General features: G+C 71.3%; 87 protein-coding genes (2 of these 87 running past the window's edge). 35 read left to right on the top strand and 52 right to left on the bottom strand.

Features of this window, described 5'->3' with window-relative positions:
• From AC07RM_RS01140 to AC07RM_RS01060, 17 genes are all read right to left on the bottom strand, one after another.
• Window positions 1-504: the 5' portion of a helix-turn-helix domain-containing protein gene (locus tag AC07RM_RS01140; RefSeq protein ID WP_495332331.1), read on the bottom strand. Its footprint begins 27 nt before the window's first position; only the first 504 of its 531 coding nucleotides appear in the window; it begins with the start codon at window positions 502-504; the stop codon falls past the left edge of the window.
• Between the two features lie 56 nt (window positions 505-560).
• The gene (locus tag AC07RM_RS01135; RefSeq protein WP_209539440.1) at window positions 561-1,340 is read right to left on the bottom strand and encodes an aldolase; all 780 of its coding nucleotides are present in this window, start codon (window positions 1,338-1,340) and stop codon (window positions 561-563) included.
• 46 nt (window positions 1,341-1,386) lie between these two features.
• Window positions 1,387-2,259: a LysR family transcriptional regulator gene (locus tag AC07RM_RS01130; RefSeq protein WP_398491572.1), complete on the bottom strand. Its 873-nt coding sequence runs from the start codon at window positions 2,257-2,259 to the stop codon at window positions 1,387-1,389.
• 9 nt (window positions 2,260-2,268) lie between these two features.
• A complete protein-coding gene (gene acuI, locus AC07RM_RS01125) occupies window positions 2,269-3,249 on the bottom strand; it encodes an acrylyl-CoA reductase (NADPH) (RefSeq protein ID WP_495332328.1) in 981 nt (326 codons plus the stop codon).
• Window positions 3,250-3,269: 20 nt separating this feature from the next.
• Window positions 3,270-4,916, bottom strand: coding sequence for a thiamine pyrophosphate-dependent enzyme (locus AC07RM_RS01120; RefSeq protein WP_495332326.1), 1,647 nt, complete (start codon window positions 4,914-4,916; stop codon window positions 3,270-3,272).
• Window positions 4,917-4,951: 35 nt separating this feature from the next.
• Entirely contained in the window at window positions 4,952-5,608 is a 657-nt protein-coding gene (locus tag AC07RM_RS01115; RefSeq protein WP_495332324.1) for a 3-oxoacid CoA-transferase subunit B, read from the bottom strand.
• Entirely contained in the window at window positions 5,605-6,273 is a 669-nt protein-coding gene (locus tag AC07RM_RS01110) for a 3-oxoacid CoA-transferase subunit A (protein ID WP_495332322.1), read from the bottom strand. Before AC07RM_RS01110 ends, AC07RM_RS01115 begins: the two co-directional genes overlap by 4 nt.
• Entirely contained in the window at window positions 6,270-7,478 is a 1,209-nt protein-coding gene (locus AC07RM_RS01105; protein WP_495332320.1) for an acyl-CoA dehydrogenase family protein, read from the bottom strand. The genes AC07RM_RS01110 and AC07RM_RS01105 overlap by 4 nt, the downstream gene beginning before the upstream one ends.
• 17 nt (window positions 7,479-7,495) lie before the next feature.
• On the bottom strand, window positions 7,496-8,476 hold the full coding sequence (locus AC07RM_RS01100) for a Bug family tripartite tricarboxylate transporter substrate binding protein (RefSeq protein ID WP_495332318.1): 981 nt from the start codon (window positions 8,474-8,476) through the stop codon (window positions 7,496-7,498).
• Window positions 8,477-8,861: 385 nt separating this feature from the next.
• Window positions 8,862-10,064: a trans-sulfuration enzyme family protein gene (locus AC07RM_RS01095; protein WP_495332316.1), complete on the bottom strand. Its 1,203-nt coding sequence runs from the start codon at window positions 10,062-10,064 to the stop codon at window positions 8,862-8,864.
• Window positions 10,065-10,101: 37 nt separating this feature from the next.
• Window positions 10,102-10,872 (bottom strand): amino acid ABC transporter ATP-binding protein, encoded by a 771-nt coding sequence (locus AC07RM_RS01090; RefSeq protein WP_444814006.1) that lies wholly within the window; start codon window positions 10,870-10,872, stop codon window positions 10,102-10,104.
• 20 nt (window positions 10,873-10,892) lie between these two features.
• Window positions 10,893-12,017: an amino acid ABC transporter permease gene (locus tag AC07RM_RS01085; RefSeq protein WP_495332314.1), complete on the bottom strand. Its 1,125-nt coding sequence runs from the start codon at window positions 12,015-12,017 to the stop codon at window positions 10,893-10,895.
• Window position 12,018: 1 nt separating this feature from the next.
• A complete protein-coding gene (locus AC07RM_RS01080; protein WP_495332312.1) occupies window positions 12,019-13,209 on the bottom strand; it encodes an amino acid ABC transporter permease in 1,191 nt (396 codons plus the stop codon).
• Between the two features lie 78 nt (window positions 13,210-13,287).
• The gene (locus AC07RM_RS01075; RefSeq protein WP_093349860.1) at window positions 13,288-14,304 is read right to left on the bottom strand and encodes an amino acid ABC transporter substrate-binding protein; all 1,017 of its coding nucleotides are present in this window, start codon (window positions 14,302-14,304) and stop codon (window positions 13,288-13,290) included.
• A gap of 201 nt (window positions 14,305-14,505) precedes the next feature.
• A complete protein-coding gene (locus AC07RM_RS01070) occupies window positions 14,506-16,920 on the bottom strand; it encodes a TonB-dependent siderophore receptor (RefSeq protein ID WP_495332310.1) in 2,415 nt (804 codons plus the stop codon).
• A 113-nt stretch (window positions 16,921-17,033) separates the two neighbouring features.
• Window positions 17,034-18,098: a FecR family protein gene (locus AC07RM_RS01065; protein WP_495332309.1), complete on the bottom strand. Its 1,065-nt coding sequence runs from the start codon at window positions 18,096-18,098 to the stop codon at window positions 17,034-17,036.
• A gap of 72 nt (window positions 18,099-18,170) precedes the next feature.
• On the bottom strand, window positions 18,171-18,722 hold the full coding sequence (locus tag AC07RM_RS01060; RefSeq protein WP_495332307.1) for an RNA polymerase sigma factor: 552 nt from the start codon (window positions 18,720-18,722) through the stop codon (window positions 18,171-18,173).
• Window positions 18,723-18,897: 175 nt separating this feature from the next.
• Here AC07RM_RS01060 and AC07RM_RS01055 point away from each other — a divergent pair, with 175 nt between their 5' ends.
• The 12 genes from AC07RM_RS01055 (at window position 18,898) to AC07RM_RS01000 (ending at window position 32,756) form a co-directional block, all read left to right on the top strand.
• A complete protein-coding gene (locus AC07RM_RS01055; protein ID WP_495332305.1) occupies window positions 18,898-19,347 on the top strand; it encodes a hypothetical protein in 450 nt (149 codons plus the stop codon).
• A 194-nt stretch (window positions 19,348-19,541) separates the two neighbouring features.
• Complete coding sequence (locus tag AC07RM_RS01050) at window positions 19,542-20,105, top strand: phosphatase PAP2 family protein (protein ID WP_296782213.1); 564 nt, start codon at window positions 19,542-19,544, stop codon at window positions 20,103-20,105.
• Entirely contained in the window at window positions 20,102-21,136 is a 1,035-nt protein-coding gene (locus AC07RM_RS01045; RefSeq protein ID WP_495332303.1) for a glycosyltransferase family 2 protein, read from the top strand. The genes AC07RM_RS01050 and AC07RM_RS01045 overlap by 4 nt, the downstream gene beginning before the upstream one ends.
• Window positions 21,133-22,698, top strand: a complete 1,566-nt coding sequence (locus AC07RM_RS01040; RefSeq protein WP_495332301.1) for an ArnT family glycosyltransferase — start codon at window positions 21,133-21,135, stop codon at window positions 22,696-22,698. Before AC07RM_RS01045 ends, AC07RM_RS01040 begins: the two co-directional genes overlap by 4 nt.
• Window positions 22,695-23,546 carry a ChbG/HpnK family deacetylase gene (locus tag AC07RM_RS01035; protein ID WP_495332299.1) on the top strand — a complete coding sequence of 284 codons (852 nt, stop codon included), beginning with the start codon at window positions 22,695-22,697 and terminating at the stop codon, window positions 23,544-23,546. Before AC07RM_RS01040 ends, AC07RM_RS01035 begins: the two co-directional genes overlap by 4 nt.
• A gap of 118 nt (window positions 23,547-23,664) precedes the next feature.
• Window positions 23,665-24,174, top strand: coding sequence for a sigma-70 family RNA polymerase sigma factor (locus AC07RM_RS01030; protein ID WP_296782206.1), 510 nt, complete (start codon window positions 23,665-23,667; stop codon window positions 24,172-24,174).
• Entirely contained in the window at window positions 24,164-25,174 is a 1,011-nt protein-coding gene (locus tag AC07RM_RS01025) for a FecR family protein (protein ID WP_495332298.1), read from the top strand. The genes AC07RM_RS01030 and AC07RM_RS01025 overlap by 11 nt, the downstream gene beginning before the upstream one ends.
• 138 nt (window positions 25,175-25,312) lie before the next feature.
• The gene (locus AC07RM_RS01020) at window positions 25,313-27,754 is read left to right on the top strand and encodes a TonB-dependent siderophore receptor (RefSeq protein WP_495332297.1); all 2,442 of its coding nucleotides are present in this window, start codon (window positions 25,313-25,315) and stop codon (window positions 27,752-27,754) included.
• Between the two features lie 11 nt (window positions 27,755-27,765).
• A complete protein-coding gene (locus tag AC07RM_RS01015; protein ID WP_495332296.1) occupies window positions 27,766-28,503 on the top strand; it encodes a DUF4198 domain-containing protein in 738 nt (245 codons plus the stop codon).
• Window positions 28,504-28,595: 92 nt separating this feature from the next.
• Window positions 28,596-29,123: a sigma-70 family RNA polymerase sigma factor gene (locus tag AC07RM_RS01010; protein ID WP_093349891.1), complete on the top strand. Its 528-nt coding sequence runs from the start codon at window positions 28,596-28,598 to the stop codon at window positions 29,121-29,123.
• A complete protein-coding gene (locus AC07RM_RS01005) occupies window positions 29,120-30,076 on the top strand; it encodes a FecR domain-containing protein (protein ID WP_495332294.1) in 957 nt (318 codons plus the stop codon). Before AC07RM_RS01010 ends, AC07RM_RS01005 begins: the two co-directional genes overlap by 4 nt.
• Window positions 30,077-30,212: 136 nt before the next feature.
• Window positions 30,213-32,756: a TonB-dependent receptor gene (locus AC07RM_RS01000; RefSeq protein ID WP_495332293.1), complete on the top strand. Its 2,544-nt coding sequence runs from the start codon at window positions 30,213-30,215 to the stop codon at window positions 32,754-32,756.
• Window positions 32,757-32,780: 24 nt separating this feature from the next.
• On the opposite strand, the gene AC07RM_RS00995 is transcribed toward AC07RM_RS01000, so the two are convergent.
• The 3 genes from AC07RM_RS00995 to AC07RM_RS00985 form a co-directional block, all read right to left on the bottom strand.
• Window positions 32,781-33,302, bottom strand: coding sequence for a hypothetical protein (locus AC07RM_RS00995; RefSeq protein WP_490877871.1), 522 nt, complete (start codon window positions 33,300-33,302; stop codon window positions 32,781-32,783).
• A gap of 73 nt (window positions 33,303-33,375) precedes the next feature.
• Complete coding sequence (locus tag AC07RM_RS00990; protein WP_495332292.1) at window positions 33,376-35,562, bottom strand: TonB-dependent receptor; 2,187 nt, start codon at window positions 35,560-35,562, stop codon at window positions 33,376-33,378.
• 344 nt (window positions 35,563-35,906) lie between these two features.
• Window positions 35,907-36,248, bottom strand: coding sequence for a hypothetical protein (locus AC07RM_RS00985; protein WP_057589884.1), 342 nt, complete (start codon window positions 36,246-36,248; stop codon window positions 35,907-35,909).
• Between the two features lie 147 nt (window positions 36,249-36,395).
• On the opposite strand from AC07RM_RS00985, the gene AC07RM_RS00980 reads away from it, so the two are divergent.
• Complete coding sequence (locus AC07RM_RS00980; RefSeq protein WP_495332290.1) at window positions 36,396-37,151, top strand: FTR1 family protein; 756 nt, start codon at window positions 36,396-36,398, stop codon at window positions 37,149-37,151.
• Between the two features lies 1 nt (window position 37,152).
• Here the strand turns inward: AC07RM_RS00980 and AC07RM_RS00975 are convergent, their stop codons facing one another.
• The 8 genes from AC07RM_RS00975 to AC07RM_RS00940 form a co-directional block, all read right to left on the bottom strand.
• Window positions 37,153-37,635: a transcriptional repressor gene (locus AC07RM_RS00975; RefSeq protein ID WP_495332288.1), complete on the bottom strand. Its 483-nt coding sequence runs from the start codon at window positions 37,633-37,635 to the stop codon at window positions 37,153-37,155.
• Between the two features lie 134 nt (window positions 37,636-37,769).
• Entirely contained in the window at window positions 37,770-38,561 is a 792-nt protein-coding gene (locus AC07RM_RS00970) for an ABC transporter permease (RefSeq protein ID WP_495332287.1), read from the bottom strand.
• On the bottom strand, window positions 38,558-39,202 hold the full coding sequence (locus AC07RM_RS00965; RefSeq protein WP_093349912.1) for an ABC transporter ATP-binding protein: 645 nt from the start codon (window positions 39,200-39,202) through the stop codon (window positions 38,558-38,560). Before AC07RM_RS00965 ends, AC07RM_RS00970 begins: the two co-directional genes overlap by 4 nt.
• Before the next feature lie 79 nt (window positions 39,203-39,281).
• Window positions 39,282-41,885, bottom strand: a complete 2,604-nt coding sequence (locus AC07RM_RS00960) for a PepSY domain-containing protein (protein WP_495333399.1) — start codon at window positions 41,883-41,885, stop codon at window positions 39,282-39,284.
• Window positions 41,886-41,891: 6 nt separating this feature from the next.
• Window positions 41,892-42,620 carry a hypothetical protein gene (locus AC07RM_RS00955; protein ID WP_495332286.1) on the bottom strand — a complete coding sequence of 243 codons (729 nt, stop codon included), beginning with the start codon at window positions 42,618-42,620 and terminating at the stop codon, window positions 41,892-41,894.
• Between the two features lie 2 nt (window positions 42,621-42,622).
• Window positions 42,623-45,103 carry a TonB-dependent siderophore receptor gene (locus tag AC07RM_RS00950; RefSeq protein WP_495332285.1) on the bottom strand — a complete coding sequence of 827 codons (2,481 nt, stop codon included), beginning with the start codon at window positions 45,101-45,103 and terminating at the stop codon, window positions 42,623-42,625.
• A 124-nt stretch (window positions 45,104-45,227) separates the two neighbouring features.
• The gene (locus AC07RM_RS00945; protein WP_495332284.1) at window positions 45,228-46,232 is read right to left on the bottom strand and encodes a FecR domain-containing protein; all 1,005 of its coding nucleotides are present in this window, start codon (window positions 46,230-46,232) and stop codon (window positions 45,228-45,230) included.
• A 61-nt stretch (window positions 46,233-46,293) separates the two neighbouring features.
• A complete protein-coding gene (locus tag AC07RM_RS00940; RefSeq protein WP_208510176.1) occupies window positions 46,294-46,800 on the bottom strand; it encodes a sigma-70 family RNA polymerase sigma factor in 507 nt (168 codons plus the stop codon).
• 157 nt (window positions 46,801-46,957) lie between these two features.
• On the opposite strand from AC07RM_RS00940, the gene AC07RM_RS00935 reads away from it, so the two are divergent.
• The 4 genes from AC07RM_RS00935 (at window position 46,958) to AC07RM_RS00920 (ending at window position 52,289) form a co-directional block, all read left to right on the top strand.
• On the top strand, window positions 46,958-47,485 hold the full coding sequence (locus AC07RM_RS00935) for an RNA polymerase sigma factor (protein WP_495315470.1): 528 nt from the start codon (window positions 46,958-46,960) through the stop codon (window positions 47,483-47,485).
• Between the two features lie 22 nt (window positions 47,486-47,507).
• Entirely contained in the window at window positions 47,508-48,389 is an 882-nt protein-coding gene (locus AC07RM_RS00930; protein ID WP_495332283.1) for a FecR family protein, read from the top strand.
• Between the two features lie 94 nt (window positions 48,390-48,483).
• Window positions 48,484-50,964: a TonB-dependent siderophore receptor gene (locus AC07RM_RS00925; RefSeq protein WP_495332282.1), complete on the top strand. Its 2,481-nt coding sequence runs from the start codon at window positions 48,484-48,486 to the stop codon at window positions 50,962-50,964.
• The gene (locus AC07RM_RS00920; RefSeq protein WP_495332281.1) at window positions 50,958-52,289 is read left to right on the top strand and encodes a PepSY-associated TM helix domain-containing protein; all 1,332 of its coding nucleotides are present in this window, start codon (window positions 50,958-50,960) and stop codon (window positions 52,287-52,289) included. Before AC07RM_RS00925 ends, AC07RM_RS00920 begins: the two co-directional genes overlap by 7 nt.
• An 18-nt stretch (window positions 52,290-52,307) precedes the next feature.
• Here the strand turns inward: AC07RM_RS00920 and AC07RM_RS00915 are convergent, their stop codons facing one another.
• From AC07RM_RS00915 to AC07RM_RS00905, 3 genes are all read right to left on the bottom strand, one after another.
• Entirely contained in the window at window positions 52,308-53,087 is a 780-nt protein-coding gene (locus AC07RM_RS00915) for a tetratricopeptide repeat protein (RefSeq protein WP_495332279.1), read from the bottom strand.
• A gap of 29 nt (window positions 53,088-53,116) precedes the next feature.
• The gene (locus tag AC07RM_RS00910; RefSeq protein WP_093349963.1) at window positions 53,117-55,483 is read right to left on the bottom strand and encodes a TonB-dependent receptor; all 2,367 of its coding nucleotides are present in this window, start codon (window positions 55,481-55,483) and stop codon (window positions 53,117-53,119) included.
• Between the two features lie 453 nt (window positions 55,484-55,936).
• Window positions 55,937-56,899 carry a GlxA family transcriptional regulator gene (locus AC07RM_RS00905; protein ID WP_208510195.1) on the bottom strand — a complete coding sequence of 321 codons (963 nt, stop codon included), beginning with the start codon at window positions 56,897-56,899 and terminating at the stop codon, window positions 55,937-55,939.
• A 74-nt stretch (window positions 56,900-56,973) separates the two neighbouring features.
• On the opposite strand from AC07RM_RS00905, the gene AC07RM_RS00900 reads away from it, so the two are divergent.
• From AC07RM_RS00900 to AC07RM_RS00865, 8 genes are all read left to right on the top strand, one after another.
• Window positions 56,974-57,672 (top strand): GNAT family N-acetyltransferase, encoded by a 699-nt coding sequence (locus tag AC07RM_RS00900; RefSeq protein WP_495332277.1) that lies wholly within the window; start codon window positions 56,974-56,976, stop codon window positions 57,670-57,672.
• A gap of 33 nt (window positions 57,673-57,705) precedes the next feature.
• Window positions 57,706-58,422 (top strand): SDR family oxidoreductase, encoded by a 717-nt coding sequence (locus AC07RM_RS00895; RefSeq protein WP_495332275.1) that lies wholly within the window; start codon window positions 57,706-57,708, stop codon window positions 58,420-58,422.
• 67 nt (window positions 58,423-58,489) lie between these two features.
• Window positions 58,490-59,281: an exodeoxyribonuclease III gene (locus AC07RM_RS00890; protein ID WP_495332273.1), complete on the top strand. Its 792-nt coding sequence runs from the start codon at window positions 58,490-58,492 to the stop codon at window positions 59,279-59,281.
• Between the two features lie 148 nt (window positions 59,282-59,429).
• The gene (locus AC07RM_RS00885) at window positions 59,430-60,077 is read left to right on the top strand and encodes a secretin and TonB N-terminal domain-containing protein (protein WP_495332271.1); all 648 of its coding nucleotides are present in this window, start codon (window positions 59,430-59,432) and stop codon (window positions 60,075-60,077) included.
• Between the two features lie 2 nt (window positions 60,078-60,079).
• Window positions 60,080-60,589: an RNA polymerase sigma factor gene (locus AC07RM_RS00880; protein ID WP_495332269.1), complete on the top strand. Its 510-nt coding sequence runs from the start codon at window positions 60,080-60,082 to the stop codon at window positions 60,587-60,589.
• 44 nt (window positions 60,590-60,633) lie between these two features.
• The gene (locus AC07RM_RS00875; protein WP_495332267.1) at window positions 60,634-61,641 is read left to right on the top strand and encodes a FecR family protein; all 1,008 of its coding nucleotides are present in this window, start codon (window positions 60,634-60,636) and stop codon (window positions 61,639-61,641) included.
• A 147-nt stretch (window positions 61,642-61,788) separates the two neighbouring features.
• Window positions 61,789-73,017, top strand: coding sequence for a filamentous hemagglutinin family protein (locus AC07RM_RS00870; protein WP_495332265.1), 11,229 nt, complete (start codon window positions 61,789-61,791; stop codon window positions 73,015-73,017).
• Window positions 73,018-73,111: 94 nt separating this feature from the next.
• A complete protein-coding gene (locus tag AC07RM_RS00865) occupies window positions 73,112-73,648 on the top strand; it encodes an RNA polymerase sigma factor (protein ID WP_495332263.1) in 537 nt (178 codons plus the stop codon).
• Between the two features lie 7 nt (window positions 73,649-73,655).
• On the opposite strand, the gene AC07RM_RS00860 is transcribed toward AC07RM_RS00865, so the two are convergent.
• The 6 genes from AC07RM_RS00860 to AC07RM_RS00835 form a co-directional block, all read right to left on the bottom strand.
• Window positions 73,656-74,228: an RNA polymerase sigma factor gene (locus AC07RM_RS00860; protein ID WP_495332261.1), complete on the bottom strand. Its 573-nt coding sequence runs from the start codon at window positions 74,226-74,228 to the stop codon at window positions 73,656-73,658.
• Window positions 74,229-74,342: 114 nt separating this feature from the next.
• Window positions 74,343-87,083, bottom strand: a complete 12,741-nt coding sequence (locus tag AC07RM_RS00855) for a filamentous hemagglutinin family protein (RefSeq protein ID WP_495333396.1) — start codon at window positions 87,081-87,083, stop codon at window positions 74,343-74,345.
• Window positions 87,084-87,374: 291 nt separating this feature from the next.
• Entirely contained in the window at window positions 87,375-88,379 is a 1,005-nt protein-coding gene (locus AC07RM_RS00850; RefSeq protein ID WP_296775828.1) for a FecR family protein, read from the bottom strand.
• A 78-nt stretch (window positions 88,380-88,457) separates the two neighbouring features.
• Window positions 88,458-88,970, bottom strand: a complete 513-nt coding sequence (locus AC07RM_RS00845; RefSeq protein WP_093349994.1) for an RNA polymerase sigma factor — start codon at window positions 88,968-88,970, stop codon at window positions 88,458-88,460.
• Window positions 88,971-88,972: 2 nt separating this feature from the next.
• Window positions 88,973-89,638 (bottom strand): secretin and TonB N-terminal domain-containing protein, encoded by a 666-nt coding sequence (locus AC07RM_RS00840; protein ID WP_495332259.1) that lies wholly within the window; start codon window positions 89,636-89,638, stop codon window positions 88,973-88,975.
• Window positions 89,639-89,826: 188 nt separating this feature from the next.
• Window positions 89,827-90,768 carry an aromatic alcohol reductase gene (locus AC07RM_RS00835; protein ID WP_495332257.1) on the bottom strand — a complete coding sequence of 314 codons (942 nt, stop codon included), beginning with the start codon at window positions 90,766-90,768 and terminating at the stop codon, window positions 89,827-89,829.
• 46 nt (window positions 90,769-90,814) lie between these two features.
• Between AC07RM_RS00835 and AC07RM_RS00830 the strand changes: the two genes are divergently transcribed.
• The gene (locus AC07RM_RS00830) at window positions 90,815-91,267 is read left to right on the top strand and encodes a winged helix-turn-helix transcriptional regulator (protein WP_296799944.1); all 453 of its coding nucleotides are present in this window, start codon (window positions 90,815-90,817) and stop codon (window positions 91,265-91,267) included.
• Complete coding sequence (locus tag AC07RM_RS00825; protein WP_495332255.1) at window positions 91,264-91,770, top strand: GNAT family N-acetyltransferase; 507 nt, start codon at window positions 91,264-91,266, stop codon at window positions 91,768-91,770. The genes AC07RM_RS00830 and AC07RM_RS00825 overlap by 4 nt, the downstream gene beginning before the upstream one ends.
• A gap of 1 nt (window position 91,771) precedes the next feature.
• On the opposite strand, the gene AC07RM_RS00820 is transcribed toward AC07RM_RS00825, so the two are convergent.
• Window positions 91,772-92,158, bottom strand: coding sequence for a hypothetical protein (locus tag AC07RM_RS00820; RefSeq protein ID WP_495332253.1), 387 nt, complete (start codon window positions 92,156-92,158; stop codon window positions 91,772-91,774).
• A 49-nt stretch (window positions 92,159-92,207) separates the two neighbouring features.
• Window positions 92,208-92,867, bottom strand: a complete 660-nt coding sequence (locus AC07RM_RS00815) for a pyridoxamine 5'-phosphate oxidase family protein (RefSeq protein ID WP_495332251.1) — start codon at window positions 92,865-92,867, stop codon at window positions 92,208-92,210.
• 71 nt (window positions 92,868-92,938) lie between these two features.
• Between AC07RM_RS00815 and AC07RM_RS00810 the strand changes: the two genes are divergently transcribed.
• Window positions 92,939-93,727: an AraC family transcriptional regulator gene (locus AC07RM_RS00810; RefSeq protein WP_495332249.1), complete on the top strand. Its 789-nt coding sequence runs from the start codon at window positions 92,939-92,941 to the stop codon at window positions 93,725-93,727.
• 9 nt (window positions 93,728-93,736) lie between these two features.
• Here AC07RM_RS00810 and mobA read toward each other — a convergent pair whose 3' ends face one another.
• From mobA to AC07RM_RS00775, 7 genes are read right to left on the bottom strand one after another with little or no spacing between them, the layout of a single operon-like run.
• The gene (gene mobA, locus AC07RM_RS00805; RefSeq protein ID WP_495332247.1) at window positions 93,737-94,336 is read right to left on the bottom strand and encodes a molybdenum cofactor guanylyltransferase MobA; all 600 of its coding nucleotides are present in this window, start codon (window positions 94,334-94,336) and stop codon (window positions 93,737-93,739) included.
• Window positions 94,337-94,357: 21 nt separating this feature from the next.
• On the bottom strand, window positions 94,358-94,927 hold the full coding sequence (locus tag AC07RM_RS00800) for an NADPH-dependent FMN reductase (RefSeq protein ID WP_296775804.1): 570 nt from the start codon (window positions 94,925-94,927) through the stop codon (window positions 94,358-94,360).
• 14 nt (window positions 94,928-94,941) lie between these two features.
• The gene (locus AC07RM_RS00795; RefSeq protein WP_495332245.1) at window positions 94,942-95,913 is read right to left on the bottom strand and encodes a tripartite tricarboxylate transporter substrate binding protein; all 972 of its coding nucleotides are present in this window, start codon (window positions 95,911-95,913) and stop codon (window positions 94,942-94,944) included.
• An 18-nt stretch (window positions 95,914-95,931) separates the two neighbouring features.
• Window positions 95,932-96,789 carry a fumarylacetoacetate hydrolase family protein gene (locus AC07RM_RS00790; protein WP_495332243.1) on the bottom strand — a complete coding sequence of 286 codons (858 nt, stop codon included), beginning with the start codon at window positions 96,787-96,789 and terminating at the stop codon, window positions 95,932-95,934.
• A gap of 31 nt (window positions 96,790-96,820) precedes the next feature.
• Window positions 96,821-97,558: an IclR family transcriptional regulator gene (locus AC07RM_RS00785; protein ID WP_057596260.1), complete on the bottom strand. Its 738-nt coding sequence runs from the start codon at window positions 97,556-97,558 to the stop codon at window positions 96,821-96,823.
• Between the two features lie 33 nt (window positions 97,559-97,591).
• Window positions 97,592-99,091, bottom strand: a complete 1,500-nt coding sequence (gene mhpA / locus AC07RM_RS00780) for a bifunctional 3-(3-hydroxy-phenyl)propionate/3-hydroxycinnamic acid hydroxylase MhpA (protein WP_495332240.1) — start codon at window positions 99,089-99,091, stop codon at window positions 97,592-97,594.
• Window positions 99,084-99,641 carry a VOC family protein gene (locus AC07RM_RS00775; protein WP_093350025.1) on the bottom strand — a complete coding sequence of 186 codons (558 nt, stop codon included), beginning with the start codon at window positions 99,639-99,641 and terminating at the stop codon, window positions 99,084-99,086. Before AC07RM_RS00775 ends, mhpA begins: the two co-directional genes overlap by 8 nt.
• A gap of 148 nt (window positions 99,642-99,789) precedes the next feature.
• Between AC07RM_RS00775 and AC07RM_RS00770 the strand changes: the two genes are divergently transcribed.
• Entirely contained in the window at window positions 99,790-100,779 is a 990-nt protein-coding gene (locus AC07RM_RS00770; protein WP_296799963.1) for a Bug family tripartite tricarboxylate transporter substrate binding protein, read from the top strand.
• Between the two features lie 31 nt (window positions 100,780-100,810).
• On the opposite strand, the gene AC07RM_RS00765 is transcribed toward AC07RM_RS00770, so the two are convergent.
• On the bottom strand, window positions 100,811-101,410 hold the full coding sequence (locus AC07RM_RS00765; RefSeq protein ID WP_495332237.1) for a nuclear transport factor 2 family protein: 600 nt from the start codon (window positions 101,408-101,410) through the stop codon (window positions 100,811-100,813).
• A gap of 48 nt (window positions 101,411-101,458) precedes the next feature.
• Entirely contained in the window at window positions 101,459-102,559 is a 1,101-nt protein-coding gene (locus AC07RM_RS00760) for a porin (RefSeq protein ID WP_490878679.1), read from the bottom strand.
• A 164-nt stretch (window positions 102,560-102,723) separates the two neighbouring features.
• Here AC07RM_RS00760 and AC07RM_RS00755 point away from each other — a divergent pair, with 164 nt between their 5' ends.
• The 3 genes from AC07RM_RS00755 to AC07RM_RS00745 all read left to right on the top strand — a co-directional run bounded on the left by AC07RM_RS00755 (window position 102,724) and on the right by AC07RM_RS00745 (window position 106,516).
• The gene (locus AC07RM_RS00755; RefSeq protein WP_495332235.1) at window positions 102,724-103,644 is read left to right on the top strand and encodes a LysR substrate-binding domain-containing protein; all 921 of its coding nucleotides are present in this window, start codon (window positions 102,724-102,726) and stop codon (window positions 103,642-103,644) included.
• Window positions 103,645-103,713: 69 nt separating this feature from the next.
• Window positions 103,714-104,682, top strand: coding sequence for a Bug family tripartite tricarboxylate transporter substrate binding protein (locus AC07RM_RS00750; protein WP_495332233.1), 969 nt, complete (start codon window positions 103,714-103,716; stop codon window positions 104,680-104,682).
• A 163-nt stretch (window positions 104,683-104,845) separates the two neighbouring features.
• On the top strand, window positions 104,846-106,516 hold the full coding sequence (locus AC07RM_RS00745) for a tannase/feruloyl esterase family alpha/beta hydrolase (RefSeq protein WP_495332231.1): 1,671 nt from the start codon (window positions 104,846-104,848) through the stop codon (window positions 106,514-106,516).
• Between the two features lie 12 nt (window positions 106,517-106,528).
• Here AC07RM_RS00745 and AC07RM_RS00740 read toward each other — a convergent pair whose 3' ends face one another.
• The gene (locus AC07RM_RS00740; RefSeq protein ID WP_495332229.1) at window positions 106,529-107,200 is read right to left on the bottom strand and encodes a TetR/AcrR family transcriptional regulator; all 672 of its coding nucleotides are present in this window, start codon (window positions 107,198-107,200) and stop codon (window positions 106,529-106,531) included.
• A 165-nt stretch (window positions 107,201-107,365) separates the two neighbouring features.
• Here AC07RM_RS00740 and AC07RM_RS00735 point away from each other — a divergent pair, with 165 nt between their 5' ends.
• Together AC07RM_RS00735 and AC07RM_RS00730 are read left to right on the top strand one after the other, a co-directional pair.
• Entirely contained in the window at window positions 107,366-108,169 is an 804-nt protein-coding gene (locus AC07RM_RS00735; protein ID WP_495332227.1) for a crotonase/enoyl-CoA hydratase family protein, read from the top strand.
• Between the two features lie 33 nt (window positions 108,170-108,202).
• Window positions 108,203-109,192, top strand: coding sequence for a Bug family tripartite tricarboxylate transporter substrate binding protein (locus AC07RM_RS00730; RefSeq protein WP_495332225.1), 990 nt, complete (start codon window positions 108,203-108,205; stop codon window positions 109,190-109,192).
• 45 nt (window positions 109,193-109,237) lie between these two features.
• Here the strand turns inward: AC07RM_RS00730 and AC07RM_RS00725 are convergent, their stop codons facing one another.
• The 3 genes from AC07RM_RS00725 to AC07RM_RS00715 form a co-directional block, all read right to left on the bottom strand.
• A complete protein-coding gene (locus tag AC07RM_RS00725) occupies window positions 109,238-109,474 on the bottom strand; it encodes a hypothetical protein (protein WP_479669160.1) in 237 nt (78 codons plus the stop codon).
• Between the two features lie 131 nt (window positions 109,475-109,605).
• Complete coding sequence (locus tag AC07RM_RS00720) at window positions 109,606-110,223, bottom strand: LexA family protein (protein WP_479669159.1); 618 nt, start codon at window positions 110,221-110,223, stop codon at window positions 109,606-109,608.
• A 153-nt stretch (window positions 110,224-110,376) separates the two neighbouring features.
• A complete protein-coding gene (locus tag AC07RM_RS00715; RefSeq protein ID WP_495332223.1) occupies window positions 110,377-111,150 on the bottom strand; it encodes a TIGR04325 family methyltransferase in 774 nt (257 codons plus the stop codon).
• A 567-nt stretch (window positions 111,151-111,717) separates the two neighbouring features.
• On the opposite strand from AC07RM_RS00715, the gene AC07RM_RS00710 reads away from it, so the two are divergent.
• Window positions 111,718-115,343, top strand: the 5' portion of a protein-coding gene (locus AC07RM_RS00710; protein ID WP_495332221.1) for an amino acid adenylation domain-containing protein. 3,604 nt of this gene lie beyond the right edge of the window; 3,626 of the gene's 7,230 nt are visible here — the first part of the coding sequence; its start codon is at window positions 111,718-111,720; its stop codon lies off the right edge, out of view.

Raw genomic sequence — 115,343 nt, 5'->3', positions numbered from 1 at the left:
CGACGCATCCTCCCCATCGGCCGAACGCAGCTTGTGCGCGATGGTGGAGTCGAACTGCACGCAGTCGCCCACGTTGAGCATCTCCTTGCGGTTGCCGATCTGCAGCTCGATGCGGCCGGTCAGCACGTAGAGGATCTCCTCGCCGTCGTGGTGGCTCATGATCTTGCTGTGGCCGCCCGCGCGTTCGCCGGGGCGCAGCACGAAGGCGCGCATCAGCCGGCCCTGGCTGACGCCGGCGACCAGCGACATGTAGGTGCGGGCCTCTTCTTCCGACGGCGCGGGCGCGCGCACGATGGACACGGCATCGGCCACGGTGGAGCGGCCGAACAGGTTCTCGACGGTGACGCCCAGCGCACTCGCGATCTTCAGCGCCGACTCGATGGACGGCTTGGAGATGCCGCGCTCCACCTTCGACAGGTAGCTGCGCGTGAGTCCGGAGTCGCTGGCCAATTGCTCGAGCGTCAACCCGCTCTGCACCCGCAGGAACTTGAGATTCAGCGCCATGTGTCTGTGGTGTCCATGCGGTCGATCTTAGCGTCGGCGCAGCGGGACCCGGCGGCTCAGCAGTCGAGCGGCGCCGGGGCGCCACGGGTCTGCCGGCACCAGTAGTCGAAGGTGGCGTTGACGATCGAGGGCTTGAGCAGGTAGTCGTGCGCCTCGCGCGCGAGCACGTCGTCCACCGGCGTCAGCGGGCCGAAGGCCTGGGCGCGGATCTGCATGCGCGCGGCGCGCTCGAGGTAGACCGACAGGTAGGTCGCCTCCTCGATGGTCTGGCCGGCCGTGAGGTAGCCATGGTGCGCGAGCACGATGGCGCGCTTGCTGCCGAGCGCGCCCGAGATGATCACGCCCTCCTGGTCGGCGATCGGAACGCCCGGCCATTCGCCGAGGAAGGCGCAGTCCTCGTGCAGCGGCGTCATGTCCATCTGCGAGATCACCAGCGGCTGGCGCGCGGCCGCGAGCGCCGAGGCCCAGGGCGAGTGGGTGTGGATGATCGACTGCACGTCGGGCCGCGCGCGGTACACCCACAGGTGGAAGCGCGTGGCGGGGTTGGGCATGCCGGTGCCGGTCAGGGTGTTCAGGTCCTGGTCGACCTCGATGAAGTCCTCGGGCGTGGCCTCGTCGAAGCCGAGGCCGAAGCGCAAGGTCCAGTAGGCGCCGGGGCGTTCCGAGCGCGCGCTGATCTGGCCCGCGAGCCCGGCCTCCTGGCCGGTCATCGCGAGGATGCGGCAGGCATAGGCCAGCGTCTCTTTCATGGTGCGCGGCGCGCCCGCCAAGTGCTGCGCCATCTCGCGGGTGGCGCGCTCGTCGAAGTATTCCTTGCTGCGGAGTTCTGGGGTCATGGTTCGATGGAGAGGAAGGTGGGGTGGAAAGGAAGAGGCGCGGCGCTCAATGCACGGCCGCCAGCACCATGTCGACCAGCCGCTGGACCAGCGGCGATTGCGGCTTGCCCGCGCGCGTGATCACGACCACGCGGCGGCGCATCAGCGGCCGCTCGATGCGGACCTTGCGCAGGTCGTTGTCCTGCAGCAGCTTGTCGGGCATGCGGGTGGGCAGGATGCAGGCGCCCATGCCCGCGGCGACCAGCTTGACCAGGGTGTCGACGGTCTCGGCCTCGGCGACGATCGGCAGCTTCAAGCTGCCCTGGCGCACCATCTTGCCGAGCGCATAGTGGGCCGGAAAAGCCACCAGCCGCGGCCGCTCCTCCGTGAGGTCGATGGTCTCGCCATGGGCACTGTCGCGCGTGGCGATCAGGCACATCTCGTCGTCGAACAGCGGCCGCGTGTCCAGCGTCTGCGAGGCGACGGCCGTGTCGTAGACCAGACCGATGTCGGCCTTGCCGTTCTCCACCAGCTCGGCCGCGTCCGACGAACTGCGGCACATCAGCGACAGCGCGACGTCGCTGCATTCGGCCGAGAAGCGCGCCACGATCTCGCCGAGCAGGTAGTAGCTCAGGGTATGGACCGCCGCCACCCGCACCGTGCCCTGCGACACGCCGTCGTGCTTGCGCACGCAGTCGACCGCGGCGTCGATGCTGCGGTAGGCGGCCTCGGTCTTCTCCTTCAGGCCGCGGCCCGCCTCCGTCAGCTCCACGCCGCGCCCGTTGCGCACGAACAGCGGCTGGCCGAGGCAGCTCTCGAGCGTCGCCAGCTGGCGGCTCAGGCCGGGCTGGGTCTGGTCCAGCGCCTCCGCGGCGCGCGAGAGCGACTTCAGGCTCGCGATCTTGAGGAAGTACCGCAGTTGGCGGTCGAGCGAGTCCACGGAATCCGTTCAGGCGTTCACGTCGACGATCAACCGCCCGGCGACCTTGCCGTCGATCAGGTCCTGCGCGGCGGGAATCGCCTGCGCGAGGCCGATGGTCGCGGTCATCGCGAGCGTTTCATCCGCGCCCAGCGTGCGCTGCAGCTGCGTCCAGGCTTCCAGGCGCCGGGGCAGCCCGGCCTTCACGCTGTCGATGCCCACGAGCGTCACGCCACGCAGGATGAAGGGCGCGACGGTGGACGGGAAGTCCATGCCCTGCGCCAGCCCGCAGGCCGCGACCACGCCGCCGTACTTCGTGGCGGCGCAGGCATTGGCCAGCGTGTGGCTGCCCACGCAGTCGACCACCGCGGCCCAGCGCTCCTTCTGCAGCGGCTTGCCCGGCGCAGACAGCAGCTCGCGGCCGATCACCTCGTGCGCGCCCAACGCTTTCAGCCTGGTGGCCTCCTGCGGTCGGCCCGTGGCGGCCACGACCCGGAAGCCGCGCCTAGCCAGCAGGCTGACGGCGAAGCTGCCCACGCCGCCGTTGGCGCCGGTCACCAGCACCTCGCCGGCCTGCGGCGCGATGTCGCGCTCGATCGCGAACACGCACAGCATGGCCGTCAGGCCCGCGGTGCCGATCGCCATCGCGTGGCGGCTGGTGAGACCCGCCGGCATCGCCACCAGGTAAGAGGCCGGCACCCTCGCCTTCTGTGCCAGCCCGCCCCAATGACCTTCGCCCACGCCCCAGCCGGTGAGGATCACCTTGTCGCCGGCCTTGAACTCGGGCGAGGCGCTCTCGCCGACCGTGCCCGCGAAGTCGATGCCGGGCACCATGGGCCACTGCCGCACGATCGGGCCGCGGCCGGTGATGGCGAGCGCGTCCTTGTAGTTGAGGCTGGAAAACTCGACGTCGACCGTGACGTCGCCCTCGGGCAGCGCCGAGGCCTCGAGGGCCTTCACGGCGGCCAGTGTCTTGCCGTCCTGCTGGGTCAGGTGGATCGCGTTGAACATGGGATTCCTCGGGTTCGTCTTCAAAGGGCCGACCGCAGCGAGTCGGCCAGCGCATAGTGGGTGGCGCAGCGCACCTCGATCACGGCCGGGCCGCGCACGGCCAATGCCTCGGCCATGACCTGCGCGGCCTCGTCCGCATGCCGCACCACATGGCCCGAGGCGCCGAAGGCCCGGGCGAGCGCGGCGAAGTCGGGGTTGCGCAGGTCGGTGCCGCTGACGCGGCCCGGATAGGAGCGCTCCTGGAACGAGCGGATCGTTCCGTACGAGGCGTTGTTGGCGACGACGATCTTCAGGTCGATGCCGCGGTCCACCGCGGTCGCGAGCTCGTTGCCGCTCATGAGGAAGCCGCCGTCGCCGCAGAAGGCGATCACCTGCCGCCGCGGATGCCGCAAGCCCGCGGCCAGGCCCGCGGGCACGCCCATGCCCATGGCGCCGCAGGCCGAGCCGAGCAGGCGGTTCGACGGCCCGAGCCGCAGCGCGCGATGCACCCAGGCGGCGAAGTTGCCCGAGTCGGTCGTGAGGATCGTGTCGTCGCGCATCGCGCCGCGCACGGCGTTGATCACGTGGCCCAGCACGTCCTGCGCGGGCACGCGGGCTTCGTTCCAGCCGTGCGCGGCCTCGCGCGCATGCAGGCCCGCACGCAGCCATTCGCTGCGGTCGATGGGCGGTGGCGTCACGCGCAGCAGCGCGTCCACGAAGGCGCGCGCGGTCGACACCACGCCGAGCGTGGTCGCGAAGTGGCGGCCGATCGCGCCGGCATCGGGGTACACATGCAGCAGCTTCTGCGCATCGGGCGACTGGCGCGGAACGGTGAAGCCCTGCGTCGACACGTCGCCGAGCCGCGTGCCGATGCCCACGACCAGGTCGGCCTGCGCGAACAGCGCCGTGTGGACGGCGGAGGGAAAGAAGCCCAGTTGCCCGAGCCAGTGCGGATGCGTGTTGGGAAAGAGGTCCTGGTTCTTGTTCGTGACCGCCACCGGCAGTTGCCAGGCCTCGCTGAGCGCGATCAGTGCCTGCCTGAAGGCGCCATCGGCGCAGGCTTCGCCGCCGACGATGAGCACGGGCCGTTCGGCCCGCGCGAGCAGCGCGGCGGCGTCTTCCATCGCCTGCGCCGACGGCTCGGGTCGCGCGACGCCGAAGCGCGTGGCGGCGCATCGGGGGATCTCCTGGGCCAGCAGGTCCTCGGGCAGCTCGACGATCACCGGGCCCGGCGTGCCGCTGGCCGCGGTCGAGAAGGCGCGCGCCAGGGTCTCGGCGACCTGCGACGCGAGGTGGATGCGGGCGGTCCACTTCGCCATCGGCCCGAACAGGCGCGCTGCGTCGATCTCCTGCACCGCGTCGCGCCCCAGGTTCGGCAGGTCGACCTGCCCGACCAGCACCACCAGCGGCAGCGCCTCCTGCGAGGCCACGTGGATGCCGATGGTGGCGTTCGCGAGGCCCGGCCCGCGGCTCACCATCACCACGCCCGGCATGCCCGTCAGCCGCGCATCGGCCGCTGCCGCGAGGCTGGCCGAGCCTTCGTGGCGGCAGGTCACGAGATCGAAGTCCTCGCGGCCGTACAGCGCATCGAGCAGCGGAAGAAAGCTCTCGCCCGGCACGCTGAAGGCGCGCTGCACGCCGTGAAGGGCGAGGCTGTCGGCAAGGAGGTCGGCGACGCGGAATGGCATGGAGGACTCGGTTTCGATGGGAGTTCGTCGTGCGGTCATGCGGCAAGGGTCGCGGCCGGGCGAAGCGGCGCGGCGGTCAGCGCCTGCAGCTGTTCGAAGGAAAGGCCGTCGACCATGCGGCTCACCACCAGCCCGTCGGGCTCGACCTCGATCACGGCCAGGTCGGTGAAGATGCGCCGCACCACGCCCACGGCGGTCAGCGGAAAGGTGCAGGCCTCGACGATGCGCGACTCGCCCTCCTTCGTCTGGTGCTCCATCAGCACCCAGATCGACTTCGCGCCCACGGCCAGGTCCATCGCGCCGCCCACGGCCGGCGGCGCCGAGCCGTCGAGGCCCATGCTCCAGTTGGCGATGTCGCCGCGCGCGCTGACCTGGTAGGCGCCGAGGATGGCGATGTCGAGATGGCCGCCGCGCATCATCGCGAACGACAGCCCAGTGTCGAAGTAGGAGCCGCCCGGCAGGATGGTGACGGGTGTCTTGCCCGCATTGATCAGGTCGCGGTCCTCCGCGCCCGGCGCCGGCCGCGGCCCGATGTGCAGGATGCCGTTCTCGCTGTGCGTGATCACGCCCGAGGCCGCGGTGATGTGGTCCGACACCAGCGTCGGGAAGCCGATGCCGAGGTTGACGAAGCTGCGCGGCGGCAGCTGCGAGGCCGCCAGCGCGGCCAGTTGTTCGCGCGTGAGTCTGTTCATTCCCGATCTCCCAGGAAGACGCGGTCGACGAAGATGCAGGGCGTCACGATGCATTCGGGATCGAGGCCGCCGACCGGCACGATCTCGTCGACCTCGAACACCACCGTGTCGGCCGCGGTGGCCATCACCGGCGAGTAGTTGCGCGCGGTCTTGTTGTAGACGATGTTGCCCATGGTGTCGGCCTGCCGGCCCTTGAGCAGCGCGAAGTCGGCGCGCAGCGGCTTCTCGAGCACGTAGTCGCGCCCGTCGATGCGCTCCACGCGCTTGCCCTCGGTCAGCACGGTGCCGATGCCCACCGGCGAATAGAAGCCGCCGATGCCCGCGCCGCCGCAGCGGATGCGCTCGATCAGCGTGCCCTGCGGCACCAGCTCGAGCTCGACCGTGCCGGCGCGGTAGGCCACGGCGAAGGCCTTGGCGCTGCGCGGGTACGAGCAGACGATCTTGCGCACGATGCCGGCCGTGAACCAGAGCGACAGGTCGTCGGCATCGGCACCCGCGTTGTTGGAGATCACGGTGAGCTCGCGCACGCCCAGCGCCAGCACGGCCTGGATGATGGCGCGCGGCAGGCCGGCACCGCCGAAACCGCCGACCAGCAGCGTGGCGCCATCGCGCAGGCCCTCGAGGGACTGCGCGGCGCTGTCGACGACCACATGTCGCAGGCTCATGGTTGCTTCGTTCCTTGTTCCTCGCCGCGGGCAGGTGCCGAGGGATAGGCCGCGGCCAGCCCGCGGCCGATGCGGTCGTTGAGCATCTCGGTGCTGCCGTCGGCGAAGGCTGCGAGCCGCACTTCGGAGGCGAGCGCGACCAGGCCGCTCGGCGCGGTCGCGCCCACGGCGCCCATCGCGCGGATGCACTGCTCGATGCCCTCGGTGGCGGTCTCGACCGCGATCTTCTTGGCGCCGGCCGCGAGTTCGGGGCTGCAGGTGCCGGCATCGATGCGCCGCGCCGCCTTCACCACGAGCGCATTGGCGGCCTCTAGCTGGGCCGCGACCTCCGCCAGTGCCCATTGCAGTCCCTGGTGCGCGAGCAGCGGTTGGCCGAACGCGGTGCGCTGGCCGCAGTACGCGACGGCGGTGCACAGCGCCGCATGCAGCGAGCCCGTGCACATGGCCGCCACATGCACGCGCGCCGCGTTGATGGCTTCCATCGAGGCGCGAAAGGCCTCGCCGGGGGCGTGGATCAGCGCCCAGTCGGGAACGAAGTGCTGCGCGAAGCGGATCTCGGCGAGCCTGAACTCCATCGCGCCCGGCAGCTCGTGCGGCGTCGCGGCGAAGGCCTTGCCGGCCTCGGGCTCGACCAGGAAGCCCGCGATCGCCTGCGATCCGCCGGCCGCGGTGGTGCGCGCGAGCACCATCAGCAGGTTGGCGATGGCGCCGTTGCTGACCCAGGCCTTGCTGCCGTCGAGCAGCCAGCCGCCCTCGGTGCGCACGGCCTGCGAGCGCAACTGCGTAAGGTCGCTGCCGGCCGTGGGTTCCGACATCGCGGGTGCACCGATCAGGCTGCCGGCCAGCAGCCTCGGCAGCAGGCGTTCCTTCTGCACCGCCGAGCCGTGGCGCCACAGCCGCGTCGCCATGCCCTGCATGTTGTTGAGGCAGAAGGCCGCGGCGAAGCCGTGACCCGCCATGGTCTGCGCGATGCGGATCTTGCAGAGGAAGGAGCCGCCGAAGCCGCCGCCCTCCTCCGGCACCTGCAGGCCGAGCATGCCCAGCGCGGCCCATTGCGCGATCACCGTGCATTCGCAGGGCTCGCCGCGCGAACGCGCCTGCACGAGCCGCGGCGCGAGCACCTCGGTGCAGAAGCGCTCGGTGTCGCGCACCAGCGCCAGCTCGCGCGCCGTGAGGCCGCTGTCCAGTTCGTCGAAGAAGCTCATGGTCAGCGCCTTCCGTCTCAATCGACGATCGGGAAGTTGGAGTCCTTCACGAACTTCTTCCAGTAGTCGATTTCCTTCCTGATGTCGGCCGCGAAGGACGCGGGCGTCGAGCCCTTGATGGCCACCGCGCCGATCGGCGCGAGGCGCTTCTCGAAGTCCTCGCTCGCGATCGCGCGGGTCAGCGCGGCCGAGGCCTTGGCGATGATCTCGGGCGGCGTCTTGGCGGGCGCCACGAGGCCGAACCAGGGCGAGATGTCCATGCGCGCGGCGCCGGCCTGCTGCAGCGTGGGCAACTGCGGGAACAGCGCCGAGCGCTCGTCGGCCGCGATGGCCAGGGCGCGCAGCTTGCCGGCCTGCACCTGCTGCGCGACGGTGGACTCGGTGAAGAAGCCGACCTGCACCACGCCCGCGATCAGGTCGGTGATGGGCTGGCCGCCGCCCGGGTAGTTCACCAGCGTGAGGTCGACGCCGTTGAGCACGCCGAACAGCGCGCCACCGAAATGCGAGGACGCGCTGTAGGTCGCGCTGTAGTTGAGTTCGCCGGGATGGGCCTTGGCATAGGCGACGAACTCCTTCACGTCCTTGGCGGCCAGCGTGGGGTTCACCACCATCAGCACGCGCTGCTTCGCGAACTTGCCGATGGGCTCGAAGTCGGCCACGGGGTCGTAGGGCAGCTTGCGGAACACGGCCGCCGCGCGGGTCTGCACCGACTCGGCCGTGAGCATCAGCGTGTCGCCGTCAGGCTTCTGCTTCGCCACGTAGGCGGCAGCGACGGTGCCGCCCGCGCCCCCTCGGTTCTCGATGATCACCGGCTGCCCCAGCTCCTTCGACAGCGACTGGCCGACGATGCGCGCCACGATGTCGGTCGGCCCGCCCGGCGGGAAGCCGACCACCAGGCGCACGGGCCGCGTGGGCCAGGCCTCCGTGGCCATCGAAGCAGCAGTGGTCGCGACGAGTGCCGCACAGACCAGGGACTTGAGCAAGGGAGAGATTCGCATGTGGATACCTCGGAACGTGTGATGAATATGTCCCATATGACACTTTGTGTCAAACCGGGAAACGAGCGTTTTTCGTTGAATAACAGCTATGCGTCAGAGGGAGAGGAAGGCTTATCTGCCTATGGAGGAACGGAGCACCGTTCATGCCAGAAGGAAACTTTGGGTCCTGCTTCGGCGGTGGGCAGGCCTTCGGGACGGTCGTTGGAATGGAGCGAGCTCGGCCCCGCGCTGGGGGCCTTCCGCCGAATGGACGCGGGCCGCCAGCGCGCCTCGCGGCCGGCGCGCGAGCCATGCATCGCGCGAGATAGCAGCTATGCGGCTGCGGCCTTTCATGCGCGGCCCGTGACGGGCTCGGATGCACGGCCGCATGCGCCGCGACGGTGCGCTACAGCGCCTCGAGCGCCTGCTTCAGGTCGGCGATCAGGTCGTCGACGTCTTCCAGCCCCACGGAGAGGCGCACCAGCTTCATGGTCACGCCTTCGCTGAGCCGCGCGCCCGGCTCCACCTGCTGGTTCGCACGGATCAGCGCGCCCGGATGCGTGATCAGCGTTTCGGTGTCGCCCAGGCTGATCGCGCGCGAGATCAGCCGCAGCCGGTCGATCATGCGGATCGCGCCCTGCTCGCCCGACTTGAGGTCGAAGGAGAGCATGCCGCTGCCGTGCTTCATCTGGCGCTGCGCGATCGCATGGCCCGCGTTGTCGGCCAGGAAGGGATAGCGCACCACCTCCACCGCCGGATGGGCGGCGAGCATCTGCGCGATCTTCAGCGCGCTCTCGCCGTGCTGGCGCATGCGCAGCGTCAGGGTCTTGAGGCCGCGCAGCACCAGGAAGCAGAGCATCGGCGACAGCGTGGCACCGGTCAGGTAGCGCAGGCCGGCCTTGCGGATCTTGTGGACGGTGGCGGCGTCGCCCAGCACCACGCCGCCGAGCAGGTCGCCATGGCCGTTGATGTACTTGGTCAGCGAATGCACCACGAGGTCGGCGCCATGGTCCATGGGCCGCTGCAGCGCCGGCGACGCGAAGGTCGAGTCGACCACCACCCTGGCGCCATGCCGGCGGGCGATATCGGCCAGCGCCCGGATGTCGAGCACCTCGCCGGTCGGGTTGACCGGCGATTCGAAGTACACGATCCTGGTCTTGTCCGACAGCGCCTGCTCGAGATGGCGCGGATCGGAGAAGTCGACGCGCCGCACGCGGATGCCGAAGCGCGGCAGCCCGTCGGCCAGCAGCAGGCCCACGGTCGAATAGGCCGTGTGATGCGCGATGAGCTCGTCGCCGGCCGACAGCAGGGTCAGCAGCGTGGCGCTGATGGCGCCCATGCCGGAGCCGGTGACCAGGCCCGCCTCGGCGCCCTCGAGGTCGGCCAACCGGCGCTCGAGCAGCGCCTGCGTGGGGTTGTGCTGGCGGCCGTACACGTACTTCTCGCTCTCGCCCGAGAACACGGCGGCCGCATCGGCGGTCGATTCGAATGCATAGGTCGAGGTCAGGTAGATCGGCGGCGAGACGGCGCCGAAGGCATCGGCCTCGTGGCCCGCGTGGATGGTCCGGGTCTGGAATCCCGCCGCGTGGGCGGCTTCGTTCGATGGCATCTGTGCTCCTGGTGGTTGGGAATAGGTGGCGCTCGGGTCAATGCACGATCTGGCTCAAAAAGAGCCGCGCGCGCTCGGTCTGCGGATCGGCGAAGAAGCGCTCGGGCGCCCCCTGCTCGACGATCTCGCCGCGGTCCATGAAGATCACGCGGTCGGCGACCTTGCGCGCGAAGCCCATCTCGTGCGTCACGCACAGCATCGTCATGCCGCTCTCCTGCGCCAGGCCGATCATCACGTCGAGCACCTCCTTGACCATCTCGGGATCGAGCGCCGAGGTGGGCTCGTCGAACAGCATGACCTTCGGCCCCATGCACAGCGAGCGCGCGATCGCCACGCGCTGCTGCTGGCCGCCCGAGAGCTGGCCCGGGAACTTGCCGGCCTGCTCGGGAATGCGCACGCGCTCGAGGTACTTCATGGCGGTCGCGCGGGCCTCGGCCATCGGCTTCTTCAGCACCCAGACCGGGCCGAGCGTGAGGTTCTCCATCACCGTCAGGTGCGGGAACAGGTTGAAGTGCTGGAACACCATGCCCACGTCGCGCCGGATGGTCTCGATGTGGCGCAGGTTGTTGCTCAGCTCGGTGCGGTCGATGACGATGCGGCCGCTCTGGTGCTGCTCGAGGCGGTTGATGCAGCGGATCAGCGTCGACTTGCCCGAGCCCGACGGGCCGCAGACGACGATGCGCTCGCCGCGCGCCACGTCGAGGTGGATGTCGCGCAGCACGTGGAACTGCCCGTACCACTTGTTGACGGCTTGCATCTGGATGATCGGTTCGGTCACGGCGGAGTCCTTCGTTCTTGTGGGGGTCATGGCGGCCTTGCTTGCCTGAGTTACTTGCCGGCGTTGTCGCTGGCATGGCCGGTGGCGAGCGAGCGCTCGAGCGACCGGCTGTACTTGGAGAGCGAGAAGCAGAAGACGAAATAGATCGCGCCGATGAACAGGTAGGCCTCCACGCCGAACCCGCCCCAGGCCGGGTCGGCCAGTGCGGCCTTCGCGGCCTGCGTGAGGTCGAAGATGCCGATGATCACGACCAGCGAGGTGTCCTTGAACAGCGCGATGAAGGTGCTGACCAGCGGCGGTATCACGACCTTCAGCGCCTGCGGCAGCACCACGCGCCGCATCTGCTGCGCATACGACAGGCCGATGGACTCTGCGCCCTCGTACTGCCCCTTCGGAATCGACTGCAGCCCGCCGCGCACTACCTCGGCGATGTAGGCCGCGGCGAACAGCACGATGGCCAGCTGCGCACGCAGCAGCTTGTCGATGCTCATGCCCTCGGGCAGGAACAGCGGCAGCATCACCGAGGACATGAACAGGATGCTGATCAGCGGCACGCCGCGGATCAGTTCGATGTAGCCCACGCACAGCGCCTTGATGGCCGGCATTTTCGAGCGGCGCCCGAGCGCCAGCACCACGCCGAGCGGAAAGGCAAAGGCGATGCCGAAGGTCGAGAGGATCAAGGTCAGCGGCAGGCCGCCCCAGCGCACGTTCTCCACGTAGCTCAGGCCGAACAGGCCGCCCCACATCAGCAGCGCGACGAGCGCGAGCACGCCGGTCCAGAGCATGGTGAGCCCGAGGTCCCACGAACGCCGCGCCGCGCTGTAGACCAGCGTGCCGATCAGCGCCAGGGTCGCGAGCAGCGGCCGCCATTGCTCGTCGTAGGGGTAGGTGCCGAACAGGATCAGCCGGTGCTTCTCGGCGATGAAGGCCCAGCAGGCGCCGCCGGGCGCGTTCCGGCAGCCCTGCGCGGTCGGCGACGAGAAGGTGGCTTTCACGAGGAGCCAGTCGACCAGCGGCGGCACGGTCATGAGCAGCAGCCAGAAGCACAGCAGCGTGCCGAGGATGCCCGCGGGCGACTGGAACAGGCGCTCCCGAGTCCATTGCCAGATGTGCAGGGCGCGCTCGGGCGCGCGCGGGGTGGCGGTCGTGCCGCCGGTCAGGGAAGTGGGGTTCATGTCAACGCTCGACGAGCGCGATGCGCCGGTTGTAGGCATTCATGGCGAGCGAGATGCACAGGCTCACCGTCATGAAGGCGGCCATGATGATCAGGATGCCCTCGATGGCCTGGCCGGTCTGGTTCAGGGTCGTGTTCACCACGGAAACGAGGTCGGGATAGCCGATGGCCACGGCCAGCGAGCTGTGCTTGACGAGGTTGAGGTACTGGCTCGTGGCCGGCGGCACCATCACCCGCAACGCCTGGGGCAGCACCACCAGCCGCAGCGAACGCCCGCGCCGCAGGCCCAGCGACTCGGCCGCCTCCCACTGCCCGCGGTTCACCGACTGCACGCCCGAGCGCACGATCTCGGCGATGAAGGCCGCCGTGTAGCTCACGAGCCCCACCAGCAGCGCGAACAGCTCGGGCGAGAGGTTCCATCCGCCGGCGAAGCCGAAGCCGCTTCGGTGCGGGATCTCCATCGACAGCTGGCCGCCGCTCAGCGCCCAGGCCAGCACGGGCAGGCCCGCGAACAGCGCCACCGCCCAGGGCGCGAGCGCCATCGGATGGCCGGTCAGCGCCTGGCGTCTCCTGCTCCAGCGCGCGAGGAAGAAGGTGCCCGCGCCCGCGATGGCCAGCGCGGCGACCATCCATGCGAGCGAGTCGCCGAACAGCGCCGGCATCAGCAGGCCGCGGTTCGACAGGTACACGCCCGGCAGCGGATGGTGCGCGGCGCGCGGCCCCGGCATGCTCTCGGAGATCAGCGCATACCAGAGCAGCAGCTGCAGCAGCAGCGGCACGTTGCGCACGCACTCCACGTAGGCCGCGGCCAGCCGCGACACCAGCCAGTTGCCCGACAGCCGGGCCACGCCGACCAGGGTGCCGAGCACGGTGGCCAGCACGAGCGCGATGAGCGACACGCGCAGCGTGTTGAGCAGGCCGACGACGATGGCGCGGCGATAGGTATCGGCCGGCGTGTAGTCGATCGGCGTCTCGCCGATCGCGAAGCCCGCCTCGCGGTCGAGGAAGGCGAAGCCGGTCGAGATGTTGCGCGCTGCCAGGTTGTGCAGCGTGTTCGACACCAGGTACCAGGCGGTCAGCGCCACCAGCGCGACCACGACGACCTGATAGACCAGCGCGCGCAGGCCGGGGTCGTTCCACGACAGGCGCGCGCGCGGCCGTGGGGGCATGGCGCCCGTGTTTTCTTCGGTCATGGGAAATCCTCGATTCGCTTCGGGTACGGCCGTGCCGGCGGTTGCCCGCCGGCACGGCCTCTCTCGTTCAGGAACGAATCAGCGGATCGGCCAGCCGTACATCAGGCCGCCCTTGGTGTAGAGCGCATTGAGCCCGCGATCGAGCTTCATCGGGCTGCCCGCGCCGACGCTGCGGTCGAAGACCTCGCCGTAGTTGCCCACCTGCTTGATGATCCGGTAGGCCCACTTGTCGTCGACGCCCAGCGCCTTGCCCATGCCGGGCACCGTGCCGAGGATGCGCTGGATGTGCGGCGCCGGATTCTTCAGCGCCTCGTCGACGTTCTTCGAGCTCAGGCCGTACTCCTCGGCCTCGAGCATCGCGTTGAGCGACCAGCGCACGACGTTGAACCAGGCCTCGTCGCCCTGGCGCACCATCGGCCCGAGCGGCTCCTTCGACAGCGGCTCGGGCAGGATCACGTACTTGTCGGTGCTGCCCAGGTTGATGCGCGCCAGCGCCAGCTGCGACTTGTCGAGCGTGATGCCGTCGCAGCGCCCCGACATGAAGGCGCGCTTGATCTCGTCCACGGTGTCGAGCAGCACCGGCTTGAACTCCATCTTCAGCCCGCGGAACCAGTCGGCCAGGTTGAGTTCGGTGGTGGTGCCCGGCAGCACGCAGATGGTGGCGCCCGCGAGCTTCTTCGCGCTGGTGACGTTCGAGTCCTTCGTCACCATGATCCCCTGGCTGTCGTAGAAGTTGACGCCCACGCCGATCAGCCCGAGCGTGGTGTCGCGCGTCAGCGTCTGGGTCGTGTTGCGCGTCAGCACGTCGATCTCGCCCGACTGCAGCGCGGTGAAGCGCGCCTGCGTCGTGAGCGGAACCACGCGGAACTTGGTGGCGTCGCCGAACATCGCCGCGGCGATCGCGCGGCAGGTGTCGACGTCGATGCCCTGCCATTCGCCCTTGCTGTCGGTGAAGGCGAAGCCCGGCAGATTGGTCGACACGCCGCACTGCACCAGGCCCCGCTTCTTGACTGCGTCGAAGGTGGTGCCCGCGTGGGCGCGGGTTCCGACGGTGAGGACGAGCAAGGCGCTCAGCGCAAGGCCCAACAGCTTCATGGAGTGTCTCTTTCTGGAATTCTCGGGATCAGGCGGAATGGCTTCGAAGGGCCACGCATCCTTCGCGGCCCGGGTGCCGCCGCGAAGTGCGCGAAGTATCGGGACGATGGCCCGCGAAGGCCATGTACGAAGCGCCATATCAGCTATACCGCCGGGCCGGTCGCCCTCCTCTCATTTGCTGTTCATGAAGACGCGAGGCAGCTACCAGCGATAGGTCGCCGTGGCACTCACCTGCCGCAGGTCGCCATAGGAGCAGAAGTTCGCGTCGCAGCCGCCGAAGTAGGCCTTGTTGGTCAGGTTGCGCAGGTTGAGCGCCAGGCTCCAGCGCTCGAAGTCGTAGCCGACCATGGCGTCGAACAGGGTGTAGGCCGGCACCTTGGCCGGCGCGGCACTGCCCTCGCCGCGGGTCGAGCCCGAGTAGCGCACGCCGAGGCCCGCCTTGACGCCGTTGGCGAAGCGGTAGTCGACCCACAGCGCGGCGCGCTGTCTGGCGACCGCGTTGGGCTGGGTGCCGATGTCCTTGGGATTGCTGCTGGCGAGGGTCTTGTACTGCGGGATCCAGGTGTAGCTCAGCGACACGTTCATCTTCGGCATCGGCTGAAGCAGCGCCTCGAGTTCCAGGCCGCGCGACAGCACCTCGCCCGTCTGCCGCGGCTGGAAGTCGGGGTCGTACGAGAGGTAGTTCCTGCGCCGCAGGTCGAAGACCGCCGCGCTGTAGCTGTCCTTGGTGCCCGGCGGCTGGTAGCGCAGGCCCGCTTCGTACTGCCGGCCGGTCTCGGGATCGAAGGGACGCCGGGTGTCGGGGTTGATCGTGAGCACCGGCGTGAACGATTCGGAGTAGCTGAGGTAGGGCGCCCAGCCGCTGGGCGCGAGGTAGACCAGCCCCGCGCGCTTGGTGAACTTGTGGCTGCGGATGCGCGTGAAGCTGTCGGCGAGGCGGTCGGTCGATTCGGTTTCGGCGCTGTCGTAGCGCCCGCCGATCGTCGCCACCCAGTTCTGCGCGAACCTGATCTGGTCCTGCAGGTAGAGGCCGGTCTGGGCCAGCGTGCTGTCGCTGGAGATGTACGGGTCGGGCACCTGCACCGGACCGCCGTAGACGGGCGCGAACACGTCGATGGGCGCGAAGCTGCCGCCGTAGCGGCTGATCTGGTCGTAGCGCGAGCGCTGGTACTCGAGGCCGACCAGCGCGGTGTGCTGCGTGGCGCCGAGCTGGAATCGGGCCTGGGCCTGGTTGTCGACCACGAACTGCTTCGCCTTCTCCTTGCTCGCGAACACGACGCGGTCGAACTGCCGGAAGTTGGCCGGGCTGTCGGCGTTGTCGGGGTCGACGGTGCGGTATCCGGTGCCGGGCCAGGTCTGCTGCAGGTCGGTGCGCAGGCGGCCGTAGCGCAGGTTCTGGCGCACGGTCCAGGTGTCGCCGAAGCGGTGCTCGAACTGGTAGCCGACCATCCACTGGTTCTGGTCGAAGCGATCGAAGCCGGGCTCGCCCAGGAAGGTCGAGGCGCGGATCCTGCCGTTCGGGTTGGGCAGCAGCGTTCCCTTGACCGGCGCCGCGTTGTAGACCACGCCCGAGCGGTCGCGCAGGAACTGGGACAGCAGCGTGAGGCTGGTGTCGGCGGAAGGCTTCCAGGCCAGCGAGGGCGCGAGGTAGAGCCGGTCGTCCTTCTCCTTGGCATCGATCGGGAGGTTGGCGTCGCGCGCGACGCCGGTGATGCGATAGAGCCACTTGCCCTCGTCGTCGAGCGGGCCCGAGAAATCGCCGGCCACCTGGCGCCGGCCGTGGTCGCCGATCTGCAGCTGCATCTCGCGCAGCGGCTGGGCGGTCGGCCGCTTGCTGGTCTGGTTGATGATGCCGCCCGGGCTGCCCTGGCCGAACAGCACCGATGCCGGGCCGCGCAGGACCTCGACCCGCTCCAGGCCGTAGTTGTCGGTCCGCCACAGGCCCCAGGTGTTCATGTTGCGCAGCGGCATGCCGTCCAGGTAGTTGCCGGGCGTGTAGTTGGTGAAGCCGCGCAGCGAGATCCAGTCGAAGCGGCTGTCGGCGCTGTAGGCCGAGGTCACGCCGGGCGTGTAGCCCAGCGCCGTGCCCAGCGTCCGCGCGCCGATGGCATCCATGCGCTCGGCCGTGACCACCGAGATCGACTGCGGCGTCTCGACGATCGGCGTGTCGGTCTTGGTGGCGCTCGCGCTGCGCAGCGCCACGTAGCCGCGCACCGGCCCGGTCACGGTTTCTTCCTGCGCGTTGACGGTCACCGGGGGCAGCGTCGCGCCGGGTGCCGGGGCCGTCGACTCCTGCACGATCACCGCCGTGCCGTCGACGCGGGCCGCGAGGCCGCTGCCGGCCAGCAGCCGGTCCAGTGCCTGCCTCGGGCTCAGGGCGCCCGAGACGGCCGGCGCCATCTTGTCGCGCACCAGCGCGGGCTGGACGATCAGCTGCATGCGCGTCTGCAGCGCCCAGTCGCCGAGGGCCTGGCCCAGCGGCTTGGCGGCGATGTCGAAGCGCACGGCGCTGGCCGAGAGATCGATGCCGGCGGTCTGGGCGTGCAGCGGTGCGACGGCGAAGACCAGCGCGCAGGCAATGGCCAGCGGCGCGGGGCGCAACGGAAAGCGGGACATGAGGGGTTCTCCAGAGATGAAACGGATGGCAGTCAGCCGTGGAGACGGGCGAGCTTCCGGATACCCCAGGTCGGGCCCGCGAAAAAATCGATGCGCGCGACCGCGCGACCCTTCTATCGGGCCAGCACCACTTCCGCGGCGCCGCCCTCGGTCTCTCTCAACCGCACGGGCAGCGAGGCCGGCAGCACGCGCCGGAAGGTCGCCATGTCGCGCGGATCGAACACGCCGGTGATCGGCAGGGCCGCGACGGCGGGGTCCGCGATCACGAGCCGCGGATCGCCATAGCGCGCCAGCTCGGCCAGCGCGCGGTCCAGGCGCTGGTTGTCGAAGCGGACACGGTGATCGCGCCAGGGCGCGAGGCCGGCGCTGGCGACCGGCGAGACGGCCGACAGCGCGCCTTGCGCATTGCTCGAGACCTGCTGCCCGGGCGACAGCAGCAGGTCCGCATCGGTGCCCGCGCCGCGCGCTGCCTGCCCGACGCGCACCCGGCCCTCCTCGACGGCCACGTGCACGCCTTCGCTGCCGGCGATGTCGGGCGTGTGACGCACGAAGAAGCGCGTGCCCACGACGGTGATGCGCAGCGGTCCGGCCAGCACGTGGAAGGGCCGCGCAGGATCGCCCTGCACGGAGAAGGCCGCCTGGCCCTCGAGCAGCCGGACCTCGCGGCGCTGGCGGTAGTAGCTGATCTCCAGCCGGGTCGCGGTGTCGAGCCGCAGGCGGCTGCCGTCGGGCAGCGGCACGTCGAGCTGCTGGCCGCGCCGGGTGGCCATGGCCTGCACGAACACCGGCTGGGCTTCCCAGTGGTTCCAGGCGAGCAGCCCCGCGCCGGCCACGGCCACGACGGCCGCCACCGCGACGGCGGGCACCAGCACGCGGCGCCGCGAGGGCATGGCCGGCATGGCGGGTGTGCCGGCGGGGCTGGCGGCCTCCATGGCGCGGTCGTAGGCCAGGTTGCGCTGCAGCAGGCTTCGCATGTCCTGCGGGATCGCATCGAAGGCCTGCCATTCGCCGCCCCAGCGTTCGAAGGCCTCGCGGTGCAGCGGATCGGCCGCGAGCCAGTCCTGGAAGGCCTGTTCCTCGCGCGCGCCGAAGGCTTCGTCGCGGCGGCGGACAAACCAGTCCAGCGCTTGCTCGCGCATGCGCGAGGCATCGGCTGGCTGGATCGATGGGTGGCTCATGGGGCGTTGGTTCTCGTCGAGGTAGACGTGCGGGCGGTCGAATACCCTAGGTCGGACAGCGATACGGTTTTCTCACTCGAGCCGCGAGCGGTGGAGCTTCCTGCGCGGCGCGGCGGCGGCGTTGCCGTCGCCGCCCGCGGACAGGTTGCGGCAGCGCTCGCAGGCATCGAGCGCATGCTTGAGGTGCTGTTCCACCATCTTGACCGAAATGCCCATCCGCGCGGCGACCTGGGCATAGCTCAGGCCGTCGAAGCGGTTGAGCATGAAGGCTTCGCGGCAACGCGGCGGCAGATTGTCGATGACCGAGACCAGCGCCAGCAGGCCCTGGCGTGAGGCCAGCGCGGTTTCGGGTTCCCAGCTTCGCGGGCCCGGTGCTTCGACGGGTTCGAGCTGCGCGGGCGGCAGCTCCACGCCGGCGCGCACCCTGCCGTGGCGCTGGTGATCGATCACGAGGTTGCGCGCGGTCTGGTAGAGCAGCGCGCGCGGATCGCCGATGGTCGAGCCCGAAGCCTGCGCCGCATAGACGCGCGCATAGCTTTCCTGCGTCATGTCGGCCGCAACGCTGCGGTCGGACACCTTGCGGGAAAGAAAGCCCAGCAATTCGCGGTAATAACGCTCGAACACAGCCCGCCGAAGTCCTGAAATAGGTTGGTCGAAGTCCCTGGGGCAGGTTGGCTTCGGCGCGGCGTGGCTGACCTGATGCGGTTCGGAAGCGTCCGAACGCGCCGGGATTATCCGCGATGGGATCGGGGCCCCGGCCGATCAGGTTCCGTTCACGCAAGGCTTCTAGCATCCGCGCATGCTGCTCGCACGCATCCGCCGATTCGCCGAAGCGCACCACCGCGCGTGGTGCCTCGCGGGCATCCTGCTGGTGTTCCTGCAGCCGTTCATCGCCGCCCACTTCTGCTGCGACGGCATCGAGGACGAGCCCATGCTGCGGGTGCGTGCGCTCGGAGAAATGAGCCAGTTCGAGGCCGACGACCGCGAGAACCACGCCACCGACCGCGAGACCACGATCTTTGCGCAGGTGCCCGCGGGCATCGATCACTCCGATACGCTGAGTGCCGGCCTGGGCACGCTGCTGGCGCTGGTGCTCGCGCTGCTGCCGCTGGCGCGGGTCGCCAGCCGGCCGGTCGCGCCCACCGGCCGCATCGGCCCCGAGCAGGTGCCGCCGCGCGGCGGCGCGCCGCCACCCGCCTTCCCCTGGAGGCGCCGCCCTCCCCCCACCGCTCCACCCTCGACGCACTGAGAGAAGCGACGCCTCGCGCGCCGCCCTTCCCGCCGCGCATGCCCTGCCGCGGCGACCCATCTCTTCCTCGAACGGAGGTTCCCCGTGTTCGTCCTTTTCGGGCGCGCCAGCCGCGCCCGGCGCAGCCCTGCGCCTTTCGCGCGCAGCAGCCCGCCGTCTTCCCTCCTCTTCGTCCCTGCGCGGGAGCGCATGCCATGAGCGACCTGAATCTCACCCTCTTTCAATGGCTGGCGGCCGGCACGCCGCCGGCGCGGCCCGCGCTGTGGCTCGCCACCGCCTTCGCGCTCGGTGGCGCCTGGCTCAGTGCCGGGATCATCGGCTTCGCGATCTGGAAAAAGGCGGCCGACCGGGCCTACCTGTGGATCGTGCTCGCGGCCGCCGGGCCCTGCGCCATGCTCTCCCATGCCATCGCGTTGCGCCTGGACCAGCCGCGCCCCTTCGTGCTGGGCCTGGCCCAGGCCTACATCGAGCATGCGGGCCGCGGCTCGCTGCCCAGCACGCATGCGAGCGTGATGTTCCTCGTGGCCGTGGCCTGCCTGCTGCGCCCGAGTCTGCGCCGTGTCGGGCTCGCGCTGCTGGCCTCGGCCATCGTCACGGGCTGGGCGCGCATCTACGTGGGCGTGCATTTCCCGATCGACATCGCCGCCGGCCTCGCCCTGGGCGCGGTGCTCGCGGGTGCGCTCGCCATCGCGCTGCGGCTCGCGCGCCGGCTCCTGCCCGCCGAAGGCGCGGCTCCGGCCACGTGGAGGATGCCGTGAACGCGCAGACATTCTTGCGCCGCGCGCCCGAAGCGGTAGCAGCGGCACCGGCGCCGCTGCCGGCGCCCACGCCCCCCGAAGGGCGAGCGCTCAGCCTCTCCTGCGTGATCCCCTGCTTCAACGAAGGGCCGAACCTGCGCCGGCTGCTGCCGCTGCTGGAAGACATCCTCTGGTCCACGCACATGCGCTGGGAGATCGTGATCGTCGACGACGGCAGCACCGACGACACGGCCGCGGTGGTCGATGCCTGGTGCGAATTGCCTGGCTTCCGCTGCATCTCGCTGTCGCGCAATTTCGGCAAGGAGGCCGCGCTCACCGCGGGACTGGCCGCGGCCGTGGGCGACGTGGTGGTGCTGCTCGACGGCGACCTCCAGCATCCGCCCGAGCTGGTCCACACGATGCTCGCGCAGTGGCGCGCCGGTGCCGAAGTGGTCTATGCCGTGCGCGAGCGGCGCGACGACGAGGGCCCTGTCAAGCGGCTCGGCAGCCGGCTCTTCTATCGGTTGCTCAATGCCTCGGACCGCTTCGCGGTGCCCGCGGACGCGGGCGACTTCCGGCTGATGGACCGCAAGGTGGTCGATGCGCTGATGCGCCTGCCCGAGCGCGGCCGCTTCATGAAGGGCCTGTACGCCTGGGTCGGCTTTCGCGCCGTGGCGCTGCCCTACACGCCGGCGCCGCGCGCCGAGGGCCGCTCCAGCTTCAACATGCGCCGCCTCGTGCTGCTGGCGCTCGACGGGCTCACCGCCTTCACCACCTGGCCGCTGCGCATGGTGAGCGTGGCGGGCCTCGCGATCGCGCTGCCGGCCTTCGCCTATGGCCTCTACCTGTGCGCCGAACGGCTGCTGTTCGGCAATGCGGTGTCGGGCTGGACCACGATCGTCGTGAGCCTGATGTTCTTCATCGGCATCCAGCTGATCTCCACCGGCATCCTCGGCGAGTACATCGCGCGGATCTACGAGGAATCGAAGGGGCGGCCGCTGTACGTGGTGCGTGGCGAGCGTGGCGGCGGTCTCGCCACGGAGGGTTCATGAGAGCGGACACGCCAGGGCAGGCACGTGTTTTCTGGGTGGGTGTGGTGCTGGTCGCGTGGCTGCTGGCGACCTCGGGGGCGCGGTCCCTGATGGCGCCCGACGAAGGCCGCTATGTGGGCGTCGCGCTCGCCATGCTGCATTCGGGCGACTGGCTGGTGCCGCGGCTCGACGGCCTGCCCTTCTTCCACAAGCCGCCGCTGTTCTACTGGATCGGCGCCGCGGCGATGGGCGTGGCCGGGCCGGTCGAATGGGCCGCGCGGCTCCCCTCGGTGCTGGGCGCCAGCGCCGCCGGCATCGCGCTGTTCGCCTTCCTGCGGCGCTGGACCGACGACCGGCTCGCGCTGTGGTCGACGGTGGTGCTCGCCACCATGCCGTATTTCTTCCTCGGCGCGCAGTTCGCGAACCTCGACATGCTGGTGGCCGGCTGCATCTCGGCGACGGTGCTGCTCGCGGCCTGGGCGGTGCTGGCTCACGACGAGGCGCAGCCATGGCGCGGTGCGCTGGCGGGTGCGCATGCCTGCGCCGCGACCGGGCTGCTCGCCAAGGGACTGATCGGCCTGCTGCTGCCGTTCCTGGTGCTGCTCGCCTGGTGCGCCTGGACGCGGCGGCTGGGCACGCTGTGGCGGCTGTGCCGCTGGCTGCCCGGCTGGGTGCTGCTGCTCGCGCTCGCGGCGCCCTGGTTCGTGGCGATGCAGCGCGCCTATCCGGACTTCTTCGACTACTTCGTGATCACGCAGCACTTCCGGCGCTTCGCCTCGAGCGGCTTCAACAACGAGCAGCCGTTCTGGTTCTATCTGCCGGTGCTGGCCGCGTTGACCCTGCCGTGGTCGATCGGCCTGCTGCTGCCGCGCCACAAGAACGCGGCGCCGGACATCGGCACCACCACGCGCGACATCGACCGGCTGATGGGGGTCTGGCTGGTCGTCATCGCGGTCTTCTTCTCGCTGCCGCGCTCCAAGCTCGTCGGCTATGTGCTGCCCGTGCTCGCGCCGCTGGCTTTTCTCGTGGCGCGGCGCATCCTGGCCAGCGGCCCGATGCGCGAAGGACGGGGCCTGAAGGCGGCCGCCGCCGCGGCCATGGCGCTGTGCCTCGCGGGCGTGGGCACGCTGGTCGCGATGCCGCCGCCGGGCGCGAGACTGCACCTGCCCGCGGGCCAGCGCATCGGGCCCGACGACCAGGTGCTGATGCTCGACAGCTACGTCTACGAGATCCCCTTCTACTGGCAGTTGCGCGCGCCGGTGATGGTGCTCGGCGACTGGAAGCAGCAGCTGGAGCGCGACGACTGGCGCAAGGAGCTCGCGGATGCGGCGCGCTTCGACAAGGCCCGGGCCTCGCGGCTGCTGGTCGATGCCTCGCAGCTGCCCGCGATCCTGTGCGCGCCCCGCACCACCTGGCTGGTGGGGCCGAACAATTCGCAGCTCGCGCATCCATGGCTCGCGGGCACGAAGCTGGTGGCGGTCAACGACCGGCTGGCGGTCTGGCGCCATGACGGCGCCACGCGGCGCGGGTCGCACTGCGCGGGCATTCCCGACGCGGCCCCGAACGCGGACGCGCAGCCATGAGCCCATCGCCACGCGAAGCCACTGCCGAGGGCCCGCGCTCGATCTGCATCTGCGTCGACGACTTCGGCATGGGGCATGCGATCAACGAAGCGGCGCTCGTGCTCGCCGAGCGCGAGCGCATCAGCGCCGTGGGTTGCATGGTGCGGCGCGCCGCCTGGCTGTCGGGTGCGCGCCTGCTGCGCCGGCTCGACCGGCAGCGCACCGACATCGGCCTGCACCTGGACCTGACCCGCCCGGCCGTGCCCGGCGGCCGCGAGCCGGGGCTGCTCGGCCTGCTGGTCGCACCCCGGCTGCGCCCGGCCGCACGGCAGGCGATCCAGGCGGAGATCCGCACCCAGCTCGCGCACTTCGAGGACGCGATGGGCCGCGCGCCCGCCTTCGTCGACGGCCACCGGCATGTGCACCAGTTCGCGGGCGTGCGCGAGCTGCTGGTCGCCGAACTCGCGCGCCGCTATCCGGGCGCGCCGCCGTGGCTGCGCAGCACCGAACCCGGCTGGCGCCACGGCAGCGACGGCTTCAAGGCGGCTGTCATCCACGGCCTGGGCGGCGCGGCGCTCGCGGCGCTGGCGCGCGAGCACGGCATTCCGACCAGCCGGCGCCTGCTCGGCGTCTATGGCTTCTCGGGCGATGGCCAGGCCTATCGCGCGCGCCTGCTGGCCTGGCTCGCAGTGGCCGCGCGCGGCGACGTGCTGATGTGCCATCCCTCGCTGGGTCGGGTGCCCGGCGATCCGCACGGTGCGGCGCGCATGCGCGAGTACGCGGTGCTGCGCGCGCTGGCACTGCCCGCGGCCGGCGAGCCGGGCGCGATCCGGATCGCGCCGCTGTCGGCGGTGCTCCACGGCGGCTGAGCGCGCCCGTCGGCGGAAGCGCCGGCGTTGTCCGGTTACGACGCCTGCGTCCGGCATGCAGACGAAGTTCGTACAATGAGAACTATTCTCAACGAGCCGCGCGACCTGCCGTCCTCCGATGTCCACCTCCGATGCCTCCGTGCGACTGGTCGCCACGCTGTACGGCGAACACCATTCGTGGCTGCTGCAGATGCTGCGGCGCAAGCTCGGCAACATCGAGAACGCGGCCGACCTGGCGCAGGACACCTTCGCGCGCATCCTGTCGGCCAACGAGACCGGCCCGCTGCGCGAGCCGCGCGCCTACCTCACGACCGTGGCCGGCCGCATCGCGGCGCAGTACTTCCGCCGCCTCGCGCTCGAGCGCGCCTACCTCGAGGCGATCGCCCACCTGCCCGAGGCCACGAGCCCCTCGCCCGAGGCGCGCCTGCTGGTGCTCGAGGCGCTGGCCGCGGTCAGCCGCGTGCTCGACGGGCTGAAGCCGCGCACGCGCGAGGTCTTCCTGCTGTCGCAGCTCGACGGCCTGCCCTATGCACAGATCGCGCAGCGGCTCGGCGTGTCGATCCACATCGTGCAGAAGGACATGGTGAAGGCCTATGCGCATTGCTACGACGCCGTCTATGGCGGCTGAGATCGGCACGGCGCCGCGGCGCGCGGTCTTCCAGCCCGCGGGCGATGCGGCGCTCGATCGCGCCATCGTCGCGCAGGCGGTCGAATGGCTGGTGCGGCTGCAATCGGGCGCCGCCTCCGCCGCCGAGCGCGCGGCCTGCGAGCATTGGCGCGGCGCGCACCCCGACCACGAGCAAGCCTGGCAGCGCGTGCGCGGCCTCGGTGCCGACCTGCGCGACGGCGTGCACGGCCTCGCGCCCGAGACGGCCCGCGGCGCCTTGCGCGGCGCCGATGCGGCGCGGCGGCGCTGGGCGCTCAAGGCCTTCGTGCTGGCCGCGAGCGGCGGCCTGGGCGCCTGGGCGCTGCGCGACGACCTGGCCTGGTGGCGCGCCGACTACCACACGGCCACCGGGGAACAGCGCAGCGTGGTGCTGCCGGACGGCACGCGCGTGGTGCTGAACACGCGCAGCGCGATCGACGTCGATTTCAGCGCGGCCGAGCGCGGCATCCGCCTGCTCGGCGGCGAGATCATGGTCAGCTCGGGCCACGACCCGGCCGCGCGGCCGCTGGTCGTGCATGCGGGGCCCGGCCGCGTGGTGCCGATCGGCACGCGCTTCCTGGTGCGCGCGCCCGATGCGCGCGCCGCGGGCGAGGTCGTCGTGCTCGAAGGCCTGGTCGAGCTCAGCGTGGCCGGCCGCGAGGGCACGCTGCGCCTGCCCGCGGGCCAAGGCGCGCGCTACGCGGCGGATGGCATCTCGGCACCCGAGTCCAGCAGCGAGAACGCCGCGGGCTGGACCCAGGGCGTGCTGGTGGTCGAGCGCATGCGGCTCGACGACTTCCTCGCGGAGCTGGGGCGCTACCGCCCGGGCGTGCTGCGCTGCGACCCGGCCGTGGGCGCCATCCTCGTGAGCGGCGCGTTTCCGGTCGCGCGGACCGATGCGGTGCTCGACATGCTCGAAGAAACACTGCCGGTGCGGCGCCGTTCGATCGGTCCCTACTGGACGACGATCGCGGCGCGATAGCGGGGGCGACGGGCCGCGAAAAAAAGATCGAAGAAAAACGGCAGGTTTCCAAACCTCGTGCATCAAGCAGGAAGAGACACCCCGCGGCGAGGGCCGCGTGGGCCCCACATCTTCCAACGATCACGGAGAGTTCTTCCCATGGCATTCGATGCTCGGTCCGCCGCCCGGACCGGCCCCTTCCCGCTCGCGCCCTTCGCCCGCTCCGGCTGCCTGAGCGCGGCGCTGGCGCTGCTCGGCGCCTCGACCGCCCCGGCCCTGGCCCAGCCCGCGCCGGCCGCCGAGGCGCCGCGCAGCTATGCGATCGGCGCCGGCTCGCTCGACAGCGTGCTGGGCCGCTTCGGCCGCGAGTCGGGCACCATGATCGCGATCGACCCGACGCTGACGCAGGGCCTCGCGAGTCCCGGCCTGCAGGGCAGCTACGCGGTGCACGAGGCCCTGGCCAGGCTGCTGGCCGGCAGCGGGCTCGAGGCGGTGCCGGGGGCCGGCGGCGGCTGGCGACTGCGCCGCATCGGCGCGCCGGCCACCGGTGCGAGCGCGCTGCCCGACGCGGCCGCCGAGGCCGCGGCGCGCACCGGCACGCTGGCGCCGGTGGTGGTCAGCGCCCAGCGCGAACGGCTCTACGACGTGCAGGACGTGAACGCCGGCGCGCTCGGCGTGCGCTCGCTGCAGGACCTGCCCTTCGCGGTCGGTTCCTACACCGTCGACACCATCGAGAACCAGCGCGCGCGCACCGCGCTCGACGTGCTGCGCAACGATCCCTCCGTCACGCCCACCTCGGGCTTCTCCTCGTTCGACGGCGTCGCGGTGCGCGGCTTCTCGGCCAACTCCTTCAACAACGTGCGCCGCGACGGCCTGCTGGCGAACATCTACAGCGACGTGCCGCTGGAGAACAAGGAGCGCGTCGACGTGCTCAAGGGGTTGTCGGGCTTCCTGTACGGCGTGGGCGAGCCCAGCGGCATCGTCAACTACGTGCTCAAGCGCCCGACGCGCGAGCGCTTCGCCAGCGTGAGCGCCGAGGTGCGCAGCTACGGCGGGCGCTATGCCAGCGTCGATGCCGGCGGCCCGCTCAACGAGGCCGGCACCGTGGGCTACCGCTTCAATGCCGCGAGCGAGCGGGTCGGCGACTTCACCCATTTCGGCGACCTGCGGCGCGACTTCCTCAGCGGCGCGGTGGACATCAAGCTCAACCGCGACGCGCTGCTGCAGCTCGACTTCGACTGGCAGCGCAAGTCGCTGGCCGCCAGCGGCATGATCGGCCCGCGCAGCGACGGCCTGCTGGTGCCCGCGCGCAGCTTCGATCCGCGCACGCTGGTCGGCCAGCCCTGGGGCCAGTACAAGACCGACGCCTGGAACCTCGGCGCGCGGCTGAACTACGCGCTCAGCGAGAACTGGGACCTGACGGCGCAGCTCGCGCTCAGCCGCACCAAGCGCAACGCGATCTTCTTCAATGCCTCGAAAGTGGCGCCGAACGGCGACGTGCTCGCCGGCAACACGCGCTACGAGGGCGAGGCCTATCCCACCACCGCGGGCCAGGTGTTCGCGACCGGGCGCTTCGATACCGGCTCGATCGGGCACGAGGCGGTCATCGGCTATTCGTACTCGAGCCTGCAGTCGCCCGACGGCGACTACCTGCGTTTCCCGCAGTACATCGGCAACATCTACCGGCCGCTGCCCTACTTCGCGCCCTTCATCCCCGAGGACACGCACCTGCCCGCGAGCAAGGCGCGCCAGAGCAGCCTGTTCGCGAGCGACACGATCTCCTTCGGGCCGAACTGGCAGTTGCTGATCGGCGCGCGCCACATCGACTACAGCAGCGACATCGGCAGCAAGTACGACGGCACGCCGAAGTACACGACCAACGTGACCGTGCCCACGGTGAGCGCGATGTACAAGCCCTCGGAGCGCACCACCTTCTACGCGACCTACGGCGAGGGCTTCGAGCAAGGGGCCTATGCACCAAGCTATGCCGACAACGCGCTGCAGAAGCTCGGGCCGATCAAGAGCCGGCAGTACGAGGTCGGCGTGAAGAGCCGCGTGCGCGACGGCTTGATGGTGACCGCCGCGGCCTTCGACATGGACAAGCCGCTGCAGGCGGTCTCGCCGGCCGACAACGTCTTCCGCCAGCAGGGCCGCCAGCGGCATCGCGGCGTGGAGTTCACGGCCAATGGCGAGATCACGCCGCAACTCAGTGGCATCGCCGGCGTGTCCTGGCTCGACGCGCAGCAACGCGAAACCGGCGACCCCGCGCTCGAGGGCCGCCGCCCGAGCAACGTGGCGCGCTTCCAGGCCAACCTGTTCCTCGACTACCGGCTGATGGCGGTGCCGGGGCTGTCGCTCAACACCGGCATCTACCACGTCGGCAACCGACCGCTGGACCGCGCCAACACGCTGATCGTGCCGAGCTTCACGCGCTGGGACCTGGGCGCGGCCTATGTCACGCGGCTGATGGGCGCGCAGTCGATTCTGCGGCTGTCGATCGAGAACGTGACGAACCGGCGCTACTGGGGCTCGGTCAACTACGGCGGCGTGACGCAGGGCAATCCGCGCATCGTCCGGCTGTCGATGACGGCCAACTTCTGACGGAGGCCCGCATGAAGATCGATGCAAGGGATGGCCTGCGGCACATGGCCCTGGCGCTCGCGGCCCTGGCTTGCGGCGCGTCGTCGGCCCATGGCGTGTGGGTCGCGCAGCGCGCGGGCGAGCTGGCCGTGGTGCTCGGCGAAGGCGCGCTCGACGAGGCCTACGAGCCGCGGCAGCTGCGCGAGACGAAGGCCTTCACCGCCACCGGTGCGGCATCGCAGGTGCAGGTGTCGGCGCGTGCGCGCAACGCGGTGGTCGAGCCGGCGAAGGACGCGGCCGTGCTGTGGGTGGCGCTCGAGGACGGCTTCTGGTCGCAGGGCCGCGACGGCAAGTGGGTCGCCGGCTCGCGCCGGCAGGTGCCCGATGCGCGCAAGGCCGGGCACTACATGAAGTACGGCACGACCCTGCTCGCACCGGTCCGCCTGCCGTTCGCGCCGCTCGGTGCCGAGCTGGAGATCGTGCCGCTGGCCGACCCCTTCGCGCTGCGGCGCGGCCAGCGCCTCGCGGTGCGCGTGCTGTCGAAGGGCCGGCCGGTGGCGGGTGTGGAGGTGATCGGCGATTTCACGGGCAACACCGCAGGGCCGCGCGTGAAGACGGACCGCGAGGGCCGCGCCACGGTCACGCTGGGCAGCAGCGGCCTCAACGTGATCGCGGCCTCGCTGGTGCGCCCGCGCGGCGACAGGAGCGAGGCTGACGAGGACGGGCTGGAAGCCACCCTCGCCTTCGTGCTGCCGCGCGCCGGCCACTGAATTGCGCGGGGCCAGGTAGCCACAAGGCACTACAATGCGAAGGATTCCTATTTAGAAACAGAGGGCGGCAGCAGGTCTGCACGAGAAAGCGCATGGTGGTCGGCGAATCAGCCCTGCAGCGGGAGGTCCACGCGCTCTACAGCGATCACCACGGGTGGCTCTGCGGGTGGCTGCGGAGCCGGCTCGGCAACAGCTGCGATGCGGCGGACATCGCGCACGACACCTTCATGCGCGTGTGGACCGGCTACCGCGCCGACGCCATTCCGCCGCTGCGCGAGCCGCGCGCCTATCTCACGACCGTGGCGCGGCGCCTGATGGTCAATCACTTCGAGCGCCAGTCGCTCGAGCGCGCCTACCTGGCCTCGCTGGCCCTGCTGCCCGAGTCGCTGGTGCCCTCGGTCGAGGAGCGCGCCATCCTGCTCGAAACGCTGCACGAGCTCGACGCCCTGCTCGACGAACTGCCGCCGCCGGTGCGCACCGCCTTCCTGATGTCGCAGCTCGAAGGCCTGTCCTACGACGAGATCGCCGCGCGGCTCAAGCTCAGCGTGCGCACCGTCACGCGCTACATGGCGCAGGGGTTCCGGCAATGCCTGCGGCTGATGCTGGCACAGGGCGCATGAGAACCGCGGGCGCCCCGGTCGATCCCCGGCTGCTCGACGAAGCCGCGCAGTGGCTCGCGCGCCTGCATGCCGGGCGCCCGAGCGCCGCCGACCTGCGGGGCTGCGAGGCATGGCGCAACCAGAGCCCCGAGCACCAGCGGGTCTGGCAGAGCGCCGAACAGTTGAGCCGCCGCTTCGGCGCGGTGCCCGCGGCCGTGGGCATGCCGGTGCTCGACCGGCGCCGGGACGCGGCCGGCCGGCGCGCGCTGTTGCGCACGGTGGCGCTGCTGCTCGGCGTGCCATCGGCTGCGTGGATCGGCTATCGCACCCTGCCCTGGCAGGCGATCGGCGCGGACGTCAGCACCGCCACCGGCGAGCGCAGGCACCTGCTGCTGCCCGACGGCAGCGGGCTCGACCTCGACACCGCATCGGCCGTGAGCCTGGACTTCGACGACACGCAGCGGCTGCTGCGCCACCGCGCCGGGGAGATCCTGATCGAGACCGCGCCCGACCCGCGCCCCTTCCTCGTCCAGACCGCGCATGCCAGCCTGCGCGCGCTGGGCACGCGCTTCGTGGTGCGCAGCGACGACGCGCGCGGACGGCTCGGCGTGCTGGAAGGCGCGGTCGAGATCCGGCCCGCGCGGGATCCCGGCGCACCCGTCATCGTGCCCGCGGGGCGCCAGGCCGTCTTCAGCGCGACGACCGTGTCGGCGCCGCGCGCGCTGGCGGCCGGCGCCGATGCCTGGGCCCGTGGCGTGCTCTACGCCGAGGAGATGCGGCTCGCGGACTTCGCGGCCGAGCTCGCGCGCTACCGCAGCGGCGCCCTGCATTGCGATCCGGCGGCGGCCGAGATCCGGGTCTCGGGCGCCTTCCAGCTCGACGACACCGACCGGATCCTGGAACTGCTGGCCCAGACCCTGCCGGTGCGCATCGAATCCAGAACGCGCTACTGGGTGACCATCGCCGCGCGTTGACCGCCCCAACCACCACCCCCCTTTGGCCCGCCATCCCGGCGGGTTCTTTTTTTGCGCCGCCCTGTCCGGTTTTCGCTGCTCGCCTGTCATGCAGGACGAGACCCGCTTTCAACGACCGACGACAGGACCCCTCTTCATGACCGAACGGCCCCGCCCTTCCGCCTCCCGAACCCTCCGCGCGGCGCCGCCGCGCCCGCTCGTGCGCAGCGTGCGCGGCGCGCTGTGCCTGCTCGGCCTGTGCGGCACGCTGGCCGCGCCGCTGGCCCGGGCCGCCGATCCCGCCGTGGCCCAGGCCCCCGCGCGCTACGACATTCCCGCCGGCCCGCTGGGCCCCGCGCTGCTGAATTTCGCGGGCCAGGCCGGCGTCAACCTCAGCATGGACCTGGCACGCACGCGCGGCCTCTCGACGCCGGGCCTGCGCGGCGCGTTCGCGGTGCAGGAAGGCTTCGACCGCCTGCTGGCCGGCAGCGGCCTGCGCACGCGCGCGCTGGGCGGCGGCAACTTCACGCTGGAGGCGGCCGATGCGGCGGCACCGGCCGGCCGTCCCACGCCTTCGGGTGCCGCAGCACCGGCCGTCGAACCCGCGATCCCGGGCGATGCGCTGGCACCGATCACGGTGACCGACCGCACGCAGAGCAACCTGATGGCGCCCACGCGCCAGGTCACGGTGATCGAACGCCAGGAGCTCGAGGGCCTGCGCCAGGGTTCCGACAGCGTGGCCACCCTGCTGAGCAAGGTGGTGCCGGGCATGGCCGACTCCAGCCACACCATCACCGACTACGGCCAGACCCTGCGCGGGCGCAACATGCTGGTGCTGGTCGACGGCATCCCGCTCAACACCAACCGCGACTCCTCGCGCAACCTGGCCAACGTCAACCCGGCCGACGTCGAACAGATCGAGGTGCTGCGCGGCAGCAGCGCGATCTACGGCAGCGGCGCGGCCGGCGGCATCGTCTCCATCCGCACGCGCCAGCCCGACGGGCAGACGCGCGCCGAGACCACGGTGACCGGCGTGACGCCGCTGTCGCGCATCGGTTCGGCGGGCTTCGGTGGCGAGGTGCAGCACTACCTGTCGGGCGCGGGCGAGAAGATCGACTACACGCTGAGCCTCGGCGCGCGCCGCGTCGGCGCCTCCTATGACGCGCGGGGCAACCGCATCGCGCCCGAGCCGAGCCAGGGTGACCTGTTCGACTCGAACATCTACAGCGCCTCGGCCAAGATCGGCTGGCGCATCGATGCGAACCAGCGGCTGCAGCTGTCCGCGAGCCACTACGACGCGAAGCAGGACACCGACTACGGCTCCGATCCCTCGGTGGCGAAGCTGCCCGCGGGCAGCGCCGCGGCCCGGCCGCTGCGCGGGCTGCAACTGGCCGAGCAGAACCGCGTGAAGAACACGCTGGTGGGCATCGACTACCAGCACCGCGACATCGCCGGCAGCTCGCTGGCCGCGCAGTTCTACTACCGCGACTTCTTCACCCGCTTCGCGCCCTTCGATGCGCGCGGCGTGTCGGTGCGCGGCGCCAACGTGGACCAGGTCACGCAGAACTCCGAGGTCTACGGCGGCCGGCTGACCATCAAGACGCCGCTGGGCGCGGACAAGAAGACGCAACTGACCTGGGGCGCCGACTTCAACCAGGAACGCAGCGACATGCCGCTGGACGTGTTCGACCCGCGCCTGTACGACCTGAGCGGCGGCCTGCGCTTCCTCAAGACCGGCTCGCGCATCTTCATGCCGCCGATCACCACGCGCAGCCTCGGCGGCTTCGCCCAGCTGCAGCACCGTTTCGACGACCGGTGGTCGGTCGAAGGCGGCGTGCGCTACGACCGCGCCCGCACGCGCTTCGACAGCTTCGTGCCGCTGTCGCAATCGCGCGTGGCCAATCCGCGCCCGGTCAATGGCGGCGCGGTCGACTACAAGGGCTGGACCTACAACGCGGGCCTGGTCTTCAACCCGACCAAGGCGCACGACCTCTACCTGTCGTACAGCCAGGGCTTCGAGCTGCCCGACATCGGCCTGCAGGTGCGCAATGCCACGCCGGCCTTCAACATCGCGGGCTCCGACCTGCAGCCGGTCAAGACCGACACCTTCGAGCTCGGATGGCGCGGCCGCTTCTCCAACGTGGTCGCGAACCTCGCGGCCTTCCAGTCGCAGTCGGACCTCGGCGCCGTGCAGAGCTTCAACAACGGGCTGAACCTGCTGCGCACCAAGGAGCGCATCCATGGCCTCGAAGGCGCGCTCGACTACTTCAGCGACGACGAGCGCTGGGCCCTGGGCGGCAGCTTCACCTGGATGAAGGGCCGCGAGCTGCCGCAGGGCGCCGCGCGCTACCAGGACATGACCGGCTACCGCATCCCGCCGCTCAAGCTGACGGCCTATGTCGAGTACAAGCCCGACGGCCGGTGGAGCCACCGGCTGCAGGCGACCTCGTATTCGGGCAAGGACTACCGCCTCGATGGCGTGAGCAGCTTCGGGCGCCGCGACACCAGCGGCTACACCACGGTCGACCTGATCAGCCGCTGGAAGATCGACGACAAGAACAGCCTGGCGATCGGCGTGGAGAACCTCTTCAACCGGAAGTACTTCCCGCTCTACAGCCAGCTGCTTCGCAGCAACAACAACACGAGCCGCCTGCCGGCCCCCGGTGCCGTGCTGAAGCTGAGCTACACGCACCGCTGGTGAGGCGGTTCGGCGGCAACGCGAAGCTCAGTCGTCCCGCGCTTCGCGGCAGGCTTCGCACAGCACCTGCACTTCGACGGCCTCCACCGAGGCCGCCGGTACGTGGGTCTTGCAGGCATCGGCGATGAGCCGCGACAGCAGGCCCGTGCCGCGGAGGTCGACCCAGCGCCGGCAGCCGGTGCAGACCAGCCGGCCCGCGGCGTCGCAGGCATCGCTGTCGGGCAGGCTGTAGGTCGAGACGGCGCGGCCGTTGCGCTCCACCAGCAGATGCTGGATCGCGCCCTCGGCCGCCAGCCGCTTGAGCGCCGAATAGATGGCCGACATGTTCATCGGCGTGCCCCGTTGCGTGAGCCTGCGGTGCAGGTCGCGCGGATGCAGGTTGCCGCCCTCGGACTCGGCCATGGCCGCGAGGATGCGGTCGTGCTGCAGCTGGTTGCGGTCGGTGACGCCGGAGTGCGGTCCGAACGCCGGATGGCGCAGGCCCGCCTTGCGGTTGACGAGGCGGGTCATCGCGTCGGGCTGCCACGGCGGGCTCGTGGGTGGATTCATCATCGGGCTCCTGAAACCTTCGGCTCGCAGGCGGACACGGCCGGCGGGCGATGAAGCCCGCCGGCCGCGCGCATCAGAACTTCGCGTTCAGCGACACGCGGAACGAGCGCGGCGCGCCCGGCGTGATGTTGGTGTTGCTGTTCGCGTTGAGGAAGTACTTGCGGTTGAACAGGTTCTCGACGTTCAGCTGCATCTGCACGTTGCGGTTGAGCGTGAAGAACACGGCCGCGTCGACGCGCGTGTAGCCCGGCAGCACCACGTTCGGGAACGGTGCCGCGTTGGTCACGATCTGCTCGCTCGACGCGAACATCTTGGCCTGGTGGATCACGCCGGCGCCCGCGCCCCACATCGGCGTGAAGTCGTAGCGGTTCCACAGCGCGAAGGTGTGCTTGGGCACCTGGCCCACGCGCGCGCCGGCGCGGATCGTGGCCGAGGTGTCGGCCTTGAACTTGGCGTCGGTGTAGGAGTAGCCGCCCGAGACGCTCCAGGCCGGCGTGATGTTGCCGCTGAGGCCGAGCTCGAAGCCCTGGGTGCGCTGGCCGTCGCTGAGGATGGTGCGCGCGCCGGTCGGGTCGGTGGGGTCGAGCACCACCACGTTGGAGCGGTCGAGGCGGTAGAGCGCGGCGGTGGCCGCGAGCGCGGGCAGCACGTCCCACTTGGCGCCGATCTCGTAGTTCTTGAACTTCTCGGGCTTGAGCGCCGACGAGCTCAGCGTGAGCGAGGACAGCTGGTCGCCCGCGCGCGGCTGGTAGGCGATGCTGTAGTTCGCGTACAGCGACAGCGGTTCGACCGGCTTGTAGATCACGCCCAGGCGCGGCGACACGAGGTCGTCGTTGGTCTTGAAGCGGTCGCCATTGCGGTTGTTCTGGAAGTCGACGCGGAAGCGGTCGTAGCGCAGGCCCGCGATCAGCTGGAACTGCGGCGTCAGCTCGATCTGGTCCTGCACGTAAAGGGCCGCGACCTTGGCGGTGCCGCTGTTGTTGGCATCGGTGGCGGACTGGCGGTAGAACACCGGCGCGTAGGTCGTCGGCAGCCACAGCGGCACGTTCACGCTGGTGGCCGTGTTGTTGAAGTAGCCGGTGTTGCGGAAGTTGTCGGTGTCCTGCTTGCCGATCTCCGCGCCCACGAGGAACTTGTGCTTCACCGCGCCGGTGTTCAGCGTGAAGCTGACGTCGGTCTGGTTGAAGAAGCTCTTGCGCGTGGTCGCGTTGTCGTAGGCGCTGATCGCCACCGTGGTGCCGAGCGCGTTGACCGCGCCGGGGAACACGTTGCGGTAGAACTTGTCCTGCTCGGACCAGCGCGTGCGGTTGCGCAGCACCACGCCGTTGTCGAACTCATGCTCGACGAGTGCGTTGAAGGCATCGAGCGAGGACCAGGTCGGGCTGCCGGCCGCGTTGCCGAAGAAGGTCGAGGGATCGGTGACCACCGGCACGCCGCGGAACGAGGTGATGCCGCGGTCGGCGATACGGTTGTCCTTGAAGTGCTCGTAGCCCAGCGTCACCAGCGTCTTCGCGCTCGGGCGCCAGCTCAGGGTCGGGTTGATGCCCGAGCGCTCGAGCCAGACGCCGTCGCGGTAGCTCTTCGAGTTCTCGTACAGGCCGTTGAGGCGGAACGACAGCTGGTCGTTGATCGGCTGGTTGATGTCCGCCGTCAGGCGGCGGTTGCTGTGCGAACCGAGCGTGACCGAGGCGCCGTAGGACGGCGTCCACTCGGGCTGCTTGCTCACGCGGTTGATCAGCCCGCCGGTGGCGCCGCGGCCGAAGATCATCGCGTTCGGGCCCTTGAACACCTCCACGCGCTCGATGTTGTAGAGGTCGCGGTAGTACTGGACGTCGTCGCGGATGCCGTCGATGAAGAAGTCGCCGGTGGTGCTGATGCCGCGGAAGATCGGCGTCTCGCGGTTGCCCTCGCCCTGCGCGAAGCCCACGCCCGGCACGTAGCGCGCGGCCTCGGCAATGCTCTGCACCGCGCGGTCGCGCAGCTCGTCGCTGGTCACCACGCTGATCGACTGCGGCGTGTCGCGCAGCGGCGTGTCGGTCTTGGTGGCGGTGGTGCTGCGCTTGGCGGCGTAGCCCTGCTCGGTGCCCGTGACGGTGATGGGCGGCAGCGAGTTGCTGCCGTCGGCGGTCTGCGACCAGGCGGTGGATGCGCCGAGGGCCAGGGTGGCGCCGGCGGTGAGCAGGTGAATCGCCCGGACGACGGCGCTGGGCGCGATCGCGGGTGCCATGCCCGGAAGGCGCGGGCTGCGTGACTTGTTCATTTGGAACTGATGAAGGGAAGAGAAGGCGCATTCGCGCCGGGTGCGAAAGAGCGCATCGCCGCTGCCACCTCCCCCTTCTGATCGCGGCCGCGAAAGAGACGGAAATACGAACGATTCGCAATTTCGAGCAAATGTAGAAGCAGGTAGTAGTACTGTCAAGTGCTACTGATTCAGCGCGATGCGAGCCATCCGATCCAGATTCAAAGGAGATAAACGGAAGGCGTCGGCTCTGAAAGCCAAGGGTCAGTAGTCTTCAGGAGAACTACTTTCGTGTTGGGGAAATGCCACGCAAGCGCGCGCGGCCACCCCTCCGGGGCGTCCCGGATCCAGACGAATCGAAGGGTTCAGGAGGGCTTGCTCGGGGTCTTCTCGACCCGCGCGGAGCGCACGCCGCTGATCTGGCCGCGCACGACCTTCCAGAAGTTCTTGGTGCCGTCGAGCAGGCGCCAGGCGTTCGAACGGTGCGCGAGCACGCCGACCTCGGGCAGCACGTCGCGCAGGTTCTTCAGGCCGAGGATCTTCAGGTACTTGCGAACGGTGGTCGGGCTGTGGATCAGCAGCACCACGCGCCAGCCGTAGTGGCGCCCGAGCAGCAGCATGCCGATCGCGCTTTCGAGGTCGTCGAGGTCGCCGTTGAACTCGTCGACGGCCCGGTCGACGATGCTGAGAATTTCTTGATCGTTCACGGCCACGGCGATACCCCTGAGTGCTGCTGAGCGCTGTTTGTGTTGTCGAAGGCGCGACGGCAGTGTCGCACGCGGCCGTTCGAGGAGGGCCATGCGATACTTTAACAATGAGAATCGTTGTCATCTCGACGCCGCGCGGACTCACCGATGTTTGACGCCTTCGCCATCACCCTGCGCGAGCTCGCCGAGCTGATCCTGATCGTGGGCTCGCTGCATGTCTGCCTGCGCGAGTCGCGGCGCTTCTCGCTGCTCAAGTACGTCGGCTGGGGCCTGGGCCTGGGGCTCGCGCCGGCCGCGGCGCTGTCGGTGCTGCTGATGGACGCCTCGGTCGACCGCAACGTCAGCGCCGGCCTCAGCACCCTGATGGCGATCGGCATCCTGTTCATGGCGACGAGCATGGCCGCTTCGGTGCGGCAGATCCGCGGCCGCGTCCACCTGTTCCACGAAGCCTGGCTCGACAGCCCGGCCGCGCCCTTCCTGGTCGTCGCCTTCGTGGCGTTGTCGGCCTTTCGCGAATCGCTCGAGATCGCGGTCTTCGTGCGCGCGATCGGCGCGCGCGCCGGCATGGTGGATGCCGCGCTGGGCGTGCTGCTGGGCGTCGCGGCCACCGGGCTGCTGCTGCCCGCGTGGAAGTGGCTGCACCTGCGCGCGCGGCTGCTGCTGGCGTTTCGGGTCTCGGCGCTGCTGCTGGCCCTGCTCGCGATCCAGTTGCTGCTCTACAGCGTGGCCGACCTGCTGCGCATCCCCGAGCTGCGCGACGACGGCGTGGCCTGGGCGTTGACCGTGGCGCCCTTCTTCGAGGAGGGCGCGCGCCATGCCTGGCTGTGCGCCGTGCTGATGCTGCCGCCGCTCTACTGGGTGCTGCGCGGCTGGTGGTCGGAGACGGCCGCGCGCGTCGAGTAGTTCAGTCCGGCGTGCCCGCGCTGCAGCGGTTGCACGCGATCCACACCACGATGTCCTCCTTCGAGGCCACGGGCAGTCCCTGGTCGGCCCCGACCTTCGCGACCTGCTCGCGCAACTGGATGTCGTCGGCGATCACGCTGGCACCGCAGCTTCGACACTGGAAGCGGATGCGCGACGAGGCGCTCTCCTCGCCATAGAGGTAGGTGAACACGGGCCGCCCGCGCACCTGCCGCACCCGCCGCTCGATCACCCGCTTCTTCTCGAGCAGGTGCAGCGTGCGGTACACGCGCGACACCGCGGCGGCATTCGATTCCTCGACCCCGTGCGGATAGAGCTCCTGGGCCGTGCAGGCCTGGCCCGCGTTCGACATCAGCCGGCCGAGGATCTGCAGGCGCTCGGGGTTGACGCGGATGTCCGCGTCCTCGAGGCGCCGCTGGATGGTGGCGTCGTCGAGCGTTGCTTCCCGGTGTTTTTCAGCAGGCATGGGCATGGTCGATGGGGCTATACGGTGGCCGCCGCGGTGCGGCGCGCTCTCCAAAAGCATGATGCAGCGCAGTTGCAAAACTGCCGGATGGATTGAAAACAGCAGGTAAAGATGGCGGCATCCGCATGATCGGTTCAGCGCAGGCGATCGGCGCGCAGCCGCTGCCGGTCGTCGGTCAGCGAGCGCGCCGCCAGGTAGACCGCGCCGGCCGCCGCCACGCCGCCGGCGCCGGTCAGCAGGAACAGCAGCAGGATCTGGTACTTCGCGGCCTCGACCGGGTCCATGCCCGCGAGCAGCTGGCCGGTCATGATGCCGGGCAAGGTGATCACGCCGGCCGCCGACATCTGATTGACGATCGGGATCATCCCCTTGCGGATGGACGAGCGGATCAGCGCCGCCATCGCCTGGTGAATGGTCGCGCCCAGCGCCAGCCGGGCCTCGATGCGCGCGCGCCCCTCGGTCACGCCCTCGAAGAAGCTGTCGAGCCCGAGGCTGGCCGAATTGAGCACGCTGCCGAGCACGATGCCCATCAGCGGGATCGCATAGCGCGGGTCGTACCAGGGCTGCGGCCGGATCGCGGTCATCAGCGCCAGCACCACCGTCGCCACGCTCGACACGCCCACGGCCGCCGCGCCGATGCCGAAGTTGCCGCCGCCGCGCAACCGATGCGCGGGCCGCACCGCCACCTCGCGCGCCGCGGCCAGGATCATCAGCAGCACGATGGCCAGGGTGGCGCCCGGCGAAGCCGCCGCGAACACGAAGCGCAGCACCAGCCCCACCAGCAGCAACTGCACCACCATGCGCGCGGCCGCCCACAACACCTGCCGATGCAGTTGCAGCCCCAGCAGCAGCGAGGCGAGCGCGTTCAGCAGCACCAGCACCGTGGCCAGCACCAGATCGGTGGCGTCGAGGTGGATGGGGTTCATGCGACGCTCCCTGCCGGCTGCAGCCGGCCCGCGTTCAGTTCGAGATGACGTGCCGCGACGCGCGCGGCCTGCTCATGGGAATGCGTGACCCAGAGCAGCGTCAGCCCCGCGGCCTGTTCGCGCGCCAGCAGCGCTTCGACCGCGAGCGTGGTGGCGGGGTCGAGCGAGGCGGTGGGTTCGTCGAGCAGCAGCACCATGGGGCGGTGCGCGAGCGAGCGCAGCAGGGCCAGCCGCTGGCGCTCGCCGGTCGACAGCCGCGCGATGTCGGCCTGAAGCACGTCGCGCGGCAGGCCCAGCTCCGCGATCCATCCCGCGAGCATGTCGCGATCGAGGCCGGCCGGGAAGTGCTCGGCCACGCCCATGCCCCACCACGCCGGCTCCGCCGCCTGGTAGATCACGCGCCGGCGCCATTCGGGACCCGACAGCGCCGCGCGATCGATGCCGTCGAGCACCACGCGGCCCTCGCCCGGGTCGAGGTCGGCCACCAGCCGCAGGAACACGCTCTTGCCCGAACCCGAGGGACCGAGGATGGCGATGCATTCGCCGCGCGCGGCCTGCAGCGCGATGGGGCCGACGTGCAACGCACGCAGGCCCTCGATGGACAGGTGGGCGGGGGCGGAAGGACGGGAAAGCTCGGGCATGCGCGAAAGAATGGCCAAAGCCCCGAGCTTGCCGATCAAGCTGAACGGCGGCTGAAGCGCCGCCTCCGCGCGCGCCTTCTCAGTACACGTCGCGCCGGTAACGCCCTTCGGCGATCAAGTCGTCGAGCGTGGCACGCCCCAGCGCGGCCTCGAGCGCCTCGTCCACGCCCGCCGCCATGCCGTGCAGGCTGCCGCAGACGAAGATCGCGGCGCCCTCGCCCACCCAGCGGCGCAGGTCGCCCGCGTGCTCGCGCAGGCGGTCCTGCACGTAGATGCGCGGCGCATGGTCGCGCGAGAACGCGAGGTCGACGCGTTCGACCTGGCCCGCGGCCTGCCAGTGGCGCAGCTCGTCCATGAAGAAGGCGTCGCGCGCCAGCTGGCGTTCGCCGAACACCAGCCAGTTGCGCCGATGGCCGCGCTCGATGCGCTCGCGCAGATGGCCGCGTAGGCCGGCATAACCCGAGCCGTTGCCCACGAAGATGCAGGGGCGATCGTCGGCCACGGGCGCGAAGCCGGGATTGGCGAGCAGGCGCAGCGGCACCTGTGCCATCAACGGCGCATGCGCAGTGAGCCAGCCCGAGGCGATGCCCAGGCCCTGCTCGTGGCGCGCCTGCCGCACCAGCAGCCGCACGGGGCCTTCCGAGGGCAGGCTCGCGATCGAATAGCGGCGCGTGGCCAGCGGCACCAGCGCATCGGCCAGCGCCTGCGCATCGAGGCCTTGCACCAGGACCTGCGGCGCGGGCACGGCGCTGCGGGCCAGGGCCTCGGCGAGCGTGCAGTGCCGGCCTTGGAAGACGACGGGTGCATCCGCTGTCCACGACGTGGCACGCAACAGGGCCGCCACCGTGTCGGCCGCGAGCCGCGGCTGCAGTTCGGCCAAGGCGCCGGGCCGCCACGCGGCGGCCGCATCGGGCGGCGCGGCGAGTTCGATCTCGTAGAGCGGCGCACCGAGGCTGCCGGGATTCAGCAGCCGGCGCGCGCTCAAGGTCCAGGGTTCGAACGCGGGCGCGAGAGGTTCATCGGCCAGCGCCTCGGCTGGCCCCGCATCGGCGCCGCGCAACGTCACCAGTTGCCGGCGCCAGCGCGCAAGCGCGGCCGTGTCGCCGTTGTCGACCTCGATCATCGGAAACAGCGACTGCGCGCCCGCCGCCACCAGCGCATGGTCGAGCGCATGGCCGAAGCCGCAGAAGCGCGCGTAGTGCCGGTCGCCGAGCGCCAGCAGGCCGTAGCGCAGGTGCGCGAGCGCATCGCCGCCGACCTGCACCAGCCGCTGCGCGAAGTGTCGCGCCGCATCGGGCGGGCCGCCTTCGCCGAAGCTGCTGGCCACCAGCAGCAGGCGCTGGTGGTGGCGCAACTGCTCGGGATCGAGCCGCGCGAGCGAAGCCACGGTCACGCGCAGGCCGCCGGCCTCGAGCGCGGCGGCGCTGCGCAGCGCGATGCCCTCGGCCGTGCCCGACTGGCTGGCGAAGGCCACGAGCACGCCTTCGGGCGCTGTCGCGGCACCCGTCGACGGCCGCCCTGCCCCCGCCGTGGCAACGAGCGCCGCGCGTTCCGCGGCCACTCCGCGCTTCTTGCGCCGGCGGTCGAGGTAGAGCATCCAGCCCGTGATCGTGAACACCGGCAGCATCAGCGCCGCGAGCATCATCGCGATGCGTCCCGGCAGTCCGAAATAGGTGCCCATGTGCAGCGGATAGATGGCGGCCAGGAAGCGGCCGCCCAGGGGCTTGGCGTCATGGCGCTCGTCCTGCGCGACCTCGCCGCCCGGCAGGCGCACCGTCATGCGGTTGCGCGCGCGCTCGTGCGCCGGATGCGCATCGAGCCAGGTGAACAGCACCGTGGGCGCGGCGCCCGTGGGCACGCGCAGGATCACCTCGCTCCAGCCGCTGGCGGCGGCCTGGCGCTGGAACGTGGCCCAGGCGGGCGCCACGTCGACCGCACCGGCGTCGGCGCGCTGCATGTTGCGCACGCGCGGCGCATTGCGTGCCTGCGCAGGCGCGCGCGGCTGGCCCGCGAAGGCATCGACGCGATCGCGCACGGCGTCGAAGGCCCAGTAGACGCCCGTGGTGGTGAACACCAGGTACATCAGCAAGGCGCAGGTGCCGGCCACCGAATGCAGCCCCCAGAGAAAGGGCCGGCCCTTGAGTGCCGGATCGAAGGTGAACCAGGCGCGCCAGTCGAGCGGCCGCCGCGGCCAGCGCAGGTACAGGCCCGACAGCGCCAGCACGAACAGCCCGATCGCCAGCACGCCAGCCGCGACGCGGCCCGGCTCGCGCGGCAGCAGCAGCCAGCGGTGCAGCGCCTCAACCCATTCGAAGAATTCGGCGCCCGCCAGCGGCGGCAGCGGCCGGCCCGCATAGGGATCGAGGTAGACGGTGTCACCGCGGCGCTCGCCGGGGGGCGGCGCGAAGATCACGCGCGCCGCGGCGCCGGGCTCGGCGAACAGCGCGAGCGTGCCGATCTGGCGGCCCGGGAAGGCCTCGCGCACGGCAGCGAGCAGTTGCGGTGGCGCGAGCGCTTCCTTGTCCTGCACCGCCACATGGCGACCACCGGGATTGAGCGCATCGATCAGCTCCTCGCGGAACGACAGCACCGCGCCGCTGAGCCCGATCACGAGCAGCACGCTGCCCGCGGTGATGCCCAGCAGCCAGTGCAGCTGGAACCAGGCCTGGCGCCATGTCGGCATCGTCATTCAGCGCGCTCCCGCGGCCCAGTCCACGGCCGCGTCGAAGAGCGCGCGACCGGCCGGGGAAAGATTGGTGAAGCCGTCGTTGCCGAGGAAGACCATCACGCGGCGCGCGGGCGCGAGCGACTCGTAGTCCATGGTGGCGCCCTTCTCGTAGCCGAAGATGGCCGCCTTCTCGGGCTGGCCGTAGAGGGTGGCGATGGTGGTGGCGCCGAGTCCGGGCCGGCCCCAGCTCATGCCGGCCTGCCGCTGGTAGACGTTGGCCACGCCGGCCGGCAGGCCCGCGCCCATCGGATGCGGTGCGTTGACCAGCCACAGATAGCGTTCCTTCGCCGCCTCGCCGAAATCGACGTCATGCCGCTTGCCGGTCATCGCGAGGTCGTCGAGCAGGTCGTTCTCCCAGGTCAGCAGCGGCACCGGCAACTGGCGCCAGCCGGGATGCACGTCCTTCGCGGCCACGGTCGAGGAGATCACGACCAGCTCGGCGCCCGCCGCTGCGACGGGCTCCACCGCCTGGTCGAGCACGGCGACCGCGAAGCCGCGCGTGCCCAGGTGCTGCGCGACCTGCTCGTCGACCGCCGCGTTCGGGCTGCCGCGCTGCACCAGCAGCACGAGCTTGCGGCCGGGTGCCGCCTGCACGACGGCAGAGGCGGCCGTGCCGGTCAGTCCCGCGGCAAGCGGTATGGCGAGCCGCAGCAGTGCGGACCGGCGATCGATGGAAGCGGCGTCCTTCATGCCTAGAACTCGAAGGTGGTGAGCAGCGACACCTGGCGCGCGTCGCCCATGGAGATGAAGTAGGTGTTCGCGGCCGAGGGGTAGTAGGTCTTGTCGAACAGGTTCTTCACGTTGAGCTGGAACTTGACCTTGCGGCCATGGATGCGCGTGTCGTAGGTGGCGAAGGCATCGGCGGTGGTGTAGCCCGGCAGCACGAAGCTGTTGGCCGAGTCGCCGGGCCGCTTGCCCACGTAGTGCACGCCACCGCCCACGCGCAGCCGGCCCTCGGCGCCGAAGACCTGGCCGAAGTCGTACACGGCCGACAGCGACGCGGTCTGGCGCGCCACGTTCCACAGGCGGTTGCCGGCGTACAGCGGGTCTTCGGTGGTCTTGGCGTCGATGTAGGCGTAGCTCGCGATCGCGCTCCAGTTCCTGCCGAGTTCGCCGGCCACGTCGAGCTCGAGGCCGCGCGAACGCGCCGCGCCCGAGGTGCGCCAGTCGGTCAGCTTGGTCACGTCGTTGAACTGCGAGACCAGCACGTTCTTCTTGCGGATGTCGAACAGCGCCACGGTGCCGGTGAGGCCGCCGGCCAGGTCGAGCTTGGCGCCGAGCTCCCACGACTTGCCCTGCTCGGGCGCCACCGAGGCATCGACGATGTAGCCCGAGGACAGCGGCGCGATGGTCGAGGTGGGCTTGAGCGACTCGGTGTAGCTGCCGTAGAGCGACAGGCTGTCGCTCCACTTGTAGACCAGCCCCACGCGCGGCAGCACCTTGGAGCCGTCGGTGTCGGTGTTGGCCTTGAACGGACGGCCGCGGCCCGCGGTCTGCGACCAGGCCTGGTAGCGCAGCCCTGCCACCGCGATCCAGCGCTCGTTGAGATGGATCGAGTCCTGGAAGAAGACCGACTGGTTGTGCAGCTTGTCGGTCTGGTCGCTGTCGCTGGCCGACACGGTGGCCGACGGGAACTCGAGGCCGTAGACCGGATTGAGGTAGCTGAAGCTGCGCGTGACGGCCTGGCGCAGCAGGTCGGCGCGGTAGATCTTGCGGTACTCGGCGTCCCAGCCGAACTGCAGGTCGTGGCGCATGCCGCCGAGCTCGACGCGGCCGTCGACGTAAGCGGTGGCGTAGCTGTCGGTGCTCAACGCGCCGTGCGTGGCGTCGTTGCTGCGCGTGAGCGTGCCGCGCGTGGTGTTGAGGCCAGTGAGGCGCAGCTGGTTGGCATCGTAGGTCTCGCGGTTGTAGCTGAGGTTCAGGTGGCCGGCCCAGCCGCCACCGAACTGGTGGTCGACCGAGAGCTGGGCCAGGTGGCTCTCGCCGCGCATCTCGTTCCAGGGTTCGTCCAGGCGCCGGGTCTTGGGCAGGTCCAGCGGGCTCTTGGTGCGCGGATCGAGCGCGGTGCCGCGGTCGAAGGGCGTCACGAACTTGCGGTACTCGTACCAGAGCACGGCCTGCGTGTCCTCGCCATACCAGGCCAGCGAGGGCGCGACCAGCGTCTCGCGGTGGGTGCCGAAGTTGCGCCAGTAGTCCTCGTCGACGCGGTCGACGATCAGCCGGTAGGCCAGGCCGTTCTCGCCGATGGGGCCGGTGGTGTCGAGCGTCTGGCCGCTGCCGTTGCGCCCGCCCGCGTAGCCCGAGGCGCCCAGCGACAGCGCGGTGCGCTGGGTCAGTTGCGGCTTCTTGCTGACCACGTTGATCACGCCGCCCGGGTCCATCAGGCCGTAGAGCAGCGAGGACGGGCCCTTGAGCACCTCCACGCTCTCGGCCGCGGCGTTGAGGCCGCGGCCCTGCACCAGCGGCATGCCGTTGTGCATGATCGAGCCGTCGCGGTTGCCGCCGAAGCCGCGCTTCATCAGCGTGTCCTGCGTGCTGGCCAGGGTGTTGCCCTGGTTGATGCCGCTGACGTTGGCGAGCGCATCGTCGATGTTGCGCGGGCGCTGGTCGCGGATCACCTGCGCGGGCACCACGTTGACCACCTGCGGGATCTCGAGCACCGGCGCGGTGGTGCGCAGGGTCGAGGCATCGGGCGTGGGCTGGTAGCGGTCGTCGGCGTCGCCGGGCACGGGTGCCGCGCGCGCCACCACGCGCACGGCGGGCAGCGCGCCGGTGCCCTCGATCACGCCGGGCTCGGCCTGCGCGCTCGCCGAGCGGCGCAGGATGAATTCGCCCGCGCCGCCCTCGACTGCCTCGAGGCCCGTGCCCGCGAGCAGCGTGGCGAAGCCGGCCTGCACCGTGAAGCTGCCGTCGAGGCCGCGCGAGTTCAGGTCCCGGGTGTGGGCGGGATCGAAGGACAGCGCCACGCCGGCCGCGGCCGCGAAGCGGCCCAGCACCGCGGCCAGCGGGCCGGGCTCGATGCGGTAGGCGCGCGCGGCGCCGGGCGCGCTGGCGCTCGCGGCGGGCCGGGCCGGCTCGGCGGCCAGCGCCGCGACGGGCATGGCGGCCGCCAGCGCCAGCAGGCACAGCAGCGCCTTGGAGACGGGGGTGGGTGAGGACGGGTGCGCGTGCATGGGATTCCTTCGGCAGAACTGCAATCCATGGCGCTCGCCATGGTTCTCAGGAGGAAGGCCGAACGAAATCGGAAAAGATGAAAGGCGGCGGAAGATTTTTTTGACGCGGACCCGAACGCAGGAATCAGGCCGGCACCAGCGAGACCCAGTAGCGCGTGAGGCCGGCCACGCGCACCGGGAAGCTGCGCGCGATCACCGACAGCGCCCTGTCGGTGTCGTGGATCGGGAAGGCGCCCGACACCTTGAGGTTCGCCACCGCGGGATCGCAGGCCAGCCGGCCGCGCCGGTAGCGCGCGAGTTCGGCCACCACTTCCTGCAGCGTCCAGTCGTTGACGACCAGGCTGCCCTGGGCCCAGGCGGCCGAGGCCGCGTCGGCCGCCTGCGGCACGCCCATGCCGTCGCTGCCGATGTCGACCTGCTGGCCGGCCTGCAGCCGCAGCGCGCGTTCGGGCGCATTCGCGGCCCGGACCTCGACCGCGTCGTCGAGCACCGTGACGCGCGTGATGCCGCCCTCGCTGCGCACGGTGAAGCGGGTGCCGAGCGCGAGGATGCGGCCCTGCGCGGTCTCGACCAGGAAGGGACGCGCGTCGTGGCTGCCGGGCACGCGGTGGCGCGCGGTCTCCGCGAGCAGCTCGCCCTCGCGCAGCCGGATCAGCCGGCGCGTGTCGTCGAACACCACGTCGACCGCGCTGCGCGTGTTGAGCAGCAGGCTCGAGCCGTCGGCGAGGTCGATGCTGCGCTGCTTGCCGGTGCCGGTGCGGTAGTCGGCCAGCAGCGCGGGCCAGCTCGCGCCCCCATCGGCCACCTGCCACGACAGGTAGCCGACTGCGCCGCCCGAGGCGATCAGCGCGACGCCGCGCAGCAGGCGCCGGCGGTCGGTGCGCGCCGCGCCGGCCGCGCGCAGGGTCGAGGCCGCGATGTGGCCGGGCACGCGCTGCAGCGTGGCCTGCATCGCCTCGAGCTTCTCCCAGGCGCGGCGGTGTTCCGCATGCGCGCGGTGCCAGCGGCGCCAGGCCTCGTGGTCGGCCGGCGTGGCTTCGCCCGAGCACAGCTGCGCGTACCAGGCGATCGCCTCCTTGCGCACGCGGGCCTCGTGGCCGGTGGGCAGGTCGAGTTCGAAAGAGCTCATTGAACTACCTTCGTGCTTCGCACTGCGGTGCGAGCTTGCTTGGGGCGGCCCGGCGCGGCGCTCATGGCGCGAGCAGGTAGCAATGCTCGAGCGCCTTGAGCATGTAGTTGTTGACCGTGCGCACCGTCACCTGCAGCCGCTGCGCGATCTGCGCATAGGTCAGGCCCTCGAGCTGCGAGAGGATGAAGGCCTGCCGGATCGCGGGCTTCATGCCGTCGAGCATCGCGTCGATGGCGCTCAGCGCCTCCAGCACGATCGCGCGCTCTTCGAGCGAGGGCGATTGGGGCTCGGGCAACGCGGCCAGGGTCTCGAGGTAGGCGCGCTCGAGCGCGCGGCGGCGGTGGAAGTCGACCACCAGCCCGTGGGCGATGGTCGCGAGGTAGGCGCGCGGCTCGGCGGCGGCCACCGGCTCCTTCTTGCCGAGCACGCGCACGAAGGTGTCCTGCGCGAGGTCGGCCGCGTTGTGCGGGCAGCCCAGCTTGCGGCGCAGCCACCCCTGCAGCCACCCGTGGTGGTTGCTGTAGAGCGATTGCACTTCGTGCGGAGGCACGAACTCGGCGGCCGACATGGCATCTCCCCGCAGCGACTGGCTGCGCTCAGGATTTAATACGAATGGTTCTCAATTGTAGCAGTCGACTTCGCACCCGGTTCCGGTTCCGTTTGAAGTTGCAAACGATTCGCAATTAGAATCAAACGCTTACACCCGCACCGCCGCCACGCCGCCCGTGTCGCACAAGCACTCCATCGACTCCCCGCTGATCGCCGCGCTCGTGAGCCACTACGAAGAACTGGTGGACCACGTGCGGCGCCTGAGCTTCGGCCGTGGCGAGCGCGGCGCCGCGCGCGAGATCGTGCACGAGGTCTGCGCCGACCTGATCGAGACGCCGCCGCGCACGCCGATCCACACGCCGCTGGCCTTCCTGCGCATCCTCTCCAAGCGTCGCGCGGTCGACCGCTGGCGTGCCGAGCGCAGCCGCGACGCGCTGATCGAGCTGATGGCCGAGCCGCCCGAGGCGCTCGACCTGCACGAGCCGGCGCGCATCGTCGCCGCGCGCGAGGGCATCGAGGTGCTGGCCGAGGCCATCGCGGCGCTGCCGCAGCGCTGCCGCGAGGTGTTCGTGATGCACAAGGTGCACGAGCTGCCGCAGGCCGAGGTGGCGGCGCACCTGGGCATCTCGGTCAAGGCGGTCGAGAAGCATCTGCGCCGCGGCATGGAGACCTGCGCCCGTGCGTTGGTGGATTTCCATGGCTGAGCGCCGCGACGCATCGCCTGCCATGGCGGGCGAACCTGCGAGCCAACCCACGGGTTTGCTCGCGCAGCCCGGCGGCGCCGCGCTCGACGAAGCGCTCGACGCCGGTCGCGACACGCTCAAGGCCCTGTTCCCGCTGCCGCCGGCGCGCGCCAAGGCCGCGCCGCGGCGCACCGGACGCACGGTGGGCGCGGCGCTGGCGCTGGTCTTCGCCATGCTGGCCTGCCTCTGGGTGCTCGATCCGGCCTACCGCCACGAGCAGTTCGCCAGCGCCGTCGGCGAACGCCGCCAGCTCGAGCTGGCCGACGGCTCCCGCCTGACGCTCGACACCGGCACCGAGCTCGCGGTGTCGTGGCACCTGCGCAGCCGCCGCGTCGAGCTGCGCCAGGGGCGCGCGCGCTTCGCCGTCGCCAAGGCCGTGGTGCGGCCCTTCGAGGTCGATGCGGGCCGGGCCCAGGTGCGCGTGGTGGGCACGGTGTTCGACGTGCGCCGCGATCCGGCCGAGGTGCAGGTGGTGGTGTACGAGGGCAAGGTCGAGGTGCGGCGCGCCGGCGAGGCCCAGGCCGCGCTGGTGACGCCGGGGCGCGCGCTGCGCGTCGGCAACGACAGCGGCAACGGCCAGCCCGCCGCGGCGCAGCCGGTCGACATCGATGCCGAGGGCGGCTGGCAGCAGGGCCGGCTGGTCTTCAGCCGCACGCCGCTGTCGCAGGCGCTGGCCGAGATGCAGCGCTACCGGCGCGAACCGGTGCGGCTGCGCGAGGACCCGGCGCGCCCGATCGGCGATCTCGCGCTCTCGGGCACCTTCGACAGCGCCCAGACCGACCGCGCGCTCGAGCTGCTGCCGCGCATCCTGCCGGTGCAGGTCGCGCGCCTGCCCGACGGCACGGTCGAGGTGCGGGCGCGCTGAGCCCGGAAAATTTTTTCGCCGCGAGGTAGGGTTGGCCGCGGCCGGATCCGACAGACCTTCAGAGAGCCCATCACTTTCCGAAGGAACCGACCCCGTGAGCCGCCCTACCGCCCGCATTGCCGGGCTTCTTCGCCAGACCCGGCACCAGATCGTCCTGCCGCTGCAACTGCGCGGCCCCTTCCCGCGCCGCGCCGTGCTGGCCTCGGCCTGCGCGCTGGTCGCCTGCATGGCGCAGGCGCAGGCCGTGCGCCATGCGATCGACCTGCCGGCCGCCCCGCTCGAGCGCTCGCTCAACGAGCTCGCGCGCCTGACCGGCGTGCAGGTGCTGTTCGCCTCCTCGCTGACGCAGGGGCGCCATGCGCCCGCGCTGCGCGGCAGCTTCAGCGCGCAGGAGGCGCTCGACCGGCTGCTGCAGGGCACGGGCCTCGCGGCGCGGCCGCAGGGCGGCCAGGCCTTCACCGTCGAGCCGGCCTCGCCCGCGGCCGCCGCCGGTGCCGCGCTGCCCGAGATCCACGTCACGGCCGATGCCGGCCGCGAGAACCCGCTGGGCCCACCCGTGCGCTTCGCCGCCACGCGCAGCGCCACCGCGACCAAGTCCGACACGCCGCTGCTTGAGGTGCCGCAGACCGTCAACGTCGTGACCGCGCGCGAGATCGACGCCCAGGGCGCGCAGAACCTCGGCCAGACCCTGCGCTACACGGCCGGCGTGCTGTCGGAGACCTTCGGCGCCACCTCGCAGTTCGACATCTACACCCAGGTGCGCGGCTTCCGCCCCGACCTCTACCTCGATGGCGTGCAACTGCCCTACGGCGCCGCCGGCAGCGGCTTCGCGAGCGCGGTGGTCGATCCCTACGTGCTCGAGCGCGTCGAGGTGCTGAAGGGGCCGTCGTCTGGCCTCTACGGCCAGAGCGGCCCCGGCGGCATCGTGAACATGGTGAGCAAGCGCCCGACCGAGACGCCGCAGCGCGAGATCGAGCTGCAGGCCGGCAGCTTCGGGCGCAAGCAGGTCGCGGCCGACCTGAGCGGCCCGCTCAACGCCGAGGGCACGCTGCGCTACCGGCTCGTGGCGCTGGCGCGCGAGGCGGGCACGCAGGTCGACTTCGTCGACAACGACCGCCGGCTGATCGCGCCCTCCATCACCTGGCAGCCCGACGCACGCACCAGCTTCACGCTGCAGGCCTACCACCAGACCGAGCGCAACGCCCACACGCTGTTCAACTACCTGCCGATCCAGGGCACGCTGCGGCCCAACATCAACGGCCGCCTGCCGTTCGAGCGCTACGCGGGCGAGCCGGACTTCGACCGCCTCAGCCGCGACCAGAGCTGGCTCGGCTACAGCTTCGAGCACCGCTTCAGCGACACCGTGAGCTTCCGCCAGAACATGCGCGCCGCGCGCACCGAGTTCGAGGGCCGCGCCATCACCATCCTGCAGACCGGCGGCCTGCTGCCCGACCAGCGCACCCTGCGGCGCACCGCCGCCAACACCGCGGCCAACGCCAGCACCTTCAGCATCGACAACCAGCTCGCGCTGCGCTTCGACACCGGCGCCGTGCGCCACGATGCCTTGATCGGCATCGACCACCGCCGCGAGATCGGCGACTTCGATTTCGGCCGCCGCGCCGCGCCCAGCCTCGACGTCTATGCGCCGGTCTACGGGCAGCCGATCGTCGACCCCGGCTTCAACCTCAGCAACACCACGTCGCGGCTCGAGCAGACCGGCCTGTACTTCCAGGACCAGATGCGCCTGGGCGGCTGGATCGCCACGCTGGGCCTGCGGCACGACGATGCCAAGACCCGCACCGTGAACCGGCGCGCCAGCACCGCCACGCAGCAGAGCGACAGCAAGACCACCGGCCGCATCGGCCTGGGCTACCTGTTCGACAACGGCGTCGCGCCCTATGTGAGCTATGCGACCTCGTTCCAGCCGGTGTCGGGCAGCAGCTTCGGCGGCGTACCCTTCCAGCCCACCACCGGCAAGCAGGTCGAGGCCGGCCTCAAGTACCAGCCGGCCAGCGGCATCGGCCTGTTCACGGCCTCGGCCTTCGAGCTCACCGAGCAGAACCGCGTCACGCCCGACCTCGCGAACACCGGCTTCAACGTGCAGACCGGCGAGGTGCGCGTGCGCGGCCTCGAGCTCGAGGCCAAGACCGAGCTGATGCCGGGCCTGAACCTCACGGCCGCCTACGCCTGGCTGCACCACCGCATCACGCGCAGCAACACGCCCTCGGAAGTGGGCGCGCGGCTCTACGGCACGCCCGACCATCAGGGCTCGCTGTGGCTCGACTACGAGCTGCAGCGCGGCGCCCTCGCGGGCCTGGGCCTGTCGGCCGGCGTGCGCCGCATCGGCGCCACCTTCGACGCCAGCAACCTCTACCGCATGCCGGCCTATACGCTGGTCGACGTCGGCCTGCGCTACGACCTGGGCCGCGCCAGCCCCTCGCTGCGCGGCGCGCGCCTGAGCCTCACGGCCTCGAACCTCGCCGACCGCTACTACATCTCCACCTGCAACACCACCTCGGGCTGCACCTTGGGCAACCGCCGCACGGTGATCGCCTCGCTGAGCTACCAATGGTGAGCCAGGCCCGGCTTCGGATGTGGTCCGCGGTGCACCGCTGGACCAGCCTGATCGCGACCGCCCTGCTGCTGCTGACCTGCGTCACCGGCCTGCCGCTGATCTTCCACGACGAGATCGAGGACTGGCTCGACCCGCCGTCCGCGCGCCAGCAGCCGGCCGCCAACGCCGTCGCGCCGATGCTCGATGCGCTGGTGGCGCGCGCGCTCGCGGCGCATCCCGGCAGCGTGGCGGTGTCGCTCGGCTTCTCGCGCCCCGCGCCGGGCTCCACCGAGCCGCCCACGGTCGTGGTCGCCACCGGCCCCGATCCGCAGGCGCCGTTCGCGCAACTGCGCCGCCACACCTTCGACCTGCGCGACGGCACCTTGCTGCCACTGCCGCCACCGCGCACCGGCGGCTTCATGGACACCGTGCTCGAGCTGCACAAGAACCTGCTCGCGGGCCTGCCGGGCGCGCTGCTGCTCGGCGCCATGGGCTTGCTGCTGGTGGCCTCGGTGGTCTCGGGCGTGGTGGTCTACGGGCCCTTCATGCGCAAGCTGCGCTTCGGCACCGTGCGTGCCGGCCGGCGCGCGCGCTGGCTCGACCTGCACAACCTGGTCGGCATCGGCATCGCTGCCTGGCTGCTGGTGGTGGGCACCACGGGCGCGATCAACACGCTGCACGACCCGATCGCCGCGCACTGGCGCGCCGAGGTGCTGCCGCAGATGACCGGGCCCTATCGCGGCCTGCCGCCGCCCGGGCGGATCGGCTCGATCGATGCCGCCATCGCCACCGCGCGCGCCGCGGCGCCGGGCATGGAAGTGCAGTCCGTGTTCCTGCCGGGCACCAGCTTCGCCACGCCGCATCACTTCGGCGTCTACCTGCGCGGTGCCACGCCGCTGTCGATGCGCATCCTCAAGCCGGCGCTGGTAGACGCGGCCACCGGGGCGCTGAGCGACATCCGCGAGATGCCCTGGTACGTGAAGGCGCTGTTCGTCTCGCAGCCGCTGCACTTCGGCGACTACGGCGGGCTGCCGATGAAGTGGATGTGGCTGGTGCTGGACCTGCTCGCGATCGCCGTGCTGGTGAGCGGCCTGTACCTGTGGGTCGTGCGGCGGCGGCGCGTCGCGGAGGCGCCGGCTGCGCGTTCTCGCGGCGAGCCCGAGGCCGCCACCGAAGGCAGCCCGTCGACCTGGCGCATGCCGAAGCTGCTCGCGCTGTGCATCTGCGTGGGCCTCGGCGTGGCCTGCGTCACGACCGACGCGGCGCTCAAGTGGGCGGCCGACCTCGCGTTGGCGATCCCGCTCGCGGTGGTCTTCTGGTTCGTGCTGCGCGGGCTGCGCAGGTAGCGGATCGCGGGGCCGTCTTCAGGTGCGCGCCGCCGCCTGGGCCTCCAGGCGGTCCGCGACCTCCCTGAGCGCCGCCAACGGCGAGGCGCGCAGTCGCTGAACGACCTCGGCCAGGTAGTGCGTTGGCGCGGTCTCGGGAATGCGTTCGAACCAGCGCACCGCCGCGTCGACCTCGCCCTGCTCGGCCAGCATGCTCGCGTGGCTGAAGCGACCGCGAAAGTCGCCGGCCTCGGCCGACGCCCGATAGAGCGCGCGGGCCCGATCCCGGTCTCGCGGCACGACGAGGCCTTCCTCGTAATAACGGCCGAGCATGTTCATCGAACGCGCATGCCCGAGCGCCGCCGCGCGCCGGTACCAGTCGAAGGCCGCGGCGTGATCGAGCGCGATGCCGCGCCCCGTCGCCAGCAGGTTGGCGAGGTTGTACATGCCCCAGTCGAGGCCGAGTTCGGCGCTTGCGCGGTAGGCGCTGGCAGCGCGCTGCGGATCGGGCACGGTACCCCAGCCATGCTCGAAGCAGCGCCCGAGCATGTTGGCCGCCATCGGGTGGCGCTGTTCGGCCGCGCGCTGGAACCAGGCGAAGGCCGAGGCCTCGTTGCGCGCCACGCCACGGCCATCGAGCAGCCATTGCCCGAGCACCGCCTGCGCTTCGGCATGCCCCGCATGGGCGGCCGCCGACAGCCAGGTCGCGGCGCGCTCGGGCGGGCCGGCGAGCAGCGCGTCCCATTGCGCGCGCGTCAGGGTGTTGAGCGCGCTCGCGTTGGGAAACACGAACGCGGGGGATGCGCCTTCGCTGCTCACGCTCGTCGTCGCATCAAGCGCTTCGTCGATCAGAACGAGAAGTTGCCCGTCAGCGTCACCGAGCGGCCCGGTGCGATGTTCGCGTAGTGCGTCGAGTAGGCCGTGTTGTAGTAGATGCGGTCGGTCAGGTTCTGCACGTTGAGCTGCAGGTTGAAGCTCTTGTTCACGCGGTAGCCGGCCATCGCGTCGATGCGGGTGTAGCCCGGAACGCTGCGCTTGATCAGCGTGGCGCCGCCCGTGCCGGCGGCCCAGGCGAAGCCGCCGTAGACCTCGCTCTGGTAGAAGGCGCCCAGGCCGAAGGTCCAGTCGGAGGTGGGCTTGTAGGTCGCCCAGATGCTCGCGCTGTGCTTCGGCGTGTTCGGGAAGGGCTGGCCCGTGCCGGCGTTGGGCACGTAGACCGTGCGGCCGCTGGCGTCGGTGGTGCTGCTCTGGCCGAGGTTCTTGCCCTTGCTGTCGAGCAGGGTGTAGCCGCCGAAGACCGAGAGCTGGTGCGTGATGTTGCCCGAGAAGCCGAGCTCGAAGCCGCGCACCTGCTTGTCCCCGGCCAGCGACACGGTGCCGTCGGTCGGGTTGGTGATGCGCGCATTGGTGGTCTCGATCTGGAAGATCGCGCCGGTCAGCGACAGCTTGCGCTCCAGCAAGTCCCACTTGGTGCCGAGCTCGATGCTGCGGTTTTTCTCGGGCTTCAGGTCGATCGCGGTGTTGGCCACGCCGCCCACGGTGCCGCTGAGGGCCTGGCTCTCCGAGCCCTGGCCCAGACTGTTGCCGCCCGGCGTGGAGGAGGTTCCGATCGACGCGTAGATGCTGCCGTTGCTGGCGGGCTTGTAGACCACGCCGAGCTGGTAGTTCAGCAGCGTGTCGTTGCGCTCGAACTTCGTGCGGATGCCGCTGGTGAGCACCGGCAACGCCATGCCGCCGGTGGCGGTGGTGCTGGGATAGGGGTTGGTCTGCTGCGTCTTGTAGCTGTCCAGGCGCAGGCCCGCGTTGACGATCCACTGCGGCGACAGCTCGATGCTGTCGAAGCCGTAGAGCGACGCGGTGTCGGTGCGGTAGCTGGTCGGGTTGCCGTTGGGCACGAAGGTGCCCAGCCACGGATCGCTGGACGTGGGGTAGTACAGGCTCGTGCAGACGAAGCTCGAGCCCACGCCGGCGCCGCCCGGGCACTTCTGCTGCGCCGTGTAGGCGCGGTTGACCTGGGTGTAGCTGTCGTTGTCGGCGCGTTCGCGCGACAGCTCCAGGCCCGTGACGTAACTGTGCTTGACGCTGCCGGTCTGCAGCTTGCCGCTGAGCTCGGTGGCGTTCGCGAAGGTGTCGATGTCGCGCATGCTGCCGTTGAAGCGGCGCCACACCAGGCCGCGCGCCACGTTGCCCTGGCTGTCGTCGGGCTGGGTCCAGATGTAGTCCATGCTGCTCTTGGTGAAGCGCGTGATGTTGCGCAGCTTCATCTCGGGCGAGATGTCGTGTTCGACCTGCAAGGTGACCGAGTCGGACTTGTCCTTGCGGAAGTCGCGGCCCTCGACGCCATACCAGTTCTTGCGGTCGAAGCCGTAGGTCGGCTGGAGCTCGACCACGCCGAAGCGCGGGAAGCTCGCGGGCAGGTAGTAGGGAATGCCGCCGTCGGGCACGTCGTCGGTGCGCATGTGGAACAGCGACAGCGTCACGCGCGTGGGCGTGCCCAGGCCCCAGCTGATCGAGGGCGCGATGCCGAAGCGCTTGTTGCTCGGGCCGTTGCGGCCCGCGACATCGGCGCCGAAGTCCATCAGGTTCAGGCGGAAGGCGCCGTTCTCGCCGAAGCTGCGGTTCCAGTCGATCGTCTCGCGGTGGTACTTGTCGCTGCCCAGGCCGACCGAGCCGAGGAAGAAGTTCTCCTGCTTCGGGGCCTTGGTGTAGAGGTTGATCGTGCCGCCGGCGCCGCCACGTCCGCCCGAGGTCGAGTCCGGTCCCTTGACCACTTCCACCGACTCGAGGTTGAAGACTTCGCGCGTGCTCGGCGCGATGTCGCGCAGGCCGTCGACGAAGGTGCTGGCCTGGCTGTCGTAGCCACGCAGGAACGGCCGGTCGCCGACCGGATTGCCGCCCTCCCCGGCGCCGAAGGTGATGCCGGGCGTGGTGCGCAGCGCTTCGGTCAGCGTCGTCGCGTTGATCTGCGTCATCACTTCCTGCGGGATGACGGTGACGGACTTGGGCGTGTCGAGCAGCGGCGCGGTCTGCTTCGAGGACGAGGACTGCTCCACCTTGTAGTCGGGCGCCGCATCGACCTGCACCTCCTTCAGCGCGCCCTGCGCATGCGCCGCGCCGACCGATCCGAGCGCGACCAGGGTGGCGGCGGTCCTGGTGGCGGCGTGCGCGTTGAGATAGCGCGAAGTCGAGTGCTTGCGGCTTCTGATGTAGGTCATGTTGTGAGTGATATGTCGAGGTGAAAGCGCTGCCGGCGCGCGGCGCCGGCGGTCACGCGGCTGTGCACTGGAGGTGACATCGGCGTAACAAAGTATCCGCAAATGATAATGACTCGCACTATCGATTTACGGCATCTTTACCTTTGGTTTGCAGAACTTGTTGCCGTCTGACGACGCGATGAATTCGAATGAGAACTTATCTCATTACGAATAAAAGACGTGCTGCATGCACCCGCTCATGCGTCGAATTTCGGTGATGCAGAGCGCCGAATGCCCTCGGGGACGTCGCACTTGTCGAGCGGGACATCGCTATTTCGCCAATGCGTTGAGCAACGCAAATAGAAATGGCAATGCCTCCTGGCATTGGCGCGCCAATTCGAATGCATTGCGGACCGAGTCTCCATGGCGACATCGGCATGCGCGAACGGCAATCCGCGCATCGACGACCGCGCCCTACGCCAGCGCCGAACGCAGCTCCCGCACCCCGCGCCCCAGCTTGCGCCGCAGCAGGCTGCGCACGGTCGCGGCATCGGCATAGCCGACCTCGCTCGCGATCTCCTCGAGGCCCTGCCCGATCGAGACCAGGTGCTGCGCATGCTCGACGCGCAGGTCCTGGAAGAAGGCCAGCGGCGACTTGCCGAGCACGGCCTCCATGCGCCGCTGCAAGGTGCGCGGGCTGACCGCGAGCGCGTCCGCGGCGTCGTGCAGCGAGAAGCCCCGCGCGAGGCGTTCGCGGGCCCAGCGCTCGAAGCGCTCGATCAACGGGTCGGCATGCGCGAGGTGGTCGGGAATGATGTATTGCGCCTGCGAGGGCCGCTTGTCGACCAGCATCAGGCGCGACACCAGCGCGGCGGTCTCGGGGCTCGCCTGGCGCATCAGCCACAGTGCGAGATCGAGATGCCCCATCGCCGCGCCGGCCGTGACCACGCGGCCCGAGGCCACCACCATGCGCGACTCGTCGAGCCGCACCCGCGGATAGCGCTCGCGGAACAGCGGCGCCAGCGGCCACATGGTGGTGGCCTCCTGGCCGTCGAGCAGGCCGGTCTCGGCCAGCAGGAAGCTCGCGATGCAGGCGCCGCCCACGCCGCTGCCCTGCGCATGCCAGCTGCGCAGCATGGCCATGGCATCGCGCACGTCGCGCCGGCCCAGCGCCTCGACCAGCCGCGCGGGCTGCTTGGTGTTGAGCGCGGGCACCAGCACCCAGTCGGGCTGGCGCAGCGCGTCGGCCGGGTCCACCCCCATGGTCAGGCCATGCGCGGTGCGGATGCGCTGGCGCACGCCGACCACGCGCAGCTCGAAGGGCGGCCGCGCCGCGCCCTGCTCGGCCGCCACCTCGTTGGCCGCGGAGAACAGGTCGAGGAACACGCTCAGGCCGGTGTCGAACACGCCATCGAGCGCCAGGATCGCGAGCTTCATCATGGCGCGAATGATACCAATATTGTCATTTACGACCATGGCGTCATTGGGAAGGCCCGCCTACGCTAGGGACCATGACATCGCCCATCGACTCCCCCCTGGACCGTTCGGCCTGGACCGCGCTGGTCGGCCGGCAGGCCCACCTGGGCCACGGCAATGCCCTGGCCCGCCGCTACCACCCCGAGGTCGCGCCGTTCGCGGGGCTGGTCGAGGAAAGCCCGGCCGCCTTCGAGGCCCTGCGCACGCTGCTGGGCCCGGACGATCGCGTCATGGTGCCCACGCTCGCGCCCGTCGCCGGCATCGACGGCCTGCAGGCCAGGCTGCTGGGCCAGGTCCACCAGATGGTCGCGCTGCAGCCCGGCACGGGCCGCGCGGCGGAGCTCCAAGCCACGCCGCTCAACGCCTCCGACGTGCCCGATGCCCTGGCGCTGGTCGCCCGCACCCGGCCCGGCCCCTTCGGCCCGCGCACGCTCGAGATGGGCGACTACCTCGGCGTCCGCGACCAGGGCCTGCTCGTGGCCATGGCCGGCGAGCGCATGCGCTTCGACGGCCACGCCGAGATCAGCGCGGTCTGCGTCGACGACCCCTGGCGCGGCCGCGGCCTCGCCGCCGGCCTCGTGAACCTGCTGCGCGCGCGCATCGAGGCGCGCGGCGAGACCGCCTTCCTGCACGTGCTCAGCGACAACGCGAATGCCATCGCGCTCTACGAGCGGCTCGGCTTCCGCCATCGCCGCACCCTGTTCCTGCACCAGATCGCCCTGGCCACCGTTTGACTCACCCCGCGCTCCGGCGCACAAGGAAACACCATGAAGATCCAAGGTTCCGTCGTATTCGTGACGGGCGCCAACCGCGGCCTCGGCCTCGAATTCGCCCGCCAGGCGCTGGCGCTCGGCGCCGCCAAGGTCTATGCCGCCGCGCGCGAGCCCTCGCAGATCCCGCTGCTGGGCGTGCTGCCGATCCGGCTCGACGTGCGCGATCCCGCGCAGGTCGCCCAGGCCGCGGCCGATTGCCGCGACGTGACGCTGCTGATCAACAACGCGGGCATCGGCCGGCTCGGCGGCTTCGTCGGCGGCGATGCCGAGACGGACCCCGTGGCCGTCCTGCGCGAGCAGCTCGAGACCAACCTGTTCGGCATGCTGCACATGAGCCGCGCCTTCGCGGGCGTGCTGGGCCGCAACGGCGGCGGCGCGATGCTCAACCTGCTGTCGCTCTTCAGCTGGGCCAACACGCCGATGATCGGCGCCTACGGCGTGAGCAAGGCCGCGGCCTGGGCGCTGACCAACGGCCTGCGCCACGAGCTGCGCGCGCAGGGCACGCAGGTGGTGGGCTTCCATGCCGGGCCGATCGATACCGACATGGTGCGCGCGCTCGAGGTGCCGAAGGCCTCGCCCGACGACGTGGTGCGCCAGTCCTTCGCGGCCATCGAGGCCGGCCAGGAGGAGGTGCTGGTCGACGAGGGCACGCGCCAGGTCAAGGGCGCGCTGTCGCAAGGCATCTACCTGCAGGACGTCATGGCCGGGTGATTTCTGCGGGCAGGAGGACGCGTTGTCCGACGCGCGAAGCGCCGGCACGCGCCGGAAGATGGCCGTCATGAAGATCGCCACCTTCAACGTCAACGGCATCCACAGCCGGCTCGACCGGCTGCTCGAATGGCTCGCCGAATCGAAGCCCGACGTGGCCTGCCTGCAGGAACTCAAGTCGCCCGATGCCAAATTGCCGCTCGCGGCGATCCGGCGCGCGGGCTACGGCGTGGTCGCGCACGGCCAGCCCGCCTGGAACGGCGTGGCCATCCTCGCGCGCGGGCGCGAGCCGATCGAAACCGGGCGCGGCCTGCCGGGCATGGAGGACGACCCGCAGAGCCGCTACCTCGAGGCCGTGGTCGACGGCGTGCTGGTCGGCTGCCTCTACCTGCCCAACGGCAATCCGCAGCCCGGGCCGAAGTTCGACTACAAGCTGCGCTGGTTCGAAGCCTTCCACAAGCATGCGAAGAAGCTGTACGCGAGCGGCCTGCCCGTGGTGCTCGCAGGCGACTACAACGTCGTGCCGACCGATGCCGACATCTACAACCCTGCCTCGTGGCGCGACGACGCGCTGCTGCAGCCCGAGAGCCGCGCCGCCTACGCGCGCCTGCTGAAGCAGGGCTGGACCGATGCGATCCGCGCGCGCCATCCCCAGCGCGCGCCCTTCACCTTCTGGACCTACTGGCGCAACCGCTTCCCGCGCGACGCCGGCCTGCGCATCGACCACCTGCTGCTCAATGCCGAGCTCGCGCCGCTGCTGCGCGAGGCCGGCGTGGACCGCGACGTGCGCGGCCGCCCCGGCGCGAGCGACCACGCGCCGGCCTGGATCGAACTCGACCTGCCCGCGTCGTCACGCCAGTAACAAAACCGTCACCGGCCGGTGCGAGCATGCGCGGTTCTCACAAGGCGCCCCGTCTTTGCCGCACCGATGCGACTCCTCTTCCGATCGTGCGCGTCGTTCGCGCTGCCGGCGCGCCGCCCTCTGGATGCTCTGCGGGCTCGCGGCGCCGATGCTGGCCGCCGCTGAGCCGGCCGTGGCGCCGCCGCTCGCCGCCGCGCCCGATGCCATCGAGGCGCCGTCCTTCGAATTCGACCTGCCCGCGCAGCCGCTCGCGCTGGCGCTCGACCGCTTCGCCGACCTCACGGGTCGCGCCGCGCTCTTCAGCAGCACGCTGGTGGCCGGGCGCACGTCCGCGGCCGTGCGCGGGCGCCTCGCGCCGCTGGCCGCGCTGCAGGCGCTGCTGCAGGGCACGGGACTCGAGGCGGAGGAAGTCAGCGCGGGCCGCGTCGCCGCGCTGGTGCTCAAGCCCGCAGGCCCGTCGCCCTCGGCCCCTGTCGCCGCCGCCCCGAGCGCGGGCCAGGAGAACTACGACAGCCTGATCCAGGCGCGGGTCTGGGAGGCGCTGTGCGCCGCCCCGCTGACCGCGCAGGGCCGCTACCGCTCGCTGCTGCGCTTTCGCATCGATGCGGCCGGCCGCGTGCAGCGCGCGCAGCTGCTCGGCGGCAGCGGCGATGCGCGGCGCGACCTGCTGCTGGTCGAGGCGCTCGAGCGCGTGCGCATCGGGCGTGCGCCGCCGCCGCAGATGCCGCAGCCGGTGACCATGCTGATCCTGCCCGAGCAGGGCGGCACGCCGGCCTGCGCGAGCCGGGGGCACTAGCGATGTCGGAAGAAGTCCGGCTGCTGCTGCTCGACTTCCTGTCGCAGCGCTATGGCGACCTCAAGCGCCGGCTGACGCGCGTGCTGGGCAACGACGACCTCGCGGGCGACGCGCTGCAGGACACCTGGCTGCGCCTGCGGCGGCTCGAGGACCAGGCGCCGATCGTGAATCCGCGCGCCTTCCTGATGCGCATGGCCGTGAACATCGCGATCAACGACCTGCGCAGCCAGAGCCGCGTGGTGCCGCGCAGCGAAATCGACGCGCTGCTCGAGGTGCCCGACGCGGCGCCCGGCCCCGAGCAGATCGCCGAGTCGCGCTCGGAGATGGAGGCGCTGCAGAGGATCATCGCGCGCATGCCGCAGCGGCGCCGCGACGTGCTGCTGCTCGTGCGCTGGGAAGGCCTGCCGCAGAAGGAGGTGGCGCAGCGCCTGGGCATCTCGCTGCACACCGTCGAGCACGAACTCAAGCGCGCGCAGGATTTCTGCGCCGCCCAGATGGGAAAGAAAAAATAGTTGGCGGATTCGCGCCCCGCCAACTGTCTTGCACCAGTGACGCCATGAAGACACCCTCTGCACCGGTCGACGATCCCGCCGCAGCCACCGAGGCGCTGCGCGAGGAGGCGCGCATCTGGTTGAGCCGGCTGGCGGGTGCCGAGCCCACGCAGATGGACGTGCAGGCCTTCCAGCGCTGGCAGCGCACCAGCCCCGCGCACGCGGCCGCCTTCGACGAGGCCAGGCGCCAGTGGGCCTCGATGCGGCTCGCGCTCGGCGGCCTGCTGCGCGCCGACCCCAAGCTCGCCGCGCGCCACGAGCGGCTGCGCCATGGCGCCTCGGCGCAGCCGGGCCGCCGGGCCTTCCTGGGCGCGGCCGCCGGCGCGGCGGTGGCGGCCGGCGTGGTGGCGGTCGTGCATCCGCCGCTGGGCCTGTGGCCCGCGGCCGGCGAATGGCGCGCCGACGAGCGCACCGCGACCGGCGAGCAGCGGCAGCTGGTGCTGGCGCGGCAGGTACGCGTCACGCTCAACACCCAGACCAGCGTGCGCCGCCAAGCCGAAGGCCTCGAGCTGATCGCGGGCGAGGCCGCGATCGACCTGCCGGCCGAGGCCGGCGCCCCCTTCGTCGTGAGCGCGGGCGCGGGCCGCGCGCTGGCGGGCGGCGACGGGCCGGGCCGCTTCGAGCTCAGCTACCTGCAGGGCAAGGCCTGCCTCAGCTGCCTCGAAGGCACGGTGCGGCTCGAGCATCCCGCGGGCACGCGGCAGCTGCAGGCGCGCCAGCAGCTGGTGTACGACGCGCAGGCCATCAGCGGCGTGCGCGCGATCGAGCCGGCCGACCTGTCGGCCTGGCGCCGCGGCGAGCTGGTGTTCCGGCAGACGCCGCTCGCGCGCGTGGTGGACGAGATCAACCGCTACCGGCCCGGCCGCGTGGTGCTGCTGGCGGCCTCGCGGCGCGACGACCCGGTGAGCGGGCGCTTCTCGATCGCCGTGCTCGACGAGGCGCTGCTGCAGATCCAGCACTCGTTCGGGCTGCAGGCGCGTTCGTTGCCCGGGGGATTGCTGGTACTGAGCTGAGCCGGCCGCGCAAGAAAAGAGCGCGCGAAAAAGAGAGAAGAAAAAAGTTGGCGGATTCCACCGCCCTCCCGTGTCTTGCAAGGACGGCCCGTCGCAATGCGAAGGGCGGCACCACACGACGACTTCACTCATTGGCGGGAATCTCACATGAACACGCGCGCGCGCATCGGCAGGCCACGGCAGTCCCTGGAACCAGGGCGGGAGCATTTCAGTCTGGCGCCGATCGCGCGCGCCATCGCGCTGGTGCTGATGGCCGGCGGCGTGGTCGGCCCGGCCCAGGCGCAGCGCGCCTTCAGCGGCGCCTGGTTCAATGCCAAGGGCACGGCGCAGAGCACGGCCGCGGCCACGGGCTACCTGCCCAATGGGCAGCCGGCCTCCAGCCTCACGAACCCGCAGGCGCTGCAGCAGCGCAACAACGCGCAGTGGCAACGCTCGCTCAACAACCTGAACCTGGCCGCGCAGTCGATCGCGGCGCAGCAGGCCGCGCAGGCGGCGGCACGGCAGGCGGCGCAGAACGACGACTCGGTGCCCGACGGACTGGTCGACGGCGGCCTCAAGGTCGACAGCCAGAGCCTCAGCGCGGGCTGGCTGAACGCCAGGGCGCCGCAGCAGAGCCTGGCCGAGGGCCGCACGCAGGTGCGCATCGAGCAGACCGCCGAGAAGGCGATCCTCAACTGGGAGAGCTTCAACGTCGGGCGCAACACCACGGTGCAGTTCGACCAGCGCGCCGGCACCCTGCCCGACGGCAGCAACGGCTGGGTGGCGCTCAACCGCGTCAACGATCCCAGCGGACGGCCGAGCCGCATCGCGGGGCAGATCAAGGCCGACGGCTCGGTCTACATCGTCAACCGCAACGGCATCGTCTTCACCGGCAGCAGCCAGGTCGACACGCGCTCGCTGGTGGCCAGCGCGCTGCGCCTGACCGACCGGCAGTTCATGGCCGGCATCAACACCAACGAGCTGCTCAAGGACCCCTACGGCAGTCCCACCAACACGCCGGCGCCGCAGTTCGGCGAGTTCCCCGAGGTCGCGCCCTACACCATCGACACCACGGTCGAGAACTCGGCGCCCTGGTTCACGCCCTCGCACGTGCCCGGCAGCGTGAGCGTGCAGGCCGGCGCGCGGCTCACGGCGCAGAAGGGCGGCAAGCTCATGCTGTTCGCGCCCAAGGTCGCGAATGCCGGCACCCTCTCGGCGCCCGACGGCCAGGTCGTGCTGGCGGCCGGCGAGAACATCTGGCTCTCGAGCGTGCCCTCGAACGCCGGGCCCGACACCGTGCCCTACTACCTGAGCCCGGCGCGCGGCTTCGAGGTCGCGGCCTCCGCGGTGCCGGCGATCGCCTTCGGCTACTACGGCGCGATGTACGGCATCGGCCAGCTCTCGCCCTCCGATTCGCAGCAGCGCTGGGTCAAGGGCGTGCGCGACACCGTGATGCCCGCGATGGTGGCGCGCGCCGCCGAGGTCGGCTACCAGGTCGACAACAGCGGCCAGATCGACGCGCCGCGCGGCGACATCACGCTCACCGGCCGCACCATCGCGCAGAACGGCATCCTGCAGGCGAGCTCGGCGCTCAACAACCGCGAGGGCTCGATCCGGCTGCAGGGCTGGAGCCAGGGCCTGCTGAGCCGCGAGGGCGAGTTCGCGGTGCCGATGTACTGGGACGCGGGCACGGTCACTTTCGGGCGCGGCAGCGTGACCGCCGTGATGCCCGACCTCAGCGACAAGACCGAGCTCGAGCTCGGCGCGCTGGCCACGCGCTACCGGCCCGGGCGCATCGTCGTGGGCGGCGAGCGCATCGACGTCCAGCAGGACGCGCGCCTGGTCGCGCCCGCGGGCGACATCCGGCTGCTGGCCACGGCCCAGCCCTCGGGCGTGGTGCCCGACAAGCCCGCCAACAACGACGCCAGCCTGCGCGACGGCAGCCGCATCTACATCGACGATGGCGCCTGGCTCAGCGTGGCCGGGCTGCAGGACATCCCGCTGTCGATGGCCAGCAACCTGGTCACGGCCGACCTGCGCATCAACGAGCTGCGCGATTCGCCGCTGTACCGCGACTCGTGGCTGCGCGGCCAGAAGGTGGTGGTGGACCGGCGCGTGCGCGGCGTGTTCGGCAACGGCCCGATGGCCGGCGTGCTGTGGATCGGCGAGAACGATCCGGGCGCCTGGGTCGGCACGCCGCTGGCCGACGTGTCGACCTGGGTCAACCTCAGCAAGACCACGGTCGGCGAACTCGCCACTTTGGGCGGCCACATCAACCTCAAGGCCGGCGGCTCGGTCATCACGCGCGCCGGCTCCATGCTCGACATCGCGGGCGGCTCGGTGAAGTATGGCGACGGCTGGATCGACACCACCAAGCTGCTGAGCGCCGACGGCCGCGTGGTCGACATCGGCCGCGCCACGCCCGACATGCAGTACGTCGGCATCGCCGGGCGCTTCAGCGACAGCCATGCGCGCTGGGGCGTGACCGACGACTGGCGCAGCGCGCTGATCGGCCGGCCGCGCTTCGAGCCCGGCTACACCGAGGGCCGCGACGCCGGCTCGATCCAGGTCTTCGCGGGCGAGGCCTACATCCTCGAAGGCGGCATCTGGGGCGGCACCGTCGCGGGCGAACGCGCCACCCAGCCGGTGACGCAGAGCCGCGGCGGCCGCCTGGTGTTGGGCAGCGCCGACAACCCCGCGTTCGCGTTCTCGCCCGGCCAGCTGATCCTGGGCAACCGGCCCGAACTGCTGCCGGCCGACTTCACGCTCGAGAGCCCGGTCGACAGCCGCTTCTTCACGGTCGACGGCGAGGGCCGCTACACCAAGACCAGCTGGCTCTCGACTGACACGCTCGAGGCCGCCGGCCTCGGCGCCATGACCTTCAACGTCGGCAAGGGCTTCCTGCTCGAGAAGGATGCCGTGCTCAGGCTCGAGCCCGGCGCCGCGCTCAACGTCGGCCTGGCGACCCTCGACACCAACGTGCCCGTGGCCATCGAGGGCACGGTCCGCGCGCCCGGCGGCTCGGTCAACCTGCCATCGGGACAGATCAGGCTCGGCGCGGGCGCGCGCATCGACGTCTCGGGGTCCTGGGTCAACACGGTCGCCGACGGCCCCGACCGGCTGCCGCACGCGATCAAGGGCGGCTCGATCATCCTGGGCGCGCTGCAGGCCGAGGCCGGCGCGGTGCTCGACGTGTCGGGCGGCGGCCAGGTCTCGGGCAGCGCGACCAAGCGCAGCGTCACGACCGGCAACGCCGGCGCGATCCAGCTGCTGACGCTGGGCAGCGCCGACACCCTCGATCGGCTCGACCTGCGCGCCTTCTCGGCCGGCTCGGGCGGCGCGCTGTCGATCAACGCCAACGGCTACGACGTGCAACTGGGTGGCAACAACGACGGCGGCGACGCGCTGCTGCACCTGCCCGCCGACCTCTACGCCTCGCGCGGCTTCCGTTCGCTGACGGTCGACAACGCCAAGGGCATCGCGGTGCCCGAGGGCGTGGCGGTCTCGCTGCGGCCGCAGGCCATCGATCTCGGCGGCGTCGATGCCACGCGCGTCGCCTCGGGCGCGAGCCTGGCCGAGCTGGGCCCGCTGCGCGCGCTGCCGCTCGAGCAGCGGCTCGCGCGCGCACCCGCCTCGCTGCTGCTGGCGGGCAACACGGTGGAGGTCGGCACCGGCGCGCGCATCGAGGTCGACACCGGCGGCTCGCTCCAGCTCGGCAACGACAGCGGCGCGATCGGCGTCGTGCCCGGCAGCATCGTCGTGCGCGGCACGCTCGAGGCGCCGGCCGGCCGCATCGGCCTCTACAGCGCCGGCGAGCTCCGGCTCGCGGACGGCGCGAGCCTGCTGGCGCGCGGCGTGCCGGCGATCCATCGCGACGGGCCCGTCGGCCGCAGCGGCAGCGTGCTCGACGGCGGCCGCGTGCTGCTGCGCGGCGACGTGCAGCTCGACGCGGGCAGCCTGATCGACGTGTCGGGCAGCGCGGGCGAGATCGACGTGCCGCGCCAGGGCTTCGCGCGCGATCGCGGTGCCGCGACGCTCGCGCTGGCCAGCGATGGCGGCAGCATCGAGATCGAGGGCCATGCCCAGGTGCTGGGCACCCTGCGCGCCCGTGCCGGTGGCGCCGGCGCGCGCGGCGGCAGCCTGAAGCTCACCAGCGGCGGCGGCGCGGAATCGCCGGCCGACCAGCTCAAGTGGATCATGCTGCAGTTTGCGGGCGGCGAAGGCGTCGCCAAGTGGGAGGACGCGATCGGCGTCGACTACAGCAGCTACTTCTCGACGGCCGCCGGCCCCTTCGTGTTCACGCGCGAGATGGTCGAGCTGTTCGAGGCCCTGCCCGACGCGGCCGACTTCCGGGTCGTGAACAAGGCGCCGGCCGCCGGCGGCGGCCCCGTCCTGCCCGATGCCACGACCTTCTTCGCCGACGGCTACCTCGAGGAGATCCTCAACTTCGGCCCCGGCTTCGACCTGCGCGGCGTGTTCACGGGCGCCGCCAGCGCCAAGCCGCCCTCGGTGCTGCTGGCTTCGGCCGTCAACGAAGGCGGCTTCGACCAGTTCGCGATCCAGACGCCGAAGACGGTGCGCCTCGACGGCGTGCACCTCCAGCTCGGCCGCTCGATCACCATCGGCGGCACGCTCGCGAACGCGGGCCGTGCCGATGCCAGCCTGCGGGCGCCGCGCATCGTGCTGTCGACGCCCTCGGTGACGCCCGGCAACGCGGCCGCCGAGCGCGCCGGCAGCCTGAACCTCGATGCCACGCTGATCGACATCGACGGCGGCGCCGCGATCCGCGGCTTCGCCGACACGGTGCTGACGGCGCGCGACCTGCGCATCGCCGACAACGTCGAGGCGCCCGGTGCCGTGCTCGACGTCGAGGGCCGCCTGCTGATGCAGGCGGCGCAGGTCTATCCGGCCACCGGCGCCAAGGCCACGATCCGCGCCACCGATGCGATCCGCATCGAACGCAACGGCGAGGCCGAGACGCCGCTGTCGGCCGCCGGCAGCCTGACCCTGGAAGCGCCGCGCATCGCGCAGAACGGCGTGCTGCGCGCGCCCTTCGGCCAGATCGTGCTGAAGGCGGGCGAAAGCGTGACGCTCGGCGCGGGCAGCATCACCTCGGTGTCGGGCGACGGCCTGGTGCTGCCCTACGGCGCGCTGCGCAACAACGAGTTCTGGACCGACCCGACCCGGCCCCAGACCGAGGCCGCGGTCGACCTGAACGCGCCGCCCGAGAAGCGCATCACGCTCGATGCGCCGAGCGTGGAACTGGCGGCGGGCTCGGTGGTCGACGTGGCCGGCGGCGGCGACCTGCATGCGCGCGAGTTCGTGCCTGGCACCGGCGGCTCGCACGACCTGCTCGCCATGCCCGGCGTGTTCGCGATCCTGCCCGCGAGCCGGGCCGCCATGGCGCCGGGCGCCGCGGTGGGCGAACGCATCTGGCTCGCGGGCGGCCAGGGCCTGGAGGCCGGCTGGTATGCCGTGCTGCCCGCGAGCTACGCGGCGCTGCCGGGCGCCTTCGCGGTCATGCCCGGCGGCGGCGCGGCCTCGGCCGCCGCAACCCGCACCGTGGCCGTGGCCGACGGCTCGATGGTGGTCTCGGGCTACCGCGGCGACGGGCTGACCGGCGCGCGCGAGGCCGGCTACACCGCCTGGCGCGTGCTGCCGGGCCAGGCGCTGCGCGGCTACAGCGAATACAACGAGGCGCTGGCCAGCGAGTTCTTCTCGTCCGACGCCTTCCGGCTCACGCAGTACCGGCGCACCGGCACCGACATCGCGATCCCGCGGCTGCCGGTGGATGCCGGCTCGCTGGTGCTGCGCGCCACCGACTCGCTCAAGCTCGACGGCCGCCTCGACATGAAGGCGGCGGCCGGCGGACGCGGCGGCATGCTGGACATCGCGGCCCAGAAGATCGTCGTGGTGGGCGCGGGCCAGGACGGCAGCGCGCTGCGCGCCCAGGGTTACCTGGTGATCGACGCGGCCTCGCTGTCGAACACCGGCGCGGCCAGCCTGCTGATCGGCGGCGTGCGCACCGGCGACCCGCTGGGCATGCGCGTCGAGGTCACGGCCAGCGACATCGTGGTGCGCAACGACGGGCAGTCCGCGCTGTCGGGCCCCGAGCTGATCCTCGCGGCGAGCGGCCAGGTCACGGTCGAGTCGGGCAGCGTGCTGACGGCGCGCGGCGGCACGGCCAGCACCGGCAGCCTGGTGATCGCGCCGCAGGCCAAGGCCATCTACACCGACCCCGACGGCTGGCTCGACGACAACTACGACGGCGTGATCGACGCCAAGGACGCGCTCGACGACGTGCTGACCGCGAAGGCGCGCGACTGGGGCGCGCTGATCCGGCTGTCGAACGCGGGCGATGCGCGCGTGCTGCGCGAGGGCGTGGACCTGAGCGAAGGCGGCCGCGCGCTGATCCAGGAAGGCGCGGTGCTGCAGGGCGGCGCCTCGCTGACCATCGATGCCACGCGCGGCACCACCCTCGCCTCGTCGGCGCAGGTCTCGGGCAGCGGCATCACGCTGAGCGGCGGCCGCGTGGGCTTCGGCGGCGGCAGCGAGGGGCTGGTGTTCGACCAGCGCGCGCTGGCCCAGCTCGCGAATGCCGAGCGGCTGCGGCTGCGCAGCTACACCAGCATGGACTTCCACGGCGACATCGACTTCGGCCGCGCCGGCCTCGGCAACGTGACGCTCGACGCGGCCACGCTGGCGGGCTACGGCAACGCGAGCGTGGTGCTGCGCGCCCAGGGCCTGACCCTGGAGAACAGCGTGGCGGCGGTGGCCGATGCCGGCGCGCTGCCGGTGGGCACCGGCACGCTGGCGATCCGCGCCGACGAGCTGGTGCTGGGCACGGGCGACAAGTCGGTGCAGGGCTTCGGCCAGCTGGAACTGGCCGCGACGCGGCGCATCCTCGTCGAAGGCAGCGGCGCGCTCGATGCCGGCGCGGCCGACATCCGGCTCGCCACGCCGCTGCTGACGGCGCGCGCTGCGGCGACGCAGGCCCTGCGCACCACCGGCCTGCTGGCGCTCGCGGGCAGCGAAGGCGCTGCCTCCGAGGCCGACCCGGCCGATGGCCAGGGCGCGCGCCTCACGCTGGCCGGCGGCCGCGTCGACCTCGCGTCGCAGGTGCTCGCGCGCGGCGGCTCGGTGAACGTGACGGCGGCCAGCGGCGACCTGCGGCTGCGCGAGGGCGCGGCGATCGACGTCTCGGGCTTCGAGAAGCGCTTCTTCGACGTCACCCAGTACGGCGACGCGGGCTCGATCGTCCTCACCGCGATCGGCGGCTCGGTGCGGCTCGACGCCGGCGCCGCGCTGCGCCTGGCGGGCGCGCCGGCCGGCGGCGCGGCCGGCAACCTCGCGCTCACCGTGACCGGCAACGGCGCCGTGGTGCTCGACGGCCTGCTCGATGCCCATGCCGCGAGCGGGCAACGCGCCGGCTCGATCTCGTACGACAGCGCCTCGCTGCCCGACTTCGCGGGCCTGAGCGCGCGGCTCAACGACGCCGGCTTCCGGGCCTCGCGCTCGTTCCGCGTGCGCAGCGGCGACGTGCTGCTCGACGGCACCACGCGGGCCGAGGACTTCCTGCTGGTGGCCGACCAGGGCCACGTCACGCTCGACGGCATGCTCGACACGCGCTCGGCCTACGGCGGGCGCATCCGCGTGGTGGCCGGCGACGGCATCACGATGAACGCGAACGCCGCGCTGCTCGCAGGCGCCACCGGCCCGCTGGGCTATGGCTCGGTCACGCTCGATGCCGCCGATGGCGCGCTCGACCTGCGCGGCGGCCGCATCGACGTGGGCGGCGGCCAGGGCGGCCGCGTGCGCCTGCGCGCCGGCCAAACGGCGGGGCATGACGACCTGCGGGTGACGGCACTGAATGCCGACATCGTCGGCGCGCAATCGGCCGTGCTCGAGGGCGTGGCGCGCTACGACGTGGCCGACTACGACGGCCTGAGCGTCGACTCGGTGAAGGCCGACGCGATCGCGCATGCGCGCACTTTCGAAGGCAAGGCACAGGCCATCGCGGCGCGGCTCGGCGCCAGCGGCATCGCCGTGATGCCCGGCATCGAGATCGGCAGCGCGGGCGATCTCGCGCTGCAGTCGGACTGGAACCTGGCGCAGGATTTCGCCACCGCGCGCGAAGGCTCGCTGACCCTGCGCGCCGGCGGCAACCTGCTGCTCAACGGATCGATCAGCGATGGCTTCTCCGACGCGACCACCGCCGGCAGCCTGCAGACCGGCCGCTCGTGGAACCTCGCGCTGGTGGCCGGCGCCGACCGCGGCTCGGCCAATGCGCTGGCGCTGGTGCCGCTGGCCGCGCAGGCGGCCGGCCAGGGCACGATCACGCTCGGCGCGGCCGACGCCGGCAAGCTGGTGCGCACCGGCACCGGCGAGATCGAACTGCGCGCCGGGCGCGACCTGGTGCTGGCCGACAAGGTGTCGGCCATCTATACGGCCGGGCGCCGCGACACCACCACCTACGACGACTTCACTGCACCGGCCGACGCGGCCTACGGCATCGACGGCGGCAGCATGCGGCTGGTGGCGCAGGGCTCGGTGCATGCCAAGCCCACCGACCAGAGCTTCGTCGAATGGCTGCGGCGCCAGGGCCAGGGCAACTGGCGCACCGGCCTGTTCTCCGACTGGTCCGACGAATGGGGCACGCGCTTCACCGGCATGCAGCCGAGCTGGTGGATCGACCCGGGCCAGTTCCAGGGCCTGGGCGCGCTCGGCGGCGGCAACCTGGCGCTGGAGGCCGGCGGCGACCTCGACAACGTGGTGGCGGTGCTGCCGACCAATGCCCGCCTGCGCGGCGCGCTGGCACCGGGCCAGGCGGCCACGCTCGAGATGCGCAACGGCGGCCTGTTCGACATCAAGGCGGGCGGCACGATCCGCGCCGGCCACTACTACGTCGGCCGCGGCGCCGGCAGCATCACGGCCGGCGAGATGGCGGTCGGCCGCACCGTCACCGCCACCGACGCCAATGGCGTCCACACCTGGGACATCGCGCCGATCCTCGCGCTCGGCGACGCCACGCTCGACGTGCGCACCCAGGGCAACCTGCGGCTCGAGACCGTGGTCGACCCGCTGCTGCTGCAGGCACCGCTGGTGTTCGATCCCTGCTGCGGCCCGGTCGATCCGGGCGCCTACATGAGCGGCCACACCAACCGCACGGCGCTGCGGCTGGTCTCGCTCGGCGGCGACCTCACGCTGGTCGACACCACCTATGCCGAGAGCCGCCAGATTCCCTACATGCCGATCTTCCGCGACCCCGACGGCTCGCCCTATGCCGAGAGCGCGATCGGCCAGGGCGGCAACCGCTACCCGGCCGCGACGCAGGTCGTGGCCATGAGCGGCTCGGTGATCGTGCAGGGACCGGTCTACACCATGACCGCGCCGATGGCCGTGACGCCGGAGCTCGGCTACATCGCGGCACGCGCTCCGGGCGCGCCGGCACCGCAGGCCGACTTCCAGCTGCTGGCGGCGCAGGACCTGGTGTTCCGCTCCGAGGGCACCGGCTCGCTGGTCAGCGTGCCGCGCATCGTGCTCTCGCGCGCGGCGCCCGAACTCATCCCCTCGCCGCTGATGCCGCGCGGCCGCGAGGAGGAGTCGGGCTCGGGCATCGGCCTGGACGGCGTGCTGCAGAACACCTTCGGCTCGTCCTATTCGCGCCAGCTCGGGCTCAACAATCCCGAGAAGATGCCGCTCGACGGCGACCACTCGCCGAGCCGCATCTATGCGCTCGGCGGCTCCATCCTCGGCGCCACCGTGGCGACCAACGAGGAGAGCTGGATCCGCGCCGGCCACGACATCCGCCAGGTCTCGTACAACCTGCGCAACCTGCATGGCAGCGACGTCTCGATCGTCTCGGCCGGCAACGACGTCATCGGCAGCGCGACCGACGTGGTCGGCAGCAGCCCCGGCATCGTGATCGAGGGGCCCGGCGCGCTGCTGGTGAGCGCGGGGCGCGACATCTTCGCGCCCGGTGCGCGCGACGGCAACACCTTCCCGCTGACCATCCAGTCGGTCGGCAACCAGAGCTACGCCTTCAACGCGAGCGAGCCGCGCACCCAGACCCTCGTCAAGGGCCTGCCCGAGCGCGGCGCCTCGATCACGCTGATGGCCGGCCTGCAGGGCAAGGAGCCCGACTACGCCGCCTTCGCGCAGGCCTACCTCGACCCCGCGCGTGCGGCCAGCATGCCGGCCTACCTGACGCAGACGCTCGACGGGCGCACGCTGCCGCTGTACCTCACCGACGACGTGCGCCTGCTCGACGGCGGCGGCAAGAAGTTCGAGCGCCGCGGCCTGGTCTCGTTCGTGCAGGAGGCCGTGGGCGAGACGCTGGCACCGCTCGATGCCTGGGCCCGCTTCCAGACCCTGCCCGCGCCCGCGCGCGAACGCTTCCTGCGCGAGGTCTACATGCAGGAGCTGCGCAATGCCGGGCGCGACCAGCTGCTGCCCGGCGTCGACGACCTGCCGCTCAATGGCGGCTACAACCGCGGCTACGGCGCCATCGCCACGCTGTTCCCCGGCAGCGGCTGGAAGGGCGACGTGCAGATGGCCGACGGCAGCGTGCGCACCCTGCAGGGCGGCGGCATCGAGGTGCTGGCGCCCGGCGGCGGCCTGCAGGTGGCGGCGCTGGGCCAGGCGCCGGCCGACGGCCGCGGCCTGGTCACCTTGGGCGACGGCGACATCCACGTGTTCACCGCGCGCGACGTGCTGCTCAACCGCTCGCGCATGCTGACCTTCGCGGGCGGCGACGAGATCATCTGGTCGACGCTCGGCGACATCGACGCGGGCCGCGGCGCGAAGACCACGCGCTCGTTCCGCCAGCCGGTGATCGAGACCGACGCCGACGGCATCACGCGCGCGCTCGAGAAGGCCGACATCACGGGCTCGGGCATCGGCACCGTCGAGGGCTTCGAGAACGTGGTACCGGGCGACGTCGACCTGGTGGCGCCGAAGGGCACGGTCAACGCGGGCGATGCGGGCATCCGCGTCAGCGGCAACCTCAACATCGCCGCGCTGCATGTGCTCAATGCCGCCAACATCGAGGTCAAGGGCGAATCGAAGGGCCTGCCGGTGGTGACGGCCGTCAACGTCGGCGCGCTCACCAACGCCAGCGCCGCGGCCTCGCAGGCCGCCAACGCCGCGCAGGAGACGGTGCAGCGCGAGCGCGCCGCGAGCCGCCAGGCCCTGCCCTCGGTGTTCACGGTGCGCGTGCTGGGCTTCGGCAACGAACCGGCCGAAGGCCGCGAGCCGCCGCCCGAAGCCCGGCCCGGCGTGGTGCGCTACGAGCCGAACCACCGCGTACAGGTGATCGGGCATGGCGCCGAACTCAAGCCCGACCTGCTGGCACGGCTGACCGAGGAAGAACGGCGCCGCCTGCAACAGCGCGACTGACGCGTCCGTCACGCGCAGCGAGCGCGCCCTGTCCCGGCGGGACGGGGCGCGGCCCCGCCGTTCCCGCCCTCAGGAGAGCAGACCCGTCATGGACATGAGCATCCACGTTCACCTGGCCACGCCCGAGGCCGGCGCCGAGCCCGGCCGCGCGCTGCGCGACTGCCTGGTGGCGAACTACCAGCAACTGCATCGCCGGCTGCAGCGGCACCTGGGCTGCGCCGACCGCGCCAGCGACTGCCTGCACGACGCCTGGCTGCGGCTCGGCGACATGGCGGCGATGCCGGCGGTGCAGGCGCCCGAGGCCTATGTCTATCGCGTCGCCTGCAACGTGGCGCTGGACCGGCTGCGCGGCGAGCGCGCGTCGTTCCAGGTCCAGGAGCCCGAGCTCGAGACCTTCGCCGATCCCTCGCCGGGCCCCGAGGCCGTGGCCGAGGCGCGCTCCGAGCTGCGGGCGCTCGAGCGCGCGATGCAGCGGCTGCCACGCCGCCATCGCGCGGTGCTCGAGGCGCTGCGCATCGAGGAGATGACGCGCCAGGAAGTGGCGCGGCACTACCAGCTCTCGCTGCGCAATGTAGACACCGCGTTGCGGTTGGCGCTGCGGCATTGCGCGCCGTGCGCGGCCGCCGATTGATGCCGCCTCAGCGCAGCGGCCGCCGCGCGGTGCTCGGGCCCGCGAGCACTTGCTGCCCGCTGTGCAGCGCGCAGTAGCTCAGCGCCTGCTGAAGGGCGGTGTCGACGCTGCGCAGCGACAGGCCATAGCGGCTCGCGACCTCGTGCCGCGTCATCTCCTCGATGCGCAGCGCCTCGAGCACCGCGCGATGGCGGCGCGGCAGGCGTTGCATCGCGCGGTCCACGGCCTGCAGCCTCGAGCGCGACTCGCTGATCAGCTCGGGCCCCGGCGCCGGGTCGATCAGCTGGTCGAGCTCGATCTCGCCGCCCTGCCGCGCATGGCGGTTGGCGCGCAACTGGTCGACGGCCGCATTGCAGGCCATGCGGAACACATAGGCCTCGGGCGCCTGCACCGCCTGCGCCACGCCGAGTTCGCCCAGGCGCAGCCAGGTGTCGTGCAGGCAATCGGCCGCGAGGTCCTGGCAGCCGAGACGGCGCGCGAGGCGCTGGCGCAGGCGCTCGTAGTTCGCGACCAGGAAGTCGCGCAGCGCCGCGCCCTGGGGCATGCCCTCGGGCCGCTTCAGCGCGTGCTGGATGCTCATGTCCATCGCGGTTCGATCCTTGACCTGGGTTCGAGGCCGCGGTGCGCGGCGAAGCCCTCCCCCGCCCGCGCTGCGCGAAGCAGGCGGGATGCGGGGAGGTCCGTGGTGGGAGCGCTAGCGGTCCTGCAGCAGCCGGCGGCGCTCGTCCTCGGTGAGCCGCGCCAGCTGACCGGGGCGGAAGTCCTGGCCGCGGCCGACCAGCTGCACGAGGTTCGCCGGGTCGTAGCGTTCCTTCGGCGGCAGGCTGGCACCGGTCGAAGGCTTGGGTGCCTCGTCGCGGCCATCGCGGCCCTCGGGCTGCTCGTTGCCGAAGCCCAGCACGCGCACCGTGAACACCGAGGGCAAGGCCTGGCGCGCGGCCGTGCGTTCACGCTGCACCGTGTCCTGCGCCGCCATCGCGGCTTGCGAAGCCGCGGCGCTGGCATTGGTGAGCGCGCCGACGTTCACCGACGCGATCACCGGCAACCCGGCCGACTCGCCCTTGACCTGGATGTTGGCCGCGTTGACCACCTGCAAAGCCGCGAGGTTCACGTTGCCCGACACGCGAATCCCCGCCTCGCCCGCATCGATGGTGCCCAGCGGCGCGATCAGGTCCACGTCGCCCGGCGGCACTTCCGGAATCGGATCGAGCGTCGCGATGCCCGCGCCCGTGCTCGGCACGTTGGGCGACAGCTTCACGTTGCCGAGCGCGTCGTACTCGCGCTTGGGCGGCGTGTAGACCAGCGTGGTCTTCGAGCCGCGCCCCGCGTTGATGTCGCCCTCGGCCGACCAGCCGAGGATGTCGCCGCCGAAGGTGGTCATGATGCGCGACAGGCCCAGCAGGATGCTGCCCTTGCTGTACATCTGGATGCTGCCCTCGCCCTGCGTGAGCAGGCCGGCGGGCGTGACCTCGTCGCCCGTCGCGGGCACCACGCCTTCCACGCCCACGACCGTGCTGCCGCCCGGCGTCAGGGTCTGGATCGCGCCGCCGGCCACGGTGCGCACGCCGGCGTTGGTGCTGGCGCCCTGGAACAGCGTGATGTCGCCGTTGCGCGCCACCGGCCGGCCGGCCGCGTCGAGCGTGGGGAACAGCGCGGCGATGGCCTCGCGGCCGCGCAGGTAGCTGCCGTAGCGCTTGCTGTCCACGTCGTTGTACTCGCGGCCACCGGCCGTGAGTTCGGCATAGAACACCTGGCGCACGAACACGCGCTGCTGCTCGCCGGGCAGCGCCTCGAAATAGCGCAGCGCCTCGGCCGCCGTGCCCGAGAAGCCGAAGCGTTCGCCCAGCCAGGCCGCCAGCTCCGCGTCGTAGGTCTTCGCGACCTTGCCCGGCTGATCGGCCAGCGCGCCCGAGGCATCGATCAGGTTGGCCGGATCGAGGTAGCGCTTCGCGAAACCCGCGACATCGCTCGCGCCCTCGCCCGGCGTGCCCGCGCCCAGGCCGGCCTGCAGCACGATGCCGGCGCCCGGGCGCTTGTCGGCCGCCGAGACCGGCCCGAGGCTGGTGAGGCTCGCGCGGTTGCCGAGGTAGATGTCGCCGCCCGCGCTCACCTCCAGCGTGCCCGGGCCGAGGATCGCGAAGCCGGTGGCGCTGCCCTGGTTGAAGATGTCGCCGCCCGCGGCCACCATCGACACCTCGGCGGCGCTGCCGTGCGCGATCAGGCCGCCGCTGTTGACGACGTCGCCGCCGGCCAGCATGCGCAGCGGCTTCGAGGCCAGGAAGTACTGGCCCTGCGTGCCGTCGAAGCTGCTGCCGATGTTGCGCACCTCGCCGATCGCGACGCTCTGGATGTCGCCGCGCAGCGCATAGACGTGCGAGACGGTGCCGCTGCCGGCCATGCTGTCGTCGCTCAGCGTGTTGGGGCCGAACATGAACGGCGTGCCGCCGGTGCCGTTGTAGCGCCCGTTGTAGGGGCTGTAGGCGTTCGCGTAGATGATCAGGTTCGCGATGCCGTCGATCGCCGAGGTGCCGCCGCGCCAGTAGTTGCTCGCGAGCAGCGCCGCGTCGTCGAAGTCGCCGGGCGTCATCGCGCGCCAGGCCGGCCGCAACGGCGTGGCGATGGCGTCGGCCGGGGTGCCCAGCAGGCCGATCGGCGAGCCGGCGTTGCTGCTGTTGTTCGCGCTCACGCCCGACACCCGGTTGCCGGCCAGCAGCTCGAGCTGGCCGGTGGGCGACGGCATCAGGTAGTCGTCCTGCTGCCGGCCCGCGAAGTAGATGCTGCCGCCGGGCGCCACCGCGCGCAGCACCGAGGGCAGGAACGCGGTCGTGGTGTCGGAGGAGGTGCCCAGCGGCGAGAGGTTGCCGCCGGCCGAGAACAGCTCGATCGCGGTGGCGTTGGTCCACAGCGTGTACCAGCTCGAGGCGGCGCCCTCGCTGCCGTCGGCCAGGCTGACCCGGGTCTCCAGCCGCTGGATGCCGCGGCCCGGATCGATCACGCCGCGCAGCACCAGGTCGCCCAGCGTCTGCACGCTGACCCGGCCGTCGCCCGGCGCGAACACCGCGCCGCCGCGGCTGGCGGCCGAATAGGCGATGTAGGGATCGAGGCCGCGCGGGTCGTCGTTGAGGCTCACGCTGTAGCTCTTGAGCTGCATCACGCCGAGGCTGGCCGCGCGCAGCGCGGTGTCGCCGCGCAGGTTGGCGTACTGGCCGCCGTAGATCCGGCCATCGGCCTGCACCGAGAGCAGGCCGCCGCCGGTCTGCGCCACCTTGCCGTCGATCACGCGGCCGCTGCCGCCGACCGCGACCACGATGCCGCGGCCGCTGGTGGGCAGGTCGGTGTCGGCGAGGTCGGTGCCGATGTCGCCGCCCGCGCGCACCCGCGCATTGCCGCCGCCCAATGCGCCCAGGCCCGCGTAGGCCGCCAGACCGAGGCCCGCGTAGTCGGCATACACGCCGGGGCCGTCAAGCACGTAGGAGCCGAACATCACGCCCCAGCCGGTGGCCTGGCCGAGTTCGCCGGCGCCCTGGCGCAGCAGCCAGCCGCCGACCAGCTCGGAATTGCTCCCCTGCAGGCCATGGATGTTGCCGCCGGCCGCCAGCGTGAAGTCGCCGCCGCCGGTCGTGTACCACATGCGGTTCGGGTCGATGGCCGCGAGGTAGCCGTCGCGGTCGCCGAGGTTGCTGCCCAGCGTGGTGCCGTCGGGCTGCAGTTCGCGCGGCGCGTTCCAGACCGTGCCGGCGCCCGTGCCCGGCACCCAGGTGCCCGCGGTGTACACGCCGTAGAGGCTTTGCTGCGTGTAGTCGCCCGCGGCGAACAGCTCGAGATCGCCGGTGCCGGTGCGCACCACGCTCGTGCCGGGCGCCTGCGGCCCCAGGCCCTTGCCCTGCAGGTTGACCTGGAACGGATCGTTGAGCGTGATGCCCCCGCCCTGCGAACGCACGGCGCGCGAATCGCTGCTGCCGAGGTCGGCGCCGCCCACCAGCCGCATCGACCACGAGGCGCTGCCCGCGCCGAGCATCGGCGCGATGGCCCAGATCGCGCGGCTGCCGGTCTGTGCGAGCGCGCTGCTCACGAACATGCCGGCCGGCAGCACGCTGCCGGCCGCGAGCTCGACCGGGTCGGCCAGCTCGAGGCCGTTGAGCACGGCCACGTCGGTGCCGGCGCGCCAGGTCGTGGCCGCCATGCGCATCCCGTAGATCGCGACGTTGCTGAACTGGATCGCGTTCATGCCCGCGCGCAGCACGGTGCCGGCCGGCAGCCGCAGGTTCGCCGTGGTGGTGCCGATCACGCCGACCAGCGTCGAGGTGTTGGTGCCCGCGGGGATCACGCGGCCGGTCGGCAGGATGATGTCGGCCGTGGTGACCACGTTCGCCTTCACGCGGTTGTTCAGGGTGTTGCCGCCGAGCACCACGTCCATCGGCAGCGGTGTGTCGTCCGACAGGGTCAGCAGCGTGTTGGCCGGCAGCGGGAGGTCGAAGCCGAGCACGCCCCCATACGGCAGCTGGCTGCCCGCGGCGAGGGTGAGGCCGCCCGCGGGCACCTGGTAATCGGTCTCCAGCGTCACCGAGTTCAGCACCTCGCGGTAGACCTTGCTGTCGGGCGAATCCGGCGGCGGCGCGAAGCCGTCGTTGATGCTGCCGTCGATGTGCAGCTCGCCGCCCGCGCGCAAGGTGAGCACGCCGGCCTCGCCCGCCCCGCGCGTGCCGTTCGCGCCCGGGCCGTAGCGGTAGCCCGAGAGATCGAGGTCGCCCACGGTGTGCAGGTCGCCGCTGCTGCGGATCTCCACGCCGGGGCGCAGGTGGAAGGCGTCGCCGTCGATCTTCAGGCCCGCCAGCCGGCCCTGCAGGCCGGCGTTGTTCCAGGCCGCATCGATGAAGGCGCGGCTGCGCGCGTCGATCTGGTCGAGGCCGACCATGCCGTCGGCGCCGACCGGGCTGCCGCTGGCATCGCCGTTGTTCTGCTTGACGCTGCCGTTGGCGTCGGTGGGCTGGTAGGTCCAGAAGGCATTGACCGCCACGCTCTTCGCGCCGCGGATGTTGAGCGGCGCGGGCGCGTCGATGCGCAGGTCGCCGCTGGTCTCGCCGGTGCGCGGCGCGTTGATGTCGAGCTGGCCGCGCGCGATGCCGTCGGCCGCGCGCAGGTCGAAGCTGGCGCCGCCGGCCAGCCGCACCGTGCCCTGGCTCGAGCTCAGCGCGATGCGCGCGCGGTTCGCGGCATCGATCGGCGCGCCGCGGCTGTCCACGGCCAGTGCGGTGGCATGCGCGTCGAGCAGTGCCGAGGCCTCGAGCGCGAGCTCGTCGCGCGCCGACAGCACGATGCTGCCGACGCCGCGGCCCGAGGCGTCGAGCGTGCCGCCGATGCGCAGGCTGCCGCCATCCACCGCGATCGTGATCTCGTGCGCGCGCACGCCGTCGCCCACGCGCAGGTCGCCGTTCTTCACGGTGAAGCTGCGCGCGCCGAAGAAGCCGGCCTCGCCGAGCTGGCGGTTGAGCTGCACGAAGGCATCGTCGCCGAGGCGCGCGGTCGTCAGCGCGAAGCGGCCGTCGGCGAAGTCCGCGCCGCCGCCCGCGGCGCGCAGCGTGCCCGCGAGGCTCACGCTGCCGTTGGCGGCGCTGGCCGAGAACGAGCCCGCGTCCTGCCGCGCGGCCGAGACGTCCACGCGCGAACCGGCCGCCAGGTCGATGTTGCCGTGCGCGCTCTCCAGCTTCAGATCGCCGCCCCAGCTCGACTTGCGCACGTCGAAGAAGTCGATGCTGCGGCCCGCGAGGTCGATGGCCGCGCCGTCGCCGAGCGCGATGTCGCCGTCGGCGCGCACCGAGAGCCGGCCGCTGGGCAGCGCCAGCGCGGTGTCGAGCCGCACCGAGCGCGCCTCGAGCGCCAGGCTGGCGCCGAGCGTGTCGAGCGCCGCGGTGTCGGCACGGGTGCCGGCGTCGGGCGCGATCGCTTCCAGCCGTCCGCCCGCCACGTACTTCATGCTCGAGCCGGCCTCGCCGGTCCACAGCGGCGTGACGATGCGCAGGTCGCCGCCCGTGCGGCTGCCGTCGGCGGCCTGGGTGCCGCCCACGGTGAGGCTGCCGGCGTTGTTCGCGCTCACGCGGTCCGCGGCATGGATCTCCACGCCGGCGAAGCCCAGCGCGAGGCGGTCGAGCGCGGTCTGGCGCTGCGGCCGGCTCAGCGCGTCGTAGCCGAACAGCACCGTCTGCGCGTCGATCACCAGCCGGCCGCTGCCGGTGCCCGGTCCGCCGGCCTGCACCGGCGCGGGCGCCACGCTGGCATAGGGGTTGTCGGCGCTGCCGACGCCGGTGCCGATGCCGTTCCACACCAGGTTGCGGGTGGCGATGCGCACGGTGTCGCCGGCACTGCCCCAGCCGTAGAAGGCCGGCGTCGCGAACACCATCTGCACCGGCGAGTCGCCGGTGTCGAGCGTGACCGTGCCGTAGAAGTTGAAGGCGCCGCCGGCCGTGAGGTTGAGCCGCTCGAGCGCCGGCACGCCGGCTTCGGCCGAGGGGCGCAGCAGCCGGTCGAGCACGGCCTGCGTCAGGTGCCAGCCCTGCGGCTGCACGCCCGCCGCCGCGGCCGCGGCCAGGCTCTCGGCGGTGCCGATGCTGATCTGGTTCTGCGCCACCGTGAGGTAGCGCGCGCCCATGTCGACCTCGCCGAGCTCGAGCGCGCCCGGTGCCGCGAAGGCGATGGTGCCTTCGGTGCGCAGCCGCGCGCCGTCGGCCACGGCGATGGTGCTCGTGCCCGCCGAGGGCAGGAAGTCGAGCAGGCCGTTGCCCACGGCCAGCACCGCCGGTCCGCCCGCGAACTGCCCCGACGAGAGGCTGTTGGCATAGACGTAGCCGAGTGCCGAATCGATGACCCGGCCGCCGAAGCCGCGCGTGTCGATGCCGGCGCCGCCCTCGAGCGAGATCGCGTCGCCGACCAGGAACACCTGGCCGGCCTTGAGCACCGTGCCGTCGCGCAGCACCACGCCCGGATGCTCGCGGCCGTCCTGGCCGAAGTACATGCGCGCGCTCTCGCCCAGGGTGCTGGCACCGTCGAAGTAGCGCCAGGCGCCGCCGATCGCCAGCGAGGGCGCCGCGAAGGCATTGAGCGCGCTGTCGGCCAGCGACAGCCGGCTGCCGTCGCGCACCGCGTCGGCGGCATCGCGCGGCCGGACCTCGATGAGCTTGCCGTCGGACCCCACGAACATCAGGCCGTCGATGCCGCGCGCCTCGCCACGCGTCGCGCCGCCGAACAGCGCCGTGCCCTCGAAGCGCAGCGGCTCCTGCACCTTGTCGCTGGCGCGCAGCTGCAGGTCGAGGATCTTGCCATCCTCGGGCAGGCGCGAGCGCACCGTGCCGAACTGCTCGGCCTGCGCGAGCAGGAACTCGCTGAAGCCGGTCTCGTTGTACTGGGCCAGGTCGCGCACCGCATCGGCCGGCGTGAGCAGCACCTGCGTGGGCACCGCGGCGCGCTTGGCGGTGCCGGCCACGCGCTGCACGGCGCTGGCCAGCCACGAGCCACCCGCGGCCGTCACGGTGCCCGCCGTGCCCAGGCTGCGCAGCGGCAGTTGCGCGCCGAGCTCGACGCGGAAGGCGCCGGGCATCAGCGCGAAGCTCGCGGGCATCAAGGTGTAGGTGCCCGCGGGCAGGCCGGGCACGCCGGCGCCGATCTCGATCTGCGCGCCGATGGCCGGATCGCCCGCGCCCTTGTCGAGGATCACCGGCGCATAGCCCGGGTCGTGGCCCGGCACGATGGCGTAGACGCCGTTGCCCGGCTGGCTGAAGCGGCGCAGCGAGGCATTGGCGGGGTTGGTGTTGACCAGCGGCGTGTTGAGCACGTTGACCGAGCCGCCGCGGCCCGAGGTGAAGCCCTCGCCATGCAGCACGCCGCCGCCCGAGAGGTCGAGCACCGCGCCGGCCTCGCCCACCAGCCGCGTGGCGCCGATGCTGATGCCGCTGACCAGCGCGTCGGTGTCGGCCGACTTGGTGCCGCTGTTGTCGCCGCGGCTCACGTAGGTGTCGGCGAGGTTGTACTGCGTGGTGTAGCGGCCGTTCTTCGCGAGGCCGGCGTAGCTCACGCCGTCCACCGTGCCGCCGAAGGGCATCTCCATGCCGGCGGCGCTGACCGAGGTCAGGCTGCCGTCGCGCAGGATCACCGTGGGGTCGGTGAGCTTCGCGTTCACCGGGCCGAAGCCCGGGCCGCCGTTGAGCACCAGCACGGCCTGCCAGTCGGTGCCCAGAAAACCGCCCAGCGTGTTGATCGAGATGTTGCCCAGCGGCGCGCGCACCACGCCGCCCTGGTCGACGGTGCCGCCGAGCAGCACCAGCTGGCCGAAGGCCGAGTACGGCACCTCGGGCACGCTGCCGGTGCTGGAGCGGATGGTGAGCGTGCTGTCGGGCGCGATGCCCGTGGGGCGGTTGCCCGCGACCAGCGCCGCGTAGGCGCCCGACATCGGATAGACCTGCGCGGCGCGCACCGCGAGGTTGCCGCTCACATTGAAGCCGCCGGCCAGGCGCACGTCGCCGCTGCTGTGCAGCGCCACGTCGGCGAAGCCGTCGAGCACGATCCGGTTCTGCGGCAGCGAGCCGACGCCGTCGGGCGAGCCCGCGCCCTTCACGCCAGTGGCGCCCGAGAGCACCGCGCCGTAGAGGTCGATCAGGTCGGCCGACAGGGTCAGCGCGCTGCGGCCCGCGGGCGCGGCGCCGCCACCGGCCAGCGCGAGGCCCGGCATGAAGGTCGGCGGCAGCGTCTCCTTCAGGTCCCAGTTGCCGCCGTCCAGGCGGATGTAGGGCGCGGCGATGCGCACCTGCGCATCGGGCGTGCCGTCGGCCACGGTCAGCACGCCGCGCTTCAGGTTCAGGCTGCGGCCGAGTTGCAGATCGAGGTCGCCGTCGAACAGGATGCGGTCGTGCGCCGACAGCGTGAGCGCGTCGAAGCCGCCGGCGCGCACCTGGTCGGCACCGAGCGTGGCCTGGCCGTAGACCAGCCGGGCATCGGCCTCGCCGGGCGCGAGGTCGGACGCCAGGCCGCTGGGCGCGGCGTTCTGCACCAGCCGCACCGTGTAGAGCTGGTTGCGCGCCTCGCCGACCGGCTCGCGCGTGGGGTCCTGCAGCCGTTCCTGCAGGTACAGGCCCAGCGAGCCGCCGAAGGCGTTGGCGCCGCCGGCCTGCGCGCGCAAGGTGCCGTCGAGCACGATGCCGCTGTACGAGCGCATCTCGATGCCGCCGCCATCGCCCGCCAGCATCACCGTGCGCGACACCGCCGGGCCGTTCGCGCCCGCGGCCGCGTCGACCTCGGCCGCCGCGCCCGAGGCATCGAGCAAGGCGCCCGGGCGCACGATCACGTAGGCATCGCTGAGGCCCACGGCGATGGTGCCGCCGCCGGGCGCCACGCCGTAGGCGCGGCCCTGCGTGTCGCGCGCCACGTGGGCGCGGCCGGCCACGTCGAGCACCGCGGTTTCGCCGATCCACACCGACTGGCCCGCGGTAGAGAGCAGCACGTTCGCGCCCTGCGCCTGCGGCAGGCTCGCGAGGTCGATGCGGCCGCCCCAGGCATCGAGCCGGCCTTCGACGCTGAGCTGCCCGTCGGCACGCAGCGCGATCGCCGCGCCCGGATCGACCGCGACCCGCGCTTCGCGGCCGATGCGCAGCGGCGCATGGTCGGTGGCGTTCAGCGCGCCGGCCGTGAGCGACAGGCTCGCGCCCGCGCGCTGCGTGAGCGTGGCGGCCTCCGCGTCCTCCGCATACACGGGCGGCGTCCAGCGCGACAGCGCCGCCTCGGGCGCGGCGCCCGTGGGCACGAGCCGCGTGCGCTCGGCATCGATGCGCAGCACCGGCATCGCGACCTCGAGCCGCGTGCCGTCGCCGACCTCGAGGCCATCGCGGCCCTGGATCGCGTAGCGCGAGAAGCCCTGCTGGAACAGGCCGGTGTCGAGCAGCGTGCCCGCGCGCACCGGCAGCGCCGCGAGCGCGGTGCTGCCGCCCAGCACCAGCGCGCCGGCGGGAATGCGCAGCTCGCTGTCGACCACCGTGCCCGCGGCATAGCGCGTGGTCACCGGCGCGATCGGCACGCCGGCGGGGAAGGCATCGCCCGGAATGGTGTAGCCCGCGGGCAGCGTGCCGTTGAAGCGGCTCAGGGCGGTGCCCGCGGGCACCACGCTGCCGCCGAAGTAGTAGATGCCGCTGGTCGACTGCACGTAGAGGCCGCCGGCCGGCACCACCCAGTCGGCCGCGACCGTGAGCGAAGCGCCCGCATCGATCTGCGGTGCCGTGGCCGCGGCCAGCGTCTGCCCCGCCGCTACCGCGCGCACCGTGACCGCGAAATCCGCGGGCACCGTGCCGCCGGCCGCCACCAGGTAGTCGCGCTCGAGCTGCAGGTTGACCGCGGTGGTCTCGCCCGCGGCCAGCGTGCCGTTCAGGCCATGCACGCCGGCGCCGATGCCCACCGCGCGGCCCGAGCCCAGGGTCAGCGTGCCGCCGCCCGCGACGCCGAAGCCGCGGATCTCGCCGTCCAGCCGCAGCGGTGCGTCGATCGGCGCGTCGCCCGGCAGCACGGCATAGCCCGCGAACAGCGTCACGTCGCCGCCATGGCCCGCGACCAGCGCGCCATTGGCCTTCAAGGCCGCGCCCGAGGAGCTGTCGATCAGGCTGCCGGCCGCGAGCGTCACCGCGCCCGCGCTGCGGATGTCGACCGTGCCGCCGTCGACGTAGGGCAGGCCCTGGCCGTTGCTCGGATCGAGCTGCAGGTTGGTCCACAGGCCGCGCGTGTCGAGCGTCGCGCCGTTCGCCACCGTCACCGCGGTCGGATGGGTGAGGTCGGACGGCATCAGCGTCTCGACCGTCACGCCGGTGGTGGCGGTCGTCTTGAGCACATTGCCCAGCGCGATGCTGCCGCCGCGCGCCGTGAGGTCCGCATTCACCTCGACCTGCTGCGCATGCAACTCGATGCGGCCGCCGGGCACCACCGCGAGCGCGCCGTCGACGCGCACGCTATCGCGGCCCACGGCGATCAGCGCGCCGAGGCCCCAGCCATCGAGGCGGTCGCTGTCGACATGGAGCGCATCCTTGCGCGCCTGCGGCAGCGGGCCGTCGGGCGCGATGCCGTCACCGAGCGCGGGCTGGTCGCTGCCGAACACGATGCGGTCCACGGTCGGTGCGAGGTTGTGGAACACGCCGGTCGGACCGTTCTTCGCATTGGTGTTGAAGGCACTGGTGTAGCTGCCGAGGATCAGTTGCGCGGCGAGTGCGGCGGCGTCGTGCGACTGCGCATAGCCATCGACGCCGCCGTCGCGCTTGATCGTCTGCCTCGGGCCTTGGTAAACGCCCGAGCTGATGTCGCCCTCGAGCACGGCCGCGCCGGTAGAGACGATCAACTGGCCCGCATCGCGGCCCACCGTGTAGCCGTTCTCGAGCCGCTGCTGCGGACCGATCAACGGGTTGTAGAAGAAGCCCGTGGTCTTGTCGCCCCAGCGCTTGTGCGCGTCTTCGTAGCCCTTGTAGAGGCCCGTGTACTGCACATCGGCCGGCGCGCTCGACACCTCGTAGAGCCGGCCGTCGGCGCCCTTGAGCCAGCTCTGCTTGATCATCCCGGTCTGCACGTCCAGCGTGCCGCCCGAGAGGTTGATGCTCGAGCCCGCCTGCGCGACCAGCTCGCTGCCCGCGAACACCACACTGCCGCCCTGCGCGCCCCACTCGCCCACCGTGTGGCCCTGCAGGCCCAGGTAGCCGCCGACCTCGAGCAGGCCGCCCGGCGTGTACCAGCGTTCCTTGTCATAGCCCCCGACGCCGGCCGCCACACGCAGCAGCTTGCGCCGGTCGATCCACACGTTGCTGTTGTTGAGCAGCGTGGTGTCACGGTTCAGCGGGGCGTCGCGCTGTTCGTTGCCCTGGATATTGATCTCGACGTTGTTCGAGGACATCGCGACCTGGACGCCCACGGCGCCCGAGACATCGAGCCTCGCGCCATTGGCCACCGTGCTACGACCCGTCTTGGCACTGACCGCGATCTGCCCGCCCGTGGCCAGCGTGGTCGAGCCGCCCTCGAACACCACGCCGCCGCCCGAGACGATCTCGATGCGCGACTGGTCGCGGCGGTCATCGAGCCGCGCGAGGTTGTCGAAGACATCGGCCGCCGCGACACGGCGTGCCAGGTCCTGCACGGCGGAGTCGGCGATCAACGCGTCGCGCTGGCTGTCGAGTGCCGTGCGACCGTTCTGGTCATCCAGCAGGATGGCATTGAGACCGCGTGAGGTGACGGTGACGCTGCCGAGCTTGTCGCTCGCCGAGTTCAGCAGATGGATGGTGCCGCGCGTGTCGACCGTCGTCGTGGACACGGCCACGCCGTCCTGCACCACCTTGCGGCCCGCGAGCGTGATATCGCCTTCGGGTGCCTGCAGCAGGCCGGTGTTGGTCACCGCGCCCGCCGTGCTGTCGGCATTGAACTGCGGCGCCACTTCATTGCCGCGCGTGGTGGAGGTCTGGTTCGCCGCGGTGCCTTGGCCGGGCCGCACGATGAAGAAGTCGCCCGCGGCCATCTGCACCTGGCCGCGCGGTGTGGTGATGGCACCCGCGTTGCTGACTTCCTTGCCGAGCAGCAGCGCATAGCCGCCGCCTTGCGTGACCGTGGTCGTCGGCGCGGTGTTGATGCGAGCCCCTGCCTGTACGTCGACCTTGCCGCCGGCATCGGTGAAGCTCGGCGTGTAGGCGCCGTTCGCCTGCGCGCTGTAGATGCCGCGCGTCTTGAACTGCTCGTCACCGATCTTCGCGGCCGCCGCCACGAGGTTGCGTGTATCGGTCTGGCTCGAGCCGCTGAACACGATGCCGTTGCGGTTCGCGATCAGCACCGTGCCATCGGCCTTGATCTGCCCCTGGATCTGCGAGGGTCGCGCCTGCGGGTCGTTGACGCGATTGAGCACCGCCCAATCGGCTTGCTGCCTGAAATCGACCGTGGTGCGCTTGCCGACATTGAAGGTCTCCCAATTGAGGATCGCGCGATCGCCGGTCTGTTGAATGGTGACCGTGGTGCGGCCATCGGTGCCTTGCGATTGCACAGGCGCCTGCGCGTTGAGCCAGCCGGCAGTCAGCGAATTGCTGTCGACGCGCAGCCCACCATCGGCAAGGCCATCAGGCACCGACGAAGGATCGTCCAAGGAAGCCTGCCGTGCCGCAGCCTGTGCGGCCTGCTGCGCCGCGATGCTTTGCGCCGCCAGGTTCAGATTGCCGATCGAACGCTGCAACTGCTCGCGCGCCTGCTGCTGTTGCGCACTCGGCGTGTTGAGCGACGACACGGGCAAGCCATTGGGCAGACGCCCCGTAGCGATCGCCTGCCCCTGCGCGATGTTCTTCTGCGCCATCCAAGCCGCACTGAACGCACGCTGCTGCGCATGCGCCGCACCCGCCGCGCCGATCGCGGCCAGCATCAGCGTGATGACCCTCGCCACCGGTGCCATCCTGAAGACGGAAAGCTCCCCGCCCACTCCGTTGTCCTTCGCGCCGCGCCCTCTTGTGTTCATGCCAGTTCCGCCGTGGTTGAGTCGATGCCATGCGGCCGCCCTGCGATGGGCAGCCATGGATGCAGAGGCACTCGCTTCGCACGCCATGCAAAGCAACACCCCATTGCGGCTATGACGTGCGACCTCGGCGCGATCCCCCAACTATTTTTCGCGGCGGGAATGGCGCGCGCGTGAAGCCGCGCGCGTCATCGCGCGGTCACATCCGGGGGTGGAAAAAAGCGAAGGCGCTCAGCTCAGCACGAGCACGCCCGCGGGCAGGCGCCGGGCCTTGAGCTGGAACGAATGCTGGAGCTGCGAGAGCGCCGATTCGAGCGAGGCGACGAAGAAGCGTCCGCTGACGGGATCGCTGCCGGCGGCCTCGTTCATCAGCAGCACGCGGCCGGGCCGGTAGCGGTTGATCTCGTCGATGACCTGCGCGAGCGGCACCTGGCTGAACACCAGTTCGCCGCTGCGCCAGGCCGAGACGGCCGCGGGCTCGATGCCGACCACGCCGCCGATCGACGCCGTGTCGTAGAGGGTCTGCTGCCGCGCCTGCAGCAGGCGTTCGCCGGCCGGATGCGCGACGCGCACCGTGCCCTCGAGGCAGCTCACGCAGACCCGGCCCGCGAGGTAGCGCACCTCGAAGCGGCCGGACTCGGCCATGCTGCGGCCCGGGCCGGCCGCGACCTGGAAGGCGGGGCTGCCCGCGCGCAGGTCGATGGCGGCCTCGCCCGCCAGCAGCTCCATGCCGACGACGCGGCCACCGGCCTCGACACGGCGCACGCTGGTCTGGGTGTTCAGCAGCACATCGATGCGCTCGGCCAGCGCGATGGCCTGCTGCTCGCCGGTGCCGGTGTGGAAGTCGGCGGTCCAGGTGCTGGCCGCGGGCCACAGGCCGAGCGGCGGCCGCACCACCGCGATGCCGGCCACCGCCAGCGCGCCCACGGCCGCGCCGACGAAGGCACGGCGGCCCAGGGCCGGTTTGGGCATCGCGCCGCGCAGCGCCTGCCGGTGATGGGCCAGGGTCTGCGGATCCTCGCGCAGCAGCTCGCCGAGCGCGGGCTTGAGCAGCTGCCAGCGGCGCCGCGCCTCCTCGAAGGCCGCCTGGTGCGCGGGGCTGGCGCGTTTCCATTGCAGGAAGGCCTCGGCATCGGTGTCGCTCGCGCGCCCCGAGGTGAGCTGGCGCAGCCAGGCCGCGGCCTGGCGCTGCAGTTCCTCGGGTGGCGCGATGCCGTCGTGGGGCGATGTCTTCATGGCTTCAGGGCCGGCGATGCCTCGCGGGAATCCTTGTCTTCACCTGCTATGACGTTCGGCACCGGCCAAATCCCCCAACTATCTCTTGTCATGGTTCATGCGCGCTTCGCAATAGTCGTGGGCGCGCTTGAGTTCGTGCTCGACCGTGCGCACCGACACGCCCAGCAGGCGCGCCACGTCCTTCTGCGCCATGCCTTCCCAGCGCACCAGGATCAATATCTCGCGCCGGCGCTGCGGCAGGCCGCGCATCACCTTCACCAGCGCATCGAGCTCGGAGCGCGCCTCGGCGCTGCGCGCCGGGTCGGGCGCGGGGTCGGCCAGTTCCAGCAGGTCCTCGACGTCGTCGCTCGACAGGGTGCGCCCCTGCTTGCGCCGGATGTCGATGGCGATGTTGACCGCCATGTGCATCAGGTAGGCGGTCGGGCTCTGGATCGCGTCGTCGGCGGGCTGGCTCTGCACGCGCAGCCAGGTGTCCTGCAGCGCGTCGCCGGCCAGGTCGCCGTTGCGCAGCACGCGCGTGAGCCGCAGCTTGAGGCTGGCATAGCGCTCGACCAGGTAGTCGAGCAATGCGGGTTGCGCGCCTTCGGACATGTTCAGCGCGCCGCGTTGCAGTAAGGCGCGTCGCGCCGGGTGCGCGGCAGCACGATCAGGGTCAGCGGCTGCGGCATGGCCGCGGGCGGCGGCTGGTCCATGCGCACGCCGCGCAGCGTCTGCAGCAGCGCCGCATCGCGCGCGCCGTCGCCGCTCGAGCCCAGCAGGCGCGGGCGCAGGATGCTGCCCGCCGCGTCCACCTCGAAGCGCAGCAGCGAACGGTAGCTGCCCGGCGCGGTGCGCGGGTTGGCGCACAGCGCGGCCCAGACGCGGGCCTGGAGCCGCGCGTCGTAGCCGTCGTCGTCCTCGTCGGCGGCGGGCGCGTTGCCGAGGACCGGCGGCGGCGCCGGTGCCGTCGCTTCCTTCAGCACGAAGGCCTCGGCCGGTCCCTCGTCGGGCCGCTCGGCGACCAGGCCCGTGCCCTCGAGCAGCAGGCGCAGCGCCGATTCGGGCGAATGGCGGCCCTGCACGGCCGAGGAAGTGCGCCCCTGCACCGTCGCGCTGCGAAACAGCGTCGAGCGCCGCGACTGCGCGGCATAGCGGCCCAGCGCATCGTCCAGCGGCAGGGCGGGAATGTCGAAGTCGAGCAGCGCCGTGGCCGCCTCGGGAACCGGCGGCTGCATCGCGTTGTCCGCGGCCCAGGCGGGAATCGCCAGCGTGCACACCATGCAGGTCGCGGCCCGGAGCCTGCTCAGGAGGCGCGCGTGAAGGCGCATCCGCAGCGGGTCTCGACGGCGGCCGTGCCGCACCCAGGGCGTGGCCGCGGGCGGGACGATGGGAAAAGGGGGAGGACCGACACGGCGCAGGCACTGTTGGGAACCCGCGATCTTGGCGCCCGACGATGACTGATTTGTTACTACATCGCCGCCACACCCCGATGGCCGCGCAGGAAGTGCGCGACATCCTCGGTCGCGATGCCCCGCTGCGCGTTGTAGGTGAGACCGGCATCCCAGGCCACGCCGGGCTCGCGCGCGAAGGCCAGCCGGTACTTGCGCATCGTGTCCCGCGGCTGCTTCGCGAGCTCGTCCTCGAGCATCGGCACGCTCCACTCGATGCGTTCGACCCGGCGCTGGAAGCGCTGTTCGACGAGATCGGCCAGCCGGCCATAGCTCAAGGTCTCGCCCGCGGTGAAGAAGATGCCGCTGTGGTCGACCGGTTGGGTGAAGAGGATGTCCGCCGTGAGCCGGCCGATGTCCTCGGGCGTGGTCACCGTCACGCGCGTGTCCCAGCTGCCCAGCGCGTTGACGCGCAGGCCTTCGAGGTCGACCACGCCGAAGGCCGGTTCGAACAGGAAGCTCGTGAACATCCCGGTCGACACGATGAGCCAGTGCGTCGCCTGCTGCGAACGCAGCATCGCGCGCACCGCGATCTGCTCGTCGAACAGGCCGCCCGCGCTGCCGGCCTCGATGGTGTCGTAGTCGATGCCGAACTGCCATGGCACATAGCGCGCGACGCCGGCTTCGAGCGCCGCGGCCGTGAGCTTCAGTTGCGTGCCCGGACCGCCGACGAAGCCCGTGCAATTGACCACCGTATGGAACGCGCGAAAGATCCGGGCCAGCCCGTGCGCATCGGACGCGGCGATGTCGGCATGGATCACGGCCACCTTCAACGCCGCCAGTTCTTCGAGCAGCGCGCGCCGCGCGGGCGATGGCGACGACGCCGTGTCGGGCCTCAGCAATACCGAGATCCGCGCGCCCTCGCGCTCGGCCCTCGCGGCCAGTGCGCGAATCACGCGCGATCCCAGTTCCCCGGCGCCCACCACCAGGATCTCGAGGGCGTCTTGTCTTGTCTGCGGCATGGATGCATCTCCGATCAAAATCGGCAGTTGGACCCGGCCCCCCCCAATGAAAGAAGGCACACGCGTGATACCGCAGGAAAAAATCGAAGCGCTGATCCGGCAATCGCAAGCCGCTTGCGATGCGCTCAGCGACGACGACGACGGACTCAAGCGCGAAGTGCTCGCGCATGCCGGCAGCCGCTGGTCGCTGGGCGTGGTGCATGCGCTGGGCGTGTCGGGCCGGCTGCGGCATGCCGAGCTGGGGCGCCGGCTTTCGGGCGTGACGCAGCGCATGCTGACGCGCACGCTGCGGGCGCTGGAGCGCGACGGCCTCGTGCTGCGCTTCGACCACCGGGAGGTGCCGCCGCGCGTCGAGTACGAGCTCACGAGCCTGGGCCGCGGCCTGCTCTACCAGATGATTCCGCTGTGGACCTGGGTGATCGAGAACGCCGAGGGCTTCAGAGAACGGCGCCGCGCGTTCGATGCGGTGCACGGCCAGCCCGAGGGGCCGACACCATGAACATCCGCATCCGCCAGGAAACGCCCGCCGACGCCCCGGCCATCGAGGCCGTCACCATCGCGGCCTTCGAACACGCCGCGCACACCAGCCACACCGAGCAGTTCATCGTGCGGGCGCTGCGCGCGCGGGGCCAGCTCACGGTGTCGCTGGTCGCCATCGAGGACGAAGCGATCGTCGGCCACGTGGCCGTGTCTCCCATTCGCATCGATGGCCAGACGGGCGATTGGTACGGCCTGGGTCCCCTCTCGGTACGGCCCGACTGCCAGGGCCGGGGCATCGGTTCGCAGCTGATGGCGCAGGCCCTGGACGCGCTGCGCCTGCGGCGCGCCGGTGGCTGCGTGCTGCTGGGCGATCCGGCCTATTACGCGCGCTTCGGCTTCAGGGCCGAGCCCGGCCTGACGCTGCCGGGCGTGCCGCCCGAGTACTTCATGGCGCTCGCGCTGGCAGGAGCGGTGCCAACGGGCAGCGTTGCGTACAGCGAGGCCTTCGACGCGACGGCCTGAACTAGCCGCGCGCCAGGAAGCGCTCGGCCGCCGCGACCCCTTCGCTCTCGCTGCGCACGAAGTCGAAGGACAGCCCCAGCACCTTGCCCGCGCCCTGCGCCGCCAGCCGCACCGCCGCGGGAATCGTGCGCTCGCCCGTGACGATCACCAGGCCCGCGCAGAACGCGCGCAGGTGTTCCTTGTGGCGCTTGAAGAACAGCGCGCGGCGCTTGCGGTCCTCGTGGCCTTCTTCAGGGTGGTCGCCGGGCAGGTGGTCGGTCAGCAGCACGAAGCGCTCGCCGCGCTCGAGCAGCGTGGCCAGCTGCGCCTCGGTGTCGGTGTCGTGCGAATGGGCCTGCGGGTCTTCCTTCAGGAACACCAGCGGAAATCTCGTCGTGTCGAACAGCATCGCGTTCTCTCCAGAAAAAATGGGAAGCCTTCGTGGGGCGCTCGATTCCTCAGTACAGCTCGTGCCTGACCGCGTGGTCGTAGTGCGCGTCGATCTGCGCGATCTGGTCCGTGCCGAGCTCGGCCGCGGCATCGGCGCGCCGGCCCAGCGCGGCCAGCATCTGGCCCACGGTCGGCAGCGCATCGCGCGCGAGGCGGGCGCTGTCCTGCCACAGCCGGGCGCGGTTGATCGCCTTGCCGCAATGCAGCAGCACCTCGTCGATCTGCACGACGGTCGCAGTCTTGGGAATGCGCTCGCCCTCGCGCAGGTCGTTCAGCAGCCCGGCATCGGTCGAGACCCGGCCACGGCCGTTGATGCGCAGGAAGAGTTCGAGGCCCGGGAACAGGAACACCATCGCGAGCCGCTCGTCGCGCCGCAGGTTGCGCATCGACTCGATGCGGTTGTTGCCGGGCCAGTCGGCGAAGGCGACCGTGTGCGCATCCAGCACATGGACGAAGCCCGGCGGGCCGCCGCGCGGCGAGGCGTCGAGCCCCTGCTCGCTGCCGGTGGCGAGGCAGAAGAAGGTGGCCTGCGCGAGATAGGCCTCGTGGAAGTCGACCAGGCGATCGAGCACCGCCTTCTGGGTCATCTCTGAAGGAGCGGCGTACAGCGCGTCGAGGTCGGGCGCCGGGGCGGGGTCGTCGAGGAAAGGGCGAGGTCTTGGGTTCATGGCACCCAGCGTACGAACAAAGGCCTTGGCGGCTGTAGACTGGATCGGCCAATCGATAGCTCTCATCCGCCATGACCGATCCCATTCTTCGCCTGGCCGGCCTGGTCGACCGACCGGACGGCCCGGTCCTCATCGCGGCCGAGGGCAGCCAGGGCGAGGAGCTGGCATCGGGCCCGCACCGCCATGCGCGCGGCCAGCTGTTCGGCTCGCTGCGCGGGCTGCTGTCGGTCGGCGTCGAGGACGGCGTCTGGATCGTGCCGGCCATCCACGCGGTCTGGCTGCCGCCGCACCAGGAGCATTCGGGGCGTTCGCACGGCCCCTTCCATGGCTGGAGCGTCTACGTGGCGGAGCCGGCCTGCGCCACCCTGCCCCCACGGCCCTGCACGATCCGCACCTCGGGCCTGCTGCGCGAGGCGGTGCTGCGCGCCTGCAGCTGGCCGCTCGAGGCGCCGCAGCCGCTGGACGAAAGCCGCGCGCATGTGGCGGCGGTCATCCTCGACGAGATCCGCAGCCTGCCGGTCGAGCCCTTCGGCCTGCCACTGCCGAGCGACCCGCGGCTGCAGCGCATCGCGCATGCGCTGATCGCCGAGCCCGCGGACGAGCGCGACCTCGAGCAATGGGCGCGCTGGGCGGCAGTGAGCTCGCGCACGCTGAGCCGGCGCTTCGTGCTGGAAACCGGCTTCAACTTCACGGCCTGGCGGCAGCGCGCGCGCATGATGCGTTCGCTCGAGATGCTCGCGGCCGGCGTCTCGGTGACGGCGATCGCGCTCGACCTCGGCTATTCGACCCCGAGCGCGTTCATCGGGCTGTTCCGCCGCACATTCGGCGAGACGCCGGCGAGCTACCGGGCGCGGCTGTGAGCGCGGCGCTCAGCGCTGCAACTGGCGCAGCTCGTCGCTGGTGTTGGCATTGAAGAAGGCGGCCACATCGTCGAACGCCACCTGCACCCTGCGGTGCTGCGCGGTCCATTGGCCGAACTTGCGCTCGCCCGCCTGCAGGAAGGCGAGCAGGCTCGGCGCCAGGCCGGTGCGCAGCAGGCAGAACACGGGCTGCGCGCGCAGCTCGCCGTCTTCGCGCGTGGCGGCCATCGCGATCTCGGCGCCCTGCGCGGCCGCGGCCTCGGCCAGCCGGTCGACCAGGTCCGACGGAAAGTCCGGCGTGTCGCAGGGCACGGTGACCAGCCAATCGGTGCGCGCATGCTCGAGCCCGGTCAGCAGGCCCGCGAGCGGCCCCGCATAGCCTTCGATGGAGTCGGACCACACGGGCACGCCCATCGCTTCGTAGTCGGGCAGGTTGCGGTTGGCGCTGAGCATGGCCGTGCCCACCTGCGGCTGCAGGCGGCGCAGCGCATGCAGCGCCAGCGGCGTGCCGCGGTGGTCCTGCAGGCCCTTGTCGACGCCGCCCATGCGGCTGCCGCGGCCGCCGGCCAGCACCAGGCCCGTGATGTCTTCGCGCGCGATGGGATTCATGCGCGCATTCTCGCTGGCGCCCTACGACCTCAGCGTTTGCAGCGCCGAGGTCCAGCGCAGCAGTTCGTCGAGCATTGCCTTCGCGGCCGCCGCGTTGGCGGGATTGGCCGACAGGCCGCCCTCGGCCTGCAGCTGCTGGCCCACGTTCGTGAACGCGACCGCCTCGAGCATCGGCACCACCTTGAGCGTGCCGAGCAACTGCTTGGTGACCTGCACCGCGCGGATGCCGCCCGACATGCCGCCGTAGCTCACGAAGCCGACGGCCTTGTACTGCCATTCGCGCACGAGGTAGTTCAGGGCATTGACCAGCGCGCCCGGCGGCGCGAAGTTGTATTCGGGCAGCACGAACAGGAAGGCATCGGCCTCGGCGACGCTCGCGCTCCAGGCGCGCGTGTGCTCGTGCGTGTAGCGCTGCAGGCGCGGATGCTCGGGCTCGTCGAACACCGGCAGGCCGAAGGCGGCCAGGTCGACGAGACGGGCGTCGAAGCCGCCGTGCGCTTCGGCGATGCCGTGCGCCCATTGGGCGACGGCCGGGCCCACGCGGCCGGGCCGCGTGCTGCAGATCAGGGTATGGAGGATGGGACGGGTCATCGCCGAATCCTAAGTCATGGCGTGGCCAGTCCGAGGCGCGCGAGGGTCGCGGCCTTGAGGCGGCTGTCCTCGCGCACCTGGCGCTCGAAGTCCTTGCCCGGCTGGAAGTCGACCACCTGGTTGACGCCGCGCGCCCAGGCCTGGTACTTGGGCGAGGCCACGGCCTCGCGGCACGAGGACTCGAGGCGCGCGACCACCGCATCGGGCGTCTTCGCGGGCACCAGCACGCCGCCGAAGCTCGCCTGCACCACGGGCACGCCCGACTCCTTGAGGGTGGGCACGTCGGGGAACGAGGGATGGCGCTTGTCGGTGTACACGGCGATCAGGCGCAGCGCGCCCGACTGCAGGTGGCCGGTGATCGAGCTCGCGAGCACGGCGCCGAAGCTCAGGCGCTCGCTCAGCAGGTCCTGCAGCATCGGCGCGTCGCCCTTGTAGGGCACGTGCGTGAGCGCGACCCGGCTGGCGGCCTCGATGTCCGAGGTGCCCAGGTGCGGGATCGAGCCGGTGCCCGAGGTGCCGTAGCTGACCTTGCCCGGTTCCTTCCTCGCGTCGGCCAGGATGTCCTGCACGCTGCGGTACGGCGACTTCGCCGGCACCGCGATCGCGAAGATGTTGTCGAACACCTTGCAGACGTAGCGGAAGGAATCGAGCTTGTAGTTCAGCGCCTTGAGCCGGTGCGGCTCGCTGGTCAGCGGCACGGCGGGCGTGAAGACCACGGTGTAGCCGTCGGCGCGCGCGCCGGCGCCCGTGTTCAGGCCGATGGTGCCGGCCGCGCCGTCGCGGTTGATCACCGCGAAGGGCTGGCCGAGGTTCTCGGACATGGCCTGCGCGAGGCTGCGCGCATTGATGTCGAGCCCGCCGCCGGCGGCGAAGGGCACGATCATCTGGATCGGGCGCGAGGGATAGTCGGAGGCCGCCGCGGCGGGCAGCGCGGCGCACAGCGCAGCGAGCAGCAGCGCGCTGCGGCGATCGAATCGTCGGTTCATGGGAATGCCGCCGGCGGGTTACTCGGCGCGGATGCCGTTGCGCAGCACGCCGATGGCGTCGACCTCGATCTCGACGATGTCGCCGGGCTTCATCCACACCGGCGGGTTGCGCTTGGCGCCCACGCCGCCCGGCGTGCCGGTCACGATCACGTCGCCCGCGGCCAGCGGCGTGAAGGCCGAGATGTGCGCGATCTGGCGCGGGATGCCGTGGATCAGCTTGTCGGTGGTGGTGCGCTGCATCTCCTGGCCGTTGAGCCGCGTGACCAGCGTCATCACGCGCCCGTCGGCGATCTCGTCGCGCGTGACCATCCACGGGCCGAAGCCGCCGGTGCGCCAGAAGTTCTTGCCTGCTGTCCATTGCGGCGTGGCGGTCTGCCAGTCGCGGATGCTGCCGTCGTTGTAGCAGGCATAGCCCGCGATGTGCGCCCAGGCATCGGCCTCGGCGATGCGCCGACCGCCGCGGCCGATCACGACCGCGATCTCGCCCTCGTAGTCGAGCCGCGTCGACTCGGGCGGCAGCACGATGTCCTCGCCGTGCGCGAGCTGCGATTCGGCCACGCGCAGGAACAGCGTGGGCTGCTCGGTGATCTCGCGGCCGGTCTCGCGCACATGCTCGCCGTAGTTGAGGCCCACGCAGACGATCTTGCCGGGGTTGGGAATCACGGGCAGCAGTTGAAGCTCGCTCAGCGCCAGCGTGGCGCTCGCCTGGCCGACGGCCGTGGCGGCCTCGGCCAGCAGGTCGGCCGCGATCAGCGCCTTCAGGTCCGCGGCGCGTTCGCCGAAGAGCTGGCGCAGGTCGACGACGCGGTCCGCGCGGTCGCCGGTCACCGCGCCGTAGCTGTCGGTGCCGTTGAGTTGGTAGCTGATGAGTTTCATGGTCTGTCCGTGAGGAGTGATGGGAATAGAACTACGCCAGCCGACCTCCAATGCGCTGCGCGCCCTCGGTGATCAGGTGAACCATCTTGTCGAGGTCGACGATGGACAGGCGCGAGGTGTCGAAGACCAGCTGGATGGCGGCCCATGCGCCCCCGTCGGCCTTCGGGATCGGCGCGGCCACGGCCGCGAGCTGCGGTTCGAGTTCGCCGATCGACACGTAGTGGCCGGCCTTGCGGATCCCCGCGTAGAGACGGCGGAATTCGCTCCACTCGGCCGGCAGCCCGCTGCGCACGACCTCGTCGTGGCGGGCATCGAAGACCTTGCGCAGCTGCGGCGGCGCGAAGGTCGACAGCAGCACCTTGGGCGCGGCGCCCAGGAACAGCGGGCGCGGCCGGCCGCGCCCGTAGGCCAGCGTCGGCGGCGCGCCGCCCATCTCGCGATGGGTGTCGAGCACCTGCATGCCGAAGATGCCCGAGCTCACGCAGTCGAAGCCGGTGGCGGCCACCAGTTCGCGCATCACCGGGATGCCTTCGCGCAGCACCGGGTCGGCATTGCGGATGTAGTGGTCCAGCAGGATGATCCGCGGCCCGAGCGCGTAGTGCGAGTCCTCCACGCGCTGCAGCAGCCCGGCTTCGAGCAGCAGCCGCACGTAGCGGTAGCCCGTGGGCAGCGAGACCTCGAGCGCCGCGGAGATGTCGTCCGCCGTGCGCGTCAGGTGGGTGTCGTCGAACAGGTCGAGCACCCCCAGCATGCGCCCCAGGCTGGACATGGATTTTTCCGGCACGCCAATTCCTCCAGAGTGTCATGGCGCGACGGGGAGGTGTTGCGAGATGCGATCCAGATCGTGCCCCGTGCGCGCGACGCCGACGATATATCGGTCGGGGCGCAGTATCACCGCCCGCGCCTCGTGGGCTGCCAGCCAGTGGCGCAGCGGCGCGTCGGGCCGGTCGATGACGACGGCATCGGCGCGGCGCCAGCGTTCGGCGGTGGCGGGCGCGGCGGCCGCGAGCGCGTCGGGGCTGCCGATCACCGCGCTGCGCCGGCCCAGCAGTTCGTCGAGCAGGCGGCCGTCGGCCAGCCGCGGCTGGGGAAAGGGCCGGCCCGCGGGCGAGCCCGCGTCGGCATCGAAAGCGCCCTGGCCCAGCAGCTGCGGCGGCAGCTCGAAGATCTCGGGGCGCCCGGCGCGAAAGCGCGCATCGCGCTCGGCCGCGCGCGCGGGATCGGTGGTCTGGATGATGTCGCCGAGCCGCACCGCGAGCTCGATCAGCGCGCGCACATGCGGCGCGCGTTCCGACTCGTAGGTGTCGAGCAGCGTCTCGGGCGCGCCGCGCGCGAGCACGGCCTCGAGCTTCCAGGCGAGGTTGGCCGCGTCGCGGATGCCCGCGCACATGCCCTGCCCAAGGAACGGCGGCGTCTGGTGGCAGGCATCGCCGGCCAGCAGCAGCCGGCCCTGGCGCCAGCCCTGCGCGATGACGGAATGGAAGGTGTAGATGGCGGCGCGCTCGAGCCGCGCCTGCTCGGGCTTGACCCAGGGCGCGACCAGCCGCCACAGCGTGTCGGGTCGCACCAGCGCTTCGCGGTCGTCGTCGGGCAGCACCATGATCTCCCAGCGCCGCCGGTCGCCGACCACGTTGCAGTAGGTCATGGGCCGCGCCGGGTCGCAGTGCTGCACCGTGTGGTCGGGCAGCGCGACCGGTTGCTGCAGCAGCACGTCGAACACCAGCCAGGGCTGGCGCAGCCCGAGGTCGACCATCGCGCTGCCCATCTGCCGGCGCACCGGCGAGCGCGCGCCGTCGCAGCCGACGACATAGCGCGCGCGCAGCGTGGTGTTCTCTTGCCGGTGCAGGTCGCGCACGCTCAGCGTGGCGCCGTCCGCGTCCTGCGCGATGCCGGTCAGCTCGTGCCGCAGCCGCAGCTCCACGTTGGGAAAGCGCGCGAGGCCTTCGCGCAGCACGGCCTCGAGCTCGGGCTGGTGGAAGTAGTAGTTGTTGGCGCAGCCATGCGGGCCGAGCGCGGCGCTGCCGCCGCGGATCAGCATCGTCTCGCCCGCGCCGTTGACGAAATGCATGCCCTGCTCGCCCGGGCGCGCGATGGCCAGCACCCGCTCGCGCAGGCCCGCGCCCTGCAGGATGCGCAGCACCTCGCCGTCGAAGTGGATCGCGCGCGGCAGCGGGAAGATGCCGGCCTCCTTCTCGAGCACCAGCACCGACAGCCCGGCCGCGCCCAGCAGGTTGGCGAGCGTGGCGCCGGTCGGCCCGAGTCCGACGATCGCGACGTCGTGCATCTCCATCGCTTCAGCCACGCTGGTCTTCCTGCATGCGGCGCGCCACCTCGGCCTGCCATTGGGCGCGGCTCATGAACTTGGGGAAGCGCTTCGCGATGGCCTCGGCCTGCGCGAGGATGGCTTCGTCGGACTGCGACAGGTCGATGGTCTCGCGCAGCGGCTGGTCGCAGTACCAGGGCGTGTCCATGAACAGCTCGAGCCGGTTGCCCTCGGGGTCGCGGCAGTAGACGGAGATGGCGTTGCCGTGCGTAACCGGGTGCATCTCGCTCGCGCCCTCGGCCAGCAGCCGGTCGTGGAAGCGGCGCAGCGCGCCGAGGTCGGGCACGCGGAACGAGATCTGGTTGACCACGTTGAAGCCCGGGTTCGCGGGCCGGCCGGTGGCCAGCACGAGCTGGTGGTGCTCGCGCGGATCGCGGCTCAGGAACACCAGCTGCACCGGGCCCAGGTCGCCCGCGTCGGTCTGCGTGAAGCGCAGCGCCTGCTTGTAGAAGCGCGCCATGCGCGGCAGGTCGCTCACGTAGAGGCCGATGTGGCTGAACTGCAGGTCCGAAGGGACGAAATCCGTCATCTCAATGTCTCCAAACGATAAATCGCACGGAGCTTTTCCGTTTCGATGTCGAAATACTATAGTTATTCTCGTATTTTGACAATAACCACGTTTTATCTATCATCACGACCGGTGCAAACCGCACCCAAGATCGAATGGAGACAAACCGATGAACGTTTCGAAGACACGGGGCCGCCGCTGGCTGGCCCCTGGATGCATCGCCGCCGCGGGCCTGCTGGCGGGCGCGGCCTGGGCCCAGGCCGACTACCCGAGCAAGGCCGTGCGGATCATTGCCCCCTTCCCCGCCGGCAGCGGCCCCGACGCGAACGCGCGCGAGATCGCGGCCGAGCTCACGAAGCTGCTGGGCCAGAGCTTCTACGTCGAGAACCGCCCCGGGGCCTCGAACATCATCGGCACCGAGGTCGCCGCGAAGGCGCCGGCCGACGGCTACTCGCTCTACATCGGCACCACCAGTTCGCTGTCGGTGGTGCCGCATCTCTATTCGAAGCTGCCCTTCGACGCGGAAAGGGACTTCGCGCCCGTGAGCCTGCTCGGCGTGCTCAACACCGGCCTGATCGCCACGCCCGGCGTGGAGGCGCGCGACGCGCGCGCACTGATCGCCGCGCTCAAGGCCCGGCCCGATTCGGTGGCGGTCGCGACCGCGGGCATCGGCAGCTATTCGCATCTGTCGGCCCTGTGGTTCAACAGCGCCGCGGGCGTGAAGACCAACCTCGTGCCCTACAACAGCAGCAGCCCCTATGTCGACCTGATCGCGGGCCAGGTGCAGCTGATGTTCGACGGCCTGCCGGCCGCCGCGGGCAACATCCACACCGGCAAGCTCAAGCTGCTGGCCATCACCGGCAAGGAGCGCGCGCCGAGCTTCCCCGACGTGCCCACCTTCGCCGAGGCCGGCCTGCCCGACTACGCACCGATCGCCTGGCAAGGGCTGCTCGCGCCCGCGGGCACGCCCAAGCCCGTGCTCGAGAAGCTCAGCGCGGCGATGCGCAAGGCCTGCCAGTCGAGCGAGCTCGCGCGCAAGTGGCGCGACTACGGCGGCGAACTGCGCTGCAACACGCCCGCGGAGTTCAAGGCCTTCATCGATGCCGATCGCGCGATGTGGGGCAAGGTGATCCGCGAGGCGCGGGTGAAGCTCGATTGAGCGCGGCGTGCTTGCTCCGCATCGCGCGGGTTCAGGGCCGGTGCAGCCACGCGCGCGCCTGCTCGCGCAGTTCGCGCTCGGCCTCCGAGTCGGCGGTCGGCAGGTCGAGGGGGACCTCGTGTCCGGCCTGCAGCAGGCGGTAGCCGAGGTAGCGGTACGGCCGCGGCAGGCGCGACAGTTGCTTCGCATCGAGCGCGAGCGTGGCGCCCTCGGCGTCCGCGACGAGGCTGTCCATGTCGTAGACGGCGGTGCGCCGCGCCAGCCTCCACGCGCCCTCCTCCTGCGCGAGCAGGTCGATGAAGCGGAAGTGGCATTCCCATCGCACCGGCGTGCCGTCCAGGCTGCCGAACCCGATCATCATCACGGCCGACTCGGCCCAGGCGCGTTCGCCCTCCACCTCGCACAGCGTGCCGAGCATGCGGTGCCGGTTGAAGCTGCGGCCCTGCAATCGGCGCGAGGCCTCGACGAAATCGACATGGCGGCCGCGGAACCAGCTCACGGCGATGTCGCCGGCGGGCGTGAAGCAGTCGTTCAGCGCGGCCCAGCGTGCGTTGTCGCGGCAAAAGGCCCAGCGCTGGATCAGCTCGGCGATGGCGGCCTGGTGGAGGGTCGTTTCGGTCTTCAATGGCATGGCGCTTTCTCGAGGATGAAGGGCGCATCGCGCCCCGGGATGGGAGGTTCAGAAGGTGTGCTTCACGCCCAGCATGAAGCCGCTCTGGGAGCCGCCGGGCGTGTTCGTGAGGCCGGGATAGCCGTTGACCGGCAGCGCCAGGCTGCCGCTGTTGCGGATGTGGCCCGCGGTCGCGTAGACCAGCGAGCGCTTCGACAGGAAGTAGCTGGCGCGGAACACGGCCAGCCGCGCTCCGTTGGCGGTGTGGCGGTAGTCGAGCTTGAACAGCTGCGCCTCGAACAGCCACGGGCCGCTCGGGTAGGTGCCGCCCAGCCACCACAGGTCGCTGCGCGGCTGCGTCGCGCTGCCTTCGTTGTCGCGCCGCAGGTAGCCCGCGGCGAGCTTGACCTCGCCGAGCTTCAGGTAGCCGTTGAGCGTGGCCCGCGTGTCGCTGCGGTCGCTGCTGGAGAGGCCACCGAAGGCACCGGGGCCGCCCTGGATCCGGTCGGCGCCGAGCGCGACACCCCACGACGCCTGCTCGTACTTGAGCATGCCCGACAGCGTGCGGCAGGCCCGCGCATCGCCGGGCAGTTCGCCCGCGCAGTTGGTGCCGCCTGGGCTGTTGGTCGCGACCACGTCGCGGCCCAGGCTGTAGAGCGCGCCGACGCTCCACGCGCCGAAGCTGCCGCGATAGGCGATCGCGTTGTCGGCACGGATGTTCGCGAGGTAGGGATCGAGCGAGCTCGAGCTGTAGGCACCGGGTCCCATGATGTCCGACTCGGTCATCGACCAGAACAGGAAGGTCAGCTGCCGGCCCAGCGTGACCGTGCCCCAGTCGCCCGCCAGGCCGACCGTGGAGGTGCGGCCGAAACTGCGCCCGCCGTTGGCGATGACCCCGGTGTCGGCGTTGAAACCCATCTCGAGGTTGAAGATCGCGCGCGTGCCGCCGCCCAGGTCCTCGGCGCCACGGAAGCCCAGGCGCGAAGGCAGGGTGCCGAACTGCATGCGCGTGACGCCGATCGCGCCCGGCCCGCCATGGCCCTGCACATGCTCGACCCCGAGGTCGAGCAGGCCGTAGGTCTGCAGGCTGCCCTGCGCCCGGGCGGGCGTGGCCGCGGCGAGCGCCGCGACGAGCGCGAGGGCCATGACGGCCCGTTTTTCTTGTCTCATGTCTTCTGGTCCTCGTGGGGGTGGATGCCGGTCTTCGCGGGTGCGCCGCATCGACGGCCCCCGCACGGTAGCCACGGCCTCGCGGGGCCAGAAGACGGCAATTTCTCGCGCTCGATCGCCGGCGGCTATCGCCGGCGCGTGGCGTTTGGCACCGGGGACGCTCGATGAAACTGCACCAGTTGCGCGACTTCGTGGCCGTGGCCTCCACCGGCAGCCTGCGCGCGGCGGCGCGGCGCCTGGGGCTCACGCAGCCCTCGCTCTCGAAGAGCATCCAGCAGCTCGAAAAGGAACTGGGCAGCGCGCTGTTCGAGCGGCATGCGCGCGGCGCCGTGCTGAGCTTCGCGGGCCGCGCCTTCCTCCCGCGCGCCGAGACGGTGCTCAACGAACTGCAGCGCGCCGCCTCCGAACTCCAGCACCTCGGCGGCGCGGGCGGCCATGTGAACATGGCCGTGTCGGCGGCCGCCGCGCTCACGGCCCTGCCCGAGGCGCTGACCGAATTCCGCAGGCGCTATCCCGACGCCGCGGTGCGCGTGGTCTCGGGCACCTTCGCCGTGATGTTCGGCGAGCTGCGCGCGGGCGCGCTCGACTTCTCGATCGGGCCCCGGCCAGCCGTGTCGCTGAGCGAGGAGTTCTGCGTCGAGCGGCTGTTCACCAACACGCGCGCCGTCGTGTGCCGCGCCGGCCATCCGCTGCGCCATGCGAGATCGCTGGGCGAACTCACCGAGGCCCAGTGGCTGGTGCCCGGTGCGATGGGCCTGGCCGCGGCGGAGCACGACCAGGTCTTCCTGGGGCTGGGCCTGCCGGTGCCGCGATCGGTGGTGCAGTGCGAGTACCCGACGGCCCTGCTCTCGCTGCTGGCCCGCACCGACATGCTCGCCATCGTTCCGCGCCAGTACGCGGACGCCCGGCCCTTCGACAGCTTCCTGGTCGAGATCCCGGTCGGCGAGACGCTGCCGGGCGCGGAGATCGTGCTGATCGCGAAAGCCGCCATGCCGCTCACGCCCGCGGCCGAGCACATGCTGACCTTGCTGCGCCGGCACATCGAGTACCACGTCGCGGCCCACCGCGGCGGCACGCAGCCATAACCGCGACCTATCTTCATCGACGCCGCGGCATCTGCCGCCGTGCGAAGGCGCTGCCTAGACTCCCGCCGCATGAAAGTCCTTGCCCATCTGGCCGCCGCCGCGGCCGCGCTGCTTCTCTCGCCGGGCGCATGCGCCGACGACTGGCCCGTGAAGCCGGTGCGCGTGGTCCTGCCCACGGCGGCGGGCAGCGCGCCGGACGTCATCGCGCGCCTGCTCGGCGAGCGGCTCGGCCAACTCTGGAAGCAGCCCGTGATCGTGGAGAACAAGCCGGGCGCCAGCGGCGTCATCGGCATCTCGGCCTTCAAGCAGGCGCCGGCCGACCAGCACGGCTTCCTGCTCGCGCAGGCGGCCGTGATCGCGGTGACGCCGCGCACGCTGGCGAACCCGCGCTTCGATGTCGACGCGGACATGACGCCGATCGCGCTCGTCGCGCTGAGCCCCATGATGATCCTCGCGCGCCGGGACTTCGGCGCGAACACGCTCGCCGAGGCCTTCGCGCTGGCGCGTTCGGGCAGGCAGCCGATCACGGTGGCCGCCACGGGCCAGTACTCCATTCCGCACCTGTCGGCCGAGTACATCCGGAAGGCCGCGGGGCTGGATGTCAACATCGTCTCCTTCGGCAGCACCGGAGGCGCCCTCAATGCCCTCGTCAATGGCGATGCGCAACTGATGGTCGACGGCATTCCGGGCGTGGGCGCGATGCGCCAGTCCGGGCGCATCAAGGCGTTGGCCACCACCGCCTCGGAGCGCCTGCCGGGCGAGCCCGGACTGCCGACGCTGGCAGAGACGCTGCCGGGCAGCCCGGAACTCAGCGGCTGGTTCGTGCTGTTCGGCCGGAAGAACGCGAGCGCCGAGGTGGTCGAGCGCGTGAACCGCGATGTCCGCCAGGTGCTGCAGGATCCTCGGCTCGCGGCGCGCTTCGTGGAACTCGGCGTGTTCCCGCGTGCGTTGACGCCGGCCGAGACCGCGCGTTTCGTGGCCGACGAGCGGCAGCGCTGGGGGCGGGTGCTCGACGGGCTGAAGATCGAGGCGCGCTGAGCCGCGACGACGCAGCCGTCGTCGCGTTCTTGAACATTCACTACTGTATGGAAAAGTCAGGGTAAGCCCGGGCTGCGTGTCGCTTCGTCCTCCCTATCATCCGCTCCGACCATTCACATGTGTATGGTGAATGATCGAACTGGCGACCCAAACCGGAGACAACATGACTCGCAACAGATCGATAGCCTTTGCTCTTTCGTGCACCCTGGCCGCGCTCGCCGCCGGCTGCGGAGGCGGCAGCGGCGGGGGTGGAGATGCGGCCGCGCTGGCGGCCGCGATCGCGGCGGCCAATGCGGCCGCCGCCGGGGCCAACGGGCCGGGCTCCGCGCCGCCGGCCCCGCGGGCCGCGTTCAAGGAGCGCTGCAGCGGACTGGTCGGCAAGGCCGTCGGACCGGGCAGCATCGCCACGGCCGAAGTGATGGCCGCGTCCGCAACCACGCTGCAGACCTGCCAGGTGCGTGGCGCCATCGTGAGCTCGCCCACCTCGACCATCAACTTCCGCATCGACCTGCCCGAGGACTCGGTGTGGAACCAGCGGCTGGTGCAGATCGGCGGTGGCGGCTACGACGGCGTGGTCGTCGGGCCCGACCTCGTGATGCTGGCCAATGGCGACGTCTACAAGCGCGGCTACGCGTGGGTCAGCGCGGACGGCGGCGTGCAGGTGCCCGACCTGAGCTCGACGCTCAACAACCCCTCGGCCTTCGACAACTTCGCCTTCGCCTACCACCCGCAGGTGGTGAAGGTGGCCAGTGCCGCGATCCAGTCGATCTACGGCAAGCCCGCCGCCAGGACCTACTTCTACGGCATGTCCACGGGCGGCCGCGAGGCGCTGCTGCAGGCGCAGCGCTATCCGCAGAGCTACGACGGCATCGTGGCCGGCGAACCGGTGGTCGACTACAGCAACGTGATCCAGCGCGGCATCGCGCTGGCCAAGCTGGCGTTCTCGAACAACGGCGCGGGCTGGCTCAGCCCGGCCAAGATCAAGCTGTTCGGCGATGCCCAGATGGCGGCCTGCGACGGCCTCGATGGCGCGGTGGACGGCGTCATCTCCCATGTCAGCGCCTGCCGCTTCGACGTGCGCACGCTGCGCTGCCCGGGCGGCGCGGACAGCGGCGACAGCTGCCTGTCGGACCCGCAGATCGCGTCGGTCGACTTCATGCGCTCGGACTTCACCCTGCCCGTGCCGGTGGCGAACGGCATCACCAAGGCGCCGGCCTGGGGCGTGGGCGGCGAGGCGGCGGCGGCCGGCAACTGGACCATCGCGCAGTTCGGCGCCAGCCCGACGGCGCCGGCGAGCCAGCTCTACTTCTTCTCCGACTGGTGGCTCAAGTACCAGGTGACCTCGAACGTCAACACCACGGTGCTCGGCTACACGCCGGGGTCCGATCCGGCGCGCTGGCTCGAGCTCTCCGAGAAGGTCAACGCGACGAATCCCGACCTGTCGGCCTTCGCGGGACGCGGCGCCAAGCTGCTGCTGTGGGCCGGTGCGAGCGACAACCTGGTGCCGCCCGGCTATGCCACGGACTACTACCAGAGCGTGGTCGGCAAGCTGGGCCAGGAGACGACCGATTCCTTCATGCGCTTCTACATGCTGCCGGGCGTGGTCCATGGCCCGGGCGGCCCGGGTGCCGGCATCGTCGACAACCTCGCGATCCTCGAGAACTGGGTCGAGAAGGGCAACGCGCCCGACGATTCGCTCACGGCGGCACGGCTCTCGACGGACGGCAAGAGTGTGGAGATGACGCGTCCGCTGTGCCGCTATCCGACCTGGCCGAAGTACCGCGGCACCGGCGACAAGAACCTGGCGGCCAGCTTCAGCTGCGCCTACGACTGAAGCAGCGGCGTGCTAGCGCGCCGGAGCCTTGCCGGGCTCCGGTGCCAGCAGCATCTGGGCCACGAAGCGGCGGCGCTCGGCCTTGTCGGCGGTGGAGCCCTGGTTCCTGAACAGCGACTCCGACTGCATGTAGCAATAGAGCGTGAAGGCGCGCGAGCGCGCCGACTTGGCGTCGAAGCCGCAGGAGAGGAAGCATTCCTCGATGTAGGCGAGCCGCTTGGCATCGACCTCGTCGACGATCATGCGCGCCATCTCGTCGCGCCGGGCCCAGGCACGGACCGCGAGCTCGACCGACGCGCCCTTCATGGCCGCGCGGCCATGGAACGGCAGCTCGACCAGCTCGACGATCAGCTCCTGCGCCTCGACGCCCTGCTTGCGGTAGCGCGCGATGATCTGCTCGGTCTGCGCCTCCTGCCAGCTCACGAGGATGCGCTTGAGCAGGTCGTCGCGGTCGACGAAGTGCCAGTAGAAGGAACCGCGCGTCACCTGCAGGAGCTTGGCCAGCACGTCGACGCGGACCGCGTCGATGCTCTTGTCGATCAGCAGTTCCGTCGCGGCCACGATCCAGTCGGCGGGCCCGAGCTGGGACCGCTCGGAGGCCGGCTTGGCGCCGGCCTCGCTCTTGCGCTGCAGGGCGGCCGAGGCCTTGCGCGGGCGCGGCTTGCCAGGGGTGGTCGTCAGCATGCGCCGATGATAGCGGAGGCCCGCATGCACCAGAGTCAGGGCCCATTCCCTTGGGCAAACCCTGAGCCGCTCGTCCGGATCCGGCTGCTAGCATCGCCACACCATACACATCTGTACGTGTATTGAGAAAAGCGAAAAGCTTCTTCCCCGACCTCATCGAAAGCCATGCAGTACCAGTTCCTGACCCTCGAACTCCAGGAGGAGATCGCCCACCTGCACCTGAACCGCGCCGGCAAGCGCAATGCCCTCAACGACGGCCTGGTGCTGGAGTTGCGGCATGCGTTCGAGAACCTGCCCGGCCATGTGCGCGCCGCCGTGCTCGGCGGCCAGGGCGCGCACTTCTGCGCCGGGCTCGACCTGTCCGAACTGGCCCACCGCGATCCGCCGCAGGCGGTGCAGCACTCGCGCATGTGGCATGCGGCGCTCGATGCCATCCAGTTCGGCCCGGTGCCCGTGATCGCCGCGCTGCACGGGGCCGTGATCGGCGGCGGCCTCGAGCTGGCCGCGGCCTGCCATGTGCGCGTGGCCGACGCCACCGCCTTCTACGCGCTGCCCGAAGGCACGCGCGGCATCTTCGTCGGCGGTGGCGGATCGGTGCGCATTCCCAAGCTGATCGGCGTCTCGCGCATGGCCGACATGATGCTCACCGGCCGCGTGTACCGCGCCGACGAGGGCGAGCGCGTCGGCTTCTCGCAGTACCTCGTGGCCGAGGGCAAGGCCTGGTCGCACGCGCTCTCACTGGCCCGCCAGGTGGCGCGCAATGCGCCGCTGACCAACTTCGCGGTGATGCAGGCGCTGCCGCGCATCGCGGAACAGCCCGCGGACCACGGGCTGATGACCGAAGCCCTGATGAGCGCCATCACGCAGAGCGCGCCCGAGGCGAAGCTGCGCGTGCAGGCCTTCCTCGACGGCGCGGGCGCCAAGGTGCGCACGCCGCAGGCCGGCGCGGACATCGCGCCCGCCGCCTGAGCCACGACATTCACAACGACCGAGGAGACTTTCATGCAGACACGACGGACCTTCATTCAGGCAGCGGGCGGCGGCGCCCTCGCCTCGCTGCTGCCGCTCGCGGCTTCGGCCCAGGCACTGGACCAGGTCAAGATCTATTACGGCTTTCCCGCGGGCAGCGCCGGCGACAGCGTGGCGCGCCGCATCGGCGAGAAGGTCGCGGGCTCCGCGTACTCGCGCAACGTCGCGGTGGTCGACAACCGCCCGGGGGCCGGCGGGCGCATCGCGCTCGAGGTGCTGAAGTCGGCGCCGGCCGACGGATCGGTGCTGGCGCTGTCGCCGTTCTCCTGCACCTCGATCTATCCGCACGTCTACTCGAAGCTCAGCTACGACGCGAACAAGGACTTCGTGGCCGTGTCGATCGGCGCCGTCATGCATCACGGCCTCGCGGTGGGACCGAAGGTGCCCACCAGCGTGGTCACGGTGCGGGACTTCCTGGCCTGGGCCAAGGCCAACCCGCAGGAGGCGAACTACGGCTCGCCGGCCGCGGGCTCCACGCCGCACTTCATCGGCGCCCTGCTCGGCCTCACGGCCAATGTCGACCTGCGGCACGTGCCCTATCGCGGCTCGGTGCCCGGCATCACCGACGTGGTGGGCGGGCAGATCGCCGCCATGGTCACGCCGAGCGGCGACTTCCTGGCCAACCACCGCGCGGGCAAGCTGCGGATGATCGCGACCTCGGGCCGCCAGCGTTCGCCGTTCTCGCCCGAGGTGCCGACCTTCGCGGAGCAGGGCTTCGCCGAGCTCACGACCGAGGAATGGTTCGGCTTCTATGCGCCCGCGCAGACGCCGGCCGCCGCGATCGCGCGCGCCAACGCCGCCGTCAATGCCGCGGTCAAGGAGCGCGCCGTGATCGACAGCCTGGGCGTCGTCGGCCTGATCGCGCGCGGCTCCACCGCGGAAGAGATGGCGAAGTCGCAGCAGGCCGAGTTCGAGCGCTGGGGCCCGCTGGTCAAGCGCATCGGGTTCACGGCGGAGTCGTAGGCCAGAGACACGAGGCCTTCGCGGCCCGGGGCGCCGTTCAGTGCTTCACGAATCGAGATGGCGCTCGCGGCTCCACTGCTCGACGAAGGTCCTCGCATCCCGCTTCAACGCATCGATGACATCGGGGCCGTCCGTGCCCGCCACGACGAGGCGGCGCCGGACGATGCCGCCCAGATCCAGATCGGCATGGCCCGATGCGAAGGCCGCGCCCTGCGCGGTCGTGACGCGAATCTTCACGTGCCACCCTTGGTAGCAGAAGTCGAGTTCGTTGTCGGGAGTCATGACAGGCAGGCGCCGTTCGCCAGGCGAAGGGGTATCTCGAGAGATCGGATTGATAGTAAATATATCAATGAGTAGCAATTCTATCTATCCGAATCGACCTGGCGCCCCGCAACGCTGCGCTCGCGCGACTCTCAACGGAAGCGCTTGCTGAATTCGCGCACCACGCCAATCACCCGCGCCGCGCCGAGCGGCTTGATGGGGTAGCGCGGATTGAGGGGCCGCAGGTAGAACTCGCCCCCATCCCTGACCAGTTGCTTGAAGGTGGTCTGCGCGTGCTCGTTGAGCGCGATGACGTAGTCGCCGGGCAGCACCTCGAGGTCGGGTTCGACCACGATGATCGAGCCCTCGGGGAAAGAGTCGCCCAGTTCGCTGGCCATGCTGTCGCCGTGCACGCGCAGCGCATAGGTGTGGCGCTTGACCGGGACCGTCACGGGGACGGTCTCGAAATTGCCGCGTGGCTTGAAGTTGTCGATGACCGTGTAGTTGCCGGCCTCGACCTCGGACACCAGCGGCACCTCAGCGCGCATGACCGTGCCCTGGCTGATGTTCGGCCCGCCCGAGAGCAGTTCGCCGACGGAGATGCCGAGCAGTTCGGCAACGCGCGGCTGGTTGGCGCGCTTGGGTGCGGTGCCCCCGGCTTTTTCCCATTGCTGGACTGCACCCCGACTCACACCGACGGCGTCAGCAAACTGCTGCTCGCTCATCCCGAGCCGTCGGCGCCCTTCGCGGATCAGTCTATGAATGCTCATAGTCTAGAGGCTAGGTCCTCCGATGGATGGAAAATAAATCATAGCTAGACGTTCTGGCTAGCTTCACTCTCCCATCCATGGGAAACGAACCTCCGCCGCAACGCCTGCGCCAGGCATGCAGGCGGGATGCGCGCGGCGCGGGCGGGTGCCGGATCAGCCGGCCAGATCGAAGCAGCAGCCCGCGTAATAGGCCTTGTCGCCGCCGTCCACGAACGGCACCTCGATCGGCTTGCCTTCGTTGCGCCAGCCATCGCGGCGACGGTAGCCGGCCTGCTTGAGCTGCGCCATCAGGTCGTCGTGATGCTCGATGCGATAGGGGCAGACCGCGAAGCCGATGCTGTTGAGCGTGTAGAGGGTGCGATCGGGATGCAGCGCCGTGGTGTTCAGCACGATGCGCCGGGGCTTCACCGCGAGCGCGGCGAGGATCTCCGACAGCCGTTGCGGCAGGTATTGCAGGCTGCCCGAGGCATACAGCACGTCGCAGCCGCTGGCGTCGGCCAGCGCCGTGGTGAAGCCCAGCTGGGCCGCCGCGTCGCGCTGCAACGCCAATGCCTCGCCGGCGCGCACCACGCCCGGCACGTCGCACACGGTCCAGCGCAGGCCATCGGGATAGGGCAGCACGCGGCGGAACGCGTAGTACTTGATCCCCACGTGGCCGCCGAGGTCGAAGATCCGCGTCATGCCGTCCTCGAGCGAGCGCCCGAGCCAGAACAGCGCCGGGTAGTCGTAGAAGTAGACCTGATGGCTGTAGAGCTGCGTGGCCGCCTGCGCGTTGTCGTAGCCCACCGCCTTGGAGGGCGGCGCGCCCGCTTCGGCCGCGGCGAAGCTCTCGAACGAGCCCATGAAGAGGTTGTCGTCCTGGTTGTCGAGGAACTTGCGCCGGTAGGCGTTCGCGCGGGGCAGCCGCGCCAGCAGGTTCGAGAGCATTGCAGGCCCCTTTCGAAAGAATTGATTGTTCGCGTCGAGGCCGATGCTGCTTGCGATTTCCGGAAATTACAAATCCCCGGCCGATTTTTCGATTCTGCTTACGAGTCGGATGAATTAATAACGCTCGCGCCTCAGATTGCGCAATTGAAATCGCGTCGATCCGAATTGAAGAGCCGATCCGCCCTTTTCCCGCCAGCCCTGGACGCCACTATTCCAGCCCGCTCGCACTCGCTGCGATGCTTCGAGAAAACTCGGATTTCTCCAGGGAAACCGCCCTTGGAACGGGCCCGGCATACCCATCGCGAGAGCCATCGCCAGGCTTTTCCGGCCGAAAAGCCAAATGGCTACCTCGTTTAATCGAAATTCGGTAGTTCCCATCTGAAATAAACAAGTCCAAACGTAATTGGCCTTTCAAATAGGGCCCACGCACATCTTCAAACCTCCTACTATTTCGACACAAATTCATAACAAACAACCTCTTGCGTCGTCGAATCAATAGCCGTTCGAAGCTGTTTTTTCGCTGTCTTTTGCAATTTCGAATCGGACGGTGATATGGACATTCAGACGATGTTTCCGGAGCTCCCGGAAAGCCGGCACCTCGCATGGGAGGACCTGTTCGCGTCGCGCTCCGGGCGCGGCGCCGGTCCGAGGCTGGCGGCCACCCTGCCCTTGCCGAGCGACGCGGCGCGGCATCCGGGCAGCGCCCACCGATTCCCCGACGCACCGTGGGCCGCGGCCTGGGTGCTGCTGCAATCGCGCTGGCTGGGCCAGCCCGCGCCGGTGCTGCAAGAGGCCGCGAGCGCCGACGATGCATTCGCCTCGTCCTTCGCCTGGGAGGCGGCGCCGACCGCTGGCGAATGGATCGCCGCCATCGACCGCCAGCGCGGCGAGGCAAGCGCCACGCCGCTGCCCGCCGAACGGCCCGCCGTGCTGTGGCTGCGTGATGCCATCAATGCCATCGACGCCGCCGCGTTGCCCGCGCCGATCCGGCTGCGCTTCAGCGCCCAGCCCCCCTGCCTGCATGCCGACGCCGCCGCCGGCTGGCTCGATGCCATCTCGCTGCAGCAACTGCTCGCGGCAGTGGCCGACACGGCGGCCGACCTCCTGTCGCGCCCCGACGCGCCGATCGCCGAGATCCGCGGCCTGCCGCAGGCCGATCGCGAACGGCAGCTCGCCGAGTGGAACCGCCCCGTGGCACCGCTGGACCGCACGCTGACCGTGACGGGCCGCTTCCGCGCCCAGGCCGCCGCCGTGCCCGACGCCATCGCGCTGGTCCAGGGCCAGGCGCGCCTGAGCTACCGCGAACTCGACCGGCGTTCGGACGTACTCGCGCAGTGCCTGCAACAGCAAGGCGTGCAGGCTGGCCACACGGTCGCTCTCGTGCTCGAACGCTCGATCGACGCGGTGGTGGCGCAACTGGCGATCCTCAAGGCCGGTGCGGCCTACCTGCCGATCCCGACCGAGCAACCGCGTGAGCGCGTCGCCGCGATGCTGGCGCAGGCCGGTGCGCGGCTGGCGATCACGACCGAGGCGTTCGATGCGCTGCTGCCCCCGTCGACCCCGCTGCTGCGCGTGGATGCAAGCGCCGATGACGGCCCACGCGGCAGCTGGCGTGAGCCGGACGTCGACGGCGAATCGCTGGCCTACCTCATGTACACCTCGGGCTCCACCGGCACGCCCAAGGGCATAGCGATCTGCCATCGCGCGATCCTGCGCCTGGTCGTCGGCTCGGACTTCGCCGCCTTCGGCCATGGCCTGTCCATGCTGCATGCCGCGCCGCTGGGCTTCGACGCGGCCACGCTCGAGATCTGGGGGCCGCTGCTCAATGGCGGCTGCTGCGTGGTCCACGACGAACGGCTGCCCACCGGCGCGGGGCTCGCGCGCACCATCGCCCGGCACGGCGTGCACACGGCCTGGCTCACGGCCGCGCTCTTCAATGCGGTGGTCGACGACGATCCCGCCCACCTCGCGGGCCTGCGCCACCTGATCACCGGCGGCGAGGCGCTGTCGCTGCCGCACGTGCGGCGCGCGCTCGCTGCGCTGCCGGGGCTGGTGCTCAGCAACGGTTACGGCCCGACCGAGTGCACCACCTTCGCGGCCACCCATCGCATTCCCGCCGTGCTGCCCGACACGCTGCGCTCGGTGCCGCTCGGCCGTCCGATCCAGGACACGGTGCTGCGCGTGCTGAGCCCTTCGCTCGCGCTGCTGCCGGCGGGCCTGGTGGGCGAGCTCTGCATCGGTGGCCATGGCCTGGCGCGCGGCTACCTGGGCCAGCCCGCGCTGAGCGCCCAGCGCTTCGTCGCCGACCCCTTCGGCGCGGCCGGCGACCGCCTCTACTGCAGCGGCGACCTGGCGCGCTGGCTGCCGGACGGCACGATCGAGTTCGTCGGCCGCCGCGACGGGCAGGTCAAGATCCATGGCCACCGGGTCGAGCTCGGCGAGATCGAGACCGCCCTGCTCTCGCATCCGGCCATCCAGTCCTGCGCGGTCGCCGCGCGGCCCGATGCAGGCGGCGCGCTGCGCCTGGTCGCTTACCTGGTCGCGCGTGCGCAGCCGCTGCCCTGGGAGGCGCTGCGCACCCACCTCGCGGCCCGGCTGCCCGCCGCGCTGCTGCCTTCGGCCCAGCTGTGGCTGCCCCGGCTGCCGCTCACGCCCAATGGCAAGCTCGACCGCCAGGCCCTGCCCGAGCCGGCCGGCGAACGCCCCGCGCTCGCGCAGGCCTACGAGGCGCCGCGCGATGCCGCCGAGCAGGCGGTGTGCGAGGCCTTCGCGCACGCACTGCAGCTCGCCGAGGTCGGCCGGCACGACAACTTCTTCGACCTGGGCGGCGACTCGATGCGCGTGCTGCAGGTGCTGGCCGTGCTCCAGCGCGACCGACGCGACCAGCGCGCGCCGCTGTCGACCAACCTGTTCTTCAGCAATCCCACGCCCGCCGCCATCGCGGCCCGGCTGCGCCCGGGCGGCAAGGCGAAAGCCCGCGCCGCCATCGAAGCGCCGCGCGAACGTGCCGTGGCCGCCGACGCCGATGTCGACGCCATCGCCCTCATCGGCACCGCCGGCCGCTTTCCGGGCGCGGCCGATGTCGAGCAGTTCTGGGACAACCTCGTGGCCGGCCGCGACAGCATCAGCTTCTTCGACGACGCCACGCTCGACACTGGCGTGAGCGATGCGTTGCGCCGCGACCCGGCCTACGTGCGGGCGCGCGGCGTGATCGACGGCATCGAGGACTTCGACGCGGCCTTCTTCGGCATCGCGCCCAAGGAAGCCGCGCTGATGGACCCGCAGCAGCGCGTGTTCCTCGAGATCTGCTGGGAATGCCTGGAGCGCGCGGGCTACGTGCCCGATGCCGCGCCGGGCCCGGTCGGCGTGTATGCCGGCATGTACAACGCCAGCTACGCGCAGCGGCACCTGAGCACCCGGCCCGACCTGGTCGAGGCGGTCGGCGAGTTCCAGACGATGCTGGCCAACGAGAAGGACTACATCGCCACCCGCGTCGCGCACCGGCTCAACCTCACCGGGCCGGCGGTCAGCGTGCACACCGCCTGCTCGACCTCGCTGGTCGCGGTGGCCCAGGCCTTCCATGCGCTGCGCAGCGGCCAGTGCTACATGGCGCTGGCCGGCGGCGCCGCGGTCACCTGCCCGCCGCGCAGCGGCTACCTCTACAACGAAGGCGCGATGCTCTCGCCCGACGGCCATACGCGCAGCTTCGACGCCAAGGCGCAGGGCACGGTCTTCAGCGACGGCGCGGCCGTGGTGCTGCTCAAGCGGCTGGCCGACGCGCAGGCCGACGGCGACACCATCCATGCCGTGCTGCGCAGCGCCTGCGTCAACAACGACGGCGGCGCGAAGGCCAGCTTCACCGCGCCCAGCGTGGACGGGCAGGCGGCGGTGATCCGCGCGGCGCTCGCCGCGGCCCGGGTCGATGCGCGCAGCATCTCCTTCGTCGAGGCGCATGGCACCGCCACGCCGATGGGCGACCCGATCGAGGTCGAGGCGCTGGCCACCGCCTTCGCCGAGCACACCGATGCGCTGGACTTCTGCACGCTGGGCTCGCTCAAGAGCAACGTCGGCCACATGGTCACGGCCGCCGGCGCGGCCGGACTGATCAAGACGGCGCTGGCGCTGCAGCACGAATGCATTCCGCCGACCGCGCATTTCAGCGAGCCGCATCCCGCCATCGGCTTCGAGCGCAC

This window comes from Variovorax sp. GW821-FHT09B05 (genome assembly GCF_059418265.1).
The sequence above is the reverse complement of the archived record's forward strand: the minus strand, read 5'-3'. Positions and strand labels throughout refer to the sequence as shown.

Excerpts from the sequence above, each read along its gene's own strand:
- AC07RM_RS00950 (WP_495332285.1), bottom strand. The coding sequence starts at position 45,103 with ATGCACGCGCACCCGTCCTCACCCACCCCCGTCTCCAAGGCGCTGCTG.
- AC07RM_RS00785 (WP_057596260.1), bottom strand. The coding sequence starts at position 97,558 with ATGTCCAGCCTGGGGCGCATGCTGGGGGTGCTCGACCTGTTCGACGAC.
- AC07RM_RS00745 (WP_495332231.1), top strand. The coding sequence starts at position 104,846 with ATGACTCGCAACAGATCGATAGCCTTTGCTCTTTCGTGCACCCTGGCC.
- AC07RM_RS00955 (WP_495332286.1), bottom strand. The coding sequence starts at position 42,620 with ATGAAGGACGCCGCTTCCATCGATCGCCGGTCCGCACTGCTGCGGCTC.
- AC07RM_RS00720 (WP_479669159.1), bottom strand. The coding sequence starts at position 110,223 with ATGAGCATTCATAGACTGATCCGCGAAGGGCGCCGACGGCTCGGGATG.
- AC07RM_RS00730 (WP_495332225.1), top strand. The coding sequence starts at position 108,203 with ATGCAGACACGACGGACCTTCATTCAGGCAGCGGGCGGCGGCGCCCTC.
- AC07RM_RS00735 (WP_495332227.1), top strand. The coding sequence starts at position 107,366 with ATGCAGTACCAGTTCCTGACCCTCGAACTCCAGGAGGAGATCGCCCAC.
- AC07RM_RS00920 (WP_495332281.1), top strand. The coding sequence starts at position 50,958 with ATGGTGAGCCAGGCCCGGCTTCGGATGTGGTCCGCGGTGCACCGCTGG.
- AC07RM_RS00820 (WP_495332253.1), bottom strand. The coding sequence starts at position 92,158 with ATGCTGTTCGACACGACGAGATTTCCGCTGGTGTTCCTGAAGGAAGAC.
- AC07RM_RS00865 (WP_495332263.1), top strand. The coding sequence starts at position 73,112 with ATGAGCATCCACGTTCACCTGGCCACGCCCGAGGCCGGCGCCGAGCCC.
- AC07RM_RS00910 (WP_093349963.1), bottom strand. The coding sequence starts at position 55,483 with ATGACCTACATCAGAAGCCGCAAGCACTCGACTTCGCGCTATCTCAAC.
- mobA (WP_495332247.1), bottom strand. The coding sequence starts at position 94,336 with ATGAATCCCATCGCGCGCGAAGACATCACGGGCCTGGTGCTGGCCGGC.
- AC07RM_RS01070 (WP_495332310.1), bottom strand. The coding sequence starts at position 16,920 with ATGTCCCGCTTTCCGTTGCGCCCCGCGCCGCTGGCCATTGCCTGCGCG.
- AC07RM_RS00790 (WP_495332243.1), bottom strand. The coding sequence starts at position 96,789 with ATGAAACTCATCAGCTACCAACTCAACGGCACCGACAGCTACGGCGCG.
- AC07RM_RS00890 (WP_495332273.1), top strand. The coding sequence starts at position 58,490 with ATGAAGATCGCCACCTTCAACGTCAACGGCATCCACAGCCGGCTCGAC.
- AC07RM_RS01010 (WP_093349891.1), top strand. The coding sequence starts at position 28,596 with ATGGTGGTCGGCGAATCAGCCCTGCAGCGGGAGGTCCACGCGCTCTAC.
- AC07RM_RS00855 (WP_495333396.1), bottom strand. The coding sequence starts at position 87,083 with ATGGCACCGGTGGCGAGGGTCATCACGCTGATGCTGGCCGCGATCGGC.
- AC07RM_RS01015 (WP_495332296.1), top strand. The coding sequence starts at position 27,766 with ATGAAGATCGATGCAAGGGATGGCCTGCGGCACATGGCCCTGGCGCTC.
- AC07RM_RS00815 (WP_495332251.1), bottom strand. The coding sequence starts at position 92,867 with ATGAACCCAAGACCTCGCCCTTTCCTCGACGACCCCGCCCCGGCGCCC.
- AC07RM_RS00725 (WP_479669160.1), bottom strand. The coding sequence starts at position 109,474 with ATGACTCCCGACAACGAACTCGACTTCTGCTACCAAGGGTGGCACGTG.
- AC07RM_RS01005 (WP_495332294.1), top strand. The coding sequence starts at position 29,120 with ATGAGAACCGCGGGCGCCCCGGTCGATCCCCGGCTGCTCGACGAAGCC.
- AC07RM_RS00960 (WP_495333399.1), bottom strand. The coding sequence starts at position 41,885 with ATGCCGACATGGCGCCAGGCCTGGTTCCAGCTGCACTGGCTGCTGGGC.
- AC07RM_RS00835 (WP_495332257.1), bottom strand. The coding sequence starts at position 90,768 with ATGCCGCAGACAAGACAAGACGCCCTCGAGATCCTGGTGGTGGGCGCC.
- AC07RM_RS00980 (WP_495332290.1), top strand. The coding sequence starts at position 36,396 with ATGTTTGACGCCTTCGCCATCACCCTGCGCGAGCTCGCCGAGCTGATC.
- AC07RM_RS00750 (WP_495332233.1), top strand. The coding sequence starts at position 103,714 with ATGAAAGTCCTTGCCCATCTGGCCGCCGCCGCGGCCGCGCTGCTTCTC.
- AC07RM_RS01030 (WP_296782206.1), top strand. The coding sequence starts at position 23,665 with ATGTCCACCTCCGATGCCTCCGTGCGACTGGTCGCCACGCTGTACGGC.
- acuI (WP_495332328.1), bottom strand. The coding sequence starts at position 3,249 with ATGTTCAACGCGATCCACCTGACCCAGCAGGACGGCAAGACACTGGCC.
- AC07RM_RS01110 (WP_495332322.1), bottom strand. The coding sequence starts at position 6,273 with ATGAGCCTGCGACATGTGGTCGTCGACAGCGCCGCGCAGTCCCTCGAG.
- AC07RM_RS00930 (WP_495332283.1), top strand. The coding sequence starts at position 47,508 with ATGGCGGGCGAACCTGCGAGCCAACCCACGGGTTTGCTCGCGCAGCCC.
- AC07RM_RS00975 (WP_495332288.1), bottom strand. The coding sequence starts at position 37,635 with ATGCCTGCTGAAAAACACCGGGAAGCAACGCTCGACGACGCCACCATC.
- AC07RM_RS00895 (WP_495332275.1), top strand. The coding sequence starts at position 57,706 with ATGAAGATCCAAGGTTCCGTCGTATTCGTGACGGGCGCCAACCGCGGC.
- AC07RM_RS01105 (WP_495332320.1), bottom strand. The coding sequence starts at position 7,478 with ATGAGCTTCTTCGACGAACTGGACAGCGGCCTCACGGCGCGCGAGCTG.
- AC07RM_RS01080 (WP_495332312.1), bottom strand. The coding sequence starts at position 13,209 with ATGACCGAAGAAAACACGGGCGCCATGCCCCCACGGCCGCGCGCGCGC.
- AC07RM_RS00875 (WP_495332267.1), top strand. The coding sequence starts at position 60,634 with ATGAAGACACCCTCTGCACCGGTCGACGATCCCGCCGCAGCCACCGAG.
- AC07RM_RS01020 (WP_495332297.1), top strand. The coding sequence starts at position 25,313 with ATGGCATTCGATGCTCGGTCCGCCGCCCGGACCGGCCCCTTCCCGCTC.
- AC07RM_RS01135 (WP_209539440.1), bottom strand. The coding sequence starts at position 1,340 with ATGACCCCAGAACTCCGCAGCAAGGAATACTTCGACGAGCGCGCCACC.
- AC07RM_RS00965 (WP_093349912.1), bottom strand. The coding sequence starts at position 39,202 with ATGCCCGAGCTTTCCCGTCCTTCCGCCCCCGCCCACCTGTCCATCGAG.
- AC07RM_RS00775 (WP_093350025.1), bottom strand. The coding sequence starts at position 99,641 with ATGACGGATTTCGTCCCTTCGGACCTGCAGTTCAGCCACATCGGCCTC.
- AC07RM_RS00845 (WP_093349994.1), bottom strand. The coding sequence starts at position 88,970 with ATGTCCGAAGGCGCGCAACCCGCATTGCTCGACTACCTGGTCGAGCGC.
- AC07RM_RS01050 (WP_296782213.1), top strand. The coding sequence starts at position 19,542 with ATGAGCGACCTGAATCTCACCCTCTTTCAATGGCTGGCGGCCGGCACG.
- AC07RM_RS00825 (WP_495332255.1), top strand. The coding sequence starts at position 91,264 with ATGAACATCCGCATCCGCCAGGAAACGCCCGCCGACGCCCCGGCCATC.
- AC07RM_RS00810 (WP_495332249.1), top strand. The coding sequence starts at position 92,939 with ATGACCGATCCCATTCTTCGCCTGGCCGGCCTGGTCGACCGACCGGAC.
- AC07RM_RS01075 (WP_093349860.1), bottom strand. The coding sequence starts at position 14,304 with ATGAAGCTGTTGGGCCTTGCGCTGAGCGCCTTGCTCGTCCTCACCGTC.
- AC07RM_RS00795 (WP_495332245.1), bottom strand. The coding sequence starts at position 95,913 with ATGAACCGACGATTCGATCGCCGCAGCGCGCTGCTGCTCGCTGCGCTG.
- AC07RM_RS00885 (WP_495332271.1), top strand. The coding sequence starts at position 59,430 with ATGCTGGCCGCCGCTGAGCCGGCCGTGGCGCCGCCGCTCGCCGCCGCG.
- AC07RM_RS01035 (WP_495332299.1), top strand. The coding sequence starts at position 22,695 with ATGAGCCCATCGCCACGCGAAGCCACTGCCGAGGGCCCGCGCTCGATC.
- AC07RM_RS00870 (WP_495332265.1), top strand. The coding sequence starts at position 61,789 with ATGAACACGCGCGCGCGCATCGGCAGGCCACGGCAGTCCCTGGAACCA.
- AC07RM_RS00840 (WP_495332259.1), bottom strand. The coding sequence starts at position 89,638 with ATGGTGTGCACGCTGGCGATTCCCGCCTGGGCCGCGGACAACGCGATG.
- AC07RM_RS01120 (WP_495332326.1), bottom strand. The coding sequence starts at position 4,916 with ATGCCATTCCGCGTCGCCGACCTCCTTGCCGACAGCCTCGCCCTTCAC.
- AC07RM_RS00900 (WP_495332277.1), top strand. The coding sequence starts at position 56,974 with ATGACATCGCCCATCGACTCCCCCCTGGACCGTTCGGCCTGGACCGCG.
- AC07RM_RS00715 (WP_495332223.1), bottom strand. The coding sequence starts at position 111,150 with ATGCTCTCGAACCTGCTGGCGCGGCTGCCCCGCGCGAACGCCTACCGG.
- AC07RM_RS00940 (WP_208510176.1), bottom strand. The coding sequence starts at position 46,800 with ATGTCGGCCGCCGAGTTCGTGCCTCCGCACGAAGTGCAATCGCTCTAC.
- AC07RM_RS00755 (WP_495332235.1), top strand. The coding sequence starts at position 102,724 with ATGAAACTGCACCAGTTGCGCGACTTCGTGGCCGTGGCCTCCACCGGC.
- AC07RM_RS00990 (WP_495332292.1), bottom strand. The coding sequence starts at position 35,562 with ATGAACAAGTCACGCAGCCCGCGCCTTCCGGGCATGGCACCCGCGATC.
- AC07RM_RS01090 (WP_444814006.1), bottom strand. The coding sequence starts at position 10,872 with ATGACCCCCACAAGAACGAAGGACTCCGCCGTGACCGAACCGATCATC.
- AC07RM_RS01025 (WP_495332298.1), top strand. The coding sequence starts at position 24,164 with ATGGCGGCTGAGATCGGCACGGCGCCGCGGCGCGCGGTCTTCCAGCCC.
- AC07RM_RS00945 (WP_495332284.1), bottom strand. The coding sequence starts at position 46,232 with ATGAGCTCTTTCGAACTCGACCTGCCCACCGGCCACGAGGCCCGCGTG.
- AC07RM_RS00800 (WP_296775804.1), bottom strand. The coding sequence starts at position 94,927 with ATGACCCGTCCCATCCTCCATACCCTGATCTGCAGCACGCGGCCCGGC.
- AC07RM_RS00765 (WP_495332237.1), bottom strand. The coding sequence starts at position 101,410 with ATGCCATTGAAGACCGAAACGACCCTCCACCAGGCCGCCATCGCCGAG.
- AC07RM_RS00740 (WP_495332229.1), bottom strand. The coding sequence starts at position 107,200 with ATGCTGACGACCACCCCTGGCAAGCCGCGCCCGCGCAAGGCCTCGGCC.
- AC07RM_RS01000 (WP_495332293.1), top strand. The coding sequence starts at position 30,213 with ATGACCGAACGGCCCCGCCCTTCCGCCTCCCGAACCCTCCGCGCGGCG.
- AC07RM_RS00770 (WP_296799963.1), top strand. The coding sequence starts at position 99,790 with ATGAACGTTTCGAAGACACGGGGCCGCCGCTGGCTGGCCCCTGGATGC.
- AC07RM_RS00860 (WP_495332261.1), bottom strand. The coding sequence starts at position 74,228 with ATGAGCATCCAGCACGCGCTGAAGCGGCCCGAGGGCATGCCCCAGGGC.
- AC07RM_RS01085 (WP_495332314.1), bottom strand. The coding sequence starts at position 12,017 with ATGAACCCCACTTCCCTGACCGGCGGCACGACCGCCACCCCGCGCGCG.
- AC07RM_RS01095 (WP_495332316.1), bottom strand. The coding sequence starts at position 10,064 with ATGCCATCGAACGAAGCCGCCCACGCGGCGGGATTCCAGACCCGGACC.
- AC07RM_RS01055 (WP_495332305.1), top strand. The coding sequence starts at position 18,898 with ATGCTGCTCGCACGCATCCGCCGATTCGCCGAAGCGCACCACCGCGCG.
- AC07RM_RS01065 (WP_495332309.1), bottom strand. The coding sequence starts at position 18,098 with ATGAGCCACCCATCGATCCAGCCAGCCGATGCCTCGCGCATGCGCGAG.
- AC07RM_RS00830 (WP_296799944.1), top strand. The coding sequence starts at position 90,815 with ATGAAAGAAGGCACACGCGTGATACCGCAGGAAAAAATCGAAGCGCTG.
- AC07RM_RS01100 (WP_495332318.1), bottom strand. The coding sequence starts at position 8,476 with ATGCGAATCTCTCCCTTGCTCAAGTCCCTGGTCTGTGCGGCACTCGTC.
- AC07RM_RS01040 (WP_495332301.1), top strand. The coding sequence starts at position 21,133 with ATGAGAGCGGACACGCCAGGGCAGGCACGTGTTTTCTGGGTGGGTGTG.
- AC07RM_RS00995 (WP_490877871.1), bottom strand. The coding sequence starts at position 33,302 with ATGAATCCACCCACGAGCCCGCCGTGGCAGCCCGACGCGATGACCCGC.
- AC07RM_RS00850 (WP_296775828.1), bottom strand. The coding sequence starts at position 88,379 with ATGAAGACATCGCCCCACGACGGCATCGCGCCACCCGAGGAACTGCAG.
- AC07RM_RS00905 (WP_208510195.1), bottom strand. The coding sequence starts at position 56,899 with ATGAAGCTCGCGATCCTGGCGCTCGATGGCGTGTTCGACACCGGCCTG.
- AC07RM_RS00970 (WP_495332287.1), bottom strand. The coding sequence starts at position 38,561 with ATGAACCCCATCCACCTCGACGCCACCGATCTGGTGCTGGCCACGGTG.
- AC07RM_RS00760 (WP_490878679.1), bottom strand. The coding sequence starts at position 102,559 with ATGAGACAAGAAAAACGGGCCGTCATGGCCCTCGCGCTCGTCGCGGCG.
- AC07RM_RS01115 (WP_495332324.1), bottom strand. The coding sequence starts at position 5,608 with ATGAACAGACTCACGCGCGAACAACTGGCCGCGCTGGCGGCCTCGCAG.
- AC07RM_RS00880 (WP_495332269.1), top strand. The coding sequence starts at position 60,080 with ATGTCGGAAGAAGTCCGGCTGCTGCTGCTCGACTTCCTGTCGCAGCGC.